This is a genomic window from Legionella sp. PATHC032 (assembly GCF_026191185.1).
GTDB lineage: Bacteria > Pseudomonadota > Gammaproteobacteria > Legionellales > Legionellaceae > Legionella.
Genome location: NZ_JAPHOV010000001.1, coordinates 2,287,475 through 2,402,817 on the forward strand (window position 1 = coordinate 2,287,475; position 115,343 = coordinate 2,402,817).

Here is a 115,343-nt window from a genome sequence, read left to right on the forward strand (position 1 = left end):
GCAGCCTGTTAAACAAGCAAAAGCTAATGAACCCTCAGCACAAGAATTTCCAAAAGAATTTATTCTAGAAGCATTAAATAACTCATACGATGATACTGGTTGGGCATACATAGGAACATTTGGTGGCTATTTAACTAAGTTAAAACCAGACTTTGATTCCAGGCTTTATGGTTTCAAAAAGCTGAGTGATTTGGTTAAGGGAAAACCGGAGATTTTTGAAACGGAAGAACGAGTCAATCCTGGATCGAACACAAAAGTTTTATATTTACGTGGTAGACAAGAATAACGTGGAAATAATTAATGAATCTATTAGAAAAAATTGCAGCATTAGAAAATGAAGCTACTGAATTTGGTTTTCAGTGGGAAACGACCGATCAGATTATGACTCAAATCCAAAGTGAGTGTATTGAAGTCGATGAGCATTTAAAAGCAGGAATTAATGATAACTCATCTGCTTTGCAGGAAGAAATAGGTGACCTATTGCATGCCGTGTTTTCACTGTGTGTATTTTGTAAATTAGATCTCAAAGATACACTGCAACAAACCGTGGAAAAATTTGAGCGGCGGCTCCGCGCTGTCAAAATGATTGCTCATGAAATGAAACTCATTAATTTGGAAGGACAAACTTTTGATGAGTTGATGTCTATCTGGAAACAAGCAAAGAGCAGAGTAGGTTAACGCTGGGTGAGCATGACTTGTAAATTGGGTAGCCGAAATGTAGATTCAGCATAAAATCACAAACGCGCAATTGTCCTGCGCTTGATAAAATATTTTCATGCTCGCATAAATTTCCGTACAAAATTAATGAATAAAATCAACCTATAAAAAGAAGACAGGTCGGGTAACAGGATCGAGTTGCCCCGATCCCGTCCCCTAAGAACCTTACTATTACCCATAAGTCTATAAATTATAAGAAAAACTTTTTCTTTAATTTAACTCTCTGTTATAAATAAGGGCAGTATTTTGACTGATAATGAGAGCAAATGATAAAAGGGAATCAAAATAACTCATCTTCTGGATGGGCAGAGAGTGAGTTCGGAATAGTTAATTTTGGTGATAAACGATTAAGTAAAAGACTTCTAAAAATAGCAGATAGCTTTGCCAACTCCCCTGAATGTTCAATAAATCGAGCATGTGACGATTGGCATCAAAGTAAAGCAGCTTATAGATTTTTTCAAAATGATGCTGTATCGGAAAGAAAAATCCTTGATAGTCATATCACTAAAACTATTGAAAGAGCCAAGAACTATCCAACTATTTTAGCCATCCAGGATACGAGTTATATTTCTTATAAAAATCATAAAAAGACTGAAGGATTAGGAATTATAGCAGCTAGAGTTCGCTCTAAAACAACTAATTTTCAAACTCATGGATTGGTAATGCATACCACATTTGCAGTAACTACAGAAGGCCTGCCTATAGGATTACTGGATCAAAAAATTAGTTCTAGACCGCTTTTAGATGAGACAGTAAAGGAGTTGAAAAAAAGAAGTCATAATATCGCTCTTCCTATAGAGGAAAAAGAAAGTATGCGTTGGATCGAGTCTCTCGAACACTCTAATAATTATCCGGATTTAAAAAATGCTAAGGTGGTTACTGTTTGTGATAGAGAGGCAGATATTTATGATTTATTTGAAGTAGCATCGACAAATCAATGTCCTTTTGTAGTGAGGGCACGTCAAGATAGAACAGTAAATAAGACATCAATTTACTCTAAAAAAAGTGGTGAAAAATTATGGGATTTGGTGAGTGGTTCGCCTTGTCGGGGGGAAATTCAAGTCACTATTCCTGCTCGAGATAATAAGCCTAAAAGAACAGCAACATTAGAAGTAAGGTTTGATCATTTTGTGATGAACCCTCCTAAAAATAACGTGAAACGTAAAACCAGAACACTCCCTGATTTAAAACTAAATGCAGTGTATGTCATAGAACAATCTCCTCCTCTGGGCGAAGAGCCTATGAATTGGATGTTGTTGACCAACATAGACATTAATAATTTTGAAGAGGCAGTAGAAAAAATACAATGGTATTGCTTAAGATGGAGGATAGAAATTTTTCACAAAATCTTAAAATCTGGTTTTAAAGTTGAAGAATGCAGGCTCGGTGCAGCCGATAGATTAGTTCGCTTTCTTACAATAATGAGTGTCATTGCATGGCGAATTTTTTTTATCACACTAGTTGCTAGAGAAAGCCCCGATCTTCCTTGTTCGTTCTTATTGGCTAATGAGGAATGGAACGTCTTGTATACCAAAATACATCATACAAAACACTATCCTGAAACACCACCCACAATAAAAGAAGCCGTGAAATGGATAGCTCAGCTAGGCGGCTTTTTAGCCCGTAAAAACGATGGGGAACCTGGTCCTATAACATTGTGGAGAGGATGGAAAAGATTAGTCGACCTTGCGGAAGGTTGGAATCTTGCTCTTTCTTAGTTATGGGTAATAGTAAGCCTAAGAACGCAGCATGCGACTTTCACCGCACTACGCTCAAGCCTTTCTGAAGCTATTCACCCAGCAGGTATTCGCTACCAATAACATTCAATTGTTTGTCCTTTATTCGTTGAACAAAGGAGCAGTCTTTAGCCCATTTTTTTCTATCTTCAAAGTATTTAACATACTCGGGTAGATAGGGGTTGGCGCTCGACCTAATTTTGACGTGTCGTTGTATTTTTATATCCATCATTTTGTTAATACAAACATACTTCTTCGTACCGTCCTTGGCCTTAACCACGTCACTAAAAATCCAGCGCCTTGTAAGGCTACGATTTCGAAAATAACGATCCATTGCTTTATAGCGATTATGACCACTAAACTTCCTCATCGTCCAACGGAATGTTTCTTGATATATGTAATTATCCAGTTCGGAAAATGTTGCTTTTGAGACGACTTTTCGATGATAGTTAGCCCATCCTTTTATGATAGGATTCAGCGCTGAGATAAGCTCCGAGCCTTTCCAACCATATCCTTTCTTGACGGTCTCTTTGATTTTCATTTGTACGGATTTAATGCTGTCTTTTGAGGGCGTAGTTAAGAACTTACCCTTATATTTCCTGACATTAAATCCGAGAAAATCAAAGCCTTCCTCGATATGCACAATTTTGGTTTTTTCCTGTGACAATGAAAGACCTCGTTGTGCAAGAAAGTTTGAAATTATCGGCATCACTTTTTCTTTGAGGATATCAGGACTGTTTGCAGTTACGATGAAATCATCGGCAAAACGAATATAATTTATTTTATTGCCTTGCCCACAGCCGGAGTGAATTTCCCTCTCAAGTCCGTCTAGAACCATATTTGCGAGCAGTGGTGAGGCTGGACCACCTTGCGGAGTACCTCGTGCTGTTTCAAATAATTGATTCTTTTCCATGTAGCCTGCCTGCAACCACTGTGTTAGCACTCGTTGATCTATTATGATATTACTTTTGAGCCATCCATGATCAATTTCATCAAAACAGGCCTTAATGTCGCCTTCTAAAATCCATTGAGCGCAATTTTTCCGTGCCAAGGTTGCATAGCACTGGTATATCGCGTCATGAGTACTTCGCTTTGGTCTAAATCCATAGGAATTTAGATCAGCTGTAGTCTCTCCAACGGGTTCTAATGCTAACAAATAGAGTGCTTGCATTGCCCGATCTTTCAAAGTGGGTATGCTTAGTGGACGCTCTTTTCCATTCTTCTTCGGGATGTAAATCCTTCGAAGCGGAGTTGCCTTATACCCTCTTGCTTTTAGGTTGCGCACCGCCTCGCATTTTTCTTCTGATGTTGTCCAAACAACACCATCAATACCAGGCGTCTTGCTTCCTTTTGCTGTCGTTACTCGTCTCACTGCAAGAAGTTTTGCGCTGATGGAATTAACCAGCAGCCATTGCAATGACTTCACTTTTCCGTGCTGTTTATTACTCACTGCCTTTGCGATACGCACTTGAAGTCTGTATACATTTTTCTCAATACTAGGCCAGTCGAGCTGATCCCACTTTGTATTTAAGATGAATGCGTCAGGCGCACCAGATAATAAATTATCCGTCATTTGCTTTCCTCACTTCTACAAATTCTGCAAATTCTTTCGCAATGAAAGACCAATCGGACGTGGGCTTCTTTTCAGACCGGGTGACATTGAAACCCGTATCCAACTCATTACAAATTGGCCTTCGCTTTTTCCGATATCCCAAGCCTACACTTCCATAGGCAGCCTTTGCAGGCTACTGTCTTCTTACGAAGAGAAATATAGGGTTTCCAAGTTCCGCTGTTCAAGTAATGCCGGGTTAGGTGTCTGCTCTCGGCCGGAAAGTTTCGTAATCGTGTGGGGTTCGTGTGATTTCCCCAGCTACCTTTCGTACCTTTTGGTTCAAGCGATTCAGCCAATTGCGCTTGTTGCGAGTTACGACCTTTATCACAGATTCACTTATGTTCACCATACCAGCTACCTAGTAGCTATCCCGATTTTGGCTATCAGGTAGATTTACTTCCTTTCGGATGTTAACATCTCACTATCAGCCCTTCAGCTGTAGTTTCACTACATTGTCAGGGAGGCTTTATTAACTCCCGTAGGTTCATCTGACGATACAAATGGTTTTCGAAATTCCTTCCGATTAACAACTCAAAACAGCGACTTATCTTGTCGCACCACACCTTTCGCAACTGGTTGCTGTGTGTGTAACTCATTGTATTTATTCAATATAAAATCATATTTGCAAGAATCGGCTACGAAACACTAAATATTTGCTAAATAGCAATCAAAAACCAGTATGCAAATGTGCATCACTTTTAAATATTTTGTCAGATTTATCTGATGCAGATCTGCATACTGACACTCGTAACCAGTTGAAATATATAGCCTAATATGATCTAATTGTAATTAGGGGTGGCGTGCATGGATGCATCAGCCAGACATCCAACACAATCGAAAAAGAGGTTATATTATGGCTAGAATCACCGTGACCTTACCTGACAATCTTCATAAACAAATAATTAAAATAGCCGGTAAGGAGAATGATTCACTCTCTTATACGACAACACGGCTTGTTGAAATTGGACTGATGGTGATGAACAGTAAGTCTGATAATAAAGATGAGCAGAAGACTACAAACATTGAAGAGTATTGCCAAAAACTCATTATTCAAATTAATGGCATCATCAAAGAAATTGCCGTTGATAAATTTAATTTTGATGATGATAAAATCGTTCAAATAACCAAAGATACCTTAAACAAATTTAATAAATTAAAAGGTATTCAACAGGAATCACTATAGCTTTATCTTGCCCTTAGACTTTTAACATACTCCTCATAATCCGTTGGTCCTAGGTTCAAGTCCTAGTGGGCCCACCAATAAAATCAAGTAGTTACGAGTAGTAAAAACTGAAACGGTCTGAGGGGCACTGATGGGGCACTCAGAAATAACAAATAGCAACTCATCCCAATAACATGGGGCATTTAAAATAAATTCCTTTACCTGCTATTTTTATCAATTTCCTCACTTAACAAGTGTATAGCCTCATTAATTTCATAAGTAATTGCCAAAGAATCCTCTTTAATATCAAAATCAATTTTACCACCACCATGGCCAGCATATTTACTTCTTTTAGCTTGCAAGCACCTTAGTGCTTTCATTATCTTATCTGCATTTGGAGAACCCCAGTTTTTCAAAAGTATCTCCAAACACTCAAGGCTCCTCTTATTCTCTTCAGCATTTACTAATCTACGAATGACCTTTTCCTGTAATCCATCAATAACTAAAATAGTCAAATTCAACAAATAATCTAAATACTCTTTTTTGATATCAGTAATAACTGGGTGAATCTGCTTTAATAGCATATCAATATCACCCCCTTTAGGAGCCCATAATACAAATTTTTCCTTATCTAAAGAATAAGGAGGAAAATTGGCTAATTTTTGTTTTATCGCTCTAAGAGAACTTTCTTCTTCATCGAATTCAGCTAAAAAATCCGTGTTATAAGCGACTTTTGAAATCCCCGCTTTTGGCTCTTCATTATACTGCTTCCAATGAAGCTGTTCTTTATGGGGTAATTGCCCTAAACAATAAATATAAGCGTGCACCTGTCCTTCATCATTTATTGAGTAAGACTTCAAACTCCAACTTCCATAGCAATGAATTCCCCGATCTCTGACCTCATATTTCTCATGATTATTTTTATATTTAGACAATACTTCTGGATTAAAAAATGCTGGGCTTGTCTGAAAAGGTTTACCAGTATCTTTATAGTAATTATCAAGCATTTCTGGAGCACAAGACCATTCGACTATTTTACTATTTTTAAAATCAGTAATAATAAAATTCTCGTATTTCTTAGGATCGCCTTTTTCAATCTGCTCAATTGAATAGACTGTTTGGATTACCTCTGCACCTTTAAACCGTGGTATATCTTCATATTCATAAATTCTTCGTTTGATTCTTGAAGTTTGTAAACTACTAATACTCCATTGCAGAGGACTCTCTAATTCTTTTAACTCAAAAAAACGTACTAAAAAATGATTTGCATAACCCAAGTAATAATCTAATGCTTTTCTTTCAAAAAGTATTAAATTAAAATTCTGCTCAACTATTATTAATGCCCTTGGTTCTACATCACCATCCTCGTTTATTAAATTGAAAGTACCCTTTTCATTATCCAAATACAAACCATTAGCATGAACAAAATGTTGTAATAATTCATATTGGGTAATTAATTTCCCATCTTTATAGTTTGCACGACTGAAGAAAAGTGGCCACATTAAGCTATTATCTAAACCAAACTCGTGTGAAACTTCCATTGAACTACTATAACCATCATCTTCGCTATGCTTGAAGCAAGAAATCGAAGACTCTTTTAAAGGAAAATCTAAGGACAAAATCTCATCTGAATCATATAAATCAAAATTTTCTTGCTCAACGGTAAATGAGTTTAGGAAAATATGATCTGTATATAAATAAACCATTACCCAATCTGCTGAAGTAATATTCAATAATTGATCAGCATCATTTTTGGAGATGGCCGCTCTTATTTGCTTCATAATTGGCTGATATTGCATGGAAACTCTCTTATTCAATATTCTCATCTCTATTTAAAAACTGTATTAACCCATTTAACAAAATCGGTCATATCCATTAAGTCTATTTGCCGTTTTGAAGCATTTGACTGGCTTAAATTAAATTTATCACACTCCTCACGTAGCCAATTTACTGCTCCAGTCTTTGAACCACCCCCGTCAAGTAAAATAATAATATGGGGCTCAAACATTTTTTCAGAACAATTCAAAAACAAATAAGGTAGTTTTTCATCAGCACTCCCAGAAACTTGTTGCCATTTACATTCAATTCTTGTATTTAAGTTATATGCCTTAGATATTAAGACAAACTCGGTGGTACTGGCATGTTTATAAATTCCTTCATATGGCACATTTTTTAATAATAGCTCTTCGCCAAAATTCGAAGGGTTTAATTTCCAATCCTTATAACGAGTTACAGTAAAGCCCTTTTTTGTTAGAGCGAACTCTACTAATCCCTCAAGAACCTTTCCGCTACTATTTGCATATGAACCACCCTGCTTCATGGCAACACCCCTAATTAAATAGGGCAAGCATTTCACGTGCTCGTCCCCTTGTGCTCCCGTTACAACTGATATTCCGTTGCACCTCAAAACTGATAATGCTTGATCCTTGATATAAATTCTGAGTAAAAGCCGTATCATGATTAGATAAAATTACAGGAATCCCCTTCGCAGCCAGTTCTTTAGCTAACTCAACTAATCGTCTCTGGTCTTCTTGTCCAAAAGCTGTGGAATGATATTTTGTAAAATTGGCTGATGCAGATAATGGAACATATGGGGGGTCGCAATAAACTACATCTCCTTTAATAGCTTCTCCCATAATTACGCTATAATCAGCACATTTAAATTCTGCTTTTTCCGCTTTTTGAATAAAAACCAACATTTCATTTTCTGGAAAATAAGGTTTTTTATAATCCCCAAAAGCCGTGTTAAACATGCCAGAACTGTTGTACCTCATGAGGCCATTAAAAGCATGACGATTGAGATAAATAAATAGTGCAGCCTTCAAGTGGCTATCTGTAGTTGAATTAAATTCTGTACGCAATGATAGGAAGGTTGATTTTTTATTAAATTCAGCAGTAAAAAATTGCTTACAAAAATGGATAAAATCATGCTTTTCAAACTTCAAATGTTCAAACAAGTTAATTAGATCAGCATTAATATCAGCGAGTATAAACTTGTTATAGTTCGTATTTAAAAAAACTGCTCCTGAACCTACAAACGGTTCAATCAAACGAGCCCCTTTAGGTAGGCTCGCACGAATTTTATTTATTATCTGGAACTTACCGCCGGCCCATTTTAAAAATGGTCTAATGCGGATTATTGATTCCTTTTCACTATTTTTTATCATTATTTATCCTTTTTATCTAATTTTAGCCTAGTTTAGAAAATTAGGACTCATTTATGCTCTATAATTAAACAGTGGCGCTCCGCCTTATGTTATTTCACTTTGAGAAAATTGCTATTGGAACAGGGCAATAAAGCTCAAAACCTAGGATTTACTAGGGAAGTAACTGAAGGAGTACTTGATGCTACATAGCAAAAAAACCGTTTTTGTAAGGCAACATTGGAGAAAGCTATACAGCGATCCCATTTATGTTCGGTCTTACTGGCGGTCACCTCCTAGTAGGTAAACTCTACTAAAGGCATTTGCGCCACCCATTTCGATTCGCTAAAAGTAAAATAATGAGGCAAAAAATCAAACAAATAAGTTTGTTTTTGCTTACAGACAAAAATGCAGTACCCCATAATTGCCCCTGAATATATAATACAAACTCAAATATTGAGTTTTATCATATATATATGAACTCAATTCTTCTGATTAATATTCAAAAGGTTCGCGGTTCGATTCCGCGCAGCGGCACCAGGTATACCAATGGTTATAGGTTGTTTTCAAAATCACCATCCGGATTATGGGACACATATGGGACAGTTGTAGATAACTATTTACCTTTAGTAACTAGCTTAATAGCTTTCCATTGTATTGCTTCATTTGTATTGAAAATAAATAGTTCTCTTTCTCTGCTTGGGTCATTTGTATACGATAATTGTTTTATTCTTTTTTCAAAATCTTTATCTAATTCTTTATAGTACCCAACATAAACCCTTTCAATCACAGATTCTTGAATGCTTTCAATGATGTGTTTGTCCGTTTCATCGTTTATTGAAAAGCCGATTAAAAATAGATCACCCTTTAAAGTAGATAAAGCATTTAGACAACATCGAAGGTATGAGTGTCTATAAATTTTTTTAGCCTTATCTTTATAATTACCCTCTAAAACAATTAATGGTTGCTGGTCATCCTTCAACCATTTATCTATCTGTTCTAAAATGCGCCCGTCTTTGCTATCGTTATTAATCTTAATAAAATTTTCTATAGCATTAATAATGAATAAGCTTCCATGTAAGTAAAAAACATCTTGCGGACCCCTTGAAAGATTATTATTCCATTTTGGAAAATCATTGGTATTCATATCACGCGTAAATCCATCGTCATGTGGTAATGATGAAAAGTCAAAATCATGTAAATTGAACAGGTCTAAATGTTGATTAGTCCTATTCATAATTATCCAATACAGTAAAAGATCATAGTTTGTAGTAAATATTTTGTTAAAGTTTGATAATATTTTTAAACATGCTATGAAAGTACCAGGAGAAATGTCGCTTTGGAATTTGGGATGAACAGAGTTTATTGTATTGTAGAAAGCGGCAATTAGATTATCCTTATCCTTATTGAGAGTTCTGTTGAGTAATTCCGCTTTAGGATAATGTTTTATGGTTTCTATAGTTATATTTAAATGGTCCAACACTTTCTCAAAATCGCAGGTATTGATGTCATCAAATAGATTTTTGATGCTCTTACTTATGGATATCTCCCCTTCATCTGCTAACTTTTGTGCTTGTTTGTATAGATATTTATAATCAAAATTTTCACATAAACTAATACTGAAGCCATTACCCAACAATATGGATCTATTTTTGTTGGTTGAATTCTCTAATGCTTCTTCAAACGAAATTGGATTTAGTTTGGCCATCCTTTGCCCTCTATAAATAAGACCCGATGTGTTTAATTATAGTTCAAACGGGTATTTTTTGAGTCTGAGGCACTGAATTACCGAAGTGGTTATGTCCCTTGATTGTCCCAATATCCTTTGGGGGTTCTCTAAGATTATGTGTTTAAAACAGAAAAATAATATGAACACCTGATTTAGTATCAATGGCAGATATTTTCAGTGTGAGCATACGCTATGCTATGGTTGGTGTATCTAACGATCCATTTCTATTTCACTCCTTGTTTTTGTGGGCAGTGTTTTTTCAGGAGTGAAGGAGCCAGATTTTTCTAATGCTTGTTGACTTTTGTTGTAAGCTGCGACTAATTGATTTAAGTCTCTTTTATTGTCAATGGTTGCAGCATTGTCTCTAATGGAAATGATTTGGCTGCCGCTTAACTTCATGGACTTTATTTGTACAAAATCGGCAATTGTTTTTGGTAGTTCAATTGGCTTATCAACGATTGAGGAAATGGCTCCTATATCCTTTCTCATTAGTTGCTTTTGGATTTCTGCAATCCCTTTGCTTAAATGAATATCGTTCCAGTCTGTTTTTGCTTTTCCCTGCAACCCATCGGGAAATACTGCTCTGGCACTTAAGTTATCTTGTTTAAAGGCATTAATTGTTTTTTCGATGGCTTGTTGTGATTTAGCGAACTCTCCATCATTATCTCCTGCAATAACAACTTCTTTTGAATGGAATTTTTTGATGATTGGGCTTAAGTTCTTCATGTTTGAAACGCCAAAGGAGCATAAAACTGTGGCTTTGCTGTCCGCGAGAGCGATGGAAGCACCTGTTTCAAAACCTTCGGCGATATAAAGGCGGGATCCTTGCATTCCTTTTTGAATAACGCCACAACTGCCGTCTATGATTCCTTTGGATAGCTTTGGGTTGTCCATGAATTTATTTTTACTGGCTGTTTGCTTGTCCAGATAAATTCGTTGAACGCCTGTTAGTTCATTTTTTTCATTTCTTGCAGCAATGATTAATGCTGGGATTTTATTAACTTTATCTTCCAATAATCCTTGTTCATTGCAGTTTTTCCATTGAGATCCAGTGGGCCAGAAACGTATATCCATTTTATCAATGGATTCTATGCCCCGATGTTGTTTTAAATATTTTTCGGCCAATGTTCCCTTTGCAAGAATAGAACCATCCCAGATACTTTTTGCAGAAATTACTTTGTTCTTCTTTTCAAGGTCATTTAATTTTTGTAATTCATTTTTACTGGAAATGGGGGCTTTTATGAATATGGAAAGGTTTTCTAATTGATTTATGCCTACCATGGACGCAGCTTGAGAGAGTGCTTCTTTAAAGGACAGCTTATCTCTAGCAATAATCGCTTGAATCGGCGCGCCTCCTATTCCGTCACTGAAATCATGCCATAAGCCTTTGTCCTTGCCTTTCAAGCTTACAATTAAGCCACCAGAATAACGTAACTCTCTGGAGTTTTGTGTTTTTGGCTCACCCCAGATTGTTTTATAGGTAGTTTCTGGGTCGGCCATCAGAGCTTCATTAATAATTCTGGCATCCAAAAATTGTGCAGATTGTTGGATTTTTTGTAAGACCGGATTGGTTGATTGCAATGATTTTTGGGTGATCGTTTCTGGCTTAAAATCGTAGTTATTTTCTAATTCCTTATTAATTGTATTTACAGATGACACATTCAATGGATATTCTTGCAAAGCTAATTGATAACCGCTGCCCTTTTCAATTTGCTTCATATGACTGGAAAGAGATAACCAGTTCTTTTTCCAGGCTGATATTTCTTTTGCAGAATTAGAGTTTGTGACGCTAGGGAACTGCATTGATAGTGTGTGTACGACTTCATTTAGCTCCTTAATTTCACGCAATTTTATTTGGTGGTTGCTAGCCTGGGCTAACAGCTTTTCTTTGTTGCCTTTTTCATAGGATAAAATTGAATCAAGGTACTTTGAGCCTTTTAATTGATGAGCCAATGCATCACGTTTTGATGACTGACTGATTGCTGCTGATATCAGCTTGTTATTTTGTACATTGCCATCAGCTTTATTAAGGTGCGCCTGCTGCCAAAGCCTGTAAGTTTGCATACTGGCTTTTTTGTAAGTCAGGAAACATTGATAGTCTTTTTTCTCAGGTGAAGAAATATTAGATAATCGTTCCTTTCTGTCGGTAACTCGTAGATATTTACTAAGGGTTTTAGATTCAATATTTGCTTCTTTAATAAAGGGATAATGGCCAGTGATATCATTTTTAATCTCATTAATTACTGCAAGACGTGTTTTGAAATTAGACTTACTTGCCGTAAATTGCTTGATGTTTTCCCGATACTGCTGTTTTTCTGTTTGTACTGCTAACTTTGCCAAATCCAGCTTGAAATAAGAGGCTATTTCAGGCATGGCTTTGTTTTGCATCAATTCGTGAGCTAACTCATTGCGGCGGGTGAGTAACTCAATAGATTTTGGATTACTACTCTTCCCTTCACTGTTTCCCGCTTCTTTTAAACTTGCTGACCAATTTTCTCTAAGCTCAAGCTGTAATGCTTTATAGGCTTTGATGTTATCGAACGCCAATCTTCCCTCAGCACTTAATCCATTTCGAAACAATTTATCGCTATGCAAACGCGCATCTTTATGTATGGATTGCCATAATGATTCAGGCTTTTGATTCAATTCTTTTGCATGGGTTAAAACAAAAGAATGTGATAACTTGGATTCTCTTTTAATTTGGACTGCAAGCCTTTCTTTCTCTTCGCCTTGTGCGTTTAAATAAAGCGAAATATTGGTACGTATTAAGTCCCTTGTTGCCTGCTTGCCAAGTGATTCCAGGCGCATCTGTGCTTTTTTAAATTCCTTGCCATATTCATGCTGTGGCAATCCAATTCGGTTTAGTTCTCCGATGGAAAAATGCTGCAAATAAGGTTTATAACGCTCCAGATCCCTACTAATTACAAAAGCTACTGCATTGCGTTTAGCGGACTGTTGTTGCAGAGCTTGTTTATTCTGATTTGAAATTCCATTATCCAACGATTGGGCATTGATATGCTGACTTCGTTTAAGGATTTGTTGGTTTAAAAACACGTACTGCCTGACAGTAGAAAAATCCTGCCTTTCTGATTTGGGTAGTGAATGTAATAACTTCGAGGTTTGGAAACGCAGGGCTTCACGCCGATAGGTACTAACACCAAAACCCAAGCGTTCTTTGGCAAGGCGATACAATTTGGGATCATTCACAATGGCAAATGCTAATTTTGCCGCTTTTCGATCTTCCCCTTGTTGTTTGCATTGAACATAGGTTTCTACTGTCTGTTCCAAGCCCTTCCAGTCCTGTTCTTTCGATAATTTTTTTTCAATGGCATTTTGTAAGACTATGCTGTTTTTGTGCTCTTTAAAACGTGCTTCATGAGCTTTCAGAGTATCTGAATCAACCATATCCATTGAGGAGTACTTGTCACTGTTATTGGTGGTAATGGCTTTAACCAGATGATCTTTATCGTCCGTGACTACTATCATTTCCCAAATACCACGGGTTGTTTCCACGTAATAGTTTTGGATGGTTGATGCAAATCGGTTTTGGCTTTCAATAAGGCCAAGACCTCTTTTTTTATCTTTTCCCTGGGTAGCATAGGTCGTGAGTACATAGCCATGATCAAGATGTCGTAGTTCTTTTGCTCCGTGAGGTAAGTGTAGGGTTTGATTGTCTTCCGTTATGATTGTTATTCCCTCATTGTTGATTTGTCTGATGGTTGCCAATTCAGAGTTGCGAATACCATTGTGTTCAGAATTACGTTTCCATTGAATTTGATCACCGGCCATTAGACTCAATTGTTCTCGCCGATATACTTCAACAGGCCGTTCCAAATCTTTGTTTTCAGTTCTAAATTCAGGTAGTGAGGACAATTTAAATTTTATGGCTTGACCATTTTCATGCTTAAGAATCAGTGTATTATTATGCTTGTTTTTGTTAGTGACCTGCCCAACAGTTAAATAATCTCCTGCTTTGATGTTATACCGCTGAATAGTATGATTAAAACGAATGATATCGTTTTGACTATAATAAGCTGCATTTCTGAGCTTAATTCCAGTTAAATTGCGTTCTTTTAATATGGGTTGCAGATGCTCTTGTCCGGTTAGTGTCCCTTCTTGAATTAAAGCGTTTCGTAAAATCTGAGTTATATCCTGGCGATTTCTGTGCGTTGGGGCAAAGCATAGTGTGTTTTGGCGTTCTTCTGGTGTTAATGACAACCATTTACTTGAAATATAATCAACCCGTTTTAAATAAGTATCAAGCGTTTCCACATGAGTTAACTTATCAACGGCATCATAGATTTCACCTCTACCAGCATGAATTGCTGATTCCCTTAATTCTGAGTCTTTCTGGCGAAGATTATCCGTCATGGCAACGGTTTTAATCCCATAATCTTGAATGACAGAGAATAATTTCCCGCTGGATGGGGAAGGAAGCTGGGCTTTATCGCCAATGATCTTTAACTGGGTATTAAACTGTTCTGCCAGTTTGATGATTTTATGTCCTTGTGGATTAGATAACATAGAGGCTTCGTCCACCACAAATATGGTTTTACTTAAGTCCTGTTTCTGATTTTGCAATCTCCCTAACTCTCTTGCAAAGGTAGAAGCATTTAACCCTCCTTTATGGCGCAGTTCATTGGCGGCTGCCGAGCCTGCGGTAATACCACGAATTTCATAGCCCTGAAGAGATGCTAATTCACGAGTCAAACGTAGCATCGTGGTTTTACCAGTTCCTGCATACCCTTGAATGGCAATAAATCGGTCTGTTGAGGTTAGGAAGGTTGTCATAGCTTTTTTCTGTGAAGGGGATAAAGCAAATGCCATCTCCTGTTCTTTTGCTTTTATAAACTCACTGACTTTTTGTTTCGAACAAATAGCAGAAACAGCACCTTTACCATTTTCAATACGCTGGATGGCCTCGCTCTCAAGTGTTAGTTGCCAGGGCGTTGTCAATAAAGGCTTTTGTGTGAAGGGGTGTCTTGCCGTATACAGGTTTTGATTTGCAATGTTTTCATCAATGGCTTTATTAATTAAGGTTTCATCGATTATCTTATTGCTGGCGATTACATATTTTAGCGCTTCTTTTTTAAGTTCCCTTTCCTCAAACACCGCATGCTGTTGACTGATTGATTCAATGGCCACATACACAGACTCTCTGGCATGAGTCATTTCGATGTTATCCTTACCATAAAAGCGCTCAACAATGTTTTCCTTTAAAGTTTGAAAGAGATTTTTCTGAGGCTTATACGATGAAGCCACTAGTTGATGTGGATCAAAGCCCATTTCCTGGCATTCTTTGATGATGTCTTCTTTCCATTTCTCATAATCAATGATTTCTTTATCCAATTTTGTTTTTTGAGCCGCAATCGAGGATGCTTTAGCACCACTCCAGCCTTTTTCGTCAAGTAATGCTTCGATGGATTCCCTTCTTTTTGAAAAATGAGTTAATACCTGCTCAGGTGCACCCTGGATTTCCCACAAACCATCACCATCAGATGCCAGCTGATAGCCAAGTTCTTTGGTTAAATTCGCTAATTTGTTACGAAATTTAAGCCCGCCATAGATATGGTGCTTCATGATTTGTTCAACCACGCCTTTTTGACCATCCATGTCACTGGCAAGCGAGCGCCACTTCCCATCTGGGCAGTGGGTCATATTTTGAACTACAAGGTGCGTATGTGAATTAGGATCATTGGCACGAGAGCTTGGTTGACGAAATGCTGCAATGACTAAATTTCTGGTATCAATATATTCAATTTTGCCGTCAACAAGTTGCCTGGCTTGTGCAAACTCCTTTTCCATTTCTTCAACGAACCATTCTACGGCCTTATCAAACACCTCTCCAAGCCTTGGATCAGCACCACTTTCAAGTAAAATTGAAAAAGACTTTGGGGCAGTAAGGGTCATATCAAAACCGGGGCGATGATGAATACCATCCTTATCGATTCGACCGAGTTGAGTACCATCAGGTAATATGCCTTTCAGAAGGGCAATCATCTGTTCTTTTTCTACTGCTTGCCCGTGGATCCCAAGAATTTTCGCTCCATCTCCTAACCAACGAACACTTTTAGAATCGTTTTCATAATAATTGACGACATCTAGATAGTAGGCTGCGGCTCCATCGGCACTGTCTAATGGCTGAAGACTTAACATGCTTACCCCCCAATTTGTTCTTATAAAAACTCAACAAGCTCTTTTTCTTCCTCAAGCTTTTTTTCTCTTGCAATTGGTTTTGTGATATCTTTTTTTGTTGAAGTTGCAGCCTCTAAAGCATCATCATGGGATGCGGCAAGGATGGGATCGCTGTAGGTGTCCACCAATTGCTCTACTTTTTGACGAAGTGGATCAGGATCAATGTCTCGTGCAATAAATTCTTCATGAATGAGAGGATAATCAACGTAATTAAGCTTTATTTTTGCCGCAGGAAATTCCCCTTTGACGCGCAAATATCCTTGTAGATCATTGATTACCTGAATTTGGGTTGGTAAAACCAATTGTTTTTCTTTAGTTTGACGAGAAACTGAAATCCCATCACGCATGGTGTTTGCCCCATAACTGATGGACTCATTCACCTCTTCAATTTCGTATGTACCAATATTGCGGGAGGCGTGCTCCGCATCAGTATGTTCGGGTAAGCGTAGGAACAATCGAGTCGAACACAGATTTGAAAGGGACGCGGCACCATCGTTACCATAAATGGTACGCAACTGGGATGCACCGTGATGACCTAATAAGAAGCAACCACCAAATTTGCGACTTTCTGATTTAACTGCGGCTAAAAAAGGTAAGGCATGCAAGGTAGCCAGCTCATCCAAAATAAACCAAACACGGCGGTTATCATCAGGCGCTAAACTTAAGAGTTCTTTGGTAGCAGTATTAATCCAGGCCGAAATTAGTGGTCTGATGGTTGGGTGTTTGCGCCCATCAGAACTGACAAACAAACAGGAATTATTCTGCTCATTCAAAATCCAGTCGCGAATCGAAAAGATGTCCCCATCATCTTTCAAATACAGTAAGGATTTTAAATAAGTAGCCATTACGGTTTTCACATTTAAAGCAGTCTTTTGTACTTTATCGGATACCAGAGATTCTGATTCAGTATGACGCAGTAAATGATGAATTCGACCTAAGTCTGCTGTGAGCAAATATTGCAATAACATCAGATTGGAGCGTTTAGGATCATTTTTTAGCTCATTGGCAGTCGAGACGAAAATCATACGCGCGGCTTTAATCCAAAAGGGATCCATGGTGTTATTGATGGGCATCGGCATGATGGCCTCAGCAAGTGCTTCAAGATCTGCTTTGTCTTCGCATTCTGCCCAGACATTCCAGGAATGGCCTCTCGTATCTAAGGGATTTAAAATTACATCTTGATGTTCACGATAAAAACGGGATAAATAAGTTCCTCCTTTATCATAAATAATCGCGCGCTCACCCCTAGCTTGTATTGTCGTCAATAGATCACGAATAGCAACAGTTTTACCAGATCCGGTGGTTCCGACTATTTGTATATGCTGGGTTTCAGAACCAAAGGGCAGAGATACACCACCAATCCGATAAGGAGAAATCCTGCTTGTCTTTTTGATGCACTTTTGTAACGTGTTTTCATCAACTAACTCACTGCCGCGAATGATCTTAGCTTTACTTTGATTTTCCCCTCTTTTTTGCAACCACTTAACCATGACAATTAACATCATGACAGAGGCAAATAGTGCCTCTATCATGCTCTTAAGTAGAGCTTGTTTTAATTGATTAACAATGCCGATGACCATGGGAGCTTTTACAATTTGCGCTGAATACACTGGATAAGATTCACCCGTTGGCATGCGAACCACTTGCTTGGCTTTGCTCTGTATTAAAGTCATTGCCTGGGCTTTAACCCATTGCTGGCCAATATAACGTTGATACGCACTGGTATTAAAATAAAAAGCGATGACTGAGAAAATAAAAAAAACTATCAGCATAGCAAGGCTTACTTTCTTACCTACCTGTGTGAACATGCGGACATTGTGCAAAAAGATTTGACCGCCGCGAATAAATAATTTTGTAGGATTTACCGCCATCATTGACTCCGAATCGATATAAAAAAAGTGAAAATCAGGCTACAATGAATAAAAAGGAGAAAATCCAATGGAGAAGAACTATAAAGGGCAAGTGATGATAAGCTCACTTGATGAATTGTCCCCTGAACAAAGAAAAAAACTGCGTTTGGCATCAATGGGAATCGGTTCTCTTGTTCTTTTAATTGTGGTGTTACTATTTCTTTGTTTTGGTGATTTCCCAAGTAACAAAGACTCCTTATTTTTTTACTGCACCGATTGGCTCTTATTCCTTGTGTCACCTTTAGCGGCTTTTGGGCTTGGTGCCTCTTTTGGCTTTGATTTGATGCTCTCAGATCTAGGCTTTGCATTTTCTTTTGGATCCTACGGTGGTTCATCACTAAACCAGCCGTTTTCCTCACATGAGTCGCCCAATTACCATCGTTCAAACCACTACGGCTCTTCTGTGAGCATAAACCCAAGCTCAGGTCGGCCGATGTCAGGAAGCAGTGGTATGGATACCTCTGGAAACCCTTATGGAACCCGATCCTGGTAAGCATCATTTTACGTCCTTGTTTGCCTGGGCAACGATGACATCCTGCATGACTTGCGACCCGTCTTGCACTATGCCCTCAACATTCTTGGACATCTCTGACTTGGCGCGTGCAAAATCCTTATCAACTGCACTAACCGAATCTTTATTGACGCTTCCTGCATTGATGTTCTTTGCTCGGTCATTGAACGTATTGGTATAATCCCCAAGGGCATGATCAACCCCCGCACTACCTGCAATACGACTTTTAAATCCTTCATTTTTTTGGTGCACTTGACTTTCGTTAATAGGATGATTTTTTTGAAATTGGCTGATTGATTGCGCGGTTTTTTCACCAACAAATTGTCTTGCATAAGACTGAGCTAATTCAGGATCGTGACGAATTAGCCATTCTGCCTGTTGCAACCCAATAGTGCCCTGACTATTAGGTGCACGATGATGTGATAACCAATCAATAAATCCTGTTTGAGCATCAAGATTAATAGATGCTGTTTGTTCGCTGGAAGTAGTTGCTTGTCGGTGATAACTCTCTGATTCGGAAAAACTCGCCACAGCTTCATCTCGATACTGCATAGATTTATCAAAGCCTGCTGAAAAGTTATTAGCCAAGCGTCCACTAAAATCATCAGAAGTGCGGAAATGATCGTCCTTGGTGGCTTGTCTTGCCTCATTCACCACATCTGTAAAATGGTGTTCCTCACTAAAGCGCCGCGCTTCATTCATCAAGCGTGCGTCTTGATGGGATTCTGATTTGTCCCGTTCATGACGCACATTTCCCCCAATCTCAATATTACCCTTTGCCCCAGGTACTGCAGAACCGGTTCCAAAACCAAACGATCCTCCTAAATTAATACTGGCAGCACTTAAAACTTTAGTCGCGTCATCCCGAGAAATATTATGATCGTGAGCAAAGGTATCAATGAGATTGGATATTTTTGATGCCGCCGCATTAAAGCCTGCTGAAGTGGATATTTGGTGTCCCTGCCCACTTTGTTCCCCATGTGATTGCGTTTCACCAAGCTCTGCCAGGCTTCTGAGTGATGCCGCATAGTGCTCTGATGAAGCAATTGATTTATTGAACCCAGCACTTTTAGCACTGTCGGATAATTCAGAAAATGCAGATCGCGTGCTTTCTCCTAATTGAATATTAAGCGGGGTATGCGAGGTCGCAGTTGCCATCGTCAGTGTTTCACTGCCATCACGCGATATTCGCGCAATTGAACCACTATCAAGGCTTGTTTCAATACCACCCAATGATATTCTGGCGTTTTGATCGTTATGAAAAGAACTGCTATTAAACCCATTATGATTAGCAAAACTGGTATTTCCGTAGCTGTAATTTCCCATTTGTGCTTCTTCTGCCGCAGAGGAGGCGGCATTTTGAACAATACCTGTTGGTTGTTGCGTGAGTGATACAAAACTACCCACGTGTCGACTGATTAACATATAACTCAATGTGGTTGTCGCCAAGACTAAGTAGCCTCCCAAGGCAGCCATATTTTCATAGACTTGATTCATGCCTGTTTGGTAGGCCAAAGTAGTCGCCCCTGTTGACACAAAGGACAATGAAAACTGCGCCAAAATAGTCATGATGTAGTTAATAACAGTAAACATCGGTGCCCATAGGGCAAGCCAGACATACAGTGTTGCGTAAAATTGAAAAAAAGAAATGCCGGAGGGAAAGGGGAAAAAAAACAAGACAAAAATAAAACACCCTATAACAATGCAAAATAAAAGACTTTGCAACATGGGCAACCAATAGGCGGACATTAGTCCAATGTTGCTGAGTGCCGCGGGTATTTTATCCTGTGCTCGACTGGCTGAAAAACTGTCTATGGCCGCTTTTGAATTCACACGTGCGCCCATAGAAAACACGCCATCGCGAATGGCGTTGGCCATCATATTTTGCCGAATAAGTGCTGCGGCATCACCTGACATGGCGGTTAAATGATTATAAGCTTGAGGTAAGTATTTTTCGAAATTAGCTAGGGCATCTGAATGATTGCCAAAAGCAAAACCTGCATACTTAGATTTGGCATCTTCAATCACGCCACTCCAGGCACTGTCTAATAAACTAGCGGCTTCCATACACGATTTAAATGAACCATCGTAAATAAACCCACGAGCAACAGAGGCATTGGATTTAACCAATTCCCAAATATCTCTTGCTTGATTAATGTCTTTTAAGCCATATCGTCCATACATCACATCATAGAACACGCATTGCTGCATGAACTTTTGCATGTTTGCATTAAACAACGGATCGGTTATTTTTATATTACTTGCTGATAAAAAGAGCTTCGCACCCATGATCATGCCTGTTTGGCTGTAATCCATATCGTTAGGTGAATGAAAGAAGAATTCAAAAAGCCGGGTTATTTTATCACTTAGCTGACTGCTTAATCCTCCTACAACACCCAAAACTAAGGGCACGTTATCAACCGTTAAATCTGGTCGCAGAGGATCAGTTCTATCGTGGATTTGCAAATTGCAGGTAGGTGTTAGAATAAATGAAATAACAAAAGCATATTTTAAAATAAAGAAGAACATACTGCGCACATCACGTTTTACAATAAATTGGCCAACAGTCCAAACCCCACCAATAATCAGTGCTGTTCTAAAAATCCCAAGTATTCCATCATAGTGAAACATAGCTGCGGTGGCGTTATAAAACGCCTTAAGTAACTCACCACCGGTAATCGTATAAATTTGCATCGTAACAGCCATTTCACTCACCTCATTTGATTAGCCCAACTCAAAGACTGAGTGAGCTCTGATGAAAATTCGCCTACAAGCATTTGCTCGATGGTTTGAGTTTCTTGAATCATCTGCATCGCCATGCTCATTCGCTGATGCGCGCTACCTTCCATTTGAACCAAGTCGCGACGAGCCTGGGTGAGATCAGTTTGAAACTCTTTCATTATTGCTTCTGGATATTGCAGAGCTCCTGCTGCTTGTTTAACGAGTTGCAGGTTTTCATTCAAATATTGAAATAAAATATCGATGGCAATGGCTTCTGAGTAACGTGTAGTGTCAATCACTGCACTGTCCTTCATAAAGGCCATTTGAACGCTGACCATTTTCATCACCGGATATTGTGTGGACTCAATTAATCCTTTAGCGGCCTCACTTTGCTCCACATTGTCTTTAATCTTGCTTGCCATATCCAAAATCAGATCACGAACTTTTGATTCAAGACCATGACTGATATCAATGTTTTTACTGGTTAAGGTGGGTTGTAAGCATTTGACCTTTTCATCACATTGATAGATTTTTACCTCGCCACCGCGTAAAAGAGCGCTGATTAAATTGTTATTACTTACTAAGGAAGACAGGCGTTGGACATGCACCCCTTCTGCATCGCGAGTCAGAATTAAGGTGCCTGATAAGGTCATCATGAGTTGAGCTAATTCGATATCATCTGCAAATAAGCCGTTTTTCTTTAACGCATTCCACGCCACATTGGTATTATCAACTACCTGCTCATTGCTGCTGTTTTCATTAATCACTCTGTCGTAATCATAATTACTGGAGCCTTTACCACAGCCTTGTCGTGCCTCGGCCCAGTCTGAAAAGAGATTTTTGGATTGACCGATGGATTGGCAGGCATGTTGTTGTGCAATACGGGTGCGTGGGGCTAAACCCAGTACGGCACTTTCCGCGGTTGCGCACGAGCTGATATTGGTTTGGTTCACCCAGGTAGCCACGTTTTGTAATTTGGTTGCCACATTACCTAAAAGAGGAGTTGCTTGCTCTAGGGCCAATTGGAAGGCAAGACCTTGTGAGTTGTTCAATATATTCTTGGTAAAATCGACAAATTCTTTACCTTTGATGTGAGAAAACCCACCTAACGTGGCATCTATGCCGCCACAGCCTGCGGACACTTTAGGCCAGCTCAAACGCATGATTTGCAGATTACGTACGCTGCTTCTAGCGTATAAATTACCGCCAGTATAAAAACCAGCACGCTGCGCTTGGTAAGCATGCGGCTCTGTTACATTCGCGCCCATATTAAGAGCTTTAAAATAACCAGTTAAATCCTCACCTATTGATTTGCTGTACACTTGTCCGATGCCAAGTGCACCGATTAACCCACAAGACAGAAGAATTTTTTTCATAAAGGCACCTCTTTGTCATGTATCTGGCTAATTTTTAGTAACCGATTGGTTAGTTCGCCTTCATCAATAGTGCCTTCAGTAACAAGACTCGCCACTTGGCTCTTTGGGTTAATCAAAAAAAGAGAAGGATAAACACTGACTTGAAATACCTTCGTTTGTCCTTCATTCATCACCGCATCAGGAAAGGATGGTAAAAAGCCTCCATCAACAGAAATAGCAACTACGCTAAAGCCATAGTGTTGACTCAAGCGTTTGAGCGTGGGTGCAAAGCGTTGACAATGAGGACAACTCGAACTGAAAAAAAAGAAAAATCCTTGATGTTTGGCAAGGGCATGAAGCGGTGCATTATCAATATCGGCGTATAGGCTTGATGAAAATAACGTTCCTAATATTAGAAAAATAGCTAATTTATTGCGCATTGTAATCTCCCGATTGAAAAGCGTTGCTTGCCATTAAAATGTTTTCCTTCAATTCCGACTGGCTGACTAAGCCATAAGCAACTGGCATGGTTTTTTTAGATACTGGATTAAGAGCAAAAACCGCAGGAATGTGTTTAACACCCATCTGAGTTGCCTGACCGGAATCAACTCGTGAGTTAGGTAACATCGGGGAGATGCGATTGGTCATGGCAATTGGAATAACAGTCATGTGATAACTGTTCGCAAAATCACTCACTACTTGGGCCATGCGCTCGCTAAATGGTTCACCACCTTCATAGAAATACAACAAACCAGATGTTTGACTAATTTGAGTAATCGCCTTTTCCTTTTGCATGCTGTTTTGCTGGTTGTAGATATCACGTGCTGCACTACTGCTCGGATTAATAAGACTTTCATCCTGATCGGGGTTTATTAGCAGATCGAGCATCCATTTCTCAGAAAACAGATTAGCCTGTGCCACAATCAATCGTTGTAATCGTCTTGCACGAGCAATATTTTCAGGAGTTGGATTTAAAATAGCTTGTGCGCGAGCCTGTTGCACTCTATTACCAATCAATTTCCATGTTTTATCAGGATCGGCAGGTTTACTTACATGTGAAGGTGCCACTGACTCGGTTTGTGGTTTATTCTTGACTTCCTCTTTGGGATCCTTATGCCAATACCAACCTTCCTCATGCTCATTAAGATAAGGCTGCTCGGCGTACAAAAAAGGACTCACGCTAACCAACAAAACAAAAAACCATCTAGCCATTGATGTCTCCTTGATTGTAAAATTGATTAAGGCGCTGGCTTATTCCATTGGCAGTCTGTTGGTAATCCGGTTGTTTTTGTTTATTTTTTACCTCCTCATAAAATTCTGAAAAATCAATGGCTTCGAAGTGAATTAATTGCAATTGCTCAGGCGTAATACCCGAGCAATTTGAATATTTATTTTGGCCAAAACCAATATGTAACTGATCACGTCTTCCTTGTACTTGAACCATACGGGCTAATTTAGATTGGAAGACACAGTAAGTCTGGTGATGATCGACACAGACCGAGCCAATAGGGAGTTTTTTGCGTTTAAAACAATATTCACCCGTAGGTACTACCAGTTTGTTTTCTCGAGCTTTTCCCAGTTTTTTCTCAGCATCACTACACTGTGCCAGCTCAAGATCCAGACCCCACCCCTTATCACTGCAACAATTTTTAAAATGGAGCATTGTTGTTGAACATTCAAGCAATTGACCTTTGAAAATAAAATTGGCATTGCCATCAAAGTCTTTTGAGGCATCCGAGGCGGCGGATAAGGTGGACATTGCTTTTTTAAAATCGTCTTCATTGGCTGGGGTTAGTTCATGTTTCGCGCAATTACCATCCAAACAAAAAGCATCCTCGCCACACAACAGTTGGTTGTCAGTACATTGGTTTATCGGGCATTGATACGTTTGCTGATGGGTTGTGCAAAGTCCTGCTTCTTCTTTCACACAAGTTGAAGCAGTCTGCTCACATCCTTGATTAACTAGGTTATCGCACGTATTTTGCTCCTGACTACCACCACAGGTGTAGGATGCTCTCTCTTTCCAGCAAGGGCGGGTCAATGGAACATCGCCAATAATCCGTGTTTGATTGGGCTCAGTGCATGTTAGAGGCTCAGTAATATGACACAACCCCTCTTTTTCTTTGTTTTGCAAATGTTGGCATTGGTCGTCCCAATACTCTTTGCTTTCATAAATTTCTACCGTCATCGAAACGGAGTGAACATAGGGCACTGTGCAGCGACCGAATCGACAATTGCCAACAGACAATGATAGGGTGGGATTGGCGCATGTAGCTGTTTGCTCAACAACCACTAATTTCTTTTCATCAAGGAAACTGACCTTCACCATGGCGCAATTGGCAGGCAATAGAATCGCTGGTGCTGGTGCTAAATCCTTATAAATCGTATAGCAAGGAGTTTTGCCTTGTTGGCAGGTATCCGCTTGTGCCAGATTAACTGAGACTTTAAAAGGGGTATTCCTCATACCTCCTTTTCGCAGGTATAGACTGTAACTTTCTGTTTTGTAGGGGGAAACATCTAACCTTAAGTGTCTTGCACAATGCAATACACCTAATACCTTGCTAGACAGGCATGTTTTTTCCTGCCATGAGTAATGGCATTCTTTGGGTTTTAAAGAGCAGGTGGTTTTATCGGTATTTTGACCATGCATAATCGCATCTCCATTTTCCGCGATTTGATTTAACTTTTGCATTGATTCCGAGGCAGGATTTACTTGATACAAGGGGCGATGATTAAAACTTTCGCCTACTGCCTTTCCTGCATCATTCTGAGCCACGGCAGTTTGCGAATCGGCTTCAAGACCTGTGCTTGCCTGCGTGACGCCACTATAATAATGTTCTTGCGGCAGATTGGCTTGATAGCCAGGAAACTGGCTCAGATCCAGTGCTTTTAATAAATCAATGGATTGATTGGTATGGCTTGTTCCGGTCTGAACGCCTTCTTGATACGCCTGATTCAAATCAAGTGCAAAAACCTGTGAACAAAGGATTAAAAAAACTAAAACGAAGCCTTTCATTAGATTAATTCCCCTCTTAACCGAAGAATCATTTGATCCAACACGGGGTCTTCTGACTGCTCATCTCCCCTCATTTTTTCCAAAGCATAGTCCAGCGATACATCACCATAAAGACTGTCGTAACTCACCGGTTTGCAATCCATATTGGCAGGACAAGCAGGGGTGTCTTTCACATAAACCACTGCAGGAACCATAGCGATATCAAAGGTTTTAAAAAGAATAGGATCAAGCTGCATCCCAATTCCTGTTTTTTTACTGAGCGTTTGAATAGCCGTCATCGTTTCTTTAAACGAATTATGAATTAGTCCCCGAATCACAGGTGTTGCTCCACTTTTTTTACATTGTAAAAGCCAGGCTTTTAGACTTTTTTCTGGCATTGAAAACGATAAGAACACGAGTACCTGACTGACTTTTTTTAAGTGGGTTACAATGGGCTCCTGTGTTTTTATGACTTGATGCATCTCGCCGGTAAATTCTGCAATTTGACCCGATTTTTCTGAAGTCTCAAGAGACTTACTGATTTGCTTTATTTCATTTGTAAAAGCATTGGCGCGATTTTTTGTATTCGCCTCAATAGACGCAATATAGGCTTCATCTTCTGCAAGTGCAGGAAATGACAACAAAAATAATGCAACCAAGAAAGAAGTGTTCATTCGTATTGTTTTCATCACATCTCCTAATCGTTAAAAGGCGCAACAATTGCGTTTGCGCCAGATCAGATACCCAAAATCCTCGCCCTTAAACGGATATTCGTGCCCTGCCTCCCATAGGGTCGTAGCACGCCCAAGGGGATAACAGGCATTAGTAGTCGGTAAAGGATTGACCATTTGATAGCGGTAACGTGATTTGGGCAAAATAGGGGAATAATGAGTATGACAAATGGATTTTGCGCTGCTTGTCGAATCGTCAAGTCCTACTGTGTCTTCCAATAGTCCCTGGCGGTGCAGTTTAAAATTCATACGCTCAGACAGTAAGACTGATGCCTGAACCCCGCCAACATGTTCTTGCACATGCCCCGTTAAAGGGTACATGCTTCCCTGAGCTCCTGCGCACCAAAAGAGTTTGTCAATGGCACTGCCCAATAAAGCGGTACTTGAATCAGCAGCGCAAGCCGCTTGTGCGGGTAAACTACCAAACAATACCGCCTCAGGATTAATGACGAAACCCAGCTCATCGTCATTCCACATCACATCCAATTCACTCGGATAAGCAATGTCAAAGTCTCCTTTTTCAACACAAATCCCATCAGTTAACACATTCAACCAATACATCAATGGGAACTTGTACCAGTGCACGTGGTAAAATGATTGATTGGATAAATTACTATCTGTTTCCACCGCACCTTTGCGGTAATACTTGCCAAAATTTAAAGAAATTCCCCCTAAATTAACTAAGCAAAATGGGGTTCTGGTTACATCCACTAAGTTAACAGGCTCCCAATAACCCATTGTTAATCCCAATCTCGGTATAGGATTTCCTGGGCATTCACAAACAGGCAGTTTGGGATTTTTAGTGTCTGGCAAATGATTGGAGGAAACGAGATTAGCTTGCCCTAAACTGAACGGGAACAAACACGACCAACAGACATCAGTAATGGGATTTACAAAACGACCATGACAAGATCCTGCTTGGGTCAACCCAGAAGCTAAAAAAGCAATAAGAATAAAAAAGGCTTTCATACAGTCACCTCATTAATTTGCAACCGCTTCCCTGCTTGAAAAACCCGCGCCGGCAAATACTTTATTTGAAATTTGGCAACCAAAAATCCATTTAAATCAAAATAAATAGCTTGCTTTAATTGATTCGCAACTTCCTTTACAGAGCCTGAGGTGAGGATTAATTTTACTTTTTGGTGCTGCGTTAATTCCTGGGTAACCCATGCAACCTGTGCCTCATCATCCCCGTCAAAAAACAGGAGAGTGCTACTCAAGCCCACTCTATCCAGGGGGTTAATTACAGTGCCTTGTTTAACAATCACTTGGCCGTGACTGTCCTTCACATCGTAAGGCACAGCAAGTGATGGATTAAAAAACCACGTTCTATTGTCTTCTGCTCTCGGCAAACGAATAGGTGTTGGGCGTGCCACATGTTCTTTTACCCGTTTTTTAAACTCAGATTGTACGGTCTTCCATTCCCCATTAACCTGCATCCCCTTCATTTTTTGCTGGATGTACTCTAAAAAATCTATTTCAGCAATTTCAAAGGTTTTGCCAAAGACACCATAGTCTTTAGCCTCTGCAAAAGGGAGATAGAGCATGCAAATAATCAACAGAAGCTTTTTCACGATTTATGCTCCAATTTGATCATCGTCATGAGGGTGGCTGTATAATCAGTGCTGCCTTTAATGACCGCTTCTCTTGGTAATAACACCAACGATTTGGAATGGGACAAGTCTTGTAACGCTGATTCCAAACGATGCGAAAATGCTTTAATTTCTGCTTCTTTCTCAAGGTTGGAATGATTTTTTTGCGCTTCCTCTTTGATAAATTGGGAGGTGATTGACAAGATATCAATGGTTGCAATATCTGGCCGCCTCAAAGCACTAAAAAAAATCCCATTAACTAAGATACTGGTGATGAGTGCGGTCAAAAGAGATACTTGAGTTGTCTTAAACATAGCCATACACCTCCAGGGCAACTTTGGAAATGGCATCAGCCAATGGCAAACCTGTTGCCATTAATCGTTTCAAGGCCTCGACTTCAGGACCACGTGTAGTGTTTAAGACGCGTGAAAATGGATCGACAATCAAACGATGCACTGTTGAATTCTCTTCACACATCATTAAAAACTCAGAGTATTCATTAGTTATTTTAAGGCTTCGGATTAAACGCTCGCCATAAGCATCCAACTGATTACTCGTTTTTAAAGTGTCAATCGTACTTTTGGAGGCACCTAAAAAGATTTTATAATAGGCGTTGTCGTAACACATTTTGGCAGTTGGATTGTTTTCATAATCATCTAAGCCATGAGTCACTGTAATAAAATTACCACCGTATTTAGGCGCACGCCTATAGCCCTCGTTAACAAAGTTAGCACTGCCACCCGTACCATTGTCTGAAAGTAATTCGTAGGATTCATCAATCAAGCAGCTTTTGGGAATGTGCTTTGGCGTGTAATACATCGCATTGGTGATTTGATACATTAAGATTTTCAATACAATGCGCTGCAAATCCTTATTTCCATCAAGACCACCCAACTCTAAAATGACTAAATTTCTTTTAAAATCGAGCGAACAAGGCGGTTCAAAATAACTGCCATAACGACCGTTTTTAGTATAGCTATACAACAGGCGCCCAATATTTTGAGAAATAGGATCGTTACTACTTTCTAAGTGATGAGCAATAAGAGTAATAGTTGTAGCATTGTGATGTTGTCGCCACATCGCCTCAATGGCTTTCTCAATATGACTTCGTTCTTCATCACTGACGTTACCTGATGGTCTTGCCATCATACCTACAAGTTGTATTAGCTGATTGTGAACGTCTTTAAATGCAGTATCATTTTTGGCTTGTGCATCAATTGTAGAAAAGAGGTTTAGGCTAATTTCAGTGTCATGATTAAAATCAATAAGCTGTCCGTTCAACATCTCACAAGATTTAGCGTATGAACCGCCCACATCAATGATATAAACAAAGCCCCCCTGGGATAACAGACTTTGAATGTAGTCATTCATTAAAAAGGATTTTCCTTTTCCAGGAGGAGCTACAATAGCGACATTATAGTTTCTGACTACGTTGTCAAAAAAATAAATAGCGGTAAATTGCCCTCGTCTTTGTGGATAGACCTGAGCAAATCGTCCTGCCCCTTTCCATTCCCCCTGGATAGGTAATAAGTTAACCGTATTAAAACTGGTTAAAGGTCTTACCCGTCCAAATGATTTGTAATCATCAAACATACCTTCAGCAGGTGCAAAGGGCATGGAGGCTAGAAGTGTTTGTAACTGCAAACCTGTTGGCGTGCGTAAATCAAATTGGTTACCACGAAATACATCCTTGGCACGTCGTACATCGCGACGGACATTGGCAGGTGTTGTAAACAATAAAACGTTATAATAGGAATCAACCAAAGAATCATCGCCACTGAGCCGCTCTCTTAACTCCTCAATTTCTGCGTATTTTTTGTTAAAATTTTTGACCCATTTGGCAATAAAAGGTTGTTTGGCATTTTGCCCTTCATCAGCATACTTGGCATCTAATGCCGCCATCACCTTGTCTTTATCTTTAATTCGTATTGCAAAACTAAAAAGAAAGGGACAACTTATTTGCAAAGAGGTATTAAACATTTTTCCAAATAAATCACCCAGTTGCCATTGCACAGGGGATTTAGGATATTGCCTAACGGACAAGCATTTAATCACCCTCGTATCTTCTTCTCGCTCAATCTCTATTTGATTGGATTTAACCCGCATACTCGCTTCAATGTCAGTCAGTTGAAAACGAATTTCAGTATTGGTATCGTAATTGGTTTTTTCTTCATACAAGCTGTCGGTTGGAAAGAGCCACTCCCGCTTTAAGCTAATCACTTCTTCAATAGACAGTTCTTTACAAATAATATTGACTGACTTTAGATTGTTGCTGATGTCTTCGCGCAAACTACCAAGCAACAAGCGATCGTCTTCTATGGATTTGCGCGGAATTGAAATACATAAAAATAAACGAAAATCACGCAAGACAAAATTGCTTTCTTTAGTTAATGAGCTGTACACCCCTTTGCGGTAAAATTCAGCTCGTCGGTGTGCCAGGGCTTTTAAAACCTCACTGCCTTGATTGCGTTGATGTTCCATTTCATCAATCATGTGGCCAATTTTAGGCGATGCCCAAAACAAAGCATGAAAACAACTTTCCGGTGGCAAAATATCCGTTAATATACTGGTGAGAATAGTCACTGTTTCTTCACTGGCACCAATCAGTGTCGAGCATTCAAACATCATATGAGATGCCTGTTTGTAAGGATAAATATCAGCTTCTGAATCGTAAACCTCGTCAGGTAAATAAGGTGCTAAGCAATAAGTATCCAACAGCGCTTCGATTTGCTTTTTATGATGCGCATCAGTCATGCCAAGCTCTTCTCGCAATGTTTCCAATAGCGAGCCTGTTGCATGACTTAAAATAGTGCTTGTTTTTTTAACTGCAAGACGCGCTTTTTTTATAGTTGACAACATAATGGCTCCCCTTATTTTAAAGCCAATTGTGACTGCTGCATCCACTGTCCTTCCTTAACAACGCTGTACACTCGATTGGCTTGATGATAATTGCCATCAGTGTCTTCATAAGGTGCTATCCAAAGAGGCATCACCCCTTCTCCATAACGCACAGGCTGACCAGGTCGCCCATCCATCACCAAAGGATTTCGGCTGGGGGTTACAGCCAGGGATTTGCCCTTACCATTCACCATGTCATAAACCTGATCCATACGTTTGCACGTTCCTCCATTGGGAGCTGGGCAATCAAAGTCCTCATTCAATTTGGCGCAACCGGTCAAAACAACACAGGGCAACAGTAATAAAGTAGTTAAAATTTTCATGATCTATATATCCTTAGAAAGAGTGGTTTTTATAGAAAAATTGGTTGGCAGCTTTTTCTTCAGCAGTCTCAGACTCGGCAGGGGCTTCAAAAGCTACTTTGGAATTTTGGCTTTCTTCTGGTTGTTCAGGGGCATTAGTGTCCGTTCCCCCATCAAGCCAAAAACCCTTAAGAAAAGTTACATCTACTGTAACGATTGGAGGCAATTGAATAATCGGGTGGTACATTTCAGCACGCTTGATGTTGTATTGCGCATACATTTTTGCAGCGCCCGATCCGCCACTAGAAACAGCCGCGAGAGGAATTTTTCCTGCTTGAATGGTTGATACACTTCCTAGAGGCGAGGTGCTGTAATCAGTGGAATATTGCTGGCCAATATTGCCCATGCTTTCCCAGAAGTTCCCCCAAAAAGCTTTTTTCACCATCGGTTCATCACGCCATACCGCACGCCCACGAATTCCGTTTTTAGAATCTGAAATGATGCCTGTAACCTGGATGTCGATATTGGTGCCATTGGAATGAATGCAACTTAATCGTTCGGTACGAAACTTTCCTCGCTCACTGGAAATATCGCCAATTACAGAAGCACTTACCATACAGCCTTTAAGTGGTGCCCTGTATTTATTCGGCATCACTCCATCATCGACAATTTGAAATATCATAATGTCGGGATTTGCTTGGCTTAAAACTCCCGCAGATGCATCTGCACCTTGTAAAACAACTGCTTTAGCAAAGGTGTTGGAGAAGACATAATTATTGGGTGTTTTGATTCGTGGCTTGGATTTTTTATTTAACTTGGCTGTGTATTGAATAAATCCCGAATCCATCTCCATGGAGTTGCTCGCTGCCGCTTCATCTGCTCGGGGTAACAACCCATTTTGAGGCTCATTGTTTTTTAATGTCCCATCTATTGGGGTAGTACGCTCCATTTGTAGCTTAACTATTTGATGCTTTAATTCAGAAAGTGTGGATTTCATTTCAGATAGTTCATCTTTTTGCGAGGTAATGAGCTTGCTTTGCTTGTCTTTTTCATCACCTAATGCCTTGAGGTTTTTATCAAAGAGCTCTGATTTTGCAAGCTCAGCTCGCCAGGCATTTTGTGTTTTCTCAATCCAATGGGATTCATTAGTGGCAGTAGATATCGGGCTGGCTAAGCTGTGTTTTTTATAAGCGGGTTTATCAACCTCTCTGGATTTAACTGTCTTGTTTCCCAATAAGGCAAAGCACGCAATCACCAACACTATAACGCCGATAACAATCCCTAAAAAGATCTGTTGTTGTTTTTTAAGTTGAATAGACATGTTAGCTAATCCTGTACAATCGAGTAGTTTCAAACGGCGCTAAATGGGTTTTAGCAAGCGCCACCCCTTTGGTTCCAGGCCAATTAAACCAGGATTCCTTGGCATCAATAGGCTGGTTGGTTACGTTTTTTAACTCAAAAATTTCACCCCGCATACGATTGCCATTAACTGTCAATAAGCGTTTTAGTTGTGTTTTTTGTGCTTTATAGACTGAAGGATTTTTGGGTATTGTTTGGGTAAAACCTTCTGGCAAATACCCATTAACAAGCGCTCGTAAAAAACCAACCATCACCTTTTCATAACTTGATGTATGTGGAGCGCGGGCACGAATTACAGGATTTCTGTAGGATTTAAAAACGATTGTTTGTGACGCAATGGGCTTTGGTTCTACACGCACGTTGTAAAAAAGACCTTTTTCAGTCAGCAAATTGATAGTAAAAGCTCGTGTGTGGTATAGAGGCGATGGCAAAAAAGTAAGAATACCCGTCGTATCATCAATTAATTTGCAATTCGCCTTCCCATTGCATGCATCAACCAGGGTGTTGCCAGGTGCTTTTATTTGCTGAATGCGATCATCCTCTAACATAAGATTATTGGGTTCTTTAATTGAGGCATTAATGAAAATATCTTCATAATTTCTGACTGTTTTTATTTGAGCACCTTCTGCTGTTGCTATTAATAAGCCTAAGCTGAATATCATTGCCATTTGTTTCATGATTACACCTTCTCAAGATTCGTTAGTTTCAACAGGCCATACTCATAGGAATACCTAATCAAAAAAGTCTCCCGTACATCAGACATCAAATCCGCGCCAACAAAACGCTTCATCTGTCCCATTACTTTTACGCTCAAGTGTTTGATATCAATTTCAAAGGTCGATGGATAAAACACGCTGGATAAATGTTCGTGATTAATTTGTTCGACTTCCTTAACCAATTGCGCCCTGATGTCCCCATACAGTGAGGGAGCTACATAGCCTAAGAGCGCATTAAATTGGTAAGTGGCTGAACTTGAAGTGATATTAAAACGAAGTTGCGTTAAGAAATTGGTCATGTCTCTTAAATAACCTTCCGAAACACCTGTTCCAGAAAGTGTAAATTCTTGAGATATTTTAGGTGGGATGAAATGGGTTTCATGTTTGCTATGAGCATAATGCAATAAGACCACAATGGTAATTGATTGCATGAATGTCATAGCTAGCAGCACACTACTAATACCTATGAATAAAACCCTAATCTTTTTTTCCTTCATTAATTCTGATTTTTTTTGTTCTATTTTCATCTGTTACCCCAAAAACGCTCTAATCCATGACGGTGGTGTTGCCCGTAACTTAGGTGATAGAGAAAAGAACCAATAAAAAAGGTGGATATAAAAATAGGGACCTTCATTACCCTTCATGCGTTTCATAAGAAATAGAAACGCACAGGTTAGAATCAATGAGGTAACAAAAAAACCACAAACAGCCCCAAATACGTAGAGAGTTAGTGCTCCTACCATGACCTCATCGAGTGTAAAAATAATCAATCGATAAGGCTCATTAAGATATTGGGGTGTTTTGTATTTTCTCGGATCTTCCATCTTAAACCCCTGCTAGCATTGCAACGACATTTAGAAAAATAGCCATCGCCCCAACGCCGCCAAGCGTTTTAATATTTCGAGTAAACATCAAGGTAACAACAGCCGCTACAGCTTCTCCGACATAAAGATAGGTTTTTATCGAACCATTGTAGGTATCCTTAACTACTTCTTCTGCAGCGGATAAAGCATCCGCTGCAAAGGTTCCTTGAGCCATTATTAGCAAGCAAATAAGTATGAAAATCTTTCCAATGTGAGCATTAATACTGCTTAACACGTTACTTCTGAACTGATTTAATAAAGACATGTTATCCCTCCTTTTTAATGGTGATTGAGGATTGATTGCTGCATTGATGGGCAAAATTTCTTTGTTGGATCAGCCAAACCATCGTGCTTTTCAGATTGAATTTTTTGATAAATTTCATAACGGTGGATGGCTACTGAATTGGGTGCATTAAACCCAATGCGTACCTGATTCCCTTTACAACATAGAACTGTGATAAATATATCTTCTCCAATAACAATGCTTTCACCGACTCTTCTAGTTAAACTCAACATCTTCTTCTCCTTTTTAGTTAACTTTCATATTTAAAATGTGTTTCATTTTCAGTAATTGGGTTTTAGCCACTTCAGGGTTATTGTTTTTGGGAGCTGCATCAGGTACAAAAAATGAACTTCTCTTGGAACAATTTTTACAAAAATCAATAAATTGGGGTAAGGTTGGCGGTAGTTCCTTATTTTTTCGACATAAATCAATTGCCATATCAAGAATGTTATCCGCATAGGTAAATAGTCCTTGTTGCCATTCACCTTTAACAAAAACTAAAAACTCATCGCTTTTAAATTGACTACGCCAAACCTGTCCGTACATAGCTGCAAACCTCAAAAATAATCGATCAATGCGCTTGCGACCTTCCTCGGTAGGCGCTAAGGTCGATGATGTTGTCATCGGTTTCTTCTTCAATGCCTGATTTACATGACTCCCAGAAGCTGTCTCTAATGGGTTGTTTCTTATAATTTGTTTCATGGACTGCATTATTTGTCTCCTGACACGTATCACTTTGAATTTCATCTTCCCAACAATGTTGTGCTAACCAATTGGCAGGATATTTCCAAGCAGCAACCCATTGGCCTTGGCTATGCTGTTGTTGATAAAACTGGATTTGTTGTTGTAAAGCCGAATAAATTTGTATTGGCAACTCAGGTGTGAGATTAAGCGCTTGAAATGCTTCCCATGCTTTTTGCTTTGATTTTTTTAGCGGGTACAAATCCCAAAATTTTTCGAATTGTGATAATAAAAAAATATAATAATTATCTTCTTTTAGAGGTGTGTCGGCTTTTGGAGATTTATCTATGCCGGCTTTTAGTGGGTCTGTCTTTGATAAGCCAGTATTTATAAGGCGTTGCTGATTTTTAGCTGGGTCTAGTTGCTGTGTCTGGTTTAGGTCTAGTTTATTTTGGACGGAATAACCCATTGTAGCTAATTCGCATCTTAAAATTAATTTTAAACCTTCGGATTGTGGTGTAATAAGCCCTGCTCGCCCCAAAGCAGATAAGGCACGGCGTATTTGCATGCGTGAATAGCTCCCGCTTTTAATGCCTTGATGCGGCTCAATATAAAGTTGCTCTGCTATCGATTGATAGCTGATTCCGCGCTTTATGCCGACTAATCCTGTTTTGACATCCATATATGGCCTTATCCCTCTTAGGTAAGCCAGTTGCTGAAGGTGTGGCATCCCACATAAAGCAGCAAGTTCTTTGTCATTAATTAAAAAATCCACTATTCACTCTCAATCCGTGTACAAATTCGTTATTATTTTTTTTATATGGTATATTTACTATTAACTACTACTTGAGTCGTACGATTCGTGTAAATAATTATTTTAATTTACCACTATTTGGTGCATTGTCAATATATATTTTCACAATATGGGATTAATTGGGTTGGTTAATATGAATATAAAAGAAAAAATTGGTCAAAGAATTCAAGAAGAACGGATAGCAAAAGGATTAACTAGAAAGGCCCTTGAGGAGTTAACTGATGATCTTAAACAATCAAGAATTAGCAATTGGGAGCGAGGTGATAGAACTCCAGGGCCTGAAGAAATAAAACAACTTGCTAGAGCACTAGATATTTCACCTGCTTATTTGATGTGCCTAACCGATGAGAAACGTCCAAAAAAAATTCCAGGATTAGGGTCATTGGTTCCACTGCTCGATCATCAACAAGCCTGCGATCCTAAAGGATTCATTCAAAGGGTTAGGAACGAACATAATTCAGATGAAATAAGCTTTATACCGATTTCTTCTGAGCTTAGTACTCGTCTTGGAGAAAATGCATTTGCTCTAAAAATGAAAGATGAGAGTATGCACCCTGAATTAAGAGTTAATGATATTTTGATTATTGATCCCAATTCTGAACTGCATCCAGGAAGTTTAGTTGCAGCACAGCTTAACGAAGAAAATGAGGTTATCGTGCGTAGATATAAACAACTAACCTTATCAAAAGAATTTAATCCATTTGAATTGCGGGCCGAAAATGATAATTGGGGGAATATAAAAATTGATAAAGTAACTGACGCTATAATTATCGGCGTTATTGTGTGTGTTGTGAGGTATACAGGGAGATACTAATACATTTAACCTAATTAATTCGATTTACCAGTGAAATGTTAACGGATAGTTCTGAGATTTTTTATAAACCACTCATGTTACGCACGTGAACTTGCAGTTTGAATAAAAAGCATTAGAATTTTGCCCTTAATTTTAGGGAGTGAATTCAATGGATATGCTTGATCTTTATTGTGATTATTTAATTTTCCAAAACAAATATGCGACTGCTACCGGGTTATCTGATTTGGTTGATGGAGCATTTGCTCATAACAAAGTAACACGATTTCTTCGTTTTGAACATTTTGGTTCAAAATCACTTTGGCACTATGTCAAAAAGCCAGTTAGGTCACAAGAAACAGTAGGAGGAGTATTGATACTTGATGATTCCATCGAAGAGAAGCCCTACTCTGATGAGAATGAAGTGAATTGCTGGTATTACTCTCATGCTAAAGGGGCTGTACTCAAAGGGATAAACATCTTGTATTGCATGGTTCGTTACGCTGACTTCAGTGTATCCATAGGATATAAGGTGATTAAAAAAGATATCGCTTATTGTGATATTAAAACCAGACAAACCAGAAGAAAATCATCAGTGAACAAGAATCAATTATTTCAAAGCTTGATTGCACAGGCTATTACCAATAAGGTGATGTTTGATTATGTGCTAGCTGACAACTGGTTTGGCTCGAAGGCCAATATGGTTCACATCCATAAAGACCTTCAAAAGTCGTTTATCATTGGAATCAAGTCTAACCTAACATTAGCCTTATCTGAAAACGATGCCAAAAACGGGCGGTACCAACAAGTAAGAGCATTAGAACTTGAAGAGGATATACTGGCTTAAAGGCCTAGACCTCCCCGTGAGGCTCCTGAAAAAGGTTTTCAAAAACGAAAATGGCTCAACAGGAATTCTCTATCTTGTTTCAAATGACATGCAAAGTAGTGCCGAACGTCTTTATGAAGTGTACCCTGGCGGATTGAAGAGTATCACAAGTCAATTAAGCAAAATGCAAGCTTAACCAAGTCCCCAGCTCGAATCGTCATAACACAGTGCAATCATATTTATGCGTCTATTATTGCTTACTGCAAGCTCGAAATGCTGAAGATAAAAACCCAATTAAATCACTTTGCCATTAAGTACAAACTAATTGTTAGAGCGAACCAAATTGCCTGGCAGGGGCTTAAAAATATGGCTGCTTAAAATTGATCGTGGGTAACATGAGTATTTGAGCTAAAACCTTAAAGTAATTTTCTGCTACACTTAAAATACAAACTGTCTTCCAAGGTTAGGTATGCGCTACCTCTTTATTTTGATAGCTCTTCTATCCCAACCACTTTTTGCTAAACCATCCGAAGCCATCTTTGCTGGTGGTTGTTTTTGGTGTGTTGAAGCCGATTTTGATAAAGTTCCTGGGGTTTTAGAGACTATTTCAGGCTATGATGGTGGTACTGAGCCTAGGCCTGGTTATGCATTGGTCTCATCGGGTAAAACTGCTTATGTAGAGGTTGTGCGTGTTGTCTTTGATAGCGATAAAGTGACCTATCAAGAATTACTAGATTTTTATTGGCGTCATATCGACCCAACAGTACAAAACCAGCAATTTTGCGATGTTGGTAAGCAATATCGCAGCGTCATTTTCTATTTAAATGACGATCAAAAAAAGGCAGCTTTAGCTAGTATTGATGAAATAAAAAAACGATTTCCTAAGGTATATACAGAGGTAATTCCCTCTACAACGTTTTATCCTGCAGAAGAATATCATCAAGATTATTATCAAAAAAATCCAATTCGTTACAAATATTACCGTTACAATTGTGGTCGTGATGCTCGTATCAAGGAGTTATGGGATGAAAAGTCTAGTTAGTTTTATTGTAAGCGTATTTATGCTAAATACTGCCCTGGCTTACACGCCTGAATTTAACAAATCCGAAAAACTAAAACAGCTTACGCCTCTACAATACCAAGTGACTCAAAAGGCTGCTACAGAAAAACCTTTTGATAATCCCTATTGGAATAATGAACAAGCCGGAATTTATGTGGACATAGTTTCAGGAGAGCCTCTGTTTAGTTCTCTGGATAAATACGACTCAGGAACCGGTTGGCCTAGTTTTACAAAACCCATAAATACCGCAAATGTTATTTTAAAACCCGCGAGACACTATTTGTTTTTTGTGCAAACTGAAGTGCTTTCTAAAAATGCGCAATCTCATTTAGGGCATGTATTTAATGACGGCCCAAAACCCACCGGTGAACGATATTGCATGAATTCGGCGGCATTGCGATTTATCCCAAAAGATCAAATGAGCAAAGAAGGCTATGAAGAGTATTTAACTCTTTTTAAATAGATTGCTTATGAAATTCATAAAGCCTGTGCATCGCTGTCCCTATCACTAACAAAGAAAAGATCATTGCTAAACTTAGGAAGTGGTTTGGCCAAAGCATCATGGCTATAAAAAAAACAAAGGCTTCAGCTCTTTCTATTAATCCTGGGCTGTAATGAAAACTTTTTTCTGAATCATTAGTCTTAAAAATACCCACAACAAGAAAACTCGTGATACAAAGTAGTATACTCGCCATCATTAACAAAGACCCAAGACCCCGCTCATTTGGATTAATAGCCCATAAGGCAAACACAACACCCACCTCAACCACGCGATCAGTCATAATATCCAATACACTACCCCAGTCAGAGCTATGGTTAGTTAGACGAGCAATAGTACCATCGAGGGTATCACAATATCCAGACAGTAATAGTAAACTAATGGCCAGATAGGGTAGATTTAGCCACAGTGCGGGTATCACTAAAAGACCCAATACGCCAGAAAAGAAGGTGACTTGATTTGGGGTCACTCGCTCTATCAACACAGGAGTAATTGGATTGACACAAAGGCGTTGATACAGTGGCCTAAGGTGTTGTTCTATCATAGATTTATCCTAATTTATTTAGCCAACGAACGAAAGTTCGAATTTTAGAAGAAAATATAAACGGCTTATAATACTCTCCCGCAACTCGCTTACTAATTTCACTAAAAGTGGGGTACGCTGCAATCGCATCGGTAAAAGTTCGCAAACTTTTCCGTTCTTTAACGGCTATAACCCAAGGTAAAATTAATTCACCCGCATGAGCGCCCACTATGCTCACACCCAAAATTTTAGCTTTTTTACCGGTTATGATTTTTATTTTGCCATTTACCTTATTTTCCGCTTGGGCTCTGTCCACCTCGGCGAAGGCAAATTCTGTGATTTTTAATGTAGGATCTTTTAAGGCCTCACTCGCCAATAGGCCCACGTGGGCTAATTCGGGCTCAGTATAAGTCACCCAAGGCACCGCTTTGTAATCTACTTTTGCAGGCCATTTAAAAGCAATATTTCTCAATGCAATACCCGCTTGATAACTAGCCATGTGCGTAAATTGATAAGGCCCTGTCACATCGCCTATGGCATAGATTTTTTTATTAGTGGTTTGAAGTCTGGCATTCGTGTTTATCCCTCTGGTGGTGTATTGAACGCCTGCTTTTTCCAAACCGAGCCCGTCCACATTAGCCACACGACCTGTTGATACCAACAAATGCGAGCCTGTGATAGTAATTGGGTTGTCCTGGTTTTCCAAATGAACACTAATGGTCTTATCAGCACTCTCTTCTATTTTGTTAATTTTAATTTGCTCATAAAGTGCTATCTGCATCGACTCAAGTTGACTTCGAATAATAGCCACGCAATCGGCATCATCCTTAGGAAGAATAGTAAAGGCTTCTAAAATAGTGACTTTAGACCCAAGCATTGCGAAAGCCTGAGCTAATTCACAGCCTATAGGACCTCCGCCGATAACAATCAAATGCTCAGGTTGTACTTTTAGGTTAAAGATGGTTTCATTAGTTAAATAAGAGACCTTGTTTAAGTTCTGGATAGGAGGGATGGCTGGAGATGAGCCTGTAGCAATCACAAAATGTTTGGCCCGAATAATTTTCCTTTTTAATTTAAACTGTTTTGGCCCTATAAAATGCCCTGCTTCTTGAATAACCTGAACACCTAGAGAGGTAAAACGTTCCACCGAATCATTTTTTGCAATACACGCTATCACATTATGCACCTGCTGCATCACTTGCAAAAAATCAATTTTCACCGATTTTGCCTGAATACCTAAAACAGTCGAATGTTTGGTTTGATAAAAGATTTTGGCAGTGTTCAATAGCGTTTTAGAAGGGATACAACCGTAATTTAAACAATCACCTCCCATTTTGTTTGGTTCAACCAATACCACTTGTAATCCCAATTGAGAGCAACCTGCAGCGATACTTAAGCCTGCAGAACCCCCGCCAATAATGGCCAAATCACAAAATAAATCTTTATCTTTCATTTTTTCAGTACCCTGTTTACCCTTTTTTTTGTAAAAAACAGGAATCAAAGAAAGAGCGGCTAATCCTAATAAAGGTAGAATAAATTTGGGTTCAAAAATAATCCCCAGATTAGGCTGAAGGCTTGCTGCAAATAGTTCGCCCAATCCATTACCAACAGACACATAGACAATAGAGCCAGGAATAATTCCTATAAAAGTGGCTATGATAAAAGTAGAAGCGCTCACACCCAATACGGCAGAAACGATATTAATCACCCAGAAAGGAAATAATGGGATAAGTCGCAAGGTGAGCAAATAAGAAAATGCATTGTCTTTAAACCCAGAACGCATCCGCTTAACCCAACCTGAAGCACGCTTGGAAAACACTTCGCCTAAGGACGATTGGACTGCAAAAAAAAGAATCGTTGCACCTAAAGTGGCACTTAGAACCACCAAAAAAGTTCCCCAAAGTATTCCAAATAAGAAGCCGCCTATTAAAGTCAAAAAGATAGCACCTGGGATAGAGAGTGCTACAGCCACTGTATAAATTATTATAAAAACGAAAGAGACCAGATAAAAATGTGATTTTGTTATGGCTATAAGCCATTCATGATTGTCTCGTAAACTGGCAAAACTTACGTATTTATTTAAGCCTAAACCCAAAAAAAGACCTAATAAAACTATTATAATTAATAAGGGCAGCCAAGTTTTTATTGCACTAATTTTCATAAGATGATGCCCTTTTCATTATTCACATAACGTTCTTACTTTCTTATCAGAAGTTTTTGACTTTCGACTAAAATGAAAATCCTTTTTTATTTGCCAATAGTGGCGTTGAGCTTTAATTGGCATCAAAAGTAACCGTATAAGACTATTATCTGATGGCTTGGAATACCCAGGTACACCAATTATTATAGCTTGTTGGGGAATATCTAATTTGATTGTTTGATGCAACCTATCCCAAAATGAAAATACAACCCCATAATTACTATTGGTTTCATTGAGATAATTGGAATGATGAATGCCATGCATTCTTGGAGTAACGATAATTTTATTAATTAGCCGTTCAAAGCGAAAAGGCAATTTGATATTGCTGTGTTGAAAAAAAGTATGTGCTTGAAAAAAAAATTCATAGCAAAAAAAGAGTAAGGGACTCACTCCAATCAACCCTAATTGCACCAACCTAAAGAGACTCGAATACATAATTTCCACACAATGAAAACGCATGGCGGTTGAAACATCTAAGTCAGGATCAGCGTGATGCACGACATGGAATCGCCACAACAACGGAAGTTTATGATTTAGAGCATGCCAGTAGTAAAAGCTTAAATCCATTAACAAAAACCCAAGTATAAACACTACCCATTGATTAAAGGGAAGCATAGATAGAAGGCCGAAATCATGGCTAAAGGTGAAAAGGACGGTGGCTTTTGCTAAGGGGCTAATAAACAGACTTGCGATGACATAAACCAAGAGGGTAAAGGTGAAATTAATTGCTAATCGCGGCAATAATGGGCGAGTTGCTTTTCTTAAAGGCCACTTTTTCTCTAAAACAAACAATGACAAATAAATAAAAATAAGAATGAGTACTAAGTAATATTGTACTGTACTGTAATTGATCTCAGACATTAGTTTAAAAGGCTCGTGAATTGTTTCTATAAACTTGCCTATAAAAATGGCTCAAGTCAATCCAATTATAATTATCTTTATTCATAGTAATCATTTTTCTCTTAAATTAGTGGTAGTTGTTGGACTGAAAATATTTTTCTATTTTCAATGTGTCTCTGTAAGAGTAAATGGTGTTCTTGCTTACATTTTTTTGTTTGGGTAAATAAACAGTAAGAAATTCAGTAAAATATTCTGCAAAATCAGTTGGTTTCATCGTTATCGCCTTGCAAATCAGGGATTATTCCTGGGTACCTAGTCTCCATTTTCAACTTTATATCGGGAAACACATCGATCGTCATACGAAGGTAATAGGCCCTTTCGTGAAAAGAGTCGTGTCCCATATAAGTTTTAAATACAGGCAGATATACGTAAGCGTTCGCCTAAATACGGGTTGCATTGATATTGATGCTTTGCACTGAAGCAAATCAAGCCCATTGGGTAATTCTATTCATCTTGGCCTTATATTTTATTCTGGGAAGAATTCTTCATGCTTATGCTTTTATTTATAATAAAAAGCATTTCAAATTTCGTGTGCGGGGAATGGTTCTGACGTTTTCTGCACTTTTTTCCTTGCGGTGTTGAACATTAGTTTAATACTTTTTAAACTCGGGTGATAAAACAATTATTTTTTTACCCTGCATAAATCTGTTCAAAGTATTTACTTTTTCTGAGCGGGCAATCTATTAGAAAAAGAATTATTGAGATCGCTGGACTTATTATACTCAGAAGCATTATGCACACCAAATTTGATTTAGGCAACATCGCCACGCGAAGATGCCAATAATCCAAATTTCTTAGAAATTAAGTGGTCAAGAGATAGTGAACCCGGGCCATAAAATAAAATCAAAGCAAGCAGCATAGCCCAGTAACGATGGTCTATTAAATCGAGATAGGTAAACTGAATGACAGCGGTCATAGCCAGTAAAGGCAATGTTGCAAGTCTTGTTGCAAACCCAAAGATAAGAAGTACAGGGCAAGCGAGCTCAAAAGAGGTTGCAAGACAAGCAGTAATTTCTGGAGGCACAAAAGGAACTTTATATTCTTCCCTAAACAAGAAGACGGTCGACTGCCAGTTTGATATTTTAGTCATGCCAGAATACCAGAAGATTTTAGCCATCCATAAGCGCATGAATAAAACAAGCACAGGAAGGGCAATTTTCTCCAAAACCTTTGTAACTGATAGATAAATTTGAATAATTTTAGAAATGAACGGCTTATTTATAGAAGTTTCTACCGAATTATTGAGCATTATTGCCTCCGGTTTTAATGATATTGTCGACCAGCTGCTCCTGTAACACAAAAGCAACTGCTGAAGTTAAGTCAAAATTTTGATTGATTGTTTGTGCATACTGGACGCTCTCTAAAAGCTTTGCACCTTCAAATAATTTCTTTATGAAATGCCACTGATCTTCGGCAATCCAATAGGTATGTATTTCGTTTTCCTTACAGCCAATAACACCATAAGCTGCTTCTGTCTTAAGGGTAATTGCTTTTGAACTACAATTCTCAATGGTATCATGAATATCAAACAACGGGTATTTGGACTGAAAAATACAAACTGAAGGACAAAAATTCAGTTTGATATGATCTATTTCCTCTTCGGGGATGGTCATTAAATCTTGAGGGGAAATGGACTTAGAGTCTACAGCCCCATACGCCAAATGTTTGAGCCATTCATAGTGGGCATAATCACTTAAATAGGGCAACTCAGACAGTTGCTGTAATGTGGAAAGAAAGTCAGGGAAATCTCCACCAAAATCATCAAGCCAGCCTGTCTTTGGTAAGTACTTATCCTTTTTGCAATAAGTATAGGCAACACTATTGGCACACTCATTGCCGATTAATTTCCAAACGCCTGGATAAGTAATCCTCAAAGCATTGATCATATTTTCAAAAATAGTCTGACGATAAACATCTAGCCGTTCTTGGGAGAAATCCGAGCTTATAAAACTTAAATCAACGTCTTTTTTAAAGATATTTCGATAAAAGGACTCTTGTAATTTAAGTAATTCATGCATTTGCTACCCCCCTATTGACTTTGTAAGACGAGAGGTATGACTCGCATTTTGAAGCTTCCTCAATTAAAACATTGAGAGAAGGGATGTCTGCATCCCATTCAAGTAAAGTTGGTATAGGGCCAAATCTTTGAACAGTATAATCGTATAGAGCCCACACCTCATCACACACATAATTATTGTGAGTATCTATACGCAGAGTACTATCGTTTGACAATTCTTTTATGGAATGACCAGCAATATGAATTTCTTTTACTAAATTAAATGGAATAGAATCAATGTACTCTTTGGTATTCCATCCGTGATTCCAGGATGAGATGAATAGGTTATTCACATCGAGCAGAATCTTGGCACCTGTTTGATTGCAAAGCTCCACCAAAAAATAGGATTCATGGAGCCTGGATGACTTATATTCTATATAGGAAGATGGGTTCTCAATAAGAATTTCTCGTTTTAAAAAATCCTGTGCTATCGATATACTGCGCTTAAAGGTGTTAAAACTTTCTTCTGTATAAGGCACTGGAAGTAAATCAGGCATGTGTATGCCACCAACATGTCCCCATGAAAGATGCTCAGAAACAAATTTAGGCTGCACCTGATGAACAAGATTCGATAGGCGATCCAAATGGACTTTGGAGATACCATCGGATGAACCCAAAGATAGCCCAACACCATGAAGGCTTATCGGATAATATTCGGAAATATTTAAAAGAGCTTTTATCTCATTTCCGCCGTTGGAGAAGAAATTTTCGCTATGAACTTCAAACCAGCCAATCGAAGGTCGCTCCTCTAGAACTTGTGTGTAATGAGGGTACCGAAGTCCAATACCTATTAGCGGGTTCAAAGTCATAATATACGAATCGATTAATTTGAAACTTCGATTTTATCTTTAATGTCTTGCCCAACAGCGCTAAAATCACCCGCATTTATTTTATCACATTGACCTTTTGGTACTAAGATCCACGATTCAGAATCACCTGCTTTATTTTGTCCAGCACAGGAGTGGGAAGAACCTTTGCAATCTGCTTTGTTTTCCTTAATTAATCCCTTGCCATCTTTAACAACGCTACATTTCTCCATTTCACCTTCAGCAAATGCAACACTAGTTGTTAAAGTTATCGCTGCTGCAACTGCTGTAAAAATTCCGTTTTTTATCATTTTAATGCCCCTTGATTAATATAACAGTTACATAACATGGTATTGGAAAACAATCATATTATTTCAGGACTATCCGATATGTTATCTTTTAAATATAGCACCGATCAATTCGCTGTCAAGGTTAAACAAGTTTATAAACTTTCGTGTTAAGGAGTAACTTGGGATTAAGATCCATCGTTGAGACTATTATTATTCTGTAAAATCCTTCCTTAAAATAATCAATACAACGCTAAATATTTGTAGAAAAAACGCTATTTCAGAATACAATTTATTACTACCTTCGATTGCAGTTGCTTTATTTTGAATAGTCACTTGATCAAGATATAAATTATCAATATATTCACCATAACGCTCAATTTCCTTTTTAACCTCTTTGACAATATCCGCTGTACTTGATGTTCCTGTTAACTCAGAAAAGTCTCTCAAATAGTCTTTTTTAATGGCCTGAACTTCGACCTCATCTTTTACAGGTAAAACAGACAGAAGTATCGCGATATCAGCTCTGGTTTCTTTTTTTACTATATTGTTCCATACATCTTTAATGAGAATTTGTTTGTTCTGCGCTTGCATTTTCAAAGAAGATATAAGCAGCTCATTTTGTCTGATAAAGAAATATGAAATCACAGCTGAGCTAACCATCATGGAGAGAGCAAGAATTAAAACTAAATTACTTAGGTATTTACTTGTTTTACTCCTTTTTTTTTCTTTCATATTCCTTCTTCAGCTAATGAACATGATATTATCGATATATTAAGCTCAACGTTTTAATGAAAAGTTTAGGTGAATATTAAAAGATGTCAAGGCTTTCCCAGCCACGATTACTGGCTTACCGCTGACGGTAGTCTGTTTAAAGGCTATAGAGTCTGTATTAATCACCACAATTTCCCGAATCTTTACTTAATGAATACATACTCATTACATCATTTCCCCTTCCAAACTTCTTAATTCGAACCGCAAAACAAATCCGGATGCAAACTAAGTGGGAAGGAGAATTATATTAAAACAGTGCAACTTATTATAAGTCTTTAGGGTCGATGCCTTTAATTTTTGGCCAATTAATATTTGCCTTCTTTATGTTGCCAGGTATATTTTTTGCCCAAACATCTTGTGTTTTGCTGTTTAAATTTAGATAGAGTGTTCCATCCACAATTCTCCAAGCTAAAGGATCACTCACTATTTTGCTCCCAACGGATACGCCATACGCGCAATATCCTCCATAAGCGGGAAGATATTTTTCAGGATTTGCAAGAAATGTTTTTTTGTTCTCTTGATTAGAAAAAATATAACTCACACCTTCATAATATCCCGTGTAGTTTCCGCTACCACGTACAGGCCCACCTTGTTGAAAATAAGACACAGGATCATACCCCTGAATACCCACCAAACTGTAGGAAATATCTGAAGCCCAGGCAAGAACTGGCATCATAAAAATAAATATTAATTGCGGTATATACAATGATTTAATTTTTTTCATCGCTGCTATCCTTATAAAATTGTTAACCATATTTAAATCTTTTTACATTGAAGTGGTACGGAAAATCTTTCCCTGGACTTGCACCTGCCGCATAACAAAGCGGCGCTTTTGTTGCCAAAAAAATTGCGGCTCTTGTTTATAATAAACCATCCAATGCTACTTTTAATTACACACATTTAGGCAGCCTGGCGACCATTATTAGAAAAGCATCAATAGTTGAATTAAATCATTTCAGCTTTTATGGAGCGCTTGCCTGGTGGTTTTGAGGAGTTGTCCATGTATCCTTCCTTGTAGGAGCACGAAATAAATTCTCTGTGCTGTCCGATTGAGTATGGTCCTTTTTTACTTTTAGAGCAAATAATTTACTTATTACCTCCATTAAGAAAAAGAAATACAGATAGAAAAAACCAATGATTTTAATGAATGACTAGAAACGAGGCATAATAGTGTTTTAGACAAAAGGATTCAATTGATGGACAAACAATTGTTCCTCAAGCCAAACATACAATTTTTTTACCAAATAGCTTGCCGCTTTCTCATCCTTCATTTCATAGCTTAATTGTTCACAAATTTCTATGAAAGAAGCCTTGTTTTGGATTGGCTTAACATATTTTGCTCTAACTTATCCATTAGATAATATCTTATTTGAAGTTGGCGGCGCCAAATGACTAAAGATTGTGAATGAGCCATTTTTTTAGGACGAGGAGGATGCTTGTAACCATCTCTTGATGCTTTAATGAGGTCAAAACTGTTCCAATGCATTGATAATAAATGACAAGATGGATGAAGATAAAACTTCATGTCAGGTTTAAGCTCCCTGTTGATAATATTATCCAGCTTAAAGGTAGCTGATTAATTGATAAATTGCAAAAACCAGGCAAAACCACTCAACTGCCTAAGCTCTGTTTATCAAAGGCAAATCTTGTTGTGAGCCATAAACATGGCATATTACTTCACGTTATTTTCCTGCATTTTTGAATAGTGGCAAATACTTACCATAACCTCTTTTCTGCAGATCCTTGACTGGAATAAATTCCAGCGCCGCAGAATTCATGCAAAAACGTTTATTGGTGGGCGGAGGGCCGTCACCAAAAACATGCCCCAAATGTGATTTTCCATGTTTGGAAATCACTTCAGTCCGACTAGTAAACATGCTGCTATCATCTTTATATATTATGTTTCCAGGTTCTAGCGGTTTGGTAAAACTCGGCCAGCCAGTCTTAGAGTCATATTTATCGAGCGAAATAAATAATGGTTCACCGGTAACAACATCAACATAAATACCTTGCTCTTCATTATTCCAATAAGCATTATTAAACGGGGATTCTGTACCCTGTTGTTGAGTAACATTATATTGAATTGTTGATAATTTTTGTTTGATGACAGCATCTGAAGGTCGTTTATAGGCTTGTTCTGCATAGGCTGTCAAAGAGGCAACACTCATGAAAAAAAATAACAAACCTTTGATAATACTCTTCATGGTGGTTTCTCACTGATTAATGCTCTATTCTTAAGTATAGTCAGAATTCCGAACAACAGAATTCCGAACAACTGTCAATTTCCTTGACGTAAGTTATATGGTCTGCTACAAATATAAAGGGCAAGAGGATACTGTCGTATTCCAATCTATCCAAAAATAAGGAGAGGTATCATGCAACGTATTAAAAAAATCTCTATCGCTAACGCACAAGGCAAAGCTAAAGAGCTACTCGAAGGCACAAAAAAAGCTATGGGCACTGAATTAAATCTATTCAGCACACTTGCCAACTCACCAGCGGCACTGGAAGCCTACATTGGGATTATGACCTCTCTTAGCAAAGGTGCTCTTAACCCTAAACTACGCGAACAAATCGCATTGGTCTCAGCAGGTTATAATGGCTGTAACTACTGCGCATCCGCTCATACCTATCTTGGAGAAAAAGCAGGGATTAATAAAGATGAACTTAAAGAAAACCTCTCAGGAAAATCGTCTGATAAGAAAACACAAGTGGCTCTCAATTTTGCTACTCAACTGATTGAACGTCGTGGTGGGGTGAGTGAGTTCGACATCAAGACTGTCCGTGAAGCTGGATTTAGTGATGAAGAAATGGTTGAAATTTTAGCGCATGTAGCGATGAACACTTTCACTAACTACTTCAACGAAGCATTCAAGACGGACATCGACTTCCCTGTCGTTGATACCCATAAAGGACGTACTGCATCATAAATTATTCTAAGGGGTGGCTTAAAAACCACCTCCTTAATAGAAAATCCAAATTATATTTTGCCCCAAATACAAACCACCCTAAGATTCAATCCTCAAGTTTTTATTCTTGACTTTATAGAACGTCGATTTACAGCGGTTGAACTGGAAGATCCAGAGATCTCGAAATACCAATTGACTCAATGGACAAGCTTTTTGGTATCTACGTTTTTATTTTAGAACAAAAAACATCAGAGAAAAAGTTGCCATTCTTATTAGCGATCAATTGCCCCACACATTTTTCCCGAAATAGATACTATTCTATGGCGGGATATTTATCTTTTAATTGTTCGTGTCTTTCCAAGCTAGACTAGACATCATTATTATAAAAAAATCAGGACCAGAAGAAGGAGTATATATTCGTGCTGGAACCACAAATAGAAAAGCTGACACAGAAATGATTAAAGAGTTAAATCGCATAGTCAGCAATCAAACTTTTGATGAGCAACCCTTAACTGCATTGAACTCCGAAGCGATAGACTTCAGAGCTGCTTTAGAGCAATTCGAAAAAATTAGGAAGATCGATAAGAAAGATCTAGAAACGGTCGTTATCTTAATGGATTATCAAGGCAAAAAAGTACCTACAGTTCAGGGTTAATATTATTTGGTAAGGACAGAGCCAAAATATTTCCAGATGCATGGATTCAAGCGGGTCGATTTCAAGGAACAGACGAGAGCTTTATTGTAGATAATGCTGAATTTCATAATTCTCCTGGAAAAGCAATTAAAGAAGCAAGCTTTGCTTTTAATAAGCTTTGCTTTTAATAAGGCTATACTGACGAAACAGCCTGATGCAAAGATCGTCATTCCTCCTCCATCAGTTGCAGTGATTAGCTGGAAAGCGAACACTCAGCGCGACGATCATATTCGCCTTTTGCAGGACGAGGGGGATATGGTATGGCAAAAGAAAAACAATTATGGTTTGCGCAGCCATATAGAGTTAGCTATTTTGCGTTACAAAAAAGTCATGGGGACAGCCATGAAAGCAAGGGAATTACCTCAGCAAAAAACAGAATGTGGGATTGCTACGCGTGCTTTAAACGAATCACTTCACTGGGTATGCCAGTCTCTGTGAAAGTGAAGTAAAACCAATTCGGTTAGGTGAAATGTTGCCTAATTTTGATTTATTCAACAATGCCATATTGGATCATCCCGCCAATTATTTATAAATCCCATTTCAATTCCTGAAAACTGCTCATTTCTTTCAAATAGCTCAAAGAGCTTTATTTTCCAATTAGATTCAGGTGCAATTGTTTCTAATAATTGATCTATGATAAAAGCGATTAATTGAAAACGATAGTTACCATCAATATGGGTTTTAATAGGCGCATTCTTAGGTATTAGCGGAGGAATAACAAGCCATCTATTCCATAATCTTGAATGATGAGCACAGAGGTTCCTTGTATAGGTTAAACTTTTTATCCAAGATTCAATTACAGTTGTATGCTGACCTAAAAAAGAAGCAATCTCATTACGCACATCTTTCGACTGGATATTATTAAACATCTTAGAACAGACACCAAAGGAGAGTGCCTCAACCATCATCCAAATTGGTGGAAAATATGGTTTATCATAATTCTTATGATAATGTTGAATAAATAGTTCCTGCTTATTGGTACTAATCGTTTTAATTGTTTTTAGATAATCATCAAAAAAATCTCTTTCTCTATTTGCACCAGCTTTAGCCTTAAAATAATTTCGTTCTACATACCAAAAAGGATTAAATCGGATACTTGTCACATTGGTTAATGCCGCTCGAAATGCCACCTCTATTTTTTCAATTGCATCAGCAACAAGTAACCTTAGCTCTCTGTCAAATTGATAAAGCTGCCAAACTTGTTCAAATGTAGCGTTTTCTTTAAACTGGCGAGGGTTCTTTGCATTGTGGGATTGCTTAAAAGGCAAAAGATAGGATGATAAGCGATAATAACTTACTGTTTCCAATGCACGAATAGCTAGTTTTTGATCCTCAATCTGCAAACCCTGAGAAAATAAAAACTCCAGCTGTTGACTAACAGTAAGTGCAGGTTTCGTATAACTCTTTTCAGCCATAAAAAAATAACCCGTCGTGGTGCGCATCATTGAGAGGCGTGACGGGCATGGTTAATTATATTATAGCGCAACCACTCTCAAATTCAAATACGCGTTTTGTATTTTTATTAACTCAGGTAATAAGAGATTATACCATTCAGAGTCAGTCTAATCAAAATACTAATAATCAACAATAGGACTCTAATGTGGCTGTATGTCGCACAGGGAAATATTGATTGGGACTGCCTAGCGCTGCCTGACACAACAGTGACGAAATCGTGCCGTAACAGTGACCGTTTGTAGTGTATTTGTGGCAGTTCTAGGCAGTAATTCGATGATTTGATGCATCGTAAGTTGTTGATTTATAATGTTTTCTATTATTGAGTATCAGGCTTCGAACCAAGGTGTCGGGGGTTCGAGTCCCTCCGAGCGCGCCATTTAATGGCTCTTCCCCAAATCCGGGGGCACTAATCAAGAACACAAAACTTTAACCCTTAACCTGTAATTTTCAAAATTTCTAAACCCATAAGCATGCCGTTGAATCAGTTTCATCTTACGATTTTAAGAAGAGAGGAATGATTTTACGGCATCGTACTTTAGTTAGAGTTTTATTCATTAATAGCTCATGAAGCTGTTGTTGGAAGTGATAAATGGCTTCAATAGCTGGATTTTCAGCGAGGAAAGATTGACTTATAGTCTTAAAGAATAGTATTCTGATCTTAGCTAGAAAATGTCTATTTTTATACTTTCCAAATCGTCGTTTTATTCATTTAATCCCTCGTTCGGTAGTTTTTAATTCTTGACCGGTTTCCGGCTAAATTCGCCTATACAGGCACTATAATAAATACTTAAGGATACTTATGTCTAAAACAGTAAATGGAGTCGTTAAATGGTTTAACGAGCTCAAAGGATTTGGTTTTATTGAGCAAGAAGGCGGCCCGGATGTATTTGCTCACTTTAAAGAAATTTCAAGTTCTGGCTTTAAAACCCTCACTGAAGGTCAGCGAGTACAATTCATTGTGACGCAAGGAGCAAAAGGTCTTCAAGCACAAAATATAACACCCCTTTAATTTAAGTAACTAATATTATTTTTACTTATATCTCTTTGTAGAATGATACATCTGATAGAAACATTAAAATCACTCTCTGTTGATGTCTTTGAGATGATTTTAATGTTATTTTGATCTACACGGATTCAATTAGAAAAGACAAATGCAAGCATCAGATTAAGCTTGACCAAAATAAATTGATTTAAAATTGCACTAAGAAGTGCTAAGCTATTCACCTATTATAACAATAAGCACTTTCCATGATTCAATCAGAACACAATCACCAACACCTATCATTCTCTCAATTCCCCCTTCGTCAAGAATTAATAAAAAGTCTTGCTTCTTCAAATTATGAAAATATGACCCCTATCCAAATGCAAAGCCTGCCCATAATTCTTAGAAATGAAGATATGATAGCTCAAGCAAAAACAGGGAGTGGAAAGACCGCTGCTTTTGCTTTGTGTTTATTAAATAATTTAAGAATTTCTTTTTTTGCAGTACAAGCCTTGGTTCTCTGCCCTACCCGTGAGCTCGCGGAACAAGTAAGCCAAGCTATCCGTCGATTAGCCTGTTTGATGCCTAATGTCAAAATTATTAATTTATCTGGTGGTATACCAATGCAGCCTCAGCTTGATTCATTACGGCATGGAGCTCATATTATTGTAGGAACACCGGGGAGAATACTTAAGCATTTAAAAAACGCCTCTTTAGACTTATCTCAGGTAAAAGCTTTAGTTTTGGATGAGGCAGACAGAATGCTGGATATGGGTTTTTTTGATGACATTAAAAACATTATTTCGGTTTGTCCCAAACAACGACAAACCCTGCTTTTTTCTGCGACTTATCCTGAAGAAATCAAACGGCTTTCAAAACAATTTATGAAGGACCCGAAAGAAGTTCATGTGGTAACCCCTCCTGAAGAAATTGATATTGAACAACATTTTTATGAAGTCTCGAGACATGCCCAGAAATTTCCCTTATTAAAATCATTACTGTTGCACTATCGGCCCGTTTCAGTGTTAATCTTCTGTAATACCAAGCAACAAACAATAGAAGTCACAGACCAGCTCATCAATGAAGGCTTCAGTGCCATCGCTTTAAATGGTGATATGGAACAAATCGAGCGTGATCTTGCTGTCTTGCGTTTTGCCAACCAAAGTTGTTCTATTCTTGTCGCCACTGATGTTGCAGCACGAGGACTTGATATAAAAGAACTTTCCGCAGTGATTAATTTTGATCTCGCTTTTGATCACGACGTCCATATTCATCGTATTGGTCGAACAGGACGAGCTGGGAGCAAAGGCATTGCCTTAAGCATTGTAACGCCTGCAGATGCACAACGAATTTGCGCCATTGAAGATAACTACCCGCTCCCCATTCATTGGGGAAACATTAATGAATTAGAAAAACACAACGCTGCTCGCTTAGTGCCAGAAATGATTACACTCTGTATTGCTTCCGGTAAAAAAGATAAAATTCGCCCTGGTGACATCCTTGGGGCATTAACCAAAGATGCAGGATTAGCAGGCAACACAATTGGCAAAATTAACATCACCGCTATGTACTCCTATGTTGCAATTCACCACAGCCAAGCAGATAAAGCCTACCAATATTTACAAAGTGGAAAATTAAAGGGACGCAAAGTTAATGTACGTAAAATAAATTGATTTTTCTAAACCATGCGAAAAACTTACTGCAACAATTGAAAAAATAAGCAGTTATTATGTAAAAGGCCTAATAATACAAGCCTATGGATTTATTAGTGGCTGTTGAAGCAATAGTATAAGTAGATAAAGCATTGTTAAAATCAGGATATCACTCAAATGATAATACAAAAGGGACTTCATGAACGAAGAGCACTTAAAATATCAATCGCTGTTACCTTTCTCTTAGCCGTGGTAGGTATTTTATTTGGGCTATTGTCCGGTTCATTGGCTATCGTCTTTGACGGTATGTTTAATATGGTGGATACCGTTATATCGATCCTTGCTTTTTTTGTTGCCCGTCTTTTAACAAGTAAGGGGAATCGGAGATTTCAATATGGTTACTGGCATATTGAACCTATGGTTCTTGTTTTGAATGGCAGTATCCTAATACTTCTTTGTACTTATGCACTGGTAAACGCGATTGGCAGTTTGATGTCTGGTGGACATGAACTCAATTTTGATTGGGCATTTGTGTTTGCACTTTTGGTGTTTTTTTTATCAACAGGCATGTATTTTTATTTAGTTAAAACAAACCGCAAAATTAAGTCCGAATTCTTGCGACTAGACATTCAAAGTTGGTTAATGTCTGCTTTGATTTCCACTTCTCTCCTATTGGCATTTGGCATCGCAGCCTTGTTGCATGGCGGGGCCTATGGATATTTTACCCCTTACATTGACCCCCTTATTTTAGCAATTCTTACTGCATTTCTGATTTTTGTGCCTATGCCCGCAGTCCGTGATGCCATGCGAGACATATTTCGCATGGCTCCTGTGGGTCTTGATGAAAGTATAAGAGAATTTTTAGATGAGCTTATTAAACAGCATGATTTCAAGACTTATACAAGCTACGTTGCAAAAATAGGACGGGCACAATTTATTGAAATACATATAGTAGTACCTATGGATTACCCAATTTCAAGCATTGAAACTCTGGATAAAATTCGTAATGAAATCGCGTTGGCTATTGGAGAAGATACGCCACAACGTTGGCTAACCATTGCCTTTACTGCAAATGAAAACTGGATTTAAAAAACGTTTTATTCAAGTTTCCATAAGGATATTTGTGAAAACATGCTACTGAAAATTGAAAGTACAGCAAAATGAACTCTTAATTTTAGTAAATGTAATCAGATTAAATAGAACAACTTGTTTGCCAGCAACAAAACTTCATTTTGTGATGGAACCCTTCTGTGATACCATTTGATTTACCATAATTTCCAGTTTCCAATTTGGAAATTGGAAACCCCCATGCTATAATCCTATAAAAATAGACTGGAGCTTTTCATGCTTAAAGGGCAAGACATAGCTATTCTCATTAAATTGCTTTTAAAAAATAATACTAAAGAAAAAATTGAGTTTAAAAGCATCGCTCATGAGCTTTATATCAGCCAATCTGAAGTGACCAAAAGTATTAAAAGACTAGAGATTACGAAGCTTTTAACGCGTTATGCGAATGATAGCATTGAATTGCATAAGCACGAGCTTATGGAATTTTTTGTGCATAGTGTGAAGTATCATTTTCCAGCGGAAATTAATATAGCTACACGAGGCATGCCAGCAGCCTATAGCTCTCCTTATTTTAAAAAATTAATCATGAGCGAAGAGTCCTATGTGTGGCCTTACATTAATGGTGATACAAAAGGACTGGGCTTAACCCCCATATATAAAACCTTACCTAATGCTTTGGATAGGAGCCCAGATGAGAATTTTTATGCCATTATTAGTGCACTTGATCTGATCCGATTAGGTGGGAAACGAGAAAATAAAATTGCAAAAGAACTATTGGAACATTTTGTATGGAATCAGTAAGAGTTAAACAAAATAATGAAGCACTTTATAAAGCAGCGACTCTTTTAAAAGAACTAAACGAACAAGTTGTTTATGTTGGTGGTAGAATCGTTGGGCTATTGATAACTGATTTAATAGAAGATGATGTACGACCAACCTATGATATTGATGTCGCTCTGGATTTAGGAAGAACCGATATTGTTGCCCATTACTCTTTACAGAAAAAACTGGAAAGCTTAGGTTTTAAGCCGGATGGGAATGTCAATTGCAGATATATGTTAGATGATTTTATAATTCATATCATGTATACCGATAGTACTTTACAAGAAATCAATTCAAATTGGTATCAGGCTGGTTTTGACAATGCACTTGAGATTCAAATTAAAGACAAAAAAATTAAAATACTCAACGCAGTCTATTTCATTGCCACAAAGCTTGAGGCATTCACTGATAGAGCCTATAAGAATAATGATTATTGGGATTGTAAAGATTTGGAAGATATCATCAATGTTATCAATGGCAGACCTGAATTATTAGTAGAAATAATGAACTCACCGAAAGATGTTGTCCAATTTATTTCAGGATACTTTAAAAAGCTCATCGAAGATCCTAAATGGTTAGAAGCAATAAAAGCAACCGCTCGGCTTGAACGCTCTAGAAATATTGTTTTGAGTGCAATAGAAAAAATTAGCACCTTGTAAATGAAATATTCAAAAATCCCCATTTGGGTTTATTTAAAACAAATAGGTTAATTTTTTTCTCTGGCTAAAACGTGTCTCAACTTTAGAGGCACTACGCCGTAATAGGCAGTTTTAGGAAGTTCCTAGTGAATTTGACGCTTCACAAGGTATTGATTTATAACGAATTTAAAACTAGAGTATTAGGCTTCGAACCAAGGTGTCGGGGGTTCGAGTCCCTCCGAGCGCGCCATTTAAAATCAAGTACTGGATCTCTCCCAATTACGGGAGCACTTTATCAAACAGATAATATTCGCCTCTTTGTTGGGGTAGAGCTCAATTTGTGAGTTAATATGAGCTCCACTAGAGCAACCTCACTTATGGGATCCATAACTTCTCGGTTTTTATTGGGCGTATTAGCAGCGAAAGAAAATATTAGCTCAGCCTCCGACGGAACATCAAGGGTAATAATTGCTCCGGGGTAATTCATTTTTTGAAAGTATTTTGCTAGTGGAAGCCAAACTGATTGGCTACTTCTATAACCATGTACACAAAAAATAGGAGGATGTTTTTTTGGTTTTCTGTTAGTTCGTAGGGATTTAAACCGTACCATCGTGACACGTGAAAAAAATTAGTACTTGCAAATTAAAATATTAAAAAATCTGCGGTTTTATGGAGTTTGAAATTAAGAAAAATCCTTATTTACTGATAATAAATAGCACACATTAAATTTAATTTAAAACAAAATAATTAATTTTCTTCTGTGGCAAAAACTTGCATCAACTATTGAGCAATTGCGCTTTTATGTTAAGTTTAAAATATACTGATCTATATTTAATCGAATAGACTATTCAAATTACACATTTAGCGAATAACTCAAGCTTAAAAGATTAATAAAGCGCTGGCTTAATAGTTTTGCGATATTATAACAAATTAATAATGCGTCCAAATCTTTTGAGTAGATACGAATCCTGAAATCTTCTCCTTCGATTTTTAATAATCGACAATCTACCAGGGCACGGATTGATGCAGCTCGTTTTAGTTGACCAAATACACATAATTCCCCGAACAATGCTCCATTTTTAAATACTCCAATCACTTGTTCCTCAAGAAGAGCCGAGCCTGTCGAGTTGTGCTCCAGTATAATTTGTAACTCACCTTGTTCGACAATATACATCGAGTCACCAATTTCATTTTGATGAAAAAGAAATGCACCTTTTGGAAGTTCAACTTCCTCACAATTTTCCAAAAATTCATCAACGTACTTCTCATCTATTCCCTTAAATAACACACAGTTATGTAAATCGTCTTTGCTCATTTCACTATCCTTAACCTCTAATAAACCCAATCCCCCTTCTTTGATTGGATTCAAAATTGGTAATAAGTACCTATTGCAATAGTTTTATTGTAAGGTAATTGATAAAACTGTATATCCGGCACAGCATTACGTATCATGATAGAAAAAAGGCGCTTTTGCCACAGGTACATATGTTTTAGCCTTTGTCTGGTCATTTCAACAAAAACAATCTCAATAAAATAGATTAACTTATTCTTACCAATTTCAAACGGTAAACATATCCTTTTAAACATTTCTTCTAAAGTATCAGGTAAATTAATATCTTCCATAAACCCATAATGAATAAAGATTAAATAAAACCCTTCAGCCTTTTTTATAAGTTCAAATTTATTTTGAATAGGAATATAGGGTTTATTTTCAATTTTGACACTTACAAAAACCATATTCTCAAAAAAAATACGGTTAAGCCTAAGATGATGCAGAAGGCTTTCACCATCGCAATCATACGGGTCAATAATATATAAGCCCATTCCAGCTTGTCTTGAAATTTTATTTTGATTTAATTCATCAATGATAAACGCATCCATCAGAGCATCTCTATGATGTAATTCACGTAATTTCTCAAAGCCACAGTGCCAAGTATACATCACTATAAATCCAAGAAATGCAATTAAAATAGGAATCCAACCTCCAGTTAACAACTTGGGTATATTTCCTGCAAAAAATGCAAGTTCAATAACCAATATCAGTGGGAAAACCATAACTTTGAGCGCATGCCAACTCCAACAACGATAAGCAATAATCCCAACTAAAACAGTTGTGATAAGCATATCTAAATTAACAGCAATGCCGTATGCATCTGCAAGATTTGACGATGATTGAAAAACTATAACAAGCGAACAGGTACCTATGGCTAAAATAAAATTGATAAGCGGTAAATAGACTTGGCCTTTCTCAAATTTGGACGTATAAATAATCTTAAGGCGTGGAACCAAATTAAGCAGTGATGCCTGTTTTAAAATTGAAAATGCCGCCGAAATAATTGCCTGTGATGCAATAATGGTTGCAATCGTAGCCAAAATAATCATCATAGGGAGAAACCAATCTGGCGATAAACTAAAAAAGGGATATTTGATATCTTCTGTATGCATCAATACAAGCGCCCCCTGGCCAAAATAGCATAAAAGTAAAGCGGGTAACGCCACAGAAAACCATCCTAGCCGAATAGCCTTTTTACCAAAATGCCCTAAATCAGCGAATAATGCTTCGCCGCCAGTCATGACTAAAAATACCCCACCCAATATGAAAAGAGCCAAGTATTGGTGTATCAGAAAAAAATTAACTGCGTAATAAGGATTTATTGCCATTAGTACTTTGGGATTCTGTATAATTTGCAAAGCACCCAAAACTCCAATTGTAATAAACCAAACAAGCATGACAGGAGCGAAATAAACACCAATTTTTCCTGTACCTATGCTCTGCATCTTAAAAAGGAAAAATAAAATAATTAATGTCACTGGTAGAACATACTTGGCCAAATCTGGAGACAATGATTCCAGACCTTCGACAGCACTTAAAATAGATATCGCTGGAGTTAATATTCCATCACCAATGATAAGCCCTATGCCAACAAGCGTAATAAATAAAAGCCATCCTCCTGGCTTTTTTATTTTCTGCCTTATCAACCCTGCTAAAGCTATAATGCCGCCTTCGCCATCATTATCCGCACGAAAAACGATTACCAGATACTTAATACTAATTATAATGATCAGCGACCAAAAAATGAGCGACAAAATACCATAAATATTATAGTCATTGATTGGAAAATACTTTATTACTTGGCCAAATGCATAAAGAGGGCTTGTTCCTATATCCCCAAAAACAACCCCCAAAGCTGCAAATGATAAGCTGAGCTCATTCTTCTTCTCGGTTGATGACTCATTCATCATCTGGGGTAACTCCTGATATAATAAAATCCTTTATTAATTACTATCTTGAGTATAGTACTATCTGTATAGTACTATCTGATATTAAAAAAATATTGTCTCGAAATACCATATACTTGGTGAATTATTTGTTCTTTTCTATCGCCAGGCCTAAAATGCATAGGTAATAGCGTCCATAAATCCTTCAAGTTTTTTTGATACACTTTCTCAGATTTGTTTTAAAATTGTTCCAATTTTCTTAGGCAGATCATAGTAAACAACGAGATTATTCTTAATCCCCACCTCATCTGTGATAAACTAGCTTTTCTGTATCAATTGATTCAATAATTTTTATATAATCAGACTGTATCAGCCGGTATTAGCACGTATTATCCAATGCTAACACATGACAAGATCTTTGTTTTAAAGCTTGTAATGGCTAAAATACTTGACTTCGACCCAAGGTTTCTGAGGAAGATTACCTTGGCGCTCGCCCTGAAAATTGGGGTTTTCTCAAAAAGGCTTTCACGCCACAGACATTTGCGTAAAATTTAGCCTGTCAACCCTATGAATAAAGGCAATATTGTGGGATAATTATTGCCCAACTTCAACAATATTAGCCTGTTTATATGAAAATAAGAGCAATTCTTTTAATTATCTCTATTTTTTTTCCTGTCGCTTTATTTGCAAGTACTGCGACTTGTCCTTTATCAAACGGAATCAATGTACATACTAAAAAGCGCACTTTAAATATCTGTAAAAACGGTACTGTCATTAAAACCTTTAAGGTAGCGCTCGGGTATAAGGGCGTTGGTAAAAAACATGCTGGTGATAATAAAACTCCAATTGGTTTATATGGGTTAGCTCATCCAAGAAAATCCAATCAATTCAAAGTTTTTATTCCAATTCTCTATCCAACTAAAAAGCAATTAGCTGCTGGATATTCAGGCAGGGATGTAGGGATCCATGGACCAGCTCAGACATCCAGTTTGTTTGGTTGGTTAAACAACTTACCAGGCTCCACACGTGGATGTATTGCTGTTGGCAAAAATAACTATATCGAGTATGTGGCCAATTGGGTAAAAGCTAATCCTGGAGCTAAGGTTTTAATTATTTAAATTTCAGAGGAAATTTGATATTGCCTATATATCCTATGTAGAATGCCCTGATAATGACTGTCTTAATGATAAAGAAAATTCATTTAAACCAGGTAGAGCTTCTAAAGAGTTACGGATTTGTCTAAAATTAAGGCTACCTGCATCATCAAATACCTTTAACACTTCAGCAACTAAAGGTCTCTCTTGTCGGTCTACATCTTTTATTGCATTACGAATGAGATGAAGCGCGTCACTAATTGATTGCTCCTCTTGTGGATCTACCTCTTTTATAATCGCTTTTATTTCTTTTAAAATCCTGGGAATTGAGCCATCCTCATTGCACATTAAAGGACACTCTAACAATTGAAATACTGCGTAAATATTTGCTTCACGTTCTGTTGCCGGAATTTTCAAGATACTCATCGTTGATTTTTGATGCATAAAGTTCTGCGTATCAGCGTGTTCTTTTGGTGTATGCCTGTCATCAGAACGCACACTGTGCACAATACGAAATTCGTATATCGGTAAGAGTTGAAGGTCTTTTGACGACAGCGTATTGAAAAGAGGGAGTATCTCTTCAGACTGAGGAAATAATTTTTTATTGGTATTAGCGATGGATTGTTCGATCCTGAGCATCTCTTTTTTCAGGTTGTCCTTATGCTCTTGTAAGAGCTTTTTAAACAAAGCTTTGCTTTGGCTGTCTAAAGTCTGAGGCATTAAGGAGTCAAGATATTCTTGTTGGAGCTTGGGAGTCAAAAAACGGTAGCAAGTGGAAAATAATGAAGTCGCCCAACTCATACCATAAAGCACCGTAGATGACATTCCTGAGTGACGAAGTTGGGCTTCATTTTGAAATAACTCTTCTTTTTCAGGACTGGATATATGCCACATGACATTGGTATAGGATTCCTTATGCTCATCAATAAAATCAATATAATACTTTCGGTCTATGATGCGCTGTTCATTTTCTTTTATTGCGTTGAGCAATGTTTCAGTTTCTGCAAGATATGACTCCATTATTTCATTCTGCCGTTTTAAATCGATTAGCTGGTTCAGGCATGCAATCACGTCCTTCGGTAAGGGCTCATTTTCTTTGTTTTTTTCTGCCATATCAGCCCTGCCGGCATATCTCAAATGAGGCTCAATCACATTGTCCAGGAAACGTTGAATCTCATTTTCTTCCCCCATAATTACAGCCAAGTCCTTGGGAGAAAGCAACGCCTCTTGTTTGTCTTTATGATAATTCAGAAATGAATTCATTCGAGCAACAGCATTTTTTTTCAAGTAGGCTTTGCTTTTCCAATCAGTGAGTGAAATTAAAGAAGGACTTAAATCGGTACCTGATTTTATCAATGCATCAAGAACCACCGATTGACCAGTTAATGCTGCGATGTGAGCTGGTGTAAACCCATCTTTGTCTGCTTTATTAAGATTAGCTTGATGCTTCGCAAGCTCAGCAATGACAGTAACATGACCATTTCTGGCTGCCAAATGCGCAGGGGTAGAGCCATTTACATCTGTTTTATTGAAATCAACTTGATATTTCGCAAGCTCCGCAATGACCGTAGTATGACCGTTTTGAGCTGCTATATGGACCAGTGTAGAACCATGTTCATTTTGTTGATGTACATTAACATTATTTTTAGCAAGCTCGGTAATAACAGCGGCATGACCTTTTTGAGCTGCTAAATGGGCTGGTGTATCACCACTTCTGTTTGTTTTATTTAAATTAACCCCATGCTTTGCAAGCTCAGCAATGACGGCTATATGCCCATTTCGAGCTGCGAAATGAGCTGGAGTAGCACCATTTTCATTAGCTTTATTGAAGTCAACCCCATGCTTTGCAAGTTCAGTAATAACAGCAATATGTCCATTTTGAGCTGCTAAATGGGCTGGTGTAGCACCACTTTCATTGGCTTTATTGAAATCAACCCCATGTCTTGCAAGTTCAACAATGACAGCAACATCACCCTGTTGGGCAGCTATATGGACTGGTGTAACGCCATGTTTAGCCGCTTTATTGAAATCAACCTGATGCCTCCCAAGCTCCGAGATAAGAGCAACATCACCATGTTGGACAGCTAAATGAGCTGGCGTAAAGCCATCCTTATCTGCTTTATTCAAATTAACTTGATGCCTCGCAAGCTCCGAGATAAGAGCAACATCCCCTATTCGTGCTGCAATCCAGGCTAAACCCATCCCATTTTGTTCCCGGGATGCTATTTTTTTGGTCATTACATGACTGGATTTAAATTGACCCAATTGTGTGGTTAATGAATACACTTGTGGATTTCTGGTTGTGGTGTAAATTGATGCATCCAAAGCAAGATATGGAGATGGTGGGACTGAATTCAAACCCTTTATTATCATTTTAGCGAGTCGTCCTGTCTCTTCAACTTTATACACTTTGGGGGGATATTGATTAATATCCATAAACCCCCAACCATCACCGGGTTTATAAGTCACCGCCAGAGTATGGTTGAAAGAACTTAAAATCACTCCTAAAACATCTTTGCTTGAGCCAGAACCCGCTTGCATGATGAAACCTAATTCATCCAAATAATGCCTTAATTCTGCCTCATTAGGAATGAGTGCTTGAGAATATACCTGGGTTAAACCTCCTAACGCGTTGATTTTATCTGATGCTGCCAGATCAGAATGAAATGCAATATTCTTTTGGTTGCTATCAGATGAAAGCCCAAATAGTTCCGTATGGCGATACGGCGCATGATACAAATCCAGGCTTTCAAAAAAAGCCAGGATATCCAATAATTCTTCATCTTCTGTTGATAAATTTTTGCCCTTTTTTTCTTTAGCCGCTTCCATAAGCTTAACTATATCTTGGCCTGAAGAAACAATCCGCTCAATATGTTTAATCCGTTCATGAAATACATGCTCTTCACCCAAAAGGCAAGCCTCCAGCCAGCGGATGGAAATCCCATGACATACTCCCTGAACATCGGAATACCCTAATTTTAAAAAGCAATTCAATACCGCATTATGAGTATTCATTTTAGGAAATCGGGTAGTTGATTGTCTTTATATTATAGACACAATTAAAAGACATCCAATCGAGGTGTCAGGGGATTAATTCCTTCGAATGCATCATATCAAGTAGAGCGTCTTACTTATGTAACACAGTATTGAACAATTGAAAATTATTTTTTCCCCCTATTTTCACCCTATATAATGCTTCATCCGCTTTTCTAATTAATGTGTCTGAATCATAACCATCATATGGATAGATACTTATACCAATACTGCCTGTAATTGAAATACCATAACGTTTGATTGTTATAGGCTTACTTATAGCAATTAGAATTTTATTTGCTATTTCTATAACTTGATTTACATTGGATAATTCGGTAAGCGCGATGATGAATTCATCGCCACCATGCCTGACAATTAGATCAGTAGATCTTAAAATCGTTTGTAATCTTTTTCCAATCTCAATTAATAAAAGATCCCCAATATCATGCCCCAATTTGTCATTCACATTTTTAAAATAATCCAAATCCATAAACATAATAGCAATTTGCGTTTGGTGACGTTTCGCATGAGCTAATGCCTGGTCAAATGATAACTCTAATAGTTTTCTATTTCCCAAACCAGTTAAAGTGTCATGATATGCGATGTGTTGAAGTTCTTGCTCTGCTCGTTTTTGAGCATCAATGTTTTGAATTTGCGAGATAAAATAGAGTGGTTTATTCTCGGGATCTCGGATTAAAGAAGCACTAAGTAAAATCCAAATGATACTACCATTTTTATGAATATAGCGTTTTTCCATATGGTAGAATCTTATATCCCCCTCTAATAATTGCCTCACATAGCCCAAATCGAGCTCTAAATCCTCTGGATAAGTGATCGATTGAAAATTAGTTTCCAATAATTCTTCTTCTGAGTATCCTACAATCTGACAAAGCGATTGATTAACCTTTAACCACATCCCCTCCAAAGAAACTATAGCCATACCAATAGCAGCAGAATTAAATGCAGAACGAAAACGTAGCTCGCTTTCCTCCAAATCAGCGTTAATTGCATACAATTTATCAATTAAATCCAAATTCTCATAACGTAATTTAAAATTCTTATTAAGAAGCCCATATCCCATCCAGGACATAATGGATACAAAACAAAAGTAAATCAGCAATGCAATTCCAAGAAACCAATAGTTAAGTGTATTTTGCTGGAAAAGCCAGATACTTAGAGGGATAAGGGTTAATGAAAAAAATAATAGACTTGCTAAAAAACTGGGCTGAAGAATATGTAATCCACCTGATGCGACTCCAATAATTATAATAATGACAATCATTTGATTTAACAGATCATTCTGAGGAATAAGAAATGAACCTGCTATTCCCCAAAGAGTACCATAAATAGCAGTAATGCTTATTAACCATTTTAAAAGGTATTTGGATGGTAAGGGACGATAAGAATTAAAGAAAAATAAACTTCCATGGAGAACAAAAGTTGTTGCTCCAGCCATAAACCATACAGAGAGAATTTCTTCATCTATTGTTTTATCCAAACCAATAAAAATAATTAATGCACATAAAAAATTTGCAGGAATGCTCAATAACAAATTTTTATTTAGTAACATTACGCGATCTGAAAATATTATTTCATTTATATTTTGAATCTTTTCTTTGGCCTTTTGCATTCAGCGCTCACTGAGATAAATTGACAAATTCAAAACCTCAATTTGAACCCTACTGTATTAATCTATTGTATTAATATAGTACAAAAATACTTAATTGTTAGAAGCAAAATGTGACATGTCGTAACCCCAAGAATTTGTTACATCATACAATTGCATAGAATAATGAGGTCAATTTAAGGTAAAATCCCTCTTCATCACTTTAATAGTCTATTGATTTATTTTATGGAAAATAAGAAAAAACGGGTTGTTGTCGCAACTGCCGGAACTTTTCTGGAATGGGCTGAATTTACTTATTACGCCTATATCGCAAACATTATCTCCGCATTGTTTTTCCCAAAATTGGGAAATCATCTGGGTTTGATAGCAACCTTTTCTGTTTTCGCTCTCAGTTATTTTTTTCGTCCCTTAGGAGCCCTCTTTTTTGGATATATTGGAGACAAGATGGGGCGTCGAGTTGCCTTGCAATCTTCTATTATGCTGATGGGCTTATCTTCTCTGCTCATTGGTTGTCTTCCTTCTTACAACAGTATTGGTATCTTGGCTCCAATTCTCTTGCTCATCTTTCGTTGCATACAAGGCTTTGCCGTATCAGGTGAATTTAATGGCAGCGCTATCTATCTGATTGAACACGATTCAGAAAAACCATGCCAGGCCGGTAGCTGGACCGGTTTTGCTTCAGCATTGGGCATGATGTTTGGCGGATTGATGTCTACTTTAATTTATTTACCTCACATGCCAGAGTGGGCATGGCGTATCCCTTTCCTGTTAGGAACCTTATCCTGTTTTTGTGCGATGTATTTTCGTAAAAATTTGAGTGAGTCACCGCCCTACCTCACAATAAGTAAAGTAAAATCATCAAATCCACTGAAAATTTTATTTGAAGATTATAAAAAACAATTAATTAAATCAGTATTATTAGTAGCTGCACTGGGTATTTATATATACATTATGAATGTTTATTATGCATCTCATTTGGCAAAATACACCACTTTATCAGATGCTCAAACTAAATTCGTTGTTACCTTAGGACAAGGATTAGTTGTCCTATTCATTGTTTTAACAGGAATGTACGTGGATAGAACTGACGAAAGACATATTATAAAAATTGGTTTATGGGGGTATTTTATTGCAGCTCCTATAGCTTACCTGGCTCCTCAAACCAACTCTTTTGCATTAATTCTCTTATCACAAATTCCTTATGCACTATGCAATGCGCTGGTCGGTACACCAATTTTTAAACTATTGAATGATTTTTTTCCAACTCAGATTCGATACAGCGGTGTTTCTATTGCATGGGGAATAAGCATGGCTATTTTTGGAGGAACAGCGCCATTGGTTGCCAATTATTTGCAATATTCATTCAAATTAGCCACCGCACCAATATTCTATATACTTTTATCAGCCAGTGTTGCCTTGCTCGTTTTGCATGATAAAAAGAGTTACAAGATAGCCCCGATAAAATTAAGATCGGATAATTGAATAAAATCCGCATAGCCATTGCAAATACATGTCCATGCAAGCATCCAGGCCATTATTCGATTCATCATGGCTCTGCTTAAGAGCCTTCTTTCAATTGTTTTCTCTTTTCGTGCCAAATTTCAAAAGCATTATAAACCGTAGGCACGACAAACATATTTAAAACCGTCGAAGTTAACAGTCCGCCTAATAACACTTGCGCTAAAGGACGTTGAAGTTCTTTTCCAGCAGGAGACCCCCACAATAGGGGTATTAAAGCCAGAGCTGCTGTCGCTGCTGTCATTAATACGGGTACCAGGCGATCAAGAGTTCCCTGGATAAGCACTTGTTCACGTCCTCGTCCAAGAGAGCGCAATTGATTATAGTGACTCACTAAAATAATCCCATTACGTGCCGCAATTCCAAACAGAGTAATAAAACCAATCATGGCGGCTACACTCATGTCACCACTGGCTAGGAATAAAGAAACAACTCCACCAATCAATGCCAAGGGTAAGTTGAACATAACCAACAGGGCTTCCCAAAATGTGCCGAAAGCCTTATGAAGAAGTACTAACATGATAAAAATTGCCAATGCACCAAAAAGAACAATCACACGAGATGCTTGTTGTTGACTTTCAAACTGGCCGCCATATTGAATAAAATAACCAGCAGGTAATGAAACTTTTTCCTTAACCTGGTGCTGCACCTCTTGAATCACACTACCCAAATCTCTCCCTTGTACATTAAAACCGATAACCAGAACACGTTGCACATTTTCTCGATTAATTGCAAAAGGTTGAGGCTCTAACTGAATATCGGCTACTGCACGTAAAGGAATTTTCGTTTCTTGATTGTTGGCTGCTCCATGAGCATCAATCAGCATATTTTGGATAGCTTTAACATTATCTCGCTCTGTTTCACCCATACGCAAATACAAATCAAACGTTCTCTGGCCTTCAAGAATACTGGATACCGTCACTCCATTGAGAAGCACTTGAACATCCTCGGAAATTTGACCAATGTTGACTCCGTAACCAGCCGCTTTCTCCCGATCAATTTTAATGACCAACTGCGGTACATTGATTTGTTGCTCTTTATTGATATCCACTACTCCTGGTATGGTTTTTAAAATGGATTCTACCGATTCGCCCAATTCATTAAGGGTAGCAAGATTATCGCCAAAAAGTTTCACAGCAACTTGTGCTCTAACTCCTGACAACACTTCATCCATGCGATGGGCAATAAATTGCCCCACATTAAATAGCGCTCCGGGAATATTCGCCAAATCAGCTCGAATACGTCGCAACAATTCATCAGGAGACATGGTTTTGTCTTTACCAAAATTCAGGTGTACATCGAATTCACTGATATTCGGTGGTAAAGCATCTTCATCCAATTCACTTCGACCCGCTCGTTGGGCTATGGAAATCACTTGCGGATATTTCAATAACGTCTTACTGACTTGCTTACCCAAACGCATGGATTCATCCAATGAAGTTCCAGGAAGAGTACTCATCACAATAATAAAGTTACCCTCATGAAACTCAGGCAAGAAAGAGGTTCCAAAAAAAGGAAGTAAACTCAAAGCAAAAACGAACGCTGCAATTGATATGGCTAAAACTGTTTTACAATGAGCCAAAGACCAATTTAAACCGGTTAAAAAATGCTTTTTTAACCAAATCACAAACCGCGTTTCCGTTTGCGTCTGCTGAGCCGTTTCCTCTTGTGTGTGATGATAACGTTCGTCTTCGGATAAAGCATGCACAGCCACTTTAGCATCCTGATTCTTTTCAGTTTTTCGCACCAAAAGGAGGTAACATAGGGCTGGTACCATAGTGATAGAAACGACAAGAGAGCCTACTACGGAGGCAATATAGGCAATGGCTAATGGGCTAAAAATCCGCTCGGGAATTCCTGACAAAAAGAAAATAGGTAAAAACACCAGGCTAATTATGATGGTCGCATAAACTACTGAACTGCGAATTTCCAAAACCGCATCAAAAACAATTTCAATCGTAGGCAAAGGCTTTTCTGCCAAACGATTAAGTCTTAAGCGATGTACTACATTTTCTACAGTAATAATCCCATCATCCACCACTTCACCAATGGCAATCGCCATTCCACCCAAAGTCATGGAGTTAATACCAAAACCAAAATAATGAAGGACCAAAATACCTGCGATAAAAGAAACGGGCATAGAGAGAAAGGTAATAAATGAAGCTCGCCAATTCATCAAAAATAGAAAGAGCACCGCAATCACAATAACAGCTCCTTCAATAAGAGCCCTGCTTAGGTTGTGAATGGCTGACTCAATGAAATTGGCTTGACGAAATACTTCTGTATTTAATTCAACACCTGCCGGTAAGGATTTTTTTATATCGGCTAAAGCCTGCTCCACTTTACGTGTTGTAGTTAATGTATCAGCTCCATAAATTTTGGAAACAGTACCAATGACAGCGTTTTCTGCATTGAAAGAAGCATCGCCTCGCTTGATTTCACCCCCAAAAGCGACTGCGGCTACGTTATTAACAGTAATAGGAACTCCCTTGCGGACTACAATCAGTGTTTTTTTTATATCGTCCAAAGTCTTAATGCGTCCAATGGTACTTACAACAAATTCTGTACCCGCCTGATGAACAAACGCACCAGGTACATTTTGATTTCCTGTTGCCAGGGCTTGACGAACTTCTTCGACTGTAATGCCATAAGCCAGCATGCGCTTAGGATCAAGCTGTACTTGATATTGCTTTACTTCTCCGCCCAGAGAAACTACTGAAGCGACTCCTCCCAAAGCCAACAGGCGTGGACGAATAGTCCAATCGGAAATCGTGCGCAAGGTTTCAGGGCTTGCAGTGCGGCTCACCAAAGCATATTTAAGCAACCATCCTACTGCCGAGGTGACTGGCAGCATCACAGGCGAGGAGACGCCTGGAGGAAGGCGGTTGGCTACTTGTTGAATCCGCTCATTCACCAGTTGACGATTGAGATAGATGTCTGTTTTATCATCAAATACCACAGTAATTGTTGATAATCCAACGGAGGTTTTTGAGCGAACACTAGCTACCCCCGGTGTCCCATTGATAGCACTTTCCAAGAGATAAGTGACCAGTGTTTCTACATCCTGGGTTGCCATGCCTGGTGCCTGAGTTTGAACTACAACTTGAGGTGGGGCAAACTCGGGAAAAACATCGACTGGCATTTGTTTTAACGTGTAGCTACCTAGCAAACAAAGAATAATCGTTAACGCCAAAATTAAGGGACGATTATGTAAAGACCAGGCGATGAGGCGAGTAAACATTTAATGATGCTCCTCTTGCCCTGATTGCTGTATTTGCCCCCCACTCAACCAAAGTGTATAAAGCTCGCGATTACCCTGAGTGACAACAAGATCACCAGAAACCAAACCGTCGGTAATTTCTGAGAAATCATCTTCGACAGCGCCGACTTTAACATCTACTCGTTTGTAGGTATCACCATTTTGCACAAAAACAAATTGCTCGTTATCTGCTTGTAAAAGGGCAGTATTCGGCACAACGAGTGCTGCCTTATTATGAGTTAAAATCACATTAGCCCGCACAAACATTCCAGGTTTTAGGATCCCCTCCCTATTGTCTAAAGTAATTCGTACATTGACTGTACGGGTCAATGGATCAAGATTGGGCTCAATTAAAGTGACCTGGCCTGGAAATGTCTGCCTGGGATAACTTAAAGCGTGAATATTCACTTCTTGCCCTACTTTCACTTTACCCAAATCTTCTTCATACACTTGAGCTACGACTAATAATTTATCGCGATTACTGATATGAAAAAGAACTGTATTTGGCTCAACAGCCTGTCCTAAATTGATATTCCTGGCATCAATGATGCCTGCAATTGGAGCATTGACTGCAACACTTGGTGGAGGATTTCCTACTAATCTTGATTGCACTGTAGCCAAGCGCTGCCCAGCCTTGACACTATCTCCTAAATCCACATCGATTGCTGTCACACTACCACTAATCCGGATGCTGACATCGGCTTGAGCATCAGGTAATAATTGAATCTGACCATTTAAACCCAACAATTGCGCCATGGGACGATGAGTTACCTGAACTACTTTGATGTCAAGCATTCTGGCTTGCTCCAAGGTCAAATGGACTGGGTCCTTGGTTCCTCCTTCATTCACTTCTATGTTTCCTCCATGTGCAAAACTCACTTGCATAGAGGAAACCAAGCCGAGAAAAAAACCGGTCAAGATCATCATTCTGATTTTAAATTGCAATCTCATTTGCTATCACCATTCCGTTGATACTCTAAATAGGAGCAAAACCCATCCGTTTTGCCAGGACCTATAGCCGTACATAAAGCGACATAGACTTGTAAAAATTTTTCTAAAGTATTGAGATATGTGGTTTGCAAATCGTTTTGTTGTTTTTGAACTTGTAACACATTTAAAAAAGAAATTTGCCCATTTTCATAAGAATCACGAGCCAGTTTTACATTCTCGACAGTCAATTGAAGAGAAACACGTTGTGTTTCCTCAAGGCTCTTACGCAAGGCTTTGAGTTGCTCATAGTTACTGGCTATCTCGGTTGCGATACTTAAATTGAGGGCACGTAAGGACATCATTGCCTGAGTACCTGTGTGACTTGCTTCTAAAATTCGCCCTTGATTACGGTTTAATAGAGGAAGAGGAACAGAAAGCGTGACACCCAAAGTACGATCAGCTGGTTGGGGAGGGCCTTCTTCCACCACAATTTTATCCTGCTGAATACCAAGTCCCACTGTCCAGTCAGCAAACCGTTCAGCTTTTGCCAAACGACGATCAGCGTTGGCACGCTCAATTGATAATGCAATAGATTGGCGGTCAGGGCGATTTTTAAGTGCCTGTGTTTTAAGAGCATCTAATGCTGGGAGTTTCCTTTCAGCAGCAAAATCCATCTTAAGCGATAAAGATGAATTAGCTTCGCGTCCCATTAATTGATTCAGTGTGGCATATTGGCTAATACGAAGACTGTGCAAAAGATGTTTTTCTTGAACAATTCGCAAATACTCAATGCGGGCCGCATTTTCATCCAGTTTTGAAATTTCTGCAGCATGATAACGATTATGGATAACATCAACTAACTCCTTGTTAATCCGTAATAAGTAATTGACCTGCTGTATGCGACGCTCTGTAATCACTGCTGTATAAAAGGCACTAGCCACTTTGGCACTGAGTTGACGCTCGGCCTCCCTGATTTCTGCAACAGCTTTTAACACATCCAGACGAGCCACTGTTTTTTGTTTTGCAATACGTCCTGAAATGGGGAATGCCTGGCTAAAGCCAGCACTACGCGAATACTCCCCTTCATCAGTGAATAAACGATCGTCATTATTTGAAACATTCAAGCTTGGATTGGGCCAAAAGCCTGCTTGTAGCAAGCGAGCTTTTGCGATAGATACATTGTATCGGGCAGCTTTTAAATCCTTGTTGTTTGCTAAAGCAATGTGGGTTACTTCTTTAAGAGTCAACGCTTTCCCCGCCGTTGCCAGAGAGGCATACAGCAGTAGCAGAACTACTCCATAAGAAAACCGCCAAACATGGTGATATTCCATAAATGATAGCTCAAAAAATCTATCTATCTTCAGCAAACATGGAATTGAAAAAATAATCTGCTGCGAATGCAGGCATCCAGAGTAGTCGATTGTGTTTTATTCGAAAGTAAGTCATCAATTAATACCTTCTTTTTATTGTTGTATGATTTAGTCAGGACTTACGAAAAAACCCAAGGTCGAGACAAAAAATGTTTTTAATAAGGGAGTTTAGATAAACTAAATGACCGAATTAAAAATCTTTTTTAACAAAGAGATTGGGATTTTTCGTAAGTCCTGTTAGTATCTCCCAGCCAATCCAATTACACAAGAGCAGTAAAATAATACAGTTACATTCTCCTGATGCAAGTTTTAGCTGGGACCTCTCATCAATGAAGGGCTAATTACAGGTTGCGCATCTTTATTTGCAGATGATCTCATTTGTCCAAGTCTTGTTTTGATACCAGATTGCTTTTCAATTAAATCAGATCCTGTAGCAGGTGCAGTAGTTATTTCAGCCACTGGTGTTTCAAATGGTTTTAATAACAGTTGAATCATAATTTCTTTGTATGAACAAAAATCCTTAAAAGATTGCTCCGGATTAAAACTCCTTTTATTATCCAACTGTTTCAATAACTGAATGGTGGAAGCTATGGAATTAGAGCAAGCAGAGGGATTTTTCATTAAATAGGTATCAATATGAATTAAAAATCGCTGAACATCTTCTGAGAAACTTTCAAAACTTGGTTTTGAGTTTTTTGAATTATCCTCGAATAATTTATTGATTTGTGCGTTTAGAAAATCATAGGCCGCTTTGACCGATTCTTCATTGGTTTTATCATCTTTAAATGCGGAGCAGATATTATCTAAATACTCCAAAAATACCCTAAGATGATGTCGATTTGTCAAAGTCAACAAATCTTTCATATTCCAATAATTTTCTTTAAATCCTTGAATTTCTCCCAACAACTGTTTTTTGCTCATTTGATTTTTGTATGCTTGTAAATCCGAAGCTTCGCTTTCTAGTTCAACTTTTCTTTTTAAAACTGGATTCGAATTATTGAGATATTCATTGTAATTCCTTTCAATGGCTAACTTTAAATCTGAAACACAACGATATTCACTGCTCAAAATTGTATTTAACTTTGCTTCGACTGGGTTTGGGTTAACTATTCGCCGGACTGTGGGTTCATCAGACCAATAGCTTGATGCTTTAAATTGATTTGCTTCATTCGTTGTAAACAAGAGAGATACCATATCCCTGGCAATTAAAATTTCCTGTGCCAAAAAGCGTTCATCTATTGCTTTCATTTCTCCGGCATCAATGATTTTTAATTGCTTACTCCTTTCATTATATAAAATATTTTTGAAAGTTAAATCGCCGTGGACAAAGCGTTTGTTATGCAGATTTTCCAAATCCGTTAAAAATGAAATGGCTAACTCCATTTTGTCTGAAAATGTCAATTTTTGAAGTGAGTCTATATCCTCAAGAAGTTCTTCCAAGGCATATCCTTCTTCCTTTTGCATAAAAAAACCTTGGTTACCTCCTTGAAAATTGACTAATTCTGCAGTTGAATTGCCTGATAAAATCGAATAATTGACAGATTCCTGTTTTATTAGCTCCTCGGCATTGCTAAAGTTCTGATATAAAACCTTCAGTACATTCTCTTTAGGAAAAATTACCAATTCTTCATTCCATAAGTACATAGCATGATTACTCTGTATCACTACGCCTTTAGTTCCGCTTCCTATCTTTGGACCATTTAAAATTAAAAACTCAGTAATACCATCATGACGTTGATTTTTGTAAATATTATGACTTAAGAGGAACTCTATTTCATTTCCATCTTCATCGTTTAACGTGTAACAACGTTTAGCAAACAATGCGGACTGACTGGAACCAGACAATAAATATTGCTTAATTAACTGCGTTAAAATTTCTTTATCTTGAGGTAAAAGTTGTTCCGCCAAATTTATGTGATAAACCATAATGCTCTCCTATAAGCCAACTCACTCCTTATATTTGAACATATTGGAAGATATTAATACAATTAATTGTTTTGATATGTTTTATTAAACTTAGTTATATCTATTATTTTTCAATAAATTACTGATGATTCGCCACATGTTATAACCAACTATTTTTATTTTATAAATATCAATAGCGCTGTTAACAATTCCCGTTCATAAAACTGTTTATTTCTAACAAACGGTTTCCTTAACTATAATTCTATTAATAAAGAAAAAATATGGCTGGTAAATTCCAAAATGTAGTTTTTGGGCTTATTCAATCACCTTGAATAGGAATATAAAAATAAAAAAATTAATTTGGATTTAATTAAAAATGGATCTCAGAAAAATTAATCTCAATTTGTTATTGCATCTTGATACTTTGTTAAATGAACTCTCCGTATCCAAAGCCGCCGAGAAATCATTCATGAGCCAGACTGCAATGAGTCATATATTAAAACAATTGAGAGATATATTCGATGATCCTTTGTTCATTAGGAAACCTCACGGGCTTCAACCAACACAAAAAGTGCTTGATCTGGCTCCCAAGATTAAAAAATTTTTAAATTACTCCAATGATATTTTTGAAGAAGATACTTTCGATCCGGGAAACGACAGTTTATTTTTAAAGACTGCTTCAGTAGGAACTGGTGAATATTTTATTCTACCAAAATTATGTGCCCATTTGGCTAAACATGCTCCGAAATTTGTATTAAAGATTTCTTCAATGTCAGAGTACTTGAGTCTGGAATATTTGTTAATGTCTGAATTAGACTTTGCAATAGCGCCGGGCTTTGTTGAAACAGGGAATAACATTATCAGAGAATTATTGTTTGAAGAGGAAGCAGTGTGCGTCATGCATAAATCTCATCCTCTGGCAAATCAAGAATTAACTCAAGATATGTACTTGCAAGCTGAACACGTTGACATACAATTTAGTTATATGGGAAATGAAAATATACTCTACAAAGCCTTACAAGCATATCATCAAAGAAACATCAAAGTGATAGTGCCCAATATCATTGGCGCATTAGAGGTGGTTTACCATACGCATTTCATCACAACTATACCGAAAATCTTAGCTGTTGCGTTCAAAGACAGGTATCAAATTGAGCTACACCCTTTCCCTTTCCCTAAAAAGAAATTTTTAGTTAATTTTTACTATCACAAACGATTATCGAATCATAAACCGCTGCAATGGGTATTGGATATCATAAAAAAATATTGTTGCGTCAATCATGAGGCTTAGACTAATTGATATTAAGGAGACAACAGATTTTTCTCCCAATTGTTTTTTATAAAACAATATTCTATGACATCGGACAATTCATCAGTTCTATAAGTATAAAAAACCATGCGGGTGGGAATTATTCTGAAACCACAATAATATTCACTCATAGGCAATGACTTATCTTGAAACTGGAAACTCAATATTTTTCTTTTATTTTCAATTAGTCGCTTGCTGGATATCACTTGTGATGAAGTAGGCGCATAACTATGAAATCTAATTTGTGCAAAAGGTGGATAGGAATCCCAGTATGCTTTATTCTCGTTTTCCGACAATGCCTTGGCTGAACCGTCTATCATGACTTCTCTTTCAAATAACTCAAACCAAAAAGTGAGAGATACCATAGGGTTATGGGTCATTTCGACAACTTTTCTGGTTCCTCGTTGGGTAAAAAATAATAAGCCTTGCTCGTTGATTTCGCGAATGGCGATAACACGCCCATGGGGAATAGAGTTCTTGCCTGCCGTAGATAATATGGCATGCTGTGGATTGGGCGCTCCTTTTTTCAATTCCTCAGAAATCCATGTTGTTAAAAGGGCAATCGGATTGTTCCTGGACATAACTTGTATACCTATTGCAAATATTTTCTGATGTTAATAACGATACTGACTAGCGATGTCCCATTACCGCGCTGAATATTTTGAGCCATAATTCACTAGCAGTCGATTGGTAATATGTCTTTTGCAAAAAACCTTAATTATCAGCATTATGAAATTCAGGTTGTTGATAATCCCTGATTTGCTCGTTCAGCTCCTCTATTTGATCCAGAATTTTTAAAAATTTTTCTCCAAAAGGAGTCACAAAATATTCAACTCTGGGAGGTATCTCATGAAAGGTATTTCTGCCGAGAATCCCAAATTCAATATTCTTCCGCAAGCATTGATTTAAAACTTTTGTTGAAAGTCCTTCAACGCTTCGCACCATTTCTCCTGGTCGATTAATTCCATTTCGTAAAAGAGAATAGATGGTCAAGGACCACTTACAACCATAGATAGCTTCTACCATTGATGCTGTCTTAATGGGAGCTTTTTTTTGTATTAATTTTTTTTCATCCATTTCAATAATTTGTACCATAAAGTACCTAGTGAACTGAAAAGTGCTTACTTTTTTTAATATTGTAGATCTTTCATACTGGATTGGACAGTGTTTTAATGAATCAGGAGAATCCATGTTCAATCAAAATTTAGCTATTATTATTGGCGGTTCTAGTGGTATGGGCCTTGAAACGGCAAAAAAGCTTTCAAGTAAAAATGTGGACCTGTTAATTACAGGAAAAGATAAACAAAAGCTTGAAAATGCGGCAGCAGAAGTACAAAGACTAGGGACAAAAGTAGACACTTTGGTTCTTAATCTTTATGACAAAGAACAAGTATTTCAATTTATTAGTAGCATGAATGATGAAACTCGAAGAGTAAAATATCTTGTAAATGCTGCTGGTTATTTCAAACCCATTTCTTTTTTAGAGCATGAGGAAAAAGATTACGATCGTCAGGTAGATCTTAACAAGGCGTTCTTTTTTATCACCCAGGCCGTAGCAAAAAACATGAAAAAAAACGGAGGGGGTAGTATAGTCAATATTGGTTCGATGTGGGCAAATCAAGCAGTTAAAGCAACCCCCTCTTCTGCCTATTCCATGCAGAAAGCCGGACTTCATTCCCTAACCCAACATTTAGCCATGGAGCTTGCTGAGCACAACATAAGAGTAAATGCCGTAGCTCCAGCAGTGGTAGCCACTCCTATCTATAAGTCATTTATTGATGAAGAGAGAATCGAGGAGTCGTTACAGGATTTTAATAAATTTCATCCTATTGGCAGAATCGGTAAGGCAACAGATATCGCTGATGCAATCGAATTTCTTTTGTCAGAAAAAGCAAGCTGGATCACAGGGGAGATTATGAATATCGATGGAGGCGTGATGGCAGGGAGAAATTAATCAGCAAGCTTTATCCAGCTTTATGCCCGCGAGCATCAATAACAAGAGATTGATTTTCACTGCCCCGCTTTGGATTTATCTGGCGTGAGTTATGGATAAGAGCGGTCGTTGTATTGAATCGTTCGGGTTGAGGAGGCATTTATGCCGTCTCGAAGCCTTATATGGAATTTAATGTGTCGTACCAAGGCTTCGAGACGATGCTTACGCATCTCCTCAGCCCAAACGGACTCTGGATATTGACTGCTTCTTATATAATCCTTATCCAGAGCCCACATCAGATAAATCTGAAACAGGGCATTAAAAATCAATCTCTTGTTATTGATGCTCGCACCAAGGCTTTTCATTGCCTGCATGGAATAATGTGGCCATTTGGTTTTGGCAAACATTGATAACAATTACGGTCTAACAATTTCTTGAGATCCTTGAGAAATTTCAAAGAATACCCCCAGATTTTTTCTCTCTTTTTCAAGAAAGTCCATGAATCCACTATATATTTTTTTATCACCAAACCAGGGATCGGTTACTTCAAATTGCCCATGATGTTTCTTGCCTAATAAGGTATGGAGTACCCCGGCTTTTATAATGATAAGAGTGGTTATCCCTTCAGGAAAATCTGCCTCACTTAAGGTAGCCAATGTCACTTTTTTTCTCATTGGTACTTCTTTCTTAAAAAGGGAATAGAGTGAAGTAATAACCATATCTTTTGAATATTTATTGCGTACAGCCTTTGATAGCTCTCTAATTTCAACACCGATGACATTCAAGTTATACTTGCAAAAATAGGATGCAATCTTTTCAGGCGATGCCACTTTTCCGGGTTCTAACCAAATTTCTTTGTATATTTCCAATTCTTTGCAAGGCGTATAACTGCTGGGTTCAATAAGCCCTCTTTCAAATAGTATTCTCATTATTGCTCTTGCAGTACAAGAGTTTTCAAATTTTTGTGCATCTACCAAAGGTTCAATACCATCAAGTTTTGCTCTTAGTTTAGGATGATCTAATACAAAATTTGCGATTTCATTGGAAGTTACTATTAATTTTAAGAAACTTTTTTGATCAAGCATTTGAACGAAATCTTCTGTGGTAAGAAGCAATTTAATCGTATCAGAAGAGACATTTTTCATCTTTCCCAAAGTAATAATCCCTTCAATTGGCTTATCATGAGTGCTATGGATACTCTTAAATTGATTGACAAATTTCTCCAAACTGGCTTTGCTAATCGCCATGTCCGCATCTTCCCCAAAATTAAAATCAATACTTCGATAGATATTTTGACAGGATTCAATAGCATTAAGCGTCAAATCCGGAAATTGCGTTGCTGTAATATTCAAAATCATAATAACACGCCTTCATATCTTAAAAACTCACACTAACTTGATTATAGGGCATTTTGTATAAAAATAGCCTAAAATGACATCAATCTGATACAAACCTATCTTGTACTTGCCTTTTCTGCTTCTGTTCATCTTTCATGAAATCCTGCTTAGCAAAACAATGAAGCAATGACTTAATATTCAATTAATAATCATAATGTAAAATTATGGAACTTTTAACCATCACTATTTACTCCTATGAAAAAAAGCTTTTTTTCTGCTCTTCCTGAAGAAACAATTATCAATACATTGAGTTTCTTAAAAGCGAACACCCTGGGTCGCGTAGCTCAGACATGTCAATTTTTTAATCGCCTGGCTAATGATAAACATCTGGAACTGAATCAACTCAGACAACAACGTATAAAACAAGAGCTATGGGGAAATCTTATGGTAGCGGCAAGAAGCAATAACCTGGAAGAGGTCAAAAAGATTCTAAAAAAAGGAATCGATCCAAGCAAAACCAATAGCTACCACTTAAATAGAACGCCTTTACTAGCAGCTATCGAAGGAAGAGCTTATCAAACTGCCAATTACCTCTGGAGAAAATACACTTTTGATCCAAATTTTAAAGATAACTATGGTGATTCACCTATCTCTCTTCTTAAAAAACAACTGGCCAATCCAGCCTTCAAGGATAAGGAGAAAAAACAAATACGCGCCTTAATTAAGGAAATGCAAGAAGAAAAAACAACACAGAACAGGTGCTTTGTATGCTAAAGCTTTTAAATCAAACAGATCGCGTTTGGTCTATGATAAATGTGATTTTTTTTCCAGCAAGTGTTTGCAGCAATAAACAAACTCATTAAATTGAGAGTCCTTTACAAAATATCCTGCTATATCCAAACCTGTTGTTGCCTGCTTATCCCGCATGTTACTTGATGTCGTGAAGATAACAACCTTAATAGAGTTATAGTGAATATGCGAACGCAATTCTCTGAGAAATTCTATACCATTCATTTTTGGCATCATGATATCAAGGACGATGATTTTAGGTTTAGTCGCTTTGATATTTCCATAGAGTTGTTCAAGAGCTTCAACACCATCACGAGCTATATGAAAACAAATTGGAATACTCAATTTTGTCAGCGCTCTTTGAACAGACATTAAATCGACCTCATCATCATCAACCAATAAAACATGGGTACACTCATCATTCTTAGCACGCATCGCCAATCTCCTTATCTTTTGGCCATAAAAAGCGAAAGACGCAGCCTTTGTTTTTTTCTGATTCCACAGAAATTTTACCTCCTTGAAACTCGACTATTTTCTTAGCAATACTTAGACCTACTCCACTTGTTTCAAGTTTGTCCCTGGGTTGTAAGGTCTGAAACAATTGAAAAATTCGGTCTTGATATTTTTTCTCTATTCCAGGCCCATCATCAGCTACAAAAAACTCATAAAACCGATCCTTTTCTTTTGTACCAATGATGATATGTCCATCTTTGCGGTGATGATGCCTGATGCTGTTATCGAGGAGCGCCGTAAAGACCTCTCTCAAAGGGAGCTCGCAAGTATTCAATACTGGCAACGTATCTTCGAGTTGAAACGTGATAGTTTGAGGGGGATTCAATTTCCTTATGATATCGGTAATCAATCTATCAGTGTGAATTTTACGAACCTTATCAAAAACATATCCTGATTGAGCGTATTTAAGCAATCCATCGAGCAACTTTGACATTCGTGAAGCACGTTGACGCAAGAGCAGTAAATATTTTTTAGATTGTTCGGAAAGCATTTCGCCCAGATCCTCTTCAATCCATGAAATCAAATGGTCCATAGCAGGTAATGGTGCTTTTAAGTCATGTGATGCGTGATAGACAAATTGATCCAGTTCATCTTCAGCTTTCTTCACCAAAATCAAATTAGCAACTCTGGCTTTAAATTCCTTGGCCGAGAATGGTTTTATCACATAATCCTGGGCTCCTTCTTCCAGCATACGAGCACATAATTCATCGTCTGATTTGGCAGTTAAAATAATAATTGGAGTTTTCAATAGTAGAGGGTGGTGTCTAATAGCATGTAACATCTCGACACCACTCATATGAGGCATCATAATATCACTCACGATTAGATCTGGATGTAAAGCGATCGATTTTTGCAAACCCTCTCGGCCATCAAAAGCACTTTCAGTACGATAAATAGAGTTCAATATTTTACAAATAAAATGATTCATCTCCTGATTGTCTTCTACTACCAAGATAAGTGGTCTATCGTAATAATCATCTTCAGCTGCCTCCTTGATTGGTTTTATTTTATTTCTGAATTCAGCAAGACTCGTGCTTATTTCTTTTTCCCCTAATAATAGCTGGCTATAGGAAGAAGAAACCTTTACATTTTGAGGCGCTTTTAGTGGCAACTCAATGGTAAAAATGGCACCACCATTTCGAGCATTCCCAGCAAAAATTGAGCCCCCATGTAATTCAACGAAATCTTTTGCAATCGATAAACCCAACCCCGTTCCCCCTACCGTCCGAGTTGTAGGTTCCTCAACCTGAAAAAAACGCTCGAATATAGTTTCGCAAAGATCGGGAGGAATACCCTGCCCATTATCTTCTATCTGAAGCCTGCACGTTTCAGGATTGATTTGCTCTAATCTAATCCATACTTTCGCATTTTGCGGTGTAAATTTTACAGCATTTGATAAAATATTGATTAAAATATGCTGGATTTTGTCAGGGTCCATTTGTGCTTGCAATTCATTGGGCAAATCGACTGAAAATGCAAGCTTGCGTTCAGGAATCTGAGCCTCAAACAATGCAATTGTCTGTCGAATTAATTTTGCCAAATCAATATTGGCATAATGAAGAATCATTTTGCCAGCATCCAGCTTTGAGATATTTAGTAAGTCATTGACATGTTTCAGTAAGATTTGAGCGTTATTTTCTATGCGTCTCAATGTATTCCGAACAGATGAGGGAAGCGATTTTTCAGCCAGTAACATTTCCAAAGGGCCTAATATCAGCATTAATGGGGTACGAAGCTCATGACTGACGTTAGCAAAAAATTGGGTTTTGATTTGATCAAGTCTAGCCAGATTTTTATTGGCCTCTTCCAACCGCTTGTTTGCTTCCTGAATTTCCTGGGCACGCAAATAGATTTCAACCTCCATTTCTCCTGCTTTCGTGCGCAGTTCTTCCATTAACTTCAGTTGCTCTGATCCAGTTTTTTTTAAATGGATAAATTCTGTAACATCCTCCACACGATGGATAATATATTCCACTTCCTGATCAGGCCCTAAAACCGGAGTATTAATAGGGCTCCAATAACGTTCTTCAAATCCCCCTCCTCGTTCTATGGGTCTCTGAATATCATATTTTTGTATGGCCATTGTATCTGCCGATTTGTTTTTTAGAACCCTTTGAAACGAAGCATAGAGATTTTTAACGCCGGTTGCTTTTGGATCGTTGGGATTATCAGGAAAAGCATTGAAAACATTTTTTCCTAAAATTTGTTTGCGGCTTACCATTGTAGCCTGTAAATAGGCAGCGCTTACTTCAATGATATTAAAATCCCTGTCCAATATAAGATATAAATCCGGCAAGGAATCAAATATGGATTTAAAATCAATATTTGACTTGGTATTTTCCCTTCGCACAGAGTATTCTCCTTCCTCTATGTAAGGCCTATTGGCTATAATGCATGACGCAAGTCTTCGCGAGGCTGGCTATGAATAGCCAATTAACCCTACTTCTAATTATAATCGAGGATTTGAGACCTTACTAATTAGGAAAACCTGATTGCGGTAGTTGCTTGCAATCACTAACAAGAAGATGAATCTCTTTCAGAAAGAGCAACATATATGGACTCAATGTTACTCTCACAGGAAGTTTTCTTAAGTAATTGTTCTATCGATTTACGTACTTATCATCAACCAAATATTGGAAAAATGGAACGAGCAGTGCCATAGTTATAATTTGTTATTTCATAAAATAAATGGAGGTTTTTATGCATTATGTTGATGGATTTGTCGCTGCAGTACCAAAAGCTAACAAAGAGAAATACGTTGAACACGCAACAAAGGCTGGCGTAATATTCAAAGAACACGGCGCTTTGCGACTGGTGGAATGCTGGGGAGATGATGTACCTGAAGGCAAAATCACTTCTTTTCCTATGGCTGTCCAGTGCAAAGAAGATGAAACGGTTGTTTTTTCCTGGATCCTTTGGCCCTCGAAACAAGTTCGTGACACAGGGATGAAAAAAGTCATGGAAGATCCTCGTTTAAAACCAGACATTAACCCTATGCCTTTTGATGGCAAACGCATGATTTATGGAGGATTTAACATAGTGGTTGATGTCTAGAAAACGGAAAAATGAATATCAACCACTCTAAATGCCAATCTATTATTCATATTATACTATCTTATACCGATTGAATTCATGCAGAGAGTCAAGTATTTCACAGGTCAATACGCAAGGCTCTCTACCATTTTCTTGAAAGCCCCGCTGGATAAAACAAAATGCATATAAGAGTACTCTTTCTATAGCCTATGTATAGCTCATCAAGTTCATCGCTGCAAATGCTAATACTTCAGTTAGTGTCAGAATACCTTTGCGCAGCAGGAAATAATTAAATTTTCAGGATAATAACTTTCTTCTTAAAAAGAAAATTGATCAAATTAGATCGGTCTGTTTATCAATTTCGAAAATTTCAACATTCTCCCCTTTAATAAAATGGTTTGTCTGTTTCATCCATCCCCATCAGAAATCGCATTTGAATTGATATATAAAAATCAAACTGTACAAATTTTATTTTAATCTACAATTAAATATAGGGTATTTAGTAGTGAGATGAATATGACTACCTCTAAACTTGAAAAAACGGGTTTGCATGTGCATGAAAAAATCAAACATATGGTTAAGAGTTATGGAACAATGATAACGGGTATTCCTGCCGAAATATTAGGGCAAAATGAGGCAGAAATATCTATTGGATCTGTAAGAAAAATGGGTAATGTTAAAGAAAACATTGCTGAAGTGGTTCGAAAATCCGAAATGACTCAACCCACAAACAGCTGCGGAAAAGCAAGCAATGAAGTCTGTGATTTGCTTTTAGGAAAAGATGGAGCAAGCGAATTCGAAAAATCAAGCTACCAAATCTTATCTGAGGATGGCGCCAATTTGAAAAGTTCTCTGCCTAATAAAAATTTACTGGTTAGAGTTGAAATGGATCGGTTTAATTCTCCTCAGAAATATCAAAAAATAAAAAGAGAAGAGTTTAACCCCAAGACCGCTGAAAAAAATAAAATTTATCTCTTGGAAGATCAGCTTTTGTATCTTGATATATTTGGAAAAATCATTGATCTTGGGCAAACATCAGACACATGTAAAAGACTATTTAATGCCATTACCACTCCTTTTTGCCAAGACTATATTCTTTATGATTCTTTTTTAGAGCCAGAGGAAAGTCAAGAGGAAGCAGCCATTTTTGAAATGGGTGAGATAGTTACAGCTAAAATGAAAAACATAGATTGTTGGACATCAACTCATTCTTTTACCCTGTTTGTTCCTGAATCAGGCAGCGAAGACACACGGACATTGTATCCTTACCAAGCTTATTGGAGCAGTCATACTTTGCAACAATGGTTTTCAGGTGATAAAGATGAAAAATTATCACGCTTGGGTATCGATGGTTATATCGAAAAATTGGCATTATTAAGCACAACAACTGACAGCAAAGTGCGTTCCAGTATTTATGGAGAACTATTTTCTCCTCCAGGAAAGGAACACGTTTTTTGTACTGGGATGAATGAAAAATTCTCGCCATTACGAGTCAAATTTAAAGTAACTGAAGTCAATCCGAAAATAGCATTACAAAACTTACAAGAAGTACAAGAATTCATTGATATCAATTATCCTGGTGAGAATGAAAAAGCTCAATGTGAGCTTTATAAAGTAAAAGCGCAAGAAGCAATGACTAAACAACTGGAGGAACGACTACTAGTAGGGCCAACTCACAAAAAAGAATTAGTAGCTCCCTATAAAGAGGAAAACCTGCAATCCTTCTTTAGGAAACCCTTAGAGACAACAAGTAGAATAGATAAAATGATCTCATCCACCATAACAAATGAAAACCTAAAGCTACTTGCAAAAGAGGCAGATAATCTCTCTGGAAAGGAACGAGAAAAATTAGTGGAATTTTTTAAAACATTACCCTCAGAACAATTAGCCGAAATCAAACGGGAATCAGACACAGCACAAAAAGCCTGGGATGAACAATATGGGTTAGTTCTGCGTAATAAATAATAAATCAAAGTGGCTTGATAGACTTGCCAGCTGCCTTACTAAGTATGTGTTACCGAAATACCCTGATTATTTGACTATTTATAATTGAATAAAATTGTCCTATAATAGGACACTTTGTTTTTCATATAGCACAAACATGGCAAAAATAAAATTGGAATCACCAGGTTTGATGGTCCACAAAAAATTGAAAAGTATGTACCAAAGCTATGGCGTCATGATGACAGGTGTTCCTGCTGAAGTATTAGGGCAAATGCAGGCAGAAAGATCTTTCCCTTGCATTAATAAAACCGGGAACATTAAGCAACAAATTGTAAATGAAGTTTCAAAGGTATGTCATATGATGACCGAGCCTACTCAGAGTTGTGGGCAAGCCAGTAATGATGTCTGTGACTTGCTTTTAGGAAAAATTGAAGCGGAAAAATTCCACTTTACCAAGTATACAGAATTGTCAGCGAATGGGGACAATCTAAAAAATATCTTGGAAAATATTGATCCATTCAATACGAGTCTATTGATACGATTTGAAATTGATAGAGAAGACCCTCCTATTGTATTGGCCAAAATAAAAAGTGAAAATTTCAACCCGGAAACTGCTGTAAGAAATAAAATTTATTTATTAGAAAATAAATTATACTTTCTTGACAGAATGGGGAATCTTTTTGACCTTGAACTAAGTAAAAACAAATGTAATATGTTATTTAAGGCAATTGGAGACTCTCCCGAATATAGTCTTTGTGACCCTTTTATTCTTGAAGAACCGGAAAAACCTGAAGATTTTGCAATAAATGAGATCGTCGATATCTTTAACGAACAAAAGGCGAGATTTGATTTTTGGATCGGGTCGCATTCTTTTACAATATATATCCCTCAAACCTTGGGTAAATCATCATGTCAATTCTATCCTTATCAAGCTTATTTTGGTTCACACACTTTACAGGATTGGTTTGTCAGTGATAAAGACGAATATCTGTCACGAATTGGCATCGACAAGTACATTGAAAAATTATCTGTACTGGGAAAAACGACAAATACAAAAGAACGCTCGGATATTTATGCTGAATTTTTTTCAAAGCGTGGCCGGGAAATGTTTTTTTGCGCTCATCTTAATGAAAAAAGACAACCATTACGAGTAAAGTTCAAAATAACCGAAATTAATCCCGAATTGGCATTAAAGAATTTACAAGAAACACAAGAATTTATTGATACCCATCCTGGAGAGAATCCATCAGATAAAGTAGAGAACTATAGAAATAGAGCAAAAGCAGCAATGACTGAACATCTGGAAAGCTTATTAGAAATAAAACCTGAGTTGAATCTCTCATTATTCTGGAGAAATGTCGATAAGAAAGAACAGGAAATTACAGATACAGAGAGTTATAAAAACAGGCGAAGCTAATTAATGAAAGAATAAAGATCAATAAATTGCAAATTGTTCTAAAATTATACTAATTGATGTTTGGAAATAACAAAGGAGTTTAATTTATGATGAGTCGCGAAAAAGGAGCTGGAACTTTTTTTAAAGACTACCAGAAAAAAAATGTAATGAGATTATTGCAAGACTCTCTCGAAAAAATTATAAACGAATGGCTGAAAACTGATGATGAAAGCCATACCAAACTGAAAAGTATTCAACAACTTTCAGAGATGGATATTAATGCTACCTCATTTGCTGAACACTCTCCACTTCCTGATTTTGTTACGCGTCTATGGCTTGATCCACATAAAGCACTTGATGCCTTGGACCAAAACATTTCAAAAAGCGAAATCAGGAAGCTGATTAAAGAAACAGCAAGAGAAACAGAGCTAGTCTTCACTCATCAAAAAGCCCCCGACTACTCCTAATTTAAATTAGGAGTGTGCCGGTATATTAATTCGTCATTCATGTTGGCCATATCATTGGCCAAAAATGTATTATTGGCTAAATACATTCATAGAAAAATGATTCGAAAATTAATTCACATCCAAAAGTCTTTCTAATTATTTTGTCATGTTAAATTAAGTACATAGAATCTGGCCTCCAAAGATTCGTTCTTATTCCACTAAAAATTACTTTAAGTACAAGGAGTCAAATGATAATGCCATCTTATGTTATGGATTTAATTGAAACATTAAAAAATAATTTTTTAAAAAACAATGCTTCTACGAAGTTCGATACTGTGAAGTCTTATGAAGAATTATTGGAAAAATCAAAAATTAATCCTCCAATTGCAGAGTATATCACAGGGACTTCATCAGGAGTTATGTTGGTTAATTCCTATGAAAAGCTATTAGAACTCTCCAAGATTAATCCTGTTGTTGCTGATAGTATGACACATACGCAGTTTGGTCTGGATTTAATTGATACCTATGAAAAATTTGTGGAAATAACAAAGATAAACACTAAAGTCGCTTTTAATTTTCGAATATTAAATTATCAAAGATATACCAAGCTGGTCAACTCAAATAAACAATCTTCACAAACTGAATCTCTTTCAAACTTAAACACCGCAGAAAATTCCCAATTTTTTTTTAAGAAAAGCAGTTCTACCAAACAAAACAGAGCATCTATTACAACAAGGCAGGCAAGAACAGTTCATAATACAGTTGAGTGCAATCTGGAATGGAAAGAAGCTATCCAGGATACCCTCAGCGAGACTATAATAAATCAGAAACCATAACAGTAAGCCCTGAGTAGCTATTTTAAAATTTAAAAGGCACATAATCCAGAAATATGAAAAATCGACGTGATGAAAAAACAATGCTTGACCTCATCATCAAAGTAGCTGATGACGATGAGCGAATTAAAATTGTGATTATGAATGGCTCTCGAGCGAGCCCTTCAGCGAAAAAAGATATTTTTCAGGATTATGATATTGTGTATCTGGTAACAGAGGTAGAGTCATTTGTTCACGATAAAAACTGGATTAATCAATTTGGTGAATTACTTATCATGCAAACACCTGATGAAATGGATGGGCAATGGCCAAAATTTAAAGGTAAATATACTTATCTGATGCAATTTAAGGATTGGAACAGAATTGATTTAACCTTGTTACATATCAATCAACTGGAAACTATGCCCAGAGACAGTCAAAGTATTTTATTGCTTGATAAAGACAGTTTGATTGTACCCTTTGTCGAACCTACTGATGAAGATTACTTGCCAAGCCCCCCTACAGAAAAAGATTTTGCTAACTGTTGTAATGAATTCCTATGGGTAAGCACTTACGCTGCCAAGGGGCTATGGAGAAAACAACTTCCCTACGCAAAACACGTTTCAGAGCAGATAGTAAAAGAAGAGTTAATTAAAATGCTCATATGGCATATAGGAATCCAAACCAATTTTAGTCAACCAATGGGAAGTTATGGAAAATATATTGAAAACTACCTTGAACCAAAACTCTGGCAAGAATTTCTCAAAACCTATGTTGATGCTGATTATAAGAACATGTGGGCTTCATTATTCAAAATGTGTGAACTATTCAATGAGCTAGCGGCAAAAGTTTCAAGTTATTTTGGTTACCCATTTAATCAGAAAGAATTTGATAATGTGGTAGATTATTTGCGTGATGTAAAAAACAATAAAATTCCACCTTAATTGAACAAATCTGCCTGGAATTAAAGATAAATACTATTGAGATATCGATGTTTATTTACTGGTTTTTGGTAAACAAATTGAGGTCACTCTAACAGATGAGGCGGAAGAAATTTTAAAATATGAAGGAAATGCTATGCCTGTAGCTCCAAACAATCGTAGTTTATCCGGCCGCAATAAACCACCAATCTTCTCAAAAATTTTATTCTCATATATGGCAGAACATCGCTGGAGTACAACATTTTTTATTTTATTTGGCCTTTTTTGGGCATTTACCCTACCTTATATGTCCTACTTACTTGGGCAAATCATAGATGAAATAAAATTTCAAAATCCTAAACATGTTGACATCTTTAGCTTAGTCTTAACCTCATTAATTCTTTATGTTTCAATTCATGTTTTGCGAAGCTTGGGATATTACGTTCATGGTTTGTTTTCACTAATCAGTATTCCTGAAAAAAAGGCTAATCTGATTAAACAACTATTTAATCATTTGGGCAATCAATCCATTGGTTATTTTGAAGACAAGCACTCCGGGTATCTAACAAATAAAATTACCAATGCCAGCTCTAGCATAGAACCACTTATTTTTAATTTGTTTACGATTATTTATCCACAATCTTTAGCAATTATCCTGACCGGCATATTATTGTCTTTAGTCGTTCCATATTTTGGAATGGTTCTCTGGATCTGGGGAGCCACACTGATTATTTATTCATACCATTCCGCCAAAATTGGTAATAATAAAGCGATGCTCCTTGCAAATTCCAATAGTAAAGTCAACGGCAAAGTAGTCGATGTGGTCAATAATATCCACACAGTAATCTACAATGCTGAAATGGCTTTTGAACTTGATAGTCTGGATAAAGACATTCAGGATATGGTTCAAAATGATCGTAATTTGCAGCGTCACATGAGCAAAGTCATGCTGGTACAACACATTGCTATGAATATCCTTGTCGCTTTCTTTTTGATAGGGTCAGTGGTCGGGTATGATTACGGTTATGTCAGTATGGGAGATATCGTTTTTGTTATGACGTCAGTCACTGCTATTGCAGGCCTCACAAGTAGCCTTGGGAAATGCTTTCTCGATTTCGTTAATAATGCCGGGCGTTTAAATGAAGGGCTGAGCTTGTTGGAAGATCAACATGTAATAGCAGATAAAGCCAATACTCAAATACATCAAATTAATAAAGGTGAGATTCAATTTAATAACATTTCATTTGCCTATCCCAATCAAAAACCAATTTTTCTAAATTTTAATTTGACAATTCCAGCAAAGCAGAAAATTGGAATTGTTGGTAGTTCAGGCGCTGGTAAAACAACATTATTTAAGTTATTGATGCGATTGTACAATGTAGAAAAAGGTGTGATTACAATAGATAGCTTACCTATAAATAATTACACTAAAAAATCACTTTGTTCACAGATTGCAATAGTACCACAACATTTAACACTTTTTCATCGTAGCATTTACGATAATATCACCTACGGTTGCAATAATTTTAATAAATCAGATGTGATTTTAGCTGCAAAGAAAGCACACTGCCATGAGTTTATCTCTGAACTGCCACAACAGTATGACACTATTATTGGCGAGCAAGGTGTAAAATTATCAGGAGGACAAAGACAGCGTATTGCATTTGCTCGAGCTATTCTCAAAAATGCGCCTGTCTTGTTACTTGATGAAGCAACATCGGCCTTAGACTCCAGGACTGAACAGGCAATTCAAGATGGCTTACAAAATTTATTAACAGATAAAACCGCTCTGGTCATCGCACATCGTTTATCAACGCTCAAAGCAATGGATAGAATTATTGTTTTAGAAGATGGCAGGATCATCGAGAATGGATCACATACCGAATTATTGGAAAAAAGAGGAGCCTATTATAACTACTGGACACACCAATCAGAAGGTTTCATACAAGCATAAAGTAACCATATACCACGTTTAATCTGCTATTAATCTGCTAATATAATCCTAAGAAAATTTATAACTATTAAAACATTAAACTCTTATATCATCGTATCAATTCCTCCCGAATTGTTTTTAAAATAGCAAGTCTTTACTTGTCTTTTAATTCCCAAATCAGAAAAAACAAGAGTCTAATTTTAAACACTTAATATTTCCTTAAAACTATTATCCTATAATAAGTATACAAAGTGTGAATATTCGTATCCATTACAATCAGTATTTGCATGTACAAACATCAGTTTGGGAGAAAGTAAAATGCCTAAATATGTAGAAGGGGTTGAATTAACTCAAGAAGGTATGCATGCTATTTTTGCACGTATGGGACATGGCGATATCACCAGCGGTAGCATTTATAATGGAGTACCGACTATTGACACAGAAGCCCTGAACAGGCAAGGCTTCATGCCCGTTTTAACTGGGGTAGGTCCCAGAAGAGATTCTGGTCACTGGATCATGTTAATCAAAGGGCCCGGTAATCAATACTTTCTCTTTGACCCACTGGGTAAAACATCAGGCGAAGGCTATAAAAATACTTTATTAGCCCAATTACCCATAGCTTCTACCCTTTCTGTTATTCCCAATGCCCCCGGATTAAACAAGGGACTCTGCGGCTATTGGGTCGCCTCTGTTGGATTAAAGGCACGTTCCGAACTCAATAAGGATAATCCTCCCAATTTAGAAACCCTGGGTCAAATCACAACGGATGCAATGAAGGATGAATTAACCGATAATGGTTATCCGAAAATTACCGGCTGGCTAAAAGCTGTCGCTGATAAATTTCCAGAAGGTGCTCCCCAACCTGATGCGAAAGCATTAAGAGAAAATACGGCAAAAGATTTACACATAGAGATTCCCTCTCCTGTTCCTCCAGTGAAAGACACGGCTCCAAAGGAAGTCTCTACAAAACCTACTGCACCACAAGTAGCTCCCAAACATTCCTTAGACAGTAAATTATTAGAGAGCGACGATGATGTTCTTGAAACCATAAACTATGTGCATAAAGAGTATTTAAACAAAGAATATCCTGGCCCATTAAAAGATCCAAAGGATCCCCAAAAAGGACGCATCCCCCCAGACGAGCAGAGCAGGATAAATCATGGCCTTGCCCATACCGTACGCACAATGGCTTGTGCCGAGGTGATGATAGAAGAGGCTCGTAAAGCACAACTGAGAGGAGAAACTTTAGGTAAAGCAAAAAATGGCCAGACTCTGGCTGATGTAACACCAGAAGAAATGAAAAAAATTCTCATCGCACAAGCCTTTTTTGTGGTAGGAAGAGACGACGAACGCTCAGGATATGATGAATTCCACAAGAGAAACTTCTATGCGGAATATCATGAGAAAAGCGAGCAAGCTTTCAGAAAATACGTTGAAGACAACCAGCTCATTGGTAAAATCTTTAAAGATCAAAAAGAAGTCGATTTCTACGCCGCAATTATTCTCGATAAAGATCATGATTGGAATGCTACTCCAGCACATATCCTCATAAATCAAGGGCATATGGTTGATTTAATGCGAGTTAAAGCGCCTGCCGAAGTCGCATTGGAACGCACCTACAATACACTTAAGGGTACCGTCGGTTCGAAAGGAGCCGAGGCCGTTCTTAAAGCCCATCGAGATTTTTTCTTTGCCACTGGCGCCGTTGTTCCTCTAGTAAACCCTGAAGCAATCGATGACCCCAGCAGAGGCGGACCTTATGAAAATCCCTTTAATGGCGAGAAATACGTTATTGTAGAGGGTAAGGAACCAAAATCTACAAAAGACTTACCAAAACCTGTAGGTCGCAACTATCAACTGAAAGATAATGAACGATTCCTAACCATAAAAGAATATTACGCTTTTCCTGATGTGCAGCAAACCTATCCTGGCTATAAAACACGTTTGGAAGGAACCTCTTATTATTTACCAACACCATTTGCAGGAGAATGTGAGCGAGATCCGGCAAAATGTATGGGGGCTATCCAAAAAGTTCGTTCAAAACTACAAACAGATGCCATTAAAAATGGCTTGCAACCCAGTTCTGATAAAGAGAGAAGACAACCGAATGTGGATGAAATTGCGGCTGCCCGCATCATTCAGCAAATCATGGCCAATCCAGATTGCATACATGATGATCATGTGCTCATCAATGGCCAAAAACTGGAAGAAAAATTCTTCCGTGACTTGCTGGCGAAATGCGATATGGCTGTTGTAGGTTCACTGCTCAATGACACCGACATCAAGAATATCGATACTCTAATGCGACACGAGAAAAATACCGAGTTTCACTCTACCGACCCCAAAGCAGTTCCAGTGAAAATTGGAGACGCTTGGGAAAATAGAATAAGAACCAAAGGTGGTGATGTCACTCAAATGAAGCATGATTTAATTTTCCTCATGCAAAATGACGCATGGTACTTTAGCCGAGTCAACGCCATCGCACAAAATCGGGATAAAGGATCCAATTTCAAAGAGGTGCTCTTTACCACCTTAATGACGCCATTGACTAATAAGTCATTAATGGATACATCTCACGTCCCAGCTCCGAAAAAACTGTATCGTGGATTAAATCTGCCACAAGAATTTACCAATAAATTAATCAATCAAGCCAATAACATTATTGCCAATACAGAAAATACGCTGTTTACTGATCTTTCTGCTGAAGCCTTCAAACAAATCAAGTTAAATGATTTCAGCCAAATGTCGGGCAGAACCTGTGCCAGTACAACCAAAAACATGAAGCTTTTAACAGATATCTGGGGCTCCAATGTCATCTTTGAAATGCTTGACCCCGATGGTTTGCTGCATCCCAAGCAAGTAGGAACTCATATGGCTGGGTCTGAAGATGAATTTTCCGTTTATTTACCGGAAGATGTTGCTTTAGTACCAACCAAGGTAACTCTTGAAGGAAAAACAGACACTGGAGAAGATCGGTATATCTTTACACTGGTTGCCGTAAAAAGCCCTGACTTTATACCACGACATGAAAGCGGCTATTCGGTTGAGCCCTTCATGAAAATGCAAAAAGAGAAAGTCACTCAGGCATTGGATGCCATTGAAAAGGACAAAGGCACCTATAACATCGATGAACAACTAAAAAATCTAAGAACAGAGATGGTAAGACAAGCCAAATTACCTCTTAGAGAAGGAGTTTTTGATAGAATCTCTCATCGTCTTTCTCTGGAAACCAGTGACAATAAAATATCACCTGAACGCAGAGATTTTCTTAACCAACACGTCATCCCTGTCTTACAGGAATGCCATATTGCTCTTAGAACAAACGATATGGAGATGATGCAAAAAGCCTTGGCAAAATTCCCTACTGATAAGCAATGGTCTGCTTTTAAATCAGGAGAAGCGGTTAGAGCCAAAGCTCAAATCGATGTATTAAAGCAACAGATTGAAAAGAGAATCATGCTGCAAAGCCAGATTATCCCAGCCCTCACGGAATGCAGTGAAGCACTGGATAAACAAAATGCCACAGAGGCATTGCAAGCGCTCAATAAACTGCCCACAGAAAAGGAAATAGGTAAGGTCAAGGGGATAGGGCAAGAATTAATAGGGCAAATCTCAAGTGTCAAGCAAGAGCTGACCGGAAATCTTGAACCGCTGCAACGTGCAACCACTACTCCAGTTGTGCAAGATGCTGAGAAAATGAAAGTACGGTATGAAGCACTTGTCACAGACGTGACAAAACGAGTCACCGACTTTGAGAAAATCAACCCGGCCAATCTTGACAGTTATAACAAAGCCATTGCCGATTTAAATAACATACAACAAGAATTGAACCTTCTGCGTAATGAAAAAATTCGCATGCATACTGATAAAGAAAAGGCCGTTGATTTTTCTGACATTGAAGCATTGGATAAGAGATTACAAGATGTTCAATCCAAATTGCCAACTCAACTTTTAGAGCAAACGTCCAAAGATATTGCAAAATTAACAAAAATACCGGAAAAGATTACCTTTAATGACATCAAATCAATGACATCCAAACTGAATGGTTACCTGGAAACCTTGGAGTTGATTCGTAATGATAGGATCAAGAAGCATGCTGGATCTACCGATCCTCTGGATATGTCCGATTTGGATGGATTAAAAGGTCAACTGCAAACTTATAATCAAAGCATGGCTGATATCCTATTACGTACTGCTAAAAGTTCTCTAGACAAAATTAAAGATCCAGCCACTTTTGAAGAGGAAGCCCCATACATCAAACAATGTTTTGATCATTTAGCAGAACTTGAAAAGACACTGGATGATTCAGACAAGGGAAGGAAACAGAAAGAAGATTTTAGTACCTATAAAAACGCTTTAATTGATAAGCAAGAAAAAGCTTATCCAGAAATGCTGCAATTACAATACAAGAGTGAAGCATTGATTATGCAATTACGCGATATCTGTAAAATTCACCATGATAATTTAGCTGAAGCAAGAAGAGTGAGACTTCAACAACTGGATAGTCAGGGAGGGGGACTTTTGGGTGGTTTATGGACTGTAACCAATACTATAGGTATTACTACAGACACTGTGAACATTGAAAAAATGCAGATTAGAATGAAGGAGCAAACTCTTAGAGCGTTTAAGACAGAACTTACTAATGACAAGCTTAATACGGATCAAGTCATTGCCTTTTTAGCAAAAGGAAGTCCGTCTGAATTGCAAGAAGCTTTAGGAATATCAAAAGAGAATGCCGAACAATTGCATGTACTCCTAAAACAATTGGAGATTAAAACGGCATCAACCGATAAACTCCAGGAAGTTGAAAAGCTAATCGATGAAATCTCAACTAAAATAGGTAAGGAGCCAATAAAACAAGATCATACCATCACAATAGTTGAGGAAGAAAGCGATGATATGGGGTATCGTTTCTAAGGAGTATTTTTGAAGTTCTTGTTCAATGATTTAATGAATAGCGCAAAGCTGTGGCAGATGAGAAGACAAAACATCATGTTATTTGTTTACCCATCAAGCCCCCAGCTTTTTATTTTAAGGAATGATAAACTTCTATATTGAATGATAATTAATCGTGTTGTAGCATTAAAGAATGCTATGTTTTAATTTAATCAAAAGGTGGTTATTGTGCCCATAATTTTAGATCCAGACGTGTTAAAAGTAGCAGAATATGTTTATCAGGAAAGATTATCCAAACCCTACACTGAGGTAGGCCCGGAATGGGAATACAATCATAAAACCCCTTATGCCACTCGTGCTACAGGTACAGGGCATAATTTACAGCGATTCATCACGATAGAAGATCAGAAACTTCATCGCCCCATTCATGGTTTAGCTCATACCATGCGCACTGTTTTTTATAGCCAATTAATGTATGAAGCAGCCAAAAGACAACCACACCCTCATCGATGTGCTGACGGACGCACTATCGCTGATCTGAGTGTGCAAGACCTTAAAAAGCTTAATATCGCGCAATTATTCTTTGTGGCTGGACGCGAAAGCGAGGCATCCTATGGTGATGCTTATCACCGTTATCATCTGTATGGCGCTAAACAATTCGAAGCATATGCTCGTAAGCATTTGACTCATCTCTTTTCAGAAAAAGAAATTACTCTTTATTCTCGATGCATCGAAGACCGAATAGGTGATCGATTTGATGAGACTGCTGAAGGCTATCTCATCCACTTATCGCACATGATCGATTTAATGCGCTGTAAAAGCCCCGTAGAAGTATTTATAGGTCATTCACGCGGTGTTTCAGGTATCGTACCAACCTTGATTCAGTTATTTGGACGCAAAAACGGTTTAGATATTATGCATTATGCACGCAGCCTTTTTGCAGCCACTGGCGAGGCTGTCCCTTATATCAGTTCATCGGAATGGTCTCATTTGGGCATTGAGTCTGATAGAGTCGACAGAGCACTTGAGATAGTAGGACCTCTTGAAGTAGAAGGTCAGGAAGCCGATGCTCAAAAAACTGCCCGGGCTGGATTTTCGGTGGATGGCTGTTATGATGCTTTAGTCAAAATAGAAACACCCGATTGGTATCACCAGGTTAAAGAAAAAGAAAAGGAAGACTATGATGTCGAGGAAGTAATCGCTTTGCCCCAGCAAATCACTAAGAGAGAAGAGCCTCCCAAAACAAAAGAGTTTTTCCTGGTATCTCTCCTTAAACATGTGTTTTGGTGTTGTCCTTCAAATCAAAAAAGAGACGATGAAAATACAGAGGTTTTGGAAAAAAAAGCACAACTATGACAGAGGTAATAAGGCAGCTTATTCAATAATTTTCGAAGTCATGAGGACGCAGTATGTTTGGTTTTATAAAGAAAGTACTTGATTTTTTTGGCATTGATCAATCTGAAGATAATCCACCTGAGACTGCGGTGGAAGCTACCGATATTTCAGCAAAAATCAAAACCACTGACACCACCCAGGAAGAGAGTTCAATCAAAACCAAAACGGTTGTTCCTACCCAACTGATGGGTTCTGTCAAACCAGAAACAATCGCTCCTGACCAACAAAAAAAGCACCAGACAAAAACCGAAACGACTACAGGCACTACTAAACAAAAGAGTCCTAAAGAAACAATAATGGATAGCCACGTGAAACAATATTATTTTGCCCGGCGAGGTGAAACAAGCACTCATGACTCCTCTCTGCCACCGCCTGTGAAGGTATTAAGTGGGCATTCTATTCCATTAAAAGAAATTCCTTTTGAAGCCACCAGAAATGAATTAGTCCAGATTTATCTCGATTCCATTGATCAATTCATCAAAAACAACAAGACAAACTCTTTTCCATCACAACAACTTGCTTCTCACTATCTCTTTCTAAGATCGCTTGCCAACTCAGAAACTGATGGAATTAAAAAAAATCAGATACTGGTTTTAGCCAAACCATTAGGCGCTTACCTTGCCTCTAAAGAACCGCATGTATGGAAGATGATCAATGAGTTCATTGAAAAAAGTGAATACCCCATCATACATTATTTAAAAAATAATCGCGCTCATTCCAATTTCATGCTGGCATTAATTCATGAGCATCATAAGGAACCATTAACCAAAAACCAAAGCGCCTTCGTACAAAAATTTAGGGATTCCTCTGTCTTTCTCTTCCCTAACTCAATTTATACAGCATGGCTCGCTCATTCCTATGATAAGGACTCCAGCTTTAATCCCATGTTTCGTGAACGATTAACTACAAGTTTTTATCATTCCACTCTGACCGATAATCTCTTGTTACGAACAGAACCTAAAGAAGTAACTCTTTCATCAGATCATCATTATAAAAAGGCAAAAGGACCTATTGATTTGTCTTTTCGTTATCCTATGTCTGGCAGTCAATTATTACGTATCCAGGGCAGAACTTTACTGTTTAGCAATCCCCCTAATGATGTTGTTGCGGTCAAGGTACAAAAAAAAGGCGAGCCTAAATCCACATTAGAAGAAGAATTTCAAATGGCAGATTATTTGCTTAAGCATCAACGTCGTTTGGATTTACACAGCGAATTACCACAACCTTTGGGACAATACTCCGTTAAAAAATCAGAGATTTTGGAAATAAGTAAGGAATCATCAAATTTTGAGCGTTTTAAAGCCTTAATAGACGACTCCAAAGACCTTGAAGTGTATGTTTACAAAGCCCCCCTCTCTTATTTCACTTACTTGCATGATGAACATCAGGACTTGGAGCAGCTGACAACTTCTGTTAAAACAAATGTACACGATCTCTTTGTTCTATTACGTGAAGGTATTGTGTTTCCCCAATTGGCTGACATCTTCCATACTCATTTTGATGAAGACGAACGCGAAGACAAAGGAAGATACCAGGCATTGGTTCAACTCTTGAATGTTTTACAGTTCCAATTAGGGCGCATTGATAAATGGCAAAAAGCCGTGGAATATGTCAATTTGCGCAGCAGTGGTCTGGCTGATTTGGGAGACAGTATGCCTATAACAAGCCTGTTCACTTCATCTGATTTCACAAAACATTACTTTTCCGAACTGCTCACAGGAGGTTACCACCCAACCTTCTTTGACAAGTCATCTGGCACAGCCAACTCTTTATTCACCGGCAAGCGCCGATTATTTGGTAATTATTTGTATCTCAATACCATAGCAGAGTATTTGCTGGTTATTCAGTTAACACTTGGCAGCTACGGGGATAAAGTCACTCGAGACACGAAAGATAAACCTAAGAAAGAAGCCGTATGGCGAGAATTGGCAAACGTCATGTTTTCAAGTTGTGCAGAGGCCATTCATATCATGACTGGGATACCCCAATCGCGAGCACTAACACTACTAAAACAGCGCGCTAATATTGAAAAACATTTCAGACAAACACAATTCTGGATGACGCCTGATTATTCCAAATTGGATGAAGATGCAATTGAAATGGAACAATACAGTCTTTATTCTGGTGAACCAGAATATGAATTCACTGATAAACTAGTCTCTGGTGTTGGATTGTCTGTCGATGGTGTTCATCAGGATTTGGGTGGATATAACAGGGAAAGCCCATTAAGAGAACTTGAAAAACTGCTCTATGCCACTGTGACACTGATGGAAGGAACCATGCAACTTGATAAAGAATTTTTTAAACAATTACAACAAGTCGAAAAAATACTTTCAGGTGAGATCAAAACTGATGCCAATTCCTGCTTTGAAGCAGTTGCCAAACTTCTTGACCTTGCAAGACCAGGATGCCATTTTCAGAAAAGATTGGTTTTGTCCTACTACGAAGAGGCCAAACTTAAGCATCCCTCTGTACCAACTGACTCCTATGATTCGCGTTTTCAAGCAGTCGCCAAAACTAATGCCGCAATAACCATTCAACGATTCTGGCGGGAAGCGCGTAAAAACTTATCAGAAAAATCGGATATCGATTCTGAAAAACCGGAATCCGAAAGTACTACTGATAAACGTTTGCGATAAGACGAACAACCTGCACCTGACTCTTTGAAACCATGCCATTCCCATGGAGAGGTCTATAAGACAGGATAGACTTCTGCATTTTCTGACTTGTACTTTAAGAGAAATAAGAGAAATAAGAGAAATAAGAGAAAACCACCCACTTCTGTTCCAGCTATCAACTCAACATGTTGCCTCCCTTTTAAACACTTAATACTTTCTTAATACTGTAGTCCTATAATGAAATAAAACATAAGAATATTCTCAACATAAGAATACTCTCATCTTATTAGAGCCAGTATTTGTAAGTATAAAGATCCGTTTGGGAGAAAGTAAAATGCCTAAATATGTAGAAGGAGTAGAGTTAACTCAAGAAGGCATGCATGCTATTTTTGCACGGATGGGACATTCCGAGATTAAAAGCGGTACTATTTATAATGGAGTACCTACTATTGATAAAGAAGCTCTCGATAAACAAGGTTTTATGCCTGTGTTAACAGGGGTGGGGCCTAAGAGAGACTCCGGTCACTGGATCATGTTAATCAAAGGCTCAGGCAACCAATACCATCTCTTTGATCCAATGGGTAAAATTTCAGGTGAAGGCTACCAAGATATTTTAACCACTCAATTGCCTGAGGGCTCTACCCTTTCTGTTATCCCCAATGACCCCGGATTAAACAGGGGACTCTGCGGATATTGGGTAGCTTCTGTTGGACTAAAAGCACGTTCTGAACTTAACAAGGATAATCCTCCTAATTTAGAAACCTTGGGTCAAATCACCACGGATGCAATGAAGGATGAATTAACCGACAATGGTTATCTGAAAATTACCGGCTGGTTAAGGGCTGTCGCTGATAAATTTCCAGCAAGTGATCCTCAACCTGATGCGAAAGCATTAAGACAAGCTACTGAAAAAGATTTACATATTGATATACCTTCCGTGTTTCCTCCGGTGAAAGATAACACCTCTAAAGAGACATCAGTAAAACCTACTGGAATAACAAGTAAATCTCTACCGGATATGCAAGGATTTTCATTGTATACAGATCCAACAGTCCGACAGGCTATTGAGTTCGCTAACAAGAATTATTTAAGTCAACCCTATGAAAAAGGACGCATGGAATCTGAACCGTCCTATCCTGGTGGTATCAGAGTAAACAGAGGAAACCATGGTCTTGCGCATACCTTACGTACAATGGCTTATGCCGAAGTGATTGTTGAAGAAGCCCGCAAGGCTGTATTAAGAGGAGAAAAGTTACGAGTTTTTCCAGATGGGCGTACACTAGCTGATGTGACCGCCAATGATTTAAAAAAGATAATGATTGCTCAATCCTTTTTTGTAGCTGGACGTCTGGGAGAGGAATCAGATTCTGAAAATTATAAGCATTACCATAAGCTAAGCCGCGAAGCTTTTATGAAGTTTGTTACGGAAAACAAATCTACATTAATACCAGATGTTTTCAAGGATGATAAAGAAGTAGAGCATTATGCCAACATAGTTGAAGATGTAAAAACTGTGGATGGAAAAAACATGTGGGGAGCCACTCCTGAGCACATGTTAGTTAACCAATGTCACATGGTAGATTTAACAAGATGTAAAGTCCCCCCTGAACCAGCCTTGGAAAGCTTTTATAAAATACTTGCTGAGAAAGTAGGCCAGAAGGGAGCTGAAGCAGTTTTTGCGATACAAAGAGAATTCTTTAGAGCCACTGGAGAAATGATTCAAGGAAACGATCCTCATAGTAAAGAGGAATACGAAATACCTTATTCAACTGACCGTTATTTAATGGAAAATGATCAACCAGTAAGACTTCCTATTCCAAAAGACTCTAAAGCGACAGAAGGTGAGTTAAAGCGAGTTGATAAAAACAAATATGAACTGAAGCCTGGGCAACGCTTCATGACTGTTGATGATTATTATAAATTACCTGACGTAAGAAGAAATTACCCAGGCCACAGTACAACATTAGAAAATCCATATGCCAAATTATCAGTGATGGAAGCTCAAGAAGCGCTCAGTTCAAAAAACAGGGGGCTTTGTGAAACCAACGTCGAACATTGTTTAAAACAATTAGAAAAAACTCATCATAAAGCAAAAATTGACCCCATAAAGGGTGCTGTTCAACCGAGTGAAAAAATAACGAGGAGAGAACCTAATGTCGATGAGATAGCTGCGGCTGGCATCATTAGAGAAATACTGGCTAATCCTGACTCCATTCAAGACGATCATGTGCTCATTAATGGCCAAAAACTGGAAGAACAATTTTTCCGTGATTTGTTGGCTAAATGCGACATGGCAATAGTAGGATCATTATTAAATGATAAGGATATATCAAATATCGATAAACTGATGGAGCATGAAAAGAATACAGAATTTCACGAGACAGGAGAAGAACCTGTATCGCGTCGCGCCATTGGTAAAGAATGGTCAGAAAACTATCGAGTGGATGAGCAAAATATCAGAAAAACCCCTGAACATTCTATCAAGATGGCCCTCATACATATGATGCAAGATGGTTCCTGGTACTATAGGAGGCTTAATGCTGTCGCTCAAGGACGAGATACTGGCTCTTCATTCAAAGAGGTTTTGATTTCAGCCCTGATGATACCCTCTACCTTTAAAGCTTTGTCAGATATTCAAGAGCCTGAATTTGGTAAAAAAATATCACAAACACATCCAACAAAAATTCATAAAGGTCTGATGAATTTACCACCAGACATCACTCAGAACATATTAAATCAATCTGAAGCGATTATCGCGAATACTACCATTCGATTATTTTCTGATCCTTCAGCTAAAACATACCAACAAATAAAAATCAATCAATTCTCTCATTTACTGGCAAGAACATGTTCCAGCACCACGATCGATGAAAATGCCGGAACATTTTTTACCAATGGGGTGGATAATGAAAACAACATAAGATTAGACATTGAAGATCCGGATGGTTTACTAAATGCGAAACGAGTTGGTGGAATTGGTGTAGGTGGTGAGAATGAATACTCCGTCTATCTACCTGATGACGTTGCCTTGATACCTATAGCAGTGAATAAAGGCAATCCTAACGTGATTAGCTTGGTTGCCGTAAAAAGCCCTGACTTTATACCACGACATGAAAGCGGCTATGCGGTTGAGCCCTTCATGAAAATGCAAAAAGAGAAAGTCACTCAGGCATTGGATGCCATTGAAAAGGACAAAGGCACCTATAACATCGATGAACAACTAAAAAATCTAAGAACAGAGATGGTAAGACAAGCCAAATTACCTCTTAGAGAAGGGGTTTTTGATAGAATCTCTCATCGTCTTTCTCTGGAAACCAGTGACAATAAAATATCACCTGAACGCAGAGATTTTCTTAACCAACACGTCATCCCTGTCTTACAGGAATGCCATATTGCTCTTAGAACAAACGATATGGAGATGATGCAAAAAGCCTTGGCAAAATTCCCTACTGATAAGCAATGGTCTGCTTTTAAATCAGGAGAAGCGGTTAGAGCCAAAGCTCAAATCGATGTATTAAAGCAACAGATTGAAAAGAGAATCATGCTGCAAAGCCAGATTATCCCAGCCCTCACGGAATGCAATGAAGCACTGGATAAACAAAATGCCACAGAGGCATTGCAAGCGCTCAATAAACTGCCCACAGAAAAGGAAATAGTTAAGGCCAAGGGAATAGGACAAGAGTTAAGAGGGCAAATCACGGGTGTCAAGCAAGAGCTGACCGGAAATCTTGAGTCCCTGCAACGTGCAACCACTACTCCAGTTGTGCAAGATGCTGAGAAAATGAAAGTACGGTATGAAGCACTTGTCACAGACGTGACAAAACGAGTCACCGACTTTGAGAAAATCAAACCGGCCAATCTTGACAGTTATAACAAAGCCATTGCCGATTTAAATAACATACAACAAGAATTGAACCTTCTGCGTAATGAAAAAATTCGCATGCATACTGATAAAGAAAAGGCAGTGGATTTTTCTGACATTGAAGCTTTGGAAAAGCGATTACAAGACACTCAACCCAAGTTATACCCTACACTTGTAGAGGAAGCAACAAAAGGTATTCAAGAACTTGAAAAAATACCTAAGTCAATTAGTTTTGATGATGTCAAATCAATGACATCCAAGATTAATGGTTACCTGGAAACTTTGGAATTTATTCGTAATGAAAGAATCAAGAAGCATGGTGATTCCACTGAGCTTCTGGATATGTCTGACCTGGATAAGCTCAAAAACCAACTGCAAGGCGTTAGTCAGATTTTAGCTCAAATTTTATTAAATGAAGCCAAAAAATCTCTGGATAACATCAAGGATCCAGCTACACTCGAAGAAAAAGCACCTTACATAAAACGATGTCTTGATCATTTTGCTGAGCTTGAAAAAACACTGGATAGTTCAGTAAAAGCAATGAAACAAAAAGAAGATTTTAACACCTATAAAAACTCCTTAACGGATAAACAGGAAAAAGCCTATCCAGAAATGCTGCAATTGCAATACAAGAGTGAAGCGCTGATCACACAATTACGCAATCTATGCAATATTCACCATGACAATTTAGACAAAACGAGAGAAGAACTGCAACAGCAATTGAACAAGACCGGAGGAATACTAGACGGTTTCTTTAGTAAGACAACGACAGCGATAAGTCAAGCTGAGACAAAACAGGAAAAAGAACTTGTGAGATTTAAAACTGAGTTAAACAATGACAAGAGTGATATAAATCAACTCATTCAATTTCTGGCAAAGAAAAAACCATCCGAATTGGAAGAAAGTTTGGGCATAACAAAAGAGAATGCTGAGCAATTGCATGGACTGTTAAAGCAACTAGACGCAAAAGCTACTCCGATAGATAAATTACAGGAAAACGCAAGATTAATTGATGAAATATCAACCAAAATGGGTAGCAAGCCAGCCTCGCCAGAACTTGTTTCCGCAAAAAAAGCGAGAGAACACTATCAATTTCTTCTATATGGAACGACACAAAAAGTCGGTGACTTTGAAAAGCTCAAACCTTTAAATCCTGACAGCTATATAAAGGCTATGTCCGATTTAAATAACATGAAAGAAGCATTAAAATTCCTGCGCAGTGAGAAATCCCGGATACATGATGATAAAGAAAAAGTAGTAGAATTCTCTGATATAGAAGCCTTGGAAAAACGAGTACAAAACGCTCAACCCAAATTACTGACAGCACTCCTGGAGAAAACAACCAGAGATATTACAGCGTTAGTAAAAATACCCAGGAAGTTAACCTTTGAAGATATAAAATCAATGACATCCAAGCTTAACAGTTACCTGGAAACCCTGGAATTTATTCGTAATGAAAGAATCAAAAATCATGGTGAATCCCCTGAACCTTTGGATATGTCCGATTTAGACGGTTTAAAAGGGCAACTACAAACCTTCAATCAAAACCTGACCGATACAATACTAAGATCTACCAAAGATGCTCTGACAAGAATCAACGACCGAGCCAACTTTGAGGAAGGAGGACCTTACGTAAAAGCATGTCTTGGTCTTTTAACACAACTTGAAAAAACATTGGATAGTTCTGTTAAAAGTATGAAACAAAAAGAAGACATTAGTGCCTGTAGAAATTCTCTAGTCGATAAACAGGAAAAAGCCCATTCTGGAATGCTCGATTTGCAATCCAGGAGTGAAGCATTGATTACCCAATTACGTGATATCTGTAAAATTCATCACGGCAATTTAGCTGAAGCAAGAAGGGCCAAGCTTCATTCACTTGATAATCAGGAAGGAGGATTGTTGGGCGGATTATGGTCTGTTACTAATAAATTAGGCGTTACTACAGATACAGTAGGAATTGAGAGAATGCAGATAAAAATGAAGGAACATGCACTGGCAAGATTTAAAACGGAATTGAATAATGACCAATACGATACGAATCAAGTTATTGCCTTTTTAGCAAAGAAAAAACCATTGGAACTGGAGGAAGGCCTGGGCATATCAAAAGAGAATGCCGAAGAGTTACACGGACTATTAAGTAAACTAACCAGTAAAATGACTTCGAAAGTCGAAATTGAAGAAAATACACAGTTAATTGATGAAATTTCAACTAAAATAGGTAGTGAACCAGTAAAACTCGAATCGACTTACACAGTAGATGAAGATGAGCGTGATACCTATCGTCGAGAAAGTGGTTATTTTTAAGCGTTTATTCGATGGTGAAATGATTCAGTGAATGATCATAAGTACTAGCAGATGAGAAAAGAAAGACATTATATTTTCATTTTCTCATTTCCGCTCAAACTCATCCCTTCAATCCCTTATTTTACTACTCTGTTCTTTATACAAGAGAAAGACCCCCCAGTATTTTTCAAGTATTAAATTTACAAAATGGATTTTTTTTTAACATTTAATACTTTCTTAATACTACACTTCTATAATAAACATACAATTTGAAATATTTATATACAAAGATGTGCCTGTTTGCACATTTTAGAATATCAGTTTGGGAGAAACCATAATGCCTAAATATGTCGAAGGTGTAGAACTAACTCAAGAAGGTATGCATGCTATTTTTGCACGCATGGGATACGGGGATATTACCAGCGGTAGTATTTACAATGGAGTGCCAACCATTGATGCAGTAGCCCTGAACAACCAAGGTTTCATGCCTGTGTTAACTGGGGTAGGACCACACAGAGACTCCGGACACTGGATCATGTTAATCAAAGGGCCCGGTAACCAATACTATCTCTTTGACCCACTGGGTAAAGCTTCGGGTGAAGGTTATCAAAATATTTTAGCAGCACAATTACCCATGGGATCTACCCTTTCTGTTATTCCTAATGGTTCTAATTTAAATAGGGGATTATGCGGCTATTGGGTTGCCTCTGTCGGTTTAAGAGCACAGCAGGCATTAAATCAACATAATCCCCCTACTTTGTTGAATCTGGGCCAAACCATTACCGACGAAATGCGCAATGAACTTGATCATGACGGTTATCGAAAAATTACCGGATGGTTACGAGCTGTTGCTGATGAATTTCCTCACGGTGACGAGCAATTTGATGCAAAAGCATTAAGGGAAGCTACGGAAAAAGATTTAAAGATAGAAACTCCTACCCTGATTCTTCCTGGCAAAGACACCTCTCTTAAAGAAACCCCTACGAAACCTACTGCACCACAAGTAGCTCCCAAGTATTCTTTAGACAGTAAGTTATTAGAGAGCGATGATGATGTTCTCGAAACCATAAACTATGTGCATAAAGAGTATTTAAACAAAGAATATCCTGGTCCATTAAAAAATCCAAAGGATCCAAAAGAAGGACGCATACCTCCAGACGAGCAGAGCAGGATAAATCATGGCCTTGCCCATACCGTACGCACAATGGCTTGTGCCGAAGTAATGATAGAAGAGGCTCGTAAAGCACAACTGAGAGGAGAAACTTTAGGTAAAGCAAAAAATGGCCAGACTTTGGCTGATGTAACACCAGAAGAAATGAAAAAAATTCTCATCGCACAAGCCTTTTTTGTGGTAGGAAGAGACGACGAACGCTCAGGATATGATGAATTCCACAAGAGAAACTTCTATGCGGAATATCATGAGAAAAGCGAGCAAGCTTTCAGAAAATACGTTGAAGACAACCAGCTCATTGGTAAAATCTTTAAAGATCAAAAAGAAGTCGATTTCTACGCCGCAATTATTCTCGATAAAGATCATGATTGGAAGGCTACTCCAGCACATATCCTTATACATCAAGGGCATATGGTTGATTTAATGAGAGTTAAAGCGCCTGCCGAAGTCGCATTGGAGAGCATCTACAATCAACTTAAGGATACCGTCGGTTCGAAAGGAGCCGAGGCCGTTCTTAAAGCTCATAGAGATTTTTTCTTTGCTACTGGCGCCGTTGTTCCTCTAGTAAACCCTGAAGCAATCGATGACCCCAGCAGAGGCGGACCTTATGAAAATCCCTACAATGGCGAGAAATACGTTATTGTAGAGGGTAAGGAACCAAAATCTACAAAAGACTTACCAAAACCTGTAGGTCGCAACTATCAACTGAAAGATAATGAACGATTCCTAACCATAAAGGAATATTACGCTTTCCCTGATGTGCAGCAAACCTATCCTGGTTATAAAACACGTTTGGAAGGGACTTCTTATTATCTACCAACAAGATTTGCAAGAGAATGTGAGCAAGACCCGGCAAAATGCCTGGGGGCTATCCAAAAATCCCGTTCAAAACTACAAACGGATGCCATTAAAAATGGCTTTCAATCCAGTTCTGATAAAGAGAGAAGACAACCGAATGTGGATGAAATTGTGGCTGCCCGCATCATTAAGCAAATCTTGGCCAATCCAGATTGCATCCATGATGATCATGTGCTCATCAATGGCCAAAAACTGGAAGAAAAATTCTTCCGCGATTTGTTAGCCAAATGTGAAATGGCTGTTGTAGGCTCACTGCTTAATGACACCGACATGGGAAACATCGATACTTTAATGCGACATGAGAAAGACACCGAGTTTCATTCTACCAATACAGAAGCCGTTCCGGTGAAGATTGGAGAATATTGGATTAATGACCAAAGAATTAATAACAATAGTGGCAACATCACCCAAAAGAAACACGATTTAATTTTCCTCATGCAAAATGACGCCTGGTACTTTAGCCGAGTTAATGCCATTGCGCAAAACCGGGATAAAGGATCCACTTTCAAGGAAGTGCTGATTACTACTCTAATGACGCCTTTGACGAGTAAGGCATTAGTGGACACGTCACGCGCCCCTGCTCCAAATAGACTGTTTCGTGGTCTAAGTTTTTCAGAAGAATTTACCAAAGGGTTAATTGATCAAGCGAATGCCATCATTGCTAATACAGAAAATACGCTGTTTACTGATCTTTCTGCTGAAGCCTTTAAACAAATCAAGTTAAATGATTTAAGTAAAATATCCAGCAGAACTAATGCCAGTACGACTACAAATATTAATCTTGTAACAGAAACCTGGGATTCTAATGTCATCTTTGAAATGCTTGACCCGGATGGTTTGCTGCATCCCAAGCAAGTAGGACGCCATGGGGCGGGCACTGAAAGTGAATTCTCCGTTTATTTGCCAGAAGATGTTGCCCTGGTTCCAGTCAAAGTGACCCTTGATGGGAAAACAAAAAAAGGAGAGAATCGATATGTCTTTACCTTCGTTGCCGTAAAAAGCCCAGACTTTATACCACGACATGAAGGCGGCTATGCGGTTGAACCATTTTTAAGAATGCAAACTGCCAAGTTAGCCGAAGTCAAAAGCTCTATTGAAAAAACACAGGGAGCACCGGACCTTGAGAGAATTTTCAATTTACAAAACGAAGTAGAAGCAGTGCAATATTCACATTTATCTACTGGTTACAAAAATTTTCTAAAAAATACCGTCGGCCCTGTTTTGGAAAATTGTCTTAATGGATTCATGGAGAGTGATGCGGTCGCTTTAAATAAGGCCTTAGCGGCATTTCCACCCGACGGACAATGGTCAGCCTTCAATTTTGAAGAAGCAAGGCAGGCCAAAAGACAGATGGATACCCTTAAACAAATGGTTGCAAATAAAGTAGTGCTTGACGCATTGACTCAATGCCAGGACGCGCTGGAAAAGCAAAATATCGCTGGCGCATTGGATGCACTCAAAAAAATCCCATCTGAAAAAGAGATGGGTACCATTAGAAGAGAGCTAAGAGAACAAATCCAGAACACCAGGCAAGAACTGGAATCATTGCAACGTGCCGTTGTTACTCCGGTAGTAACAGATGAAAAGAAAGTAAGAGAACGCTATGATGCCCTGATAGGAAACACATCGAAGAAAATTACTGAACTTGAAACAGGGAAATTACCCAATCTTGATGCTGTCAAGAAAGGCATATCTAACTTGAGCAATCTGAAACAAGAAGTAACCGTATTACGTAATGAAAAAATACGGATGCACAGTGGAACTGATAAAGTTAATTTTTCAGATATTGAAAAACTGGAAAACCAAATAGAGGTCATGAATACCAAATTAGCTGATGCTTATTTGCTTGAAGTAACCAAACAAGTGTCCGCGCTTGAAAATGACAAACCCAAAAATCAGTCTGAATTGAAAACAAAGATAGAAAAATTTCTTGACAGAACCGCTGATATTGAAATGTTGCGTAATGAGCGAATCAAAAAACACGGTTCATCGAAAGATCCGCTGGACCTGTCTGATTTGGATAAATTAAGCGGCAACTTACAGCGTGTTAATCAATCCCTGGTTTCGTCTTTGATAAATACCATTCGGGTTTCTATCAGTCAAATGGAAGCTAAAAATTTTCACGGACAGGAAAAGGAAGTACAAGAGAATTTTGAGTTACTCGCAAAACTCGAAAAAACATTGGATAAGTCAAAGACATCAGAAAAGCTAAGGGAGGATATACCCAAACTCAATGATTTGCTGGTTGCAAAACAAAAAGCCTATCCTCAAATGGTACAACTGCAACTCAAGAGTGAAGTCTTGATCACTCAATTACGTGAGTTATGTCAAGCTAACCATGACGATCTGGATAAAACAAGAAATGCAAGATTACGAGAATTGGATCGGCTGGACAGAGAAGCTGGAATAGGGAGAGTGGTCGGCAATCTAATCTGGGGCCTTACCAACAAAGTAGGTTTAACCACAGATGAACGGCTTGAAATCAGGACTAAACAGCAATCGCTTGCACGATTCAGGACTGAATTATTTAATGACAAGATTGATACGGATCAGCTAATCTCTAATTTGGCAAGGAAAAGACCTTCTGAACTGCAAGAAGGATTGGGAATATCTGCAGACAATGCAATGGAGTTATACATGCTCTTAACCGATTTGGAATCTAAAACAACCTCTCCAGACAAACTGGAGGATAGAGCGAAAGCAATCGATGACATCTCCACCAAGATAGGTAGAGAACCTGAGCATTTGAAATTTGTAGTGATTGACGTTGATGAAACTGATAAAAAAGCCATGAAATTTTAATTTGCTTTTATCATAACAATATAAATTCCTGATGTCGGGCCAATAAGGCCCGGCTTTTTGTTCTGGATTTAAACTAAAAGAGAATATATCCATCTACTGGGAACAAGATTTCGATTAGTTCGCATACATTTTAATTTAGACATTGATTCTTCTCCCTGGTAGCTATATCGCTCTTAAAAGAGTCACTCTGACTTTGCAAATTCAAATTTTTTACATGAGATCATTGACTTATTTAAGTCATATCTTCATCCTTTAGATCATTGCGCATTGTTGGCTTAGGTATAACTAAAGATAACTTTGAGATGAAATTGGCACAATTTCAACAGGAGTGAACTTTTTCATTAATAATGTACGAATTAATAATTTCTAAAAGCAAAGAGTTGTTATTTTTCGTTTTGTCTTTCCACATGGAGTATTGGTTATGTCGCTCTCTTCAGTAAAAAAAGTTTATAATATTTATTCTTCTTTTTATGATGTCCTTTTTGGATCTATATTTCATCAAGGCCGCTCTCTATGCGCTAATAAAGTGAATAAAAATGCTGGTCCGAATGCTTCTGTTTTGGAGCTTGGGGTTGGCACAGGATTATCTTTACCCTTTTACCGTCCCGATTTGAACATAACTGGAATTGATATTTCAGAAAAAATGTTAGAAAAGGCTGAAAAACGTATCGTTAAGAAAAAATTATCAGCCCATATTGAATTAAAAATTATGGATGCCGCTAATTTGGAATTTCCAGATAACCATTTTGATTTTGTTGTTGCCATGTATGTTGCTTCTGTTGTCCCTGATATTGATGCTTTTCTAAAAGAAATCTCGCGTGTTTGTAAACCATCAGGTGAAATAATATTTGTGAATCATTTTGCCTCTGAAAAACCTATCCTGCGTTTCCTTGAAAAAAAACTGTCGCATATTGATAATTTTGTAGGGTTTAACTCGAATTTTTCTATCCATTCTATTTTAAATTATAAAGAATTTAAATTGCTGGAAACTCAAAAAGTCAATCTTTTTGGCTATTGGAAATTATTACACTGTAAAATAAATTGAAGCTTTACAAAAATACAGATAAGAGTTTTTACTTTTGAGCCAATATCAAAGAACAATAATAAAAATGACTGCCCTTTACGTTATGCGGTTGGACAATGGTAAAACCAATTTTTTCTAACATATTCTGATATTCTGATGCTCTTTTCATTACATTGACACCAAAATCATCATGAAAAATATAACGATATTCCGAAGCAAGGCAACTTTCGTTATTATCCTCTTTATAAAACTCACAAATACCGACTAATCCATTCTTTGGTAAGGCCTGATAAGCCATTCTTAATAATTTTCTACATACCTGCTCATCCCAATCAAACAGAACTCTTGTAAATAAAATAAGATCAAACCCTACCGGAAAGGCATCTTCCTCAATAAAATCCCCCTCAATCACATGCACCCTATGGTTTAGTTTCCTCGATTCAATATTTTTTCTTGCCATCTGTGCAGACATCGGCAAATTGTAGACTGTCGCTTTTAAATGTGGATATTTTTTAACAAAAGTACAGGCCATAGTTCCATCACCACCACCCACATCCAAAAATTTATTGATCTTTTTAAAATTGATGGTTTGTAATAAACAATAGGTAGGCTGGTCAGCGGTTCTAGTCATCCAATCCTCAAGCCACTCCACTTCTTCCCGAGTTTTCGGAGGCCAGGAAACACTCGTCTTGACTTTTCCAAAACGTAATACATCGGTAAGATTCTCTTCTGCACTAACAAGCCAGGTCTTAAAAAACATTTCCATGGCGGGGAATTCTTCACTGTGTATTAACTGAATGAATTCGTCTGGTAATTGATAAGCTTGCTGCCCATTAATCTTAACTTTTACAAGAAAATGCTCCGAACTAAGAAGATGCAACCATTTCCTGGCTCTTATTGGCATTAATTGCAATTTTTCTATAATATCTTTTTCCAAAACCCATGTCTTGTTTTCAAATAAAGAAAATAAATTGACACCAAACATGGCTTCGACCAATTTAAGTCTGGTACCAGCGGCTACAAGAGAAAAATAATTTTCATAAAAATCGGCATTAGGTTTCACCTTTTTTTCTTGAGTTAAATCAGCCTCTTCCACTTTATTCTCATTTTTTTTCTGATTGGGGAAAAATTTCTGTGACCATGCCTTTATCCATGATGTTAAAGCGTTCATCCCATAATATTCATTTAAGAGTACTATTAATATGAGAATAGAACAGGACTTACGAAAAAACCCAAGGTCAAGGTAAAAAATGTTTTTAATGAGGAAAATTTAGATAAACTAAATCACTGAATTAAACACTTTTTTTAACAAAGAGATTAGAGGGAATTCGTCCTATAGAAGAGAAAGCCCCGTTAAGCCAGCCCCCTCAAATAACACAATGGTTACGATAAGTATGCAAATGCAGATATGATCCAGTGCGGTAATCCGCACTTGCTACTTTAAAAAGATGATTATCAGTCAGGCTTTTTACATGGGGCTGGCTGAAGCACCGCTTAACTCTGACTTCGCCCACTCGCTTTCTTCAATCTCATCAAGCTCCTCTTCTGAGGAAGGTTCCAGATAATTTCGTCCAATAATCTTACAAAGTTTCTTCTTATCATCTTTACATAAATAAGCAGCCAAAGCTTCAAGAGGATTATAGTCAGTAGAGTCAGTTTTAGTTTCAGATGGCCAATCATCATAAATTTTCCAATGATCAACAATAGCCATGTACAGACTGTTAATCAGATATTTAGCATTATTTAATTTCTGCAAAAGGCACTTTTCATCAATATCTCTTGGCAAAGAGAGCAATGAAAAAGCAAATCCCATCCAGCCTGTAGTTGTTGACTTGGCCTTTTTAGGTTCAACCTGAGCGAATGCCTCATAACATTGCCGAATACGAGCAATCAAATCCTCTTGATAAGGCTTATATTTCTCTGGTAATTTGGCATCAATAAATAACCACTCCAATTTTTGCAGCTTGCTTATCGCTTGTTTTACCTCATCACAATATTCTTCACTTATTTCCAGTAATTGGATCGTATCTCCAGACAACGCTTCAATTTCTTGTGGAGGTAATGTCCAATGCAATTTAACTCCCTCGTCTTGCAAATCACGATAATGTACAACCGCACCAGAAGATTTTTTATGTTCACGTAATGGTCCACTGCTATGCAAATAAATTCTTTCCAATTTACCACTGTATCTTGGTACGGTAGGATGTTTACCCTCTTCAGTAATTCGAGCAATTTGCTCTTGAGTTAATATGCCTTTTAATAAATCAACCATCAGTGATTTACAGGTATAGGATTGATTTAAAGCGGGTCCCCACAGGGTAAATGACAAATTTAACTCAAATGGTTTCAATCTTGGCTGATGGCCTTTTTGTTTTGCCTTGATTTTCTCCAAAGCAAAAATTAACGGGGAGTAATCTTCATGCTCATAAATACGGTATTTTTGTTTGCCAGCAATCCCCTGTGGTTCAACAACTTCCTTAACTGCTTGTTTCTGTTCTTCCAACATTGTTTTGCATTTCAACTGCAATAAATCAAATTTTTCCCTGGTTAACTCAAAAGTAACCCCATGTAAACCATAGCCGACATCTAAATAACGCAGTTCCTCATGCCTTAACATGCCATGATTACCCTTCAAATCAACATCCAGACCCAACTTGATTTTCAGTTTACTTAACCACGTATCACGAACAGTAGATGGGACCCCATAAAAACCCCAATTATCAACTACCTCAATCTTTCCATTGTCATCCCATTGAGATAATAAAATGCAACTATGCCAAAAAGGATTACCACTAAACTCATGATCCATTGCACAATAGGTAACTGCATATCTCATTATTTTATCCTTAAGAAGATTGATTAAAAACATCTGCATGGATAACCAGGCAAAATCCAGGGATTGATTAGCTGAGAACAGTGAATTGCTTGAAACTGACTCAAAAAATACAATCCTATGAAACTATTACAGATCCCCATATTGCCGTCAACGGCTAAACAGAGAATGAAATAATCCCTGGAAATTTCCTAATAAAATCAAATCCAACCAACCCACATCATAGTTAGCGTAAACAAATTTTTGTCTGTTAAGTCCAAAAGCAAAATTGATAAAAATATGAGGCATAGCCATCGATTTTCAATGAAGAAAAGT

At 37.9% G+C, this 115,343-nt stretch carries 93 protein-coding genes and 1 pseudogene (1 of these 94 cut by a window edge); 36 read left to right on the forward strand and 58 right to left on the reverse strand.

All coding sequences use genetic code 11. The features are described from left to right. The 3 genes from OQJ02_RS10310 to OQJ02_RS10320 all read left to right on the forward strand — a co-directional run. Positions 1-286, forward strand: partial view of an NYN domain-containing protein gene (locus tag OQJ02_RS10310; RefSeq protein ID WP_010947780.1) — the 3' portion only. It extends 497 nt beyond the left edge of the window; 286 of the gene's 783 nt are visible here — the last part of the coding sequence; the start codon falls outside the window, past its left edge; the stop codon is at positions 284-286. 14 nt (positions 287-300) lie between these two features. After that, positions 301-678 carry a MazG nucleotide pyrophosphohydrolase domain-containing protein gene (locus OQJ02_RS10315; protein ID WP_010947781.1) on the forward strand — a complete coding sequence of 126 codons (378 nt, stop codon included), beginning with the start codon at positions 301-303 and terminating at the stop codon, positions 676-678. A 305-nt stretch (positions 679-983) separates the two neighbouring features. Then, positions 984-2,435, forward strand: a complete 1,452-nt coding sequence (locus tag OQJ02_RS10320; protein WP_010947782.1) for an IS4-like element ISLpn5 family transposase — start codon at positions 984-986, stop codon at positions 2,433-2,435. A 70-nt stretch (positions 2,436-2,505) separates the two neighbouring features. On the opposite strand, the gene ltrA is transcribed toward OQJ02_RS10320, so the two are convergent. Further along, on the reverse strand, positions 2,506-4,026 hold the full coding sequence (gene ltrA, locus OQJ02_RS10325; RefSeq protein WP_010947783.1) for a group II intron reverse transcriptase/maturase: 1,521 nt from the start codon (positions 4,024-4,026) through the stop codon (positions 2,506-2,508). Between the two features lie 892 nt (positions 4,027-4,918). Here ltrA and OQJ02_RS10330 point away from each other — a divergent pair. Further along, entirely contained in the window at positions 4,919-5,248 is a 330-nt protein-coding gene (locus OQJ02_RS10330; protein WP_223499473.1) for a hypothetical protein, read from the forward strand. Positions 5,249-5,445: 197 nt separating this feature from the next. Here OQJ02_RS10330 and OQJ02_RS10335 read toward each other — a convergent pair whose 3' ends face one another. From OQJ02_RS10335 to traD, 7 genes are all read right to left on the reverse strand, one after another. Further along, positions 5,446-7,026, reverse strand: a complete 1,581-nt coding sequence (locus OQJ02_RS10335) for a hypothetical protein (RefSeq protein WP_015444249.1) — start codon at positions 7,024-7,026, stop codon at positions 5,446-5,448. 29 nt (positions 7,027-7,055) lie between these two features. Then, the gene (locus OQJ02_RS10340; RefSeq protein ID WP_015444248.1) at positions 7,056-7,547 is read right to left on the reverse strand and encodes a PD-(D/E)XK nuclease superfamily protein; all 492 of its coding nucleotides are present in this window, start codon (positions 7,545-7,547) and stop codon (positions 7,056-7,058) included. Between the two features lie 10 nt (positions 7,548-7,557). After that, positions 7,558-8,394 (reverse strand): Dam family site-specific DNA-(adenine-N6)-methyltransferase, encoded by an 837-nt coding sequence (locus OQJ02_RS10345; protein WP_010947788.1) that lies wholly within the window; start codon positions 8,392-8,394, stop codon positions 7,558-7,560. A gap of 272 nt (positions 8,395-8,666) precedes the next feature. Further along, complete coding sequence (locus OQJ02_RS10350) at positions 8,667-8,792, reverse strand: hypothetical protein (RefSeq protein ID WP_015444247.1); 126 nt, start codon at positions 8,790-8,792, stop codon at positions 8,667-8,669. Between the two features lie 194 nt (positions 8,793-8,986). Beyond that, complete coding sequence (locus OQJ02_RS10355; protein ID WP_010947789.1) at positions 8,987-10,078, reverse strand: DUF4917 family protein; 1,092 nt, start codon at positions 10,076-10,078, stop codon at positions 8,987-8,989. A 231-nt stretch (positions 10,079-10,309) separates the two neighbouring features. After that, the gene (traI, locus tag OQJ02_RS10360) at positions 10,310-16,255 is read right to left on the reverse strand and encodes a conjugative transfer relaxase/helicase TraI (RefSeq protein ID WP_010947790.1); all 5,946 of its coding nucleotides are present in this window, start codon (positions 16,253-16,255) and stop codon (positions 10,310-10,312) included. Between the two features lie 20 nt (positions 16,256-16,275). Next, complete coding sequence (traD, locus tag OQJ02_RS10365) at positions 16,276-18,165, reverse strand: type IV conjugative transfer system coupling protein TraD (protein ID WP_015444246.1); 1,890 nt, start codon at positions 18,163-18,165, stop codon at positions 16,276-16,278. A 67-nt stretch (positions 18,166-18,232) separates the two neighbouring features. Here traD and OQJ02_RS10370 point away from each other — a divergent pair, with 67 nt between their 5' ends. Beyond that, entirely contained in the window at positions 18,233-18,697 is a 465-nt protein-coding gene (locus tag OQJ02_RS10370; protein WP_021437030.1) for a hypothetical protein, read from the forward strand. A 3-nt stretch (positions 18,698-18,700) separates the two neighbouring features. On the opposite strand, the gene OQJ02_RS10375 is transcribed toward OQJ02_RS10370, so the two are convergent. Genes OQJ02_RS10375 through OQJ02_RS10465 form a run of 19 tightly spaced genes read right to left on the reverse strand, consistent with a single transcriptional unit; the run spans position 18,701 to position 35,986 of the window. Then, positions 18,701-21,421 (reverse strand): conjugal transfer protein TraG N-terminal domain-containing protein, encoded by a 2,721-nt coding sequence (locus tag OQJ02_RS10375; protein ID WP_015444244.1) that lies wholly within the window; start codon positions 21,419-21,421, stop codon positions 18,701-18,703. A 5-nt stretch (positions 21,422-21,426) separates the two neighbouring features. After that, positions 21,427-22,812, reverse strand: coding sequence for a conjugal transfer protein TraH (locus OQJ02_RS10380; protein WP_010947793.1), 1,386 nt, complete (start codon positions 22,810-22,812; stop codon positions 21,427-21,429). Then, positions 22,809-23,231: a type-F conjugative transfer system pilin assembly thiol-disulfide isomerase TrbB gene (gene trbB, locus OQJ02_RS10385; RefSeq protein WP_010947794.1), complete on the reverse strand. Its 423-nt coding sequence runs from the start codon at positions 23,229-23,231 to the stop codon at positions 22,809-22,811. Before trbB ends, OQJ02_RS10380 begins: the two co-directional genes overlap by 4 nt. After that, positions 23,221-24,003: a type-F conjugative transfer system pilin assembly protein TraF gene (traF, locus tag OQJ02_RS10390; RefSeq protein WP_010947795.1), complete on the reverse strand. Its 783-nt coding sequence runs from the start codon at positions 24,001-24,003 to the stop codon at positions 23,221-23,223. The genes trbB and traF overlap by 11 nt, the downstream gene beginning before the upstream one ends. After that, a complete protein-coding gene (gene traN / locus OQJ02_RS10395) occupies positions 23,996-25,807 on the reverse strand; it encodes a type-F conjugative transfer system mating-pair stabilization protein TraN (protein WP_010947796.1) in 1,812 nt (603 codons plus the stop codon). Before traN ends, traF begins: the two co-directional genes overlap by 8 nt. Continuing rightward, positions 25,807-26,475, reverse strand: a complete 669-nt coding sequence (gene trbC, locus OQJ02_RS10400; RefSeq protein WP_015444243.1) for a type-F conjugative transfer system pilin assembly protein TrbC — start codon at positions 26,473-26,475, stop codon at positions 25,807-25,809. The genes traN and trbC overlap by 1 nt, the downstream gene beginning before the upstream one ends. Before the next feature lie 15 nt (positions 26,476-26,490). Continuing rightward, a complete protein-coding gene (gene traU / locus OQJ02_RS10405; RefSeq protein WP_010947798.1) occupies positions 26,491-27,486 on the reverse strand; it encodes a conjugal transfer pilus assembly protein TraU in 996 nt (331 codons plus the stop codon). Continuing rightward, positions 27,483-28,091 (reverse strand): type-F conjugative transfer system protein TraW, encoded by a 609-nt coding sequence (gene traW, locus OQJ02_RS10410; protein WP_010947799.1) that lies wholly within the window; start codon positions 28,089-28,091, stop codon positions 27,483-27,485. Before traW ends, traU begins: the two co-directional genes overlap by 4 nt. After that, positions 28,088-28,423 (reverse strand): TrbI F-type domain-containing protein, encoded by a 336-nt coding sequence (locus OQJ02_RS10415; protein WP_015444242.1) that lies wholly within the window; start codon positions 28,421-28,423, stop codon positions 28,088-28,090. The genes traW and OQJ02_RS10415 overlap by 4 nt, the downstream gene beginning before the upstream one ends. Next, entirely contained in the window at positions 28,416-30,968 is a 2,553-nt protein-coding gene (traC, locus tag OQJ02_RS10420) for a type IV secretion system protein TraC (protein ID WP_015444241.1), read from the reverse strand. Before traC ends, OQJ02_RS10415 begins: the two co-directional genes overlap by 8 nt. 11 nt (positions 30,969-30,979) lie before the next feature. Then, positions 30,980-31,330 carry a type IV conjugative transfer system lipoprotein TraV gene (gene traV / locus OQJ02_RS10425; RefSeq protein WP_010947801.1) on the reverse strand — a complete coding sequence of 117 codons (351 nt, stop codon included), beginning with the start codon at positions 31,328-31,330 and terminating at the stop codon, positions 30,980-30,982. A 13-nt stretch (positions 31,331-31,343) separates the two neighbouring features. Continuing rightward, positions 31,344-32,630 carry a TraB/VirB10 family protein gene (locus OQJ02_RS10430; RefSeq protein WP_015444240.1) on the reverse strand — a complete coding sequence of 429 codons (1,287 nt, stop codon included), beginning with the start codon at positions 32,628-32,630 and terminating at the stop codon, positions 31,344-31,346. Between the two features lies 1 nt (position 32,631). Next, positions 32,632-33,345, reverse strand: coding sequence for a type-F conjugative transfer system secretin TraK (gene traK, locus OQJ02_RS10435; RefSeq protein WP_010947803.1), 714 nt, complete (start codon positions 33,343-33,345; stop codon positions 32,632-32,634). Between the two features lie 2 nt (positions 33,346-33,347). After that, a complete protein-coding gene (traE, locus tag OQJ02_RS10440; protein ID WP_010947804.1) occupies positions 33,348-33,911 on the reverse strand; it encodes a type IV conjugative transfer system protein TraE in 564 nt (187 codons plus the stop codon). A 3-nt stretch (positions 33,912-33,914) separates the two neighbouring features. Continuing rightward, positions 33,915-34,208, reverse strand: coding sequence for a type IV conjugative transfer system protein TraL (gene traL / locus OQJ02_RS10445; RefSeq protein ID WP_010947805.1), 294 nt, complete (start codon positions 34,206-34,208; stop codon positions 33,915-33,917). A 1-nt stretch (position 34,209) separates the two neighbouring features. Continuing rightward, entirely contained in the window at positions 34,210-34,512 is a 303-nt protein-coding gene (locus OQJ02_RS10450) for a fimbrial protein (RefSeq protein ID WP_010947806.1), read from the reverse strand. Between the two features lie 14 nt (positions 34,513-34,526). Beyond that, positions 34,527-34,763, reverse strand: a complete 237-nt coding sequence (csrA, locus tag OQJ02_RS10455; RefSeq protein ID WP_010947807.1) for a carbon storage regulator CsrA — start codon at positions 34,761-34,763, stop codon at positions 34,527-34,529. Between the two features lie 13 nt (positions 34,764-34,776). Beyond that, entirely contained in the window at positions 34,777-35,154 is a 378-nt protein-coding gene (locus tag OQJ02_RS10460) for a hypothetical protein (protein ID WP_025520140.1), read from the reverse strand. Continuing rightward, positions 35,102-35,986 carry a hypothetical protein gene (locus tag OQJ02_RS10465; RefSeq protein WP_010947808.1) on the reverse strand — a complete coding sequence of 295 codons (885 nt, stop codon included), beginning with the start codon at positions 35,984-35,986 and terminating at the stop codon, positions 35,102-35,104. Before OQJ02_RS10465 ends, OQJ02_RS10460 begins: the two co-directional genes overlap by 53 nt. Positions 35,987-36,158: 172 nt before the next feature. On the opposite strand from OQJ02_RS10465, the gene OQJ02_RS10470 reads away from it, so the two are divergent. The 4 genes from OQJ02_RS10470 to msrB (OQJ02_RS10485) all read left to right on the forward strand — a co-directional run bounded on the left by OQJ02_RS10470 (position 36,159) and on the right by msrB (OQJ02_RS10485) (position 39,164). Then, positions 36,159-36,839 carry a helix-turn-helix domain-containing protein gene (locus OQJ02_RS10470; protein WP_015444237.1) on the forward strand — a complete coding sequence of 227 codons (681 nt, stop codon included), beginning with the start codon at positions 36,159-36,161 and terminating at the stop codon, positions 36,837-36,839. 148 nt (positions 36,840-36,987) lie between these two features. Further along, positions 36,988-37,662, forward strand: a complete 675-nt coding sequence (locus OQJ02_RS10475; RefSeq protein WP_016356978.1) for a transposase — start codon at positions 36,988-36,990, stop codon at positions 37,660-37,662. 448 nt (positions 37,663-38,110) lie between these two features. Further along, positions 38,111-38,683 (forward strand): peptide-methionine (S)-S-oxide reductase MsrA, encoded by a 573-nt coding sequence (gene msrA, locus OQJ02_RS10480; RefSeq protein WP_010947811.1) that lies wholly within the window; start codon positions 38,111-38,113, stop codon positions 38,681-38,683. A 19-nt stretch (positions 38,684-38,702) separates the two neighbouring features. Then, positions 38,703-39,164: a peptide-methionine (R)-S-oxide reductase MsrB gene (gene msrB, locus OQJ02_RS10485; protein WP_370447313.1), complete on the forward strand. Its 462-nt coding sequence runs from the start codon at positions 38,703-38,705 to the stop codon at positions 39,162-39,164. Here msrB (OQJ02_RS10485) and OQJ02_RS10490 read toward each other — a convergent pair. The 4 genes from OQJ02_RS10490 to OQJ02_RS10505 form a co-directional block, all read right to left on the reverse strand. Further along, complete coding sequence (locus OQJ02_RS10490) at positions 39,157-39,744, reverse strand: CDP-alcohol phosphatidyltransferase family protein (protein ID WP_010947813.1); 588 nt, start codon at positions 39,742-39,744, stop codon at positions 39,157-39,159. The genes msrB (OQJ02_RS10485) and OQJ02_RS10490 overlap by 8 nt on opposite strands. A gap of 4 nt (positions 39,745-39,748) precedes the next feature. Beyond that, on the reverse strand, positions 39,749-41,884 hold the full coding sequence (locus OQJ02_RS10495; RefSeq protein WP_010947814.1) for an FAD-dependent oxidoreductase: 2,136 nt from the start codon (positions 41,882-41,884) through the stop codon (positions 39,749-39,751). A gap of 18 nt (positions 41,885-41,902) precedes the next feature. After that, the gene (locus OQJ02_RS10500; protein WP_010947815.1) at positions 41,903-42,784 is read right to left on the reverse strand and encodes a sterol desaturase family protein; all 882 of its coding nucleotides are present in this window, start codon (positions 42,782-42,784) and stop codon (positions 41,903-41,905) included. Positions 42,785-42,890: 106 nt separating this feature from the next. Next, on the reverse strand, positions 42,891-43,037 hold the full coding sequence (locus OQJ02_RS10505; RefSeq protein ID WP_010947816.1) for a hypothetical protein: 147 nt from the start codon (positions 43,035-43,037) through the stop codon (positions 42,891-42,893). Between the two features lie 188 nt (positions 43,038-43,225). Between OQJ02_RS10505 and OQJ02_RS15475 the strand changes: the two genes are divergently transcribed. Further along, entirely contained in the window at positions 43,226-43,405 is a 180-nt protein-coding gene (locus tag OQJ02_RS15475; RefSeq protein WP_323740491.1) for a hypothetical protein, read from the forward strand. Positions 43,406-43,574: 169 nt separating this feature from the next. Here the strand turns inward: OQJ02_RS15475 and OQJ02_RS10515 are convergent, their stop codons facing one another. From OQJ02_RS10515 to msrB (OQJ02_RS10550), 8 genes are all read right to left on the reverse strand, one after another. Further along, positions 43,575-44,072, reverse strand: a complete 498-nt coding sequence (locus OQJ02_RS10515) for a DoxX family protein (protein ID WP_010947818.1) — start codon at positions 44,070-44,072, stop codon at positions 43,575-43,577. Next, positions 44,062-44,841, reverse strand: coding sequence for a DNA-binding domain-containing protein (locus OQJ02_RS10520; protein ID WP_010947819.1), 780 nt, complete (start codon positions 44,839-44,841; stop codon positions 44,062-44,064). Before OQJ02_RS10520 ends, OQJ02_RS10515 begins: the two co-directional genes overlap by 11 nt. After that, positions 44,834-45,688 (reverse strand): DUF692 domain-containing protein, encoded by an 855-nt coding sequence (locus OQJ02_RS10525; RefSeq protein ID WP_010947820.1) that lies wholly within the window; start codon positions 45,686-45,688, stop codon positions 44,834-44,836. Before OQJ02_RS10525 ends, OQJ02_RS10520 begins: the two co-directional genes overlap by 8 nt. Positions 45,689-45,702: 14 nt before the next feature. After that, positions 45,703-45,996: a DUF2282 domain-containing protein gene (locus OQJ02_RS10530; protein ID WP_010947821.1), complete on the reverse strand. Its 294-nt coding sequence runs from the start codon at positions 45,994-45,996 to the stop codon at positions 45,703-45,705. Positions 45,997-46,185: 189 nt separating this feature from the next. Next, positions 46,186-46,707: a hypothetical protein gene (locus OQJ02_RS10535; RefSeq protein ID WP_010947822.1), complete on the reverse strand. Its 522-nt coding sequence runs from the start codon at positions 46,705-46,707 to the stop codon at positions 46,186-46,188. Positions 46,708-47,011: 304 nt separating this feature from the next. Further along, a complete protein-coding gene (locus tag OQJ02_RS10540; protein ID WP_015444234.1) occupies positions 47,012-47,470 on the reverse strand; it encodes a YHS domain-containing (seleno)protein in 459 nt (152 codons plus the stop codon). A gap of 573 nt (positions 47,471-48,043) precedes the next feature. Continuing rightward, complete coding sequence (locus OQJ02_RS10545; RefSeq protein ID WP_015444232.1) at positions 48,044-48,271, reverse strand: hypothetical protein; 228 nt, start codon at positions 48,269-48,271, stop codon at positions 48,044-48,046. 157 nt (positions 48,272-48,428) lie between these two features. Further along, complete coding sequence (gene msrB, locus OQJ02_RS10550) at positions 48,429-48,950, reverse strand: peptide-methionine (R)-S-oxide reductase MsrB (RefSeq protein WP_010947824.1); 522 nt, start codon at positions 48,948-48,950, stop codon at positions 48,429-48,431. Positions 48,951-49,121: 171 nt separating this feature from the next. Between msrB (OQJ02_RS10550) and OQJ02_RS10555 the strand changes: the two genes are divergently transcribed. The 3 genes from OQJ02_RS10555 to OQJ02_RS10565 all read left to right on the forward strand — a co-directional run bounded on the left by OQJ02_RS10555 (position 49,122) and on the right by OQJ02_RS10565 (position 50,787). Next, the gene (locus tag OQJ02_RS10555) at positions 49,122-49,676 is read left to right on the forward strand and encodes a carboxymuconolactone decarboxylase family protein (protein WP_010947825.1); all 555 of its coding nucleotides are present in this window, start codon (positions 49,122-49,124) and stop codon (positions 49,674-49,676) included. 328 nt (positions 49,677-50,004) lie between these two features. Then, positions 50,005-50,310 (forward strand): hypothetical protein, encoded by a 306-nt coding sequence (locus tag OQJ02_RS10560; protein WP_016356980.1) that lies wholly within the window; start codon positions 50,005-50,007, stop codon positions 50,308-50,310. 93 nt (positions 50,311-50,403) lie between these two features. Beyond that, on the forward strand, positions 50,404-50,787 hold the full coding sequence (locus OQJ02_RS10565; protein ID WP_010947827.1) for a transposase: 384 nt from the start codon (positions 50,404-50,406) through the stop codon (positions 50,785-50,787). Positions 50,788-50,840: 53 nt separating this feature from the next. Here the strand turns inward: OQJ02_RS10565 and OQJ02_RS10570 are convergent, their stop codons facing one another. The 3 genes and pseudogenes from OQJ02_RS10570 to OQJ02_RS10580 form a co-directional block, all read right to left on the reverse strand. Beyond that, complete coding sequence (locus tag OQJ02_RS10570; protein WP_015444231.1) at positions 50,841-51,764, reverse strand: Abi family protein; 924 nt, start codon at positions 51,762-51,764, stop codon at positions 50,841-50,843. Positions 51,765-52,062: 298 nt separating this feature from the next. Continuing rightward, the gene (locus OQJ02_RS10575; protein WP_265719004.1) at positions 52,063-52,224 is read right to left on the reverse strand and encodes a hypothetical protein; all 162 of its coding nucleotides are present in this window, start codon (positions 52,222-52,224) and stop codon (positions 52,063-52,065) included. Then, a pseudogene (locus tag OQJ02_RS10580) lies at positions 52,215-52,431 on the reverse strand (transposase); the annotation flags it as partial. The pseudogene OQJ02_RS10580 and the gene OQJ02_RS10575, both read right to left, overlap by 10 nt. Positions 52,432-52,603: 172 nt before the next feature. Between OQJ02_RS10580 and OQJ02_RS10585 the strand changes: the two are divergent. The 5 genes from OQJ02_RS10585 to OQJ02_RS10605 all read left to right on the forward strand — a co-directional run bounded on the left by OQJ02_RS10585 (position 52,604) and on the right by OQJ02_RS10605 (position 56,987). Then, positions 52,604-52,813 carry a cold-shock protein gene (locus tag OQJ02_RS10585; RefSeq protein ID WP_014842095.1) on the forward strand — a complete coding sequence of 70 codons (210 nt, stop codon included), beginning with the start codon at positions 52,604-52,606 and terminating at the stop codon, positions 52,811-52,813. Positions 52,814-53,052: 239 nt separating this feature from the next. Continuing rightward, positions 53,053-54,459 carry an ATP-dependent RNA helicase DbpA gene (dbpA, locus tag OQJ02_RS10590; protein WP_265719005.1) on the forward strand — a complete coding sequence of 469 codons (1,407 nt, stop codon included), beginning with the start codon at positions 53,053-53,055 and terminating at the stop codon, positions 54,457-54,459. Positions 54,460-54,615: 156 nt separating this feature from the next. Next, entirely contained in the window at positions 54,616-55,527 is a 912-nt protein-coding gene (locus tag OQJ02_RS10595; RefSeq protein WP_265719006.1) for a cation diffusion facilitator family transporter, read from the forward strand. 255 nt (positions 55,528-55,782) lie between these two features. Further along, on the forward strand, positions 55,783-56,307 hold the full coding sequence (locus OQJ02_RS10600; protein WP_265719007.1) for a LysR family transcriptional regulator: 525 nt from the start codon (positions 55,783-55,785) through the stop codon (positions 56,305-56,307). Further along, positions 56,295-56,987: a hypothetical protein gene (locus tag OQJ02_RS10605; protein ID WP_265719008.1), complete on the forward strand. Its 693-nt coding sequence runs from the start codon at positions 56,295-56,297 to the stop codon at positions 56,985-56,987. The genes OQJ02_RS10600 and OQJ02_RS10605 overlap by 13 nt, the downstream gene beginning before the upstream one ends. 832 nt (positions 56,988-57,819) lie before the next feature. On the opposite strand, the gene OQJ02_RS10610 is transcribed toward OQJ02_RS10605, so the two are convergent. Both OQJ02_RS10610 and OQJ02_RS10615 read right to left on the reverse strand, forming a co-directional pair. After that, entirely contained in the window at positions 57,820-58,281 is a 462-nt protein-coding gene (locus OQJ02_RS10610) for a cyclic nucleotide-binding domain-containing protein (protein ID WP_265719009.1), read from the reverse strand. Positions 58,282-58,331: 50 nt separating this feature from the next. Then, the gene (locus OQJ02_RS10615; protein WP_265719010.1) at positions 58,332-60,209 is read right to left on the reverse strand and encodes a potassium transporter Kup; all 1,878 of its coding nucleotides are present in this window, start codon (positions 60,207-60,209) and stop codon (positions 58,332-58,334) included. 605 nt (positions 60,210-60,814) lie between these two features. Here OQJ02_RS10615 and OQJ02_RS10620 point away from each other — a divergent pair. Continuing rightward, positions 60,815-61,303: a L,D-transpeptidase family protein gene (locus tag OQJ02_RS10620; protein WP_265719011.1), complete on the forward strand. Its 489-nt coding sequence runs from the start codon at positions 60,815-60,817 to the stop codon at positions 61,301-61,303. A gap of 33 nt (positions 61,304-61,336) precedes the next feature. Here the strand turns inward: OQJ02_RS10620 and OQJ02_RS10625 are convergent, their stop codons facing one another. Continuing rightward, positions 61,337-64,294, reverse strand: a complete 2,958-nt coding sequence (locus OQJ02_RS10625; protein ID WP_322783387.1) for an ankyrin repeat domain-containing protein — start codon at positions 64,292-64,294, stop codon at positions 61,337-61,339. Positions 64,295-64,406: 112 nt separating this feature from the next. Further along, entirely contained in the window at positions 64,407-65,942 is a 1,536-nt protein-coding gene (locus OQJ02_RS10630; RefSeq protein ID WP_265719012.1) for a sensor domain-containing diguanylate cyclase, read from the reverse strand. Positions 65,943-66,164: 222 nt separating this feature from the next. Between OQJ02_RS10630 and OQJ02_RS10635 the strand changes: the two genes are divergently transcribed. Continuing rightward, positions 66,165-67,421: an MFS transporter gene (locus tag OQJ02_RS10635; RefSeq protein WP_265719013.1), complete on the forward strand. Its 1,257-nt coding sequence runs from the start codon at positions 66,165-66,167 to the stop codon at positions 67,419-67,421. Positions 67,422-67,497: 76 nt separating this feature from the next. Here OQJ02_RS10635 and OQJ02_RS10640 read toward each other — a convergent pair whose 3' ends face one another. The 4 genes from OQJ02_RS10640 to OQJ02_RS10655 all read right to left on the reverse strand — a co-directional run bounded on the left by OQJ02_RS10640 (position 67,498) and on the right by OQJ02_RS10655 (position 74,942). Continuing rightward, on the reverse strand, positions 67,498-70,698 hold the full coding sequence (locus OQJ02_RS10640) for an efflux RND transporter permease subunit (RefSeq protein ID WP_265719014.1): 3,201 nt from the start codon (positions 70,696-70,698) through the stop codon (positions 67,498-67,500). Beyond that, positions 70,699-71,667, reverse strand: coding sequence for an efflux RND transporter periplasmic adaptor subunit (locus tag OQJ02_RS10645; RefSeq protein WP_265719015.1), 969 nt, complete (start codon positions 71,665-71,667; stop codon positions 70,699-70,701). It lies immediately after the preceding gene. Continuing rightward, entirely contained in the window at positions 71,664-72,977 is a 1,314-nt protein-coding gene (locus tag OQJ02_RS10650) for a TolC family protein (protein ID WP_265719016.1), read from the reverse strand. The genes OQJ02_RS10645 and OQJ02_RS10650 overlap by 4 nt, the downstream gene beginning before the upstream one ends. A 348-nt stretch (positions 72,978-73,325) precedes the next feature. Next, positions 73,326-74,942 (reverse strand): serine/threonine-protein kinase, encoded by a 1,617-nt coding sequence (locus OQJ02_RS10655; protein WP_265719017.1) that lies wholly within the window; start codon positions 74,940-74,942, stop codon positions 73,326-73,328. A 355-nt stretch (positions 74,943-75,297) separates the two neighbouring features. On the opposite strand from OQJ02_RS10655, the gene OQJ02_RS10660 reads away from it, so the two are divergent. Beyond that, positions 75,298-76,212, forward strand: coding sequence for a LysR family transcriptional regulator (locus OQJ02_RS10660; protein WP_265719018.1), 915 nt, complete (start codon positions 75,298-75,300; stop codon positions 76,210-76,212). 11 nt (positions 76,213-76,223) lie between these two features. Here OQJ02_RS10660 and OQJ02_RS10665 read toward each other — a convergent pair whose 3' ends face one another. Together OQJ02_RS10665 and OQJ02_RS10670 are read right to left on the reverse strand one after the other, a co-directional pair. After that, positions 76,224-76,811, reverse strand: coding sequence for a pyridoxine/pyridoxamine 5'-phosphate oxidase (locus OQJ02_RS10665; RefSeq protein WP_265719019.1), 588 nt, complete (start codon positions 76,809-76,811; stop codon positions 76,224-76,226). A 133-nt stretch (positions 76,812-76,944) separates the two neighbouring features. Further along, a complete protein-coding gene (locus OQJ02_RS10670; protein ID WP_265719020.1) occupies positions 76,945-77,325 on the reverse strand; it encodes a winged helix-turn-helix transcriptional regulator in 381 nt (126 codons plus the stop codon). A gap of 94 nt (positions 77,326-77,419) precedes the next feature. On the opposite strand from OQJ02_RS10670, the gene OQJ02_RS10675 reads away from it, so the two are divergent. Next, the gene (locus OQJ02_RS10675; RefSeq protein ID WP_265719021.1) at positions 77,420-78,184 is read left to right on the forward strand and encodes an SDR family NAD(P)-dependent oxidoreductase; all 765 of its coding nucleotides are present in this window, start codon (positions 77,420-77,422) and stop codon (positions 78,182-78,184) included. Positions 78,185-78,273: 89 nt separating this feature from the next. Here OQJ02_RS10675 and OQJ02_RS10680 read toward each other — a convergent pair whose 3' ends face one another. Both OQJ02_RS10680 and OQJ02_RS10685 read right to left on the reverse strand, forming a co-directional pair. After that, positions 78,274-78,570: a hypothetical protein gene (locus tag OQJ02_RS10680; protein ID WP_265719022.1), complete on the reverse strand. Its 297-nt coding sequence runs from the start codon at positions 78,568-78,570 to the stop codon at positions 78,274-78,276. Positions 78,571-78,579: 9 nt separating this feature from the next. Beyond that, positions 78,580-79,521 carry a dehydrogenase gene (locus tag OQJ02_RS10685; protein WP_265719023.1) on the reverse strand — a complete coding sequence of 314 codons (942 nt, stop codon included), beginning with the start codon at positions 79,519-79,521 and terminating at the stop codon, positions 78,580-78,582. A 234-nt stretch (positions 79,522-79,755) separates the two neighbouring features. Here OQJ02_RS10685 and OQJ02_RS10690 point away from each other — a divergent pair, with 234 nt between their 5' ends. After that, on the forward strand, positions 79,756-80,274 hold the full coding sequence (locus OQJ02_RS10690; RefSeq protein ID WP_265719024.1) for an F-box-like domain-containing protein: 519 nt from the start codon (positions 79,756-79,758) through the stop codon (positions 80,272-80,274). Between the two features lie 30 nt (positions 80,275-80,304). Here the strand turns inward: OQJ02_RS10690 and OQJ02_RS10695 are convergent, their stop codons facing one another. Then, complete coding sequence (locus OQJ02_RS10695) at positions 80,305-80,724, reverse strand: response regulator (protein ID WP_265719025.1); 420 nt, start codon at positions 80,722-80,724, stop codon at positions 80,305-80,307. Then, a complete protein-coding gene (locus tag OQJ02_RS10700) occupies positions 80,714-83,152 on the reverse strand; it encodes an ATP-binding protein (protein ID WP_265719026.1) in 2,439 nt (812 codons plus the stop codon). Before OQJ02_RS10700 ends, OQJ02_RS10695 begins: the two co-directional genes overlap by 11 nt. Before the next feature lie 350 nt (positions 83,153-83,502). Here OQJ02_RS10700 and OQJ02_RS10705 point away from each other — a divergent pair, with 350 nt between their 5' ends. The 13 genes from OQJ02_RS10705 to pmtA all read left to right on the forward strand — a co-directional run bounded on the left by OQJ02_RS10705 (position 83,503) and on the right by pmtA (position 112,216). Further along, the gene (locus tag OQJ02_RS10705) at positions 83,503-83,856 is read left to right on the forward strand and encodes a DUF1428 domain-containing protein (RefSeq protein WP_265719027.1); all 354 of its coding nucleotides are present in this window, start codon (positions 83,503-83,505) and stop codon (positions 83,854-83,856) included. 495 nt (positions 83,857-84,351) lie between these two features. Beyond that, a complete protein-coding gene (locus OQJ02_RS10710) occupies positions 84,352-85,800 on the forward strand; it encodes a hypothetical protein (protein ID WP_265719028.1) in 1,449 nt (482 codons plus the stop codon). Positions 85,801-85,936: 136 nt separating this feature from the next. Next, a complete protein-coding gene (locus tag OQJ02_RS10715; RefSeq protein WP_265719029.1) occupies positions 85,937-87,196 on the forward strand; it encodes a hypothetical protein in 1,260 nt (419 codons plus the stop codon). An 86-nt stretch (positions 87,197-87,282) separates the two neighbouring features. Further along, complete coding sequence (locus OQJ02_RS10720; RefSeq protein ID WP_265719030.1) at positions 87,283-87,642, forward strand: lpg2149 family Dot/Icm T4SS effector; 360 nt, start codon at positions 87,283-87,285, stop codon at positions 87,640-87,642. Between the two features lie 233 nt (positions 87,643-87,875). Next, on the forward strand, positions 87,876-88,457 hold the full coding sequence (locus tag OQJ02_RS10725) for a hypothetical protein (protein WP_265719031.1): 582 nt from the start codon (positions 87,876-87,878) through the stop codon (positions 88,455-88,457). Between the two features lie 53 nt (positions 88,458-88,510). Further along, on the forward strand, positions 88,511-89,377 hold the full coding sequence (locus tag OQJ02_RS10730; RefSeq protein ID WP_265719032.1) for an aminoglycoside 6-adenylyltransferase: 867 nt from the start codon (positions 88,511-88,513) through the stop codon (positions 89,375-89,377). 133 nt (positions 89,378-89,510) lie between these two features. Beyond that, positions 89,511-91,307: an ABC transporter ATP-binding protein gene (locus OQJ02_RS10735; RefSeq protein WP_265719033.1), complete on the forward strand. Its 1,797-nt coding sequence runs from the start codon at positions 89,511-89,513 to the stop codon at positions 91,305-91,307. Between the two features lie 297 nt (positions 91,308-91,604). Then, positions 91,605-96,203 (forward strand): SidE phosphodiesterase domain-containing protein, encoded by a 4,599-nt coding sequence (locus OQJ02_RS10740; protein WP_265719034.1) that lies wholly within the window; start codon positions 91,605-91,607, stop codon positions 96,201-96,203. Between the two features lie 207 nt (positions 96,204-96,410). Continuing rightward, a complete protein-coding gene (locus tag OQJ02_RS10745; protein WP_265719035.1) occupies positions 96,411-97,538 on the forward strand; it encodes a SidE phosphodiesterase domain-containing protein in 1,128 nt (375 codons plus the stop codon). Between the two features lie 53 nt (positions 97,539-97,591). Further along, positions 97,592-100,216, forward strand: a complete 2,625-nt coding sequence (gene sidJ, locus OQJ02_RS10750; protein ID WP_265719036.1) for a T4SS meta-effector polyglutamylase SidJ — start codon at positions 97,592-97,594, stop codon at positions 100,214-100,216. Between the two features lie 313 nt (positions 100,217-100,529). Then, a complete protein-coding gene (locus tag OQJ02_RS10755) occupies positions 100,530-106,361 on the forward strand; it encodes a SidE phosphodiesterase domain-containing protein (RefSeq protein WP_265719037.1) in 5,832 nt (1,943 codons plus the stop codon). 316 nt (positions 106,362-106,677) lie between these two features. Then, positions 106,678-111,171 carry a SidE phosphodiesterase domain-containing protein gene (locus OQJ02_RS10760; RefSeq protein WP_265719038.1) on the forward strand — a complete coding sequence of 1,498 codons (4,494 nt, stop codon included), beginning with the start codon at positions 106,678-106,680 and terminating at the stop codon, positions 111,169-111,171. 421 nt (positions 111,172-111,592) lie between these two features. Next, positions 111,593-112,216 carry a phospholipid N-methyltransferase PmtA gene (pmtA, locus tag OQJ02_RS10765; RefSeq protein WP_265719039.1) on the forward strand — a complete coding sequence of 208 codons (624 nt, stop codon included), beginning with the start codon at positions 111,593-111,595 and terminating at the stop codon, positions 112,214-112,216. Between the two features lie 28 nt (positions 112,217-112,244). On the opposite strand, the gene OQJ02_RS10770 is transcribed toward pmtA, so the two are convergent. Together OQJ02_RS10770 and OQJ02_RS10775 are read right to left on the reverse strand one after the other, a co-directional pair. Beyond that, positions 112,245-113,366 (reverse strand): methyltransferase, encoded by a 1,122-nt coding sequence (locus OQJ02_RS10770; RefSeq protein ID WP_265719040.1) that lies wholly within the window; start codon positions 113,364-113,366, stop codon positions 112,245-112,247. A gap of 297 nt (positions 113,367-113,663) precedes the next feature. Then, positions 113,664-115,112: a lpg2160 family Dot/Icm T4SS effector gene (locus tag OQJ02_RS10775; RefSeq protein ID WP_265719823.1), complete on the reverse strand. Its 1,449-nt coding sequence runs from the start codon at positions 115,110-115,112 to the stop codon at positions 113,664-113,666. Positions 115,113-115,343 lie beyond the last annotated feature (231 nt).

What these genes read in the sequence shown, in the direction of transcription:
- OQJ02_RS10755 (WP_265719037.1), top strand. Translation starts at nt 100,530, where the DNA reads ATGCCTAAATATGTAGAAGGAGTAGAGTTAACTCAAGAAGGCATGCAT.
- trbC (WP_015444243.1), bottom strand. Translation starts at nt 26,475, where the DNA reads ATGAAAACAATACGAATGAACACTTCTTTCTTGGTTGCATTATTTTTG.
- OQJ02_RS10545 (WP_015444232.1), bottom strand. Translation starts at nt 48,271, where the DNA reads ATGAAGTTTTATCTTCATCCATCTTGTCATTTATTATCAATGCATTGG.
- OQJ02_RS10595 (WP_265719006.1), top strand. Translation starts at nt 54,616, where the DNA reads ATGATAATACAAAAGGGACTTCATGAACGAAGAGCACTTAAAATATCA.
- OQJ02_RS10690 (WP_265719024.1), top strand. Translation starts at nt 79,756, where the DNA reads ATGAAAAAAAGCTTTTTTTCTGCTCTTCCTGAAGAAACAATTATCAAT.
- OQJ02_RS10695 (WP_265719025.1), bottom strand. Translation starts at nt 80,724, where the DNA reads ATGCGTGCTAAGAATGATGAGTGTACCCATGTTTTATTGGTTGATGAT.
- OQJ02_RS10565 (WP_010947827.1), top strand. Translation starts at nt 50,404, where the DNA reads ATGCTGAATTTCATAATTCTCCTGGAAAAGCAATTAAAGAAGCAAGCT.
- OQJ02_RS10680 (WP_265719022.1), bottom strand. Translation starts at nt 78,570, where the DNA reads ATGTTTGCCAAAACCAAATGGCCACATTATTCCATGCAGGCAATGAAA.
- msrB (WP_370447313.1), top strand. Translation starts at nt 38,703, where the DNA reads ATGCTAAATACTGCCCTGGCTTACACGCCTGAATTTAACAAATCCGAA.
- OQJ02_RS10630 (WP_265719012.1), bottom strand. Translation starts at nt 65,942, where the DNA reads ATGCAAAAGGCCAAAGAAAAGATTCAAAATATAAATGAAATAATATTT.
- traK (WP_010947803.1), bottom strand. Translation starts at nt 33,345, where the DNA reads ATGAAACAAATGGCAATGATATTCAGCTTAGGCTTATTAATAGCAACA.
- OQJ02_RS10645 (WP_265719015.1), bottom strand. Translation starts at nt 71,667, where the DNA reads ATGAGATTGCAATTTAAAATCAGAATGATGATCTTGACCGGTTTTTTT.
- dbpA (WP_265719005.1), top strand. Translation starts at nt 53,053, where the DNA reads ATGATTCAATCAGAACACAATCACCAACACCTATCATTCTCTCAATTC.
- OQJ02_RS10515 (WP_010947818.1), bottom strand. Translation starts at nt 44,072, where the DNA reads ATGCTCAATAATTCGGTAGAAACTTCTATAAATAAGCCGTTCATTTCT.
- OQJ02_RS10740 (WP_265719034.1), top strand. Translation starts at nt 91,605, where the DNA reads ATGCCTAAATATGTAGAAGGGGTTGAATTAACTCAAGAAGGTATGCAT.
- OQJ02_RS10720 (WP_265719030.1), top strand. Translation starts at nt 87,283, where the DNA reads ATGATGAGTCGCGAAAAAGGAGCTGGAACTTTTTTTAAAGACTACCAG.
- OQJ02_RS10620 (WP_265719011.1), top strand. Translation starts at nt 60,815, where the DNA reads ATGAAAATAAGAGCAATTCTTTTAATTATCTCTATTTTTTTTCCTGTC.
- OQJ02_RS10735 (WP_265719033.1), top strand. Translation starts at nt 89,511, where the DNA reads ATGCCTGTAGCTCCAAACAATCGTAGTTTATCCGGCCGCAATAAACCA.
- OQJ02_RS10340 (WP_015444248.1), bottom strand. Translation starts at nt 7,547, where the DNA reads ATGAAGCAGGGTGGTTCATATGCAAATAGTAGCGGAAAGGTTCTTGAG.
- OQJ02_RS10430 (WP_015444240.1), bottom strand. Translation starts at nt 32,630, where the DNA reads ATGTCTATTCAACTTAAAAAACAACAACAGATCTTTTTAGGGATTGTT.
- OQJ02_RS10320 (WP_010947782.1), top strand. Translation starts at nt 984, where the DNA reads ATGATAAAAGGGAATCAAAATAACTCATCTTCTGGATGGGCAGAGAGT.
- OQJ02_RS10725 (WP_265719031.1), top strand. Translation starts at nt 87,876, where the DNA reads ATGCCATCTTATGTTATGGATTTAATTGAAACATTAAAAAATAATTTT.
- OQJ02_RS10490 (WP_010947813.1), bottom strand. Translation starts at nt 39,744, where the DNA reads ATGATAGAACAACACCTTAGGCCACTGTATCAACGCCTTTGTGTCAAT.
- traE (WP_010947804.1), bottom strand. Translation starts at nt 33,911, where the DNA reads ATGAAAATAGAACAAAAAAAATCAGAATTAATGAAGGAAAAAAAGATT.
- traI (WP_010947790.1), bottom strand. Translation starts at nt 16,255, where the DNA reads ATGTTAAGTCTTCAGCCATTAGACAGTGCCGATGGAGCCGCAGCCTAC.
- OQJ02_RS10675 (WP_265719021.1), top strand. Translation starts at nt 77,420, where the DNA reads ATGTTCAATCAAAATTTAGCTATTATTATTGGCGGTTCTAGTGGTATG.
- OQJ02_RS10460 (WP_025520140.1), bottom strand. Translation starts at nt 35,154, where the DNA reads ATGACAACATCATCGACCTTAGCGCCTACCGAGGAAGGTCGCAAGCGC.
- OQJ02_RS10500 (WP_010947815.1), bottom strand. Translation starts at nt 42,784, where the DNA reads ATGTCTGAGATCAATTACAGTACAGTACAATATTACTTAGTACTCATT.
- pmtA (WP_265719039.1), top strand. Translation starts at nt 111,593, where the DNA reads ATGTCGCTCTCTTCAGTAAAAAAAGTTTATAATATTTATTCTTCTTTT.
- OQJ02_RS10555 (WP_010947825.1), top strand. Translation starts at nt 49,122, where the DNA reads ATGCAACGTATTAAAAAAATCTCTATCGCTAACGCACAAGGCAAAGCT.
- OQJ02_RS10705 (WP_265719027.1), top strand. Translation starts at nt 83,503, where the DNA reads ATGCATTATGTTGATGGATTTGTCGCTGCAGTACCAAAAGCTAACAAA.
- traN (WP_010947796.1), bottom strand. Translation starts at nt 25,807, where the DNA reads ATGAAAGGCTTCGTTTTAGTTTTTTTAATCCTTTGTTCACAGGTTTTT.
- OQJ02_RS10625 (WP_322783387.1), bottom strand. Translation starts at nt 64,294, where the DNA reads ATGAATACTCATAATGCGGTATTGAATTGCTTTTTAAAATTAGGGTAT.
- OQJ02_RS10470 (WP_015444237.1), top strand. Translation starts at nt 36,159, where the DNA reads ATGAATATAAAAGAAAAAATTGGTCAAAGAATTCAAGAAGAACGGATA.
- OQJ02_RS10685 (WP_265719023.1), bottom strand. Translation starts at nt 79,521, where the DNA reads ATGATTTTGAATATTACAGCAACGCAATTTCCGGATTTGACGCTTAAT.
- OQJ02_RS10635 (WP_265719013.1), top strand. Translation starts at nt 66,165, where the DNA reads ATGGAAAATAAGAAAAAACGGGTTGTTGTCGCAACTGCCGGAACTTTT.
- ltrA (WP_010947783.1), bottom strand. Translation starts at nt 4,026, where the DNA reads ATGACGGATAATTTATTATCTGGTGCGCCTGACGCATTCATCTTAAAT.
- OQJ02_RS10655 (WP_265719017.1), bottom strand. Translation starts at nt 74,942, where the DNA reads ATGGTTTATCACATAAATTTGGCGGAACAACTTTTACCTCAAGATAAA.
- OQJ02_RS10505 (WP_010947816.1), bottom strand. Translation starts at nt 43,037, where the DNA reads ATGAAACCAACTGATTTTGCAGAATATTTTACTGAATTTCTTACTGTT.
- OQJ02_RS10375 (WP_015444244.1), bottom strand. Translation starts at nt 21,421, where the DNA reads ATGGCTGTTACGATGCAAATTTATACGATTACCGGTGGTGAGTTACTT.
- OQJ02_RS10450 (WP_010947806.1), bottom strand. Translation starts at nt 34,512, where the DNA reads ATGTCTTTATTAAATCAGTTCAGAAGTAACGTGTTAAGCAGTATTAAT.
- msrA (WP_010947811.1), top strand. Translation starts at nt 38,111, where the DNA reads ATGCGCTACCTCTTTATTTTGATAGCTCTTCTATCCCAACCACTTTTT.
- OQJ02_RS10570 (WP_015444231.1), bottom strand. Translation starts at nt 51,764, where the DNA reads ATGGCTGAAAAGAGTTATACGAAACCTGCACTTACTGTTAGTCAACAG.
- OQJ02_RS10415 (WP_015444242.1), bottom strand. Translation starts at nt 28,423, where the DNA reads ATGTTTAAGACAACTCAAGTATCTCTTTTGACCGCACTCATCACCAGT.
- msrB (WP_010947824.1), bottom strand. Translation starts at nt 48,950, where the DNA reads ATGAAGAGTATTATCAAAGGTTTGTTATTTTTTTTCATGAGTGTTGCC.
- OQJ02_RS10535 (WP_010947822.1), bottom strand. Translation starts at nt 46,707, where the DNA reads ATGAAAGAAAAAAAAAGGAGTAAAACAAGTAAATACCTAAGTAATTTA.
- OQJ02_RS10530 (WP_010947821.1), bottom strand. Translation starts at nt 45,996, where the DNA reads ATGATAAAAAACGGAATTTTTACAGCAGTTGCAGCAGCGATAACTTTA.
- OQJ02_RS10650 (WP_265719016.1), bottom strand. Translation starts at nt 72,977, where the DNA reads ATGGAATATCACCATGTTTGGCGGTTTTCTTATGGAGTAGTTCTGCTA.
- traC (WP_015444241.1), bottom strand. Translation starts at nt 30,968, where the DNA reads ATGTTGTCAACTATAAAAAAAGCGCGTCTTGCAGTTAAAAAAACAAGC.
- OQJ02_RS10345 (WP_010947788.1), bottom strand. Translation starts at nt 8,394, where the DNA reads ATGATAAAAAATAGTGAAAAGGAATCAATAATCCGCATTAGACCATTT.
- OQJ02_RS10370 (WP_021437030.1), top strand. Translation starts at nt 18,233, where the DNA reads ATGGAGAAGAACTATAAAGGGCAAGTGATGATAAGCTCACTTGATGAA.
- OQJ02_RS10665 (WP_265719019.1), bottom strand. Translation starts at nt 76,811, where the DNA reads ATGTCCAGGAACAATCCGATTGCCCTTTTAACAACATGGATTTCTGAG.
- OQJ02_RS10770 (WP_265719040.1), bottom strand. Translation starts at nt 113,366, where the DNA reads ATGAACGCTTTAACATCATGGATAAAGGCATGGTCACAGAAATTTTTC.
- OQJ02_RS10640 (WP_265719014.1), bottom strand. Translation starts at nt 70,698, where the DNA reads ATGTTTACTCGCCTCATCGCCTGGTCTTTACATAATCGTCCCTTAATT.
- OQJ02_RS10660 (WP_265719018.1), top strand. Translation starts at nt 75,298, where the DNA reads ATGGATCTCAGAAAAATTAATCTCAATTTGTTATTGCATCTTGATACT.
- OQJ02_RS10760 (WP_265719038.1), top strand. Translation starts at nt 106,678, where the DNA reads ATGCCTAAATATGTCGAAGGTGTAGAACTAACTCAAGAAGGTATGCAT.
- sidJ (WP_265719036.1), top strand. Translation starts at nt 97,592, where the DNA reads ATGTTTGGTTTTATAAAGAAAGTACTTGATTTTTTTGGCATTGATCAA.
- csrA (WP_010947807.1), bottom strand. Translation starts at nt 34,763, where the DNA reads ATGTTGAGTTTAACTAGAAGAGTCGGTGAAAGCATTGTTATTGGAGAA.
- OQJ02_RS10540 (WP_015444234.1), bottom strand. Translation starts at nt 47,470, where the DNA reads ATGAAAAAAATTAAATCATTGTATATACCGCAATTAATATTTATTTTT.
- OQJ02_RS10600 (WP_265719007.1), top strand. Translation starts at nt 55,783, where the DNA reads ATGCTTAAAGGGCAAGACATAGCTATTCTCATTAAATTGCTTTTAAAA.
- OQJ02_RS10520 (WP_010947819.1), bottom strand. Translation starts at nt 44,841, where the DNA reads ATGCATGAATTACTTAAATTACAAGAGTCCTTTTATCGAAATATCTTT.
- OQJ02_RS10670 (WP_265719020.1), bottom strand. Translation starts at nt 77,325, where the DNA reads ATGGTACAAATTATTGAAATGGATGAAAAAAAATTAATACAAAAAAAA.
- OQJ02_RS10610 (WP_265719009.1), bottom strand. Translation starts at nt 58,281, where the DNA reads ATGAGCAAAGACGATTTACATAACTGTGTGTTATTTAAGGGAATAGAT.
- OQJ02_RS10585 (WP_014842095.1), top strand. Translation starts at nt 52,604, where the DNA reads ATGTCTAAAACAGTAAATGGAGTCGTTAAATGGTTTAACGAGCTCAAA.
- trbB (WP_010947794.1), bottom strand. Translation starts at nt 23,231, where the DNA reads ATGCGCAATAAATTAGCTATTTTTCTAATATTAGGAACGTTATTTTCA.
- traF (WP_010947795.1), bottom strand. Translation starts at nt 24,003, where the DNA reads ATGGCTAGATGGTTTTTTGTTTTGTTGGTTAGCGTGAGTCCTTTTTTG.
- OQJ02_RS10475 (WP_016356978.1), top strand. Translation starts at nt 36,988, where the DNA reads ATGGATATGCTTGATCTTTATTGTGATTATTTAATTTTCCAAAACAAA.
- OQJ02_RS10710 (WP_265719028.1), top strand. Translation starts at nt 84,352, where the DNA reads ATGACTACCTCTAAACTTGAAAAAACGGGTTTGCATGTGCATGAAAAA.
- OQJ02_RS10355 (WP_010947789.1), bottom strand. Translation starts at nt 10,078, where the DNA reads ATGGCCAAACTAAATCCAATTTCGTTTGAAGAAGCATTAGAGAATTCA.
- OQJ02_RS10330 (WP_223499473.1), top strand. Translation starts at nt 4,919, where the DNA reads ATGGCTAGAATCACCGTGACCTTACCTGACAATCTTCATAAACAAATA.
- OQJ02_RS10495 (WP_010947814.1), bottom strand. Translation starts at nt 41,884, where the DNA reads ATGAAAATTAGTGCAATAAAAACTTGGCTGCCCTTATTAATTATAATA.
- OQJ02_RS10730 (WP_265719032.1), top strand. Translation starts at nt 88,511, where the DNA reads ATGAAAAATCGACGTGATGAAAAAACAATGCTTGACCTCATCATCAAA.
- traU (WP_010947798.1), bottom strand. Translation starts at nt 27,486, where the DNA reads ATGAAAGCCTTTTTTATTCTTATTGCTTTTTTAGCTTCTGGGTTGACC.
- traL (WP_010947805.1), bottom strand. Translation starts at nt 34,208, where the DNA reads ATGGAAGATCCGAGAAAATACAAAACACCCCAATATCTTAATGAGCCT.
- OQJ02_RS10525 (WP_010947820.1), bottom strand. Translation starts at nt 45,688, where the DNA reads ATGACTTTGAACCCGCTAATAGGTATTGGACTTCGGTACCCTCATTAC.
- OQJ02_RS10335 (WP_015444249.1), bottom strand. Translation starts at nt 7,026, where the DNA reads ATGCAATATCAGCCAATTATGAAGCAAATAAGAGCGGCCATCTCCAAA.
- OQJ02_RS10350 (WP_015444247.1), bottom strand. Translation starts at nt 8,792, where the DNA reads ATGGGGTACTGCATTTTTGTCTGTAAGCAAAAACAAACTTATTTGTTT.
- OQJ02_RS10605 (WP_265719008.1), top strand. Translation starts at nt 56,295, where the DNA reads ATGGAATCAGTAAGAGTTAAACAAAATAATGAAGCACTTTATAAAGCA.
- OQJ02_RS10380 (WP_010947793.1), bottom strand. Translation starts at nt 22,812, where the DNA reads ATGAAAAAAATTCTTCTGTCTTGTGGGTTAATCGGTGCACTTGGCATC.
- OQJ02_RS10315 (WP_010947781.1), top strand. Translation starts at nt 301, where the DNA reads ATGAATCTATTAGAAAAAATTGCAGCATTAGAAAATGAAGCTACTGAA.
- OQJ02_RS10715 (WP_265719029.1), top strand. Translation starts at nt 85,937, where the DNA reads ATGGCAAAAATAAAATTGGAATCACCAGGTTTGATGGTCCACAAAAAA.
- traV (WP_010947801.1), bottom strand. Translation starts at nt 31,330, where the DNA reads ATGAAAATTTTAACTACTTTATTACTGTTGCCCTGTGTTGTTTTGACC.
- OQJ02_RS10615 (WP_265719010.1), bottom strand. Translation starts at nt 60,209, where the DNA reads ATGATGAATGAGTCATCAACCGAGAAGAAGAATGAGCTCAGCTTATCA.
- traD (WP_015444246.1), bottom strand. Translation starts at nt 18,165, where the DNA reads ATGGCGGTAAATCCTACAAAATTATTTATTCGCGGCGGTCAAATCTTT.